The sequence below is a fragment of the Limnohabitans simekii (SeqCode) genome, from assembly GCF_965234735.1.
Classification (GTDB): Bacteria; Pseudomonadota; Gammaproteobacteria; order Burkholderiales; family Burkholderiaceae_C; genus Limnohabitans; species Limnohabitans simekii.
In genome coordinates, this window is sequence record NZ_OZ248543.1 from 1 (window position 1) to 113,065 (window position 113,065).

General features: G+C 54.2%; 111 protein-coding genes and 1 riboswitch (1 of these 112 cut by a window edge). Of the genes, 45 read left to right on the plus strand and 66 right to left on the minus strand.

The genetic code is table 11. The features are described 5' to 3' along the window. Together AC8GFP_RS08825 and ychF are read right to left on the minus strand one after the other, a co-directional pair. Nucleotides 1–233 (minus strand): transposase (locus tag AC8GFP_RS08825; RefSeq protein ID WP_506612337.1); only part of this gene is annotated, 233 nt, incomplete at its 3' end. 167 nt (nt 234–400) lie between these two features. After that, nucleotides 401–1,492 carry a redox-regulated ATPase YchF gene (ychF, locus tag AC8GFP_RS08830; RefSeq protein ID WP_506612339.1) on the minus strand — a complete coding sequence of 364 codons (1,092 nt, stop codon included), beginning with the start codon at nt 1,490–1,492 and terminating at the stop codon, nt 401–403. A gap of 80 nt (nt 1,493–1,572) precedes the next feature. Between ychF and AC8GFP_RS08835 the strand changes: the two genes are divergently transcribed. The 3 genes from AC8GFP_RS08835 to AC8GFP_RS08845 are packed head-to-tail and all read left to right on the plus strand — an operon-like array spanning nt 1,573 to nt 5,192. Next, nucleotides 1,573–2,688, plus strand: a complete 1,116-nt coding sequence (locus AC8GFP_RS08835; RefSeq protein WP_506612341.1) for an FAD-dependent monooxygenase — start codon at nt 1,573–1,575, stop codon at nt 2,686–2,688. Nucleotides 2,689–2,706: 18 nt separating this feature from the next. Continuing rightward, nucleotides 2,707–3,432 (plus strand): DsbC family protein, encoded by a 726-nt coding sequence (locus AC8GFP_RS08840; protein WP_506612343.1) that lies wholly within the window; start codon nt 2,707–2,709, stop codon nt 3,430–3,432. Then, on the plus strand, nt 3,429–5,192 hold the full coding sequence (locus AC8GFP_RS08845; protein WP_506612345.1) for a M61 family metallopeptidase: 1,764 nt from the start codon (nt 3,429–3,431) through the stop codon (nt 5,190–5,192). Before AC8GFP_RS08840 ends, AC8GFP_RS08845 begins: the two co-directional genes overlap by 4 nt. Before the next feature lie 4 nt (nt 5,193–5,196). Here the strand turns inward: AC8GFP_RS08845 and paaK are convergent, their stop codons facing one another. From paaK to AC8GFP_RS08860, 3 genes are read right to left on the minus strand one after another with little or no spacing between them, the layout of a single operon-like run. Further along, a complete protein-coding gene (paaK, locus tag AC8GFP_RS08850) occupies nt 5,197–6,489 on the minus strand; it encodes a phenylacetate--CoA ligase PaaK (RefSeq protein WP_506612347.1) in 1,293 nt (430 codons plus the stop codon). Continuing rightward, complete coding sequence (gene paaI, locus AC8GFP_RS08855) at nt 6,486–6,923, minus strand: hydroxyphenylacetyl-CoA thioesterase PaaI (protein WP_506612348.1); 438 nt, start codon at nt 6,921–6,923, stop codon at nt 6,486–6,488. The genes paaK and paaI overlap by 4 nt, the downstream gene beginning before the upstream one ends. A gap of 15 nt (nt 6,924–6,938) precedes the next feature. Next, entirely contained in the window at nt 6,939–7,733 is a 795-nt protein-coding gene (locus AC8GFP_RS08860) for an enoyl-CoA hydratase-related protein (RefSeq protein WP_506612350.1), read from the minus strand. A 92-nt stretch (nt 7,734–7,825) separates the two neighbouring features. On the opposite strand from AC8GFP_RS08860, the gene AC8GFP_RS08865 reads away from it, so the two are divergent. Both AC8GFP_RS08865 and AC8GFP_RS08870 read left to right on the plus strand, forming a co-directional pair. Beyond that, nucleotides 7,826–8,605 carry an enoyl-CoA hydratase gene (locus tag AC8GFP_RS08865; RefSeq protein WP_506612351.1) on the plus strand — a complete coding sequence of 260 codons (780 nt, stop codon included), beginning with the start codon at nt 7,826–7,828 and terminating at the stop codon, nt 8,603–8,605. After that, a complete protein-coding gene (locus AC8GFP_RS08870) occupies nt 8,602–9,618 on the plus strand; it encodes an alpha/beta hydrolase (protein WP_506612353.1) in 1,017 nt (338 codons plus the stop codon). The genes AC8GFP_RS08865 and AC8GFP_RS08870 overlap by 4 nt, the downstream gene beginning before the upstream one ends. A 38-nt stretch (nt 9,619–9,656) precedes the next feature. Here AC8GFP_RS08870 and AC8GFP_RS08875 read toward each other — a convergent pair whose 3' ends face one another. After that, nucleotides 9,657–10,280 (minus strand): response regulator transcription factor, encoded by a 624-nt coding sequence (locus tag AC8GFP_RS08875; protein WP_506612355.1) that lies wholly within the window; start codon nt 10,278–10,280, stop codon nt 9,657–9,659. A 192-nt stretch (nt 10,281–10,472) separates the two neighbouring features. On the opposite strand from AC8GFP_RS08875, the gene AC8GFP_RS08880 reads away from it, so the two are divergent. From AC8GFP_RS08880 to AC8GFP_RS08915, 8 genes are all read left to right on the plus strand, one after another. Then, on the plus strand, nt 10,473–10,808 hold the full coding sequence (locus AC8GFP_RS08880) for a helix-turn-helix domain-containing protein (RefSeq protein WP_506612357.1): 336 nt from the start codon (nt 10,473–10,475) through the stop codon (nt 10,806–10,808). Between the two features lie 5 nt (nt 10,809–10,813). Next, nucleotides 10,814–11,149: a bactofilin family protein gene (locus AC8GFP_RS08885; protein WP_506612359.1), complete on the plus strand. Its 336-nt coding sequence runs from the start codon at nt 10,814–10,816 to the stop codon at nt 11,147–11,149. Then, nucleotides 11,146–12,195: a rod shape-determining protein gene (locus AC8GFP_RS08890; protein WP_506612361.1), complete on the plus strand. Its 1,050-nt coding sequence runs from the start codon at nt 11,146–11,148 to the stop codon at nt 12,193–12,195. Before AC8GFP_RS08885 ends, AC8GFP_RS08890 begins: the two co-directional genes overlap by 4 nt. Nucleotides 12,196–12,272: 77 nt before the next feature. After that, entirely contained in the window at nt 12,273–13,763 is a 1,491-nt protein-coding gene (locus AC8GFP_RS08895; protein WP_506612363.1) for a sensor histidine kinase, read from the plus strand. A gap of 179 nt (nt 13,764–13,942) precedes the next feature. Further along, entirely contained in the window at nt 13,943–14,593 is a 651-nt protein-coding gene (locus AC8GFP_RS08900; protein ID WP_506612365.1) for a response regulator, read from the plus strand. Nucleotides 14,594–14,824: 231 nt separating this feature from the next. Beyond that, the gene (locus AC8GFP_RS08905; protein ID WP_506612367.1) at nt 14,825–16,093 is read left to right on the plus strand and encodes a PQQ-dependent sugar dehydrogenase; all 1,269 of its coding nucleotides are present in this window, start codon (nt 14,825–14,827) and stop codon (nt 16,091–16,093) included. A gap of 126 nt (nt 16,094–16,219) precedes the next feature. Next, nucleotides 16,220–16,588 carry a c-type cytochrome gene (locus AC8GFP_RS08910; RefSeq protein ID WP_506612369.1) on the plus strand — a complete coding sequence of 123 codons (369 nt, stop codon included), beginning with the start codon at nt 16,220–16,222 and terminating at the stop codon, nt 16,586–16,588. A 168-nt stretch (nt 16,589–16,756) separates the two neighbouring features. Continuing rightward, complete coding sequence (locus AC8GFP_RS08915; RefSeq protein ID WP_506612371.1) at nt 16,757–18,820, plus strand: TonB-dependent receptor family protein; 2,064 nt, start codon at nt 16,757–16,759, stop codon at nt 18,818–18,820. Nucleotides 18,821–18,872: 52 nt separating this feature from the next. Here AC8GFP_RS08915 and AC8GFP_RS08920 read toward each other — a convergent pair whose 3' ends face one another. Further along, on the minus strand, nt 18,873–19,379 hold the full coding sequence (locus AC8GFP_RS08920) for a DUF1993 domain-containing protein (RefSeq protein WP_506612373.1): 507 nt from the start codon (nt 19,377–19,379) through the stop codon (nt 18,873–18,875). 18 nt (nt 19,380–19,397) lie between these two features. Here AC8GFP_RS08920 and AC8GFP_RS08925 point away from each other — a divergent pair, with 18 nt between their 5' ends. Continuing rightward, nucleotides 19,398–20,075 (plus strand): peroxiredoxin, encoded by a 678-nt coding sequence (locus AC8GFP_RS08925; RefSeq protein ID WP_506612374.1) that lies wholly within the window; start codon nt 19,398–19,400, stop codon nt 20,073–20,075. Nucleotides 20,076–20,117: 42 nt separating this feature from the next. Here the strand turns inward: AC8GFP_RS08925 and AC8GFP_RS08930 are convergent, their stop codons facing one another. Then, nucleotides 20,118–20,450, minus strand: coding sequence for a bactofilin family protein (locus AC8GFP_RS08930; RefSeq protein ID WP_506612376.1), 333 nt, complete (start codon nt 20,448–20,450; stop codon nt 20,118–20,120). Between the two features lie 193 nt (nt 20,451–20,643). Between AC8GFP_RS08930 and AC8GFP_RS08935 the strand changes: the two genes are divergently transcribed. From AC8GFP_RS08935 to AC8GFP_RS08955, 5 genes are all read left to right on the plus strand, one after another. After that, the gene (locus AC8GFP_RS08935) at nt 20,644–21,129 is read left to right on the plus strand and encodes a cupin domain-containing protein (RefSeq protein WP_506612378.1); all 486 of its coding nucleotides are present in this window, start codon (nt 20,644–20,646) and stop codon (nt 21,127–21,129) included. Next, entirely contained in the window at nt 21,129–21,452 is a 324-nt protein-coding gene (locus AC8GFP_RS08940; protein ID WP_506612380.1) for a hypothetical protein, read from the plus strand. The genes AC8GFP_RS08935 and AC8GFP_RS08940 overlap by 1 nt, the downstream gene beginning before the upstream one ends. Nucleotides 21,453–21,727: 275 nt before the next feature. Then, nucleotides 21,728–22,702 (plus strand): AraC family transcriptional regulator, encoded by a 975-nt coding sequence (locus AC8GFP_RS08945; RefSeq protein WP_506612382.1) that lies wholly within the window; start codon nt 21,728–21,730, stop codon nt 22,700–22,702. A 49-nt stretch (nt 22,703–22,751) separates the two neighbouring features. Next, entirely contained in the window at nt 22,752–23,135 is a 384-nt protein-coding gene (locus AC8GFP_RS08950) for a terminase small subunit (RefSeq protein ID WP_506612384.1), read from the plus strand. Nucleotides 23,136–23,159: 24 nt separating this feature from the next. Next, nucleotides 23,160–24,269, plus strand: coding sequence for an MBL fold metallo-hydrolase (locus tag AC8GFP_RS08955; protein WP_506612385.1), 1,110 nt, complete (start codon nt 23,160–23,162; stop codon nt 24,267–24,269). Nucleotides 24,270–24,287: 18 nt separating this feature from the next. On the opposite strand, the gene AC8GFP_RS08960 is transcribed toward AC8GFP_RS08955, so the two are convergent. The 3 genes from AC8GFP_RS08960 to AC8GFP_RS08970 form a co-directional block, all read right to left on the minus strand. Next, nucleotides 24,288–24,638, minus strand: coding sequence for a DUF6488 family protein (locus AC8GFP_RS08960; protein WP_506612387.1), 351 nt, complete (start codon nt 24,636–24,638; stop codon nt 24,288–24,290). Nucleotides 24,639–24,653: 15 nt separating this feature from the next. Further along, entirely contained in the window at nt 24,654–25,439 is a 786-nt protein-coding gene (locus AC8GFP_RS08965; protein WP_506612389.1) for a HupE/UreJ family protein, read from the minus strand. Between the two features lie 77 nt (nt 25,440–25,516). After that, on the minus strand, nt 25,517–25,948 hold the full coding sequence (locus AC8GFP_RS08970; protein ID WP_506612391.1) for a hypothetical protein: 432 nt from the start codon (nt 25,946–25,948) through the stop codon (nt 25,517–25,519). A 216-nt stretch (nt 25,949–26,164) separates the two neighbouring features. Between AC8GFP_RS08970 and AC8GFP_RS08975 the strand changes: the two genes are divergently transcribed. Both AC8GFP_RS08975 and AC8GFP_RS08980 read left to right on the plus strand, forming a co-directional pair. Further along, the gene (locus tag AC8GFP_RS08975; protein WP_506612393.1) at nt 26,165–28,522 is read left to right on the plus strand and encodes a hypothetical protein; all 2,358 of its coding nucleotides are present in this window, start codon (nt 26,165–26,167) and stop codon (nt 28,520–28,522) included. Nucleotides 28,523–28,804: 282 nt separating this feature from the next. Next, nucleotides 28,805–30,526 carry a hypothetical protein gene (locus AC8GFP_RS08980; RefSeq protein WP_506612394.1) on the plus strand — a complete coding sequence of 574 codons (1,722 nt, stop codon included), beginning with the start codon at nt 28,805–28,807 and terminating at the stop codon, nt 30,524–30,526. Here the strand turns inward: AC8GFP_RS08980 and AC8GFP_RS08985 are convergent. The 4 genes from AC8GFP_RS08985 to AC8GFP_RS09000 all read right to left on the minus strand — a co-directional run bounded on the left by AC8GFP_RS08985 (nt 30,506) and on the right by AC8GFP_RS09000 (nt 35,568). Continuing rightward, nucleotides 30,506–31,639 (minus strand): HupE/UreJ family protein, encoded by a 1,134-nt coding sequence (locus tag AC8GFP_RS08985; RefSeq protein ID WP_506612396.1) that lies wholly within the window; start codon nt 31,637–31,639, stop codon nt 30,506–30,508. The genes AC8GFP_RS08980 and AC8GFP_RS08985 overlap by 21 nt on opposite strands. 77 nt (nt 31,640–31,716) lie before the next feature. Next, a complete protein-coding gene (locus tag AC8GFP_RS08990) occupies nt 31,717–32,292 on the minus strand; it encodes a hypothetical protein (RefSeq protein WP_506612398.1) in 576 nt (191 codons plus the stop codon). Between the two features lie 68 nt (nt 32,293–32,360). After that, complete coding sequence (locus tag AC8GFP_RS08995) at nt 32,361–34,769, minus strand: hypothetical protein (protein WP_506612400.1); 2,409 nt, start codon at nt 34,767–34,769, stop codon at nt 32,361–32,363. Nucleotides 34,770–35,115: 346 nt separating this feature from the next. Beyond that, complete coding sequence (locus AC8GFP_RS09000; protein WP_506612402.1) at nt 35,116–35,568, minus strand: nuclear transport factor 2 family protein; 453 nt, start codon at nt 35,566–35,568, stop codon at nt 35,116–35,118. A gap of 88 nt (nt 35,569–35,656) precedes the next feature. Between AC8GFP_RS09000 and AC8GFP_RS09005 the strand changes: the two genes are divergently transcribed. Together AC8GFP_RS09005 and AC8GFP_RS09010 are read left to right on the plus strand one after the other, a co-directional pair. Next, complete coding sequence (locus tag AC8GFP_RS09005; protein WP_506612404.1) at nt 35,657–36,088, plus strand: DUF2784 domain-containing protein; 432 nt, start codon at nt 35,657–35,659, stop codon at nt 36,086–36,088. 146 nt (nt 36,089–36,234) lie between these two features. Beyond that, complete coding sequence (locus AC8GFP_RS09010) at nt 36,235–36,648, plus strand: SRPBCC family protein (RefSeq protein WP_506612406.1); 414 nt, start codon at nt 36,235–36,237, stop codon at nt 36,646–36,648. A gap of 127 nt (nt 36,649–36,775) precedes the next feature. Here the strand turns inward: AC8GFP_RS09010 and AC8GFP_RS09015 are convergent, their stop codons facing one another. The 3 genes from AC8GFP_RS09015 to AC8GFP_RS09025 form a co-directional block, all read right to left on the minus strand. Next, nucleotides 36,776–37,306: a DODA-type extradiol aromatic ring-opening family dioxygenase gene (locus AC8GFP_RS09015; protein WP_506612408.1), complete on the minus strand. Its 531-nt coding sequence runs from the start codon at nt 37,304–37,306 to the stop codon at nt 36,776–36,778. Nucleotides 37,307–37,510: 204 nt separating this feature from the next. Beyond that, nucleotides 37,511–38,011, minus strand: a complete 501-nt coding sequence (locus AC8GFP_RS09020) for a DUF6803 family protein (protein ID WP_506612410.1) — start codon at nt 38,009–38,011, stop codon at nt 37,511–37,513. Nucleotides 38,012–38,466: 455 nt separating this feature from the next. Next, entirely contained in the window at nt 38,467–38,907 is a 441-nt protein-coding gene (locus AC8GFP_RS09025) for a winged helix-turn-helix transcriptional regulator (protein WP_506612412.1), read from the minus strand. Between the two features lie 82 nt (nt 38,908–38,989). Here AC8GFP_RS09025 and AC8GFP_RS09030 point away from each other — a divergent pair, with 82 nt between their 5' ends. Beyond that, entirely contained in the window at nt 38,990–40,264 is a 1,275-nt protein-coding gene (locus AC8GFP_RS09030; RefSeq protein ID WP_506612414.1) for an NADH:flavin oxidoreductase/NADH oxidase family protein, read from the plus strand. A 150-nt stretch (nt 40,265–40,414) separates the two neighbouring features. After that, nucleotides 40,415–40,942, plus strand: coding sequence for a GNAT family N-acetyltransferase (locus AC8GFP_RS09035; protein ID WP_506612416.1), 528 nt, complete (start codon nt 40,415–40,417; stop codon nt 40,940–40,942). Between the two features lie 6 nt (nt 40,943–40,948). Here AC8GFP_RS09035 and AC8GFP_RS09040 read toward each other — a convergent pair whose 3' ends face one another. The 3 genes from AC8GFP_RS09040 to AC8GFP_RS09050 form a co-directional block, all read right to left on the minus strand. Next, nucleotides 40,949–41,338 carry a phosphopantetheine adenylyltransferase gene (locus AC8GFP_RS09040; protein WP_506612418.1) on the minus strand — a complete coding sequence of 130 codons (390 nt, stop codon included), beginning with the start codon at nt 41,336–41,338 and terminating at the stop codon, nt 40,949–40,951. 152 nt (nt 41,339–41,490) lie between these two features. Beyond that, nucleotides 41,491–41,907: a hypothetical protein gene (locus tag AC8GFP_RS09045; RefSeq protein WP_506612420.1), complete on the minus strand. Its 417-nt coding sequence runs from the start codon at nt 41,905–41,907 to the stop codon at nt 41,491–41,493. Nucleotides 41,908–41,946: 39 nt separating this feature from the next. Beyond that, a protein-coding gene (locus AC8GFP_RS09050; protein ID WP_506612422.1) for an IS3 family transposase occupies nt 41,947–43,088 on the minus strand; the annotation gives its coding sequence in 2 pieces (ribosomal slippage) (nt 41,947–42,842 and nt 42,842–43,088; 1,143 coding nt in all). A gap of 167 nt (nt 43,089–43,255) precedes the next feature. On the opposite strand from AC8GFP_RS09050, the gene AC8GFP_RS09055 reads away from it, so the two are divergent. Continuing rightward, a complete protein-coding gene (locus tag AC8GFP_RS09055) occupies nt 43,256–43,435 on the plus strand; it encodes a type II toxin-antitoxin system HicA family toxin (protein WP_506612424.1) in 180 nt (59 codons plus the stop codon). Between the two features lie 26 nt (nt 43,436–43,461). Beyond that, nucleotides 43,462–43,857, plus strand: coding sequence for a type II toxin-antitoxin system HicB family antitoxin (locus tag AC8GFP_RS09060; protein WP_506612426.1), 396 nt, complete (start codon nt 43,462–43,464; stop codon nt 43,855–43,857). Nucleotides 43,858–43,917: 60 nt separating this feature from the next. Here the strand turns inward: AC8GFP_RS09060 and AC8GFP_RS09065 are convergent, their stop codons facing one another. The 7 genes from AC8GFP_RS09065 to AC8GFP_RS09095 form a co-directional block, all read right to left on the minus strand. After that, a complete protein-coding gene (locus tag AC8GFP_RS09065; protein WP_506612428.1) occupies nt 43,918–44,190 on the minus strand; it encodes a BrnA antitoxin family protein in 273 nt (90 codons plus the stop codon). Between the two features lie 159 nt (nt 44,191–44,349). Further along, nucleotides 44,350–44,568 carry a DUF433 domain-containing protein gene (locus AC8GFP_RS09070; RefSeq protein WP_506612430.1) on the minus strand — a complete coding sequence of 73 codons (219 nt, stop codon included), beginning with the start codon at nt 44,566–44,568 and terminating at the stop codon, nt 44,350–44,352. A 120-nt stretch (nt 44,569–44,688) separates the two neighbouring features. Next, entirely contained in the window at nt 44,689–45,015 is a 327-nt protein-coding gene (locus AC8GFP_RS09075; protein WP_506612432.1) for a hypothetical protein, read from the minus strand. Then, nucleotides 44,999–45,217: a DUF433 domain-containing protein gene (locus AC8GFP_RS09080; RefSeq protein ID WP_506612434.1), complete on the minus strand. Its 219-nt coding sequence runs from the start codon at nt 45,215–45,217 to the stop codon at nt 44,999–45,001. The genes AC8GFP_RS09075 and AC8GFP_RS09080 overlap by 17 nt, the downstream gene beginning before the upstream one ends. Before the next feature lie 136 nt (nt 45,218–45,353). After that, a complete protein-coding gene (locus AC8GFP_RS09085; protein WP_506612436.1) occupies nt 45,354–45,926 on the minus strand; it encodes a hypothetical protein in 573 nt (190 codons plus the stop codon). Nucleotides 45,927–46,005: 79 nt separating this feature from the next. Continuing rightward, the gene (locus tag AC8GFP_RS09090) at nt 46,006–46,905 is read right to left on the minus strand and encodes a hypothetical protein (RefSeq protein ID WP_506612438.1); all 900 of its coding nucleotides are present in this window, start codon (nt 46,903–46,905) and stop codon (nt 46,006–46,008) included. Between the two features lie 127 nt (nt 46,906–47,032). Further along, nucleotides 47,033–47,518 (minus strand): DUF2971 domain-containing protein, encoded by a 486-nt coding sequence (locus AC8GFP_RS09095; protein ID WP_506612440.1) that lies wholly within the window; start codon nt 47,516–47,518, stop codon nt 47,033–47,035. A 218-nt stretch (nt 47,519–47,736) separates the two neighbouring features. Between AC8GFP_RS09095 and AC8GFP_RS09100 the strand changes: the two genes are divergently transcribed. Then, a protein-coding gene (locus tag AC8GFP_RS09100) for an IS3 family transposase (protein ID WP_506612422.1) occupies nt 47,737–48,878 on the plus strand; the annotation gives its coding sequence in 2 pieces (ribosomal slippage) (nt 47,737–47,983 and nt 47,983–48,878; 1,143 coding nt in all). A gap of 824 nt (nt 48,879–49,702) precedes the next feature. Here the strand turns inward: AC8GFP_RS09100 and AC8GFP_RS09105 are convergent. The 9 genes from AC8GFP_RS09105 to AC8GFP_RS09145 all read right to left on the minus strand — a co-directional run bounded on the left by AC8GFP_RS09105 (nt 49,703) and on the right by AC8GFP_RS09145 (nt 57,928). Continuing rightward, nucleotides 49,703–50,155 carry a hypothetical protein gene (locus AC8GFP_RS09105; protein WP_506612442.1) on the minus strand — a complete coding sequence of 151 codons (453 nt, stop codon included), beginning with the start codon at nt 50,153–50,155 and terminating at the stop codon, nt 49,703–49,705. A gap of 129 nt (nt 50,156–50,284) precedes the next feature. Continuing rightward, nucleotides 50,285–50,701, minus strand: a complete 417-nt coding sequence (locus tag AC8GFP_RS09110; protein ID WP_506612444.1) for a hypothetical protein — start codon at nt 50,699–50,701, stop codon at nt 50,285–50,287. A gap of 396 nt (nt 50,702–51,097) precedes the next feature. Beyond that, the gene (hisF, locus tag AC8GFP_RS09115; RefSeq protein ID WP_506612446.1) at nt 51,098–51,898 is read right to left on the minus strand and encodes an imidazole glycerol phosphate synthase subunit HisF; all 801 of its coding nucleotides are present in this window, start codon (nt 51,896–51,898) and stop codon (nt 51,098–51,100) included. A gap of 1 nt (nt 51,899) precedes the next feature. After that, a complete protein-coding gene (gene hisA / locus AC8GFP_RS09120; RefSeq protein WP_506612448.1) occupies nt 51,900–52,640 on the minus strand; it encodes a 1-(5-phosphoribosyl)-5-[(5-phosphoribosylamino)methylideneamino]imidazole-4-carboxamide isomerase in 741 nt (246 codons plus the stop codon). A 24-nt stretch (nt 52,641–52,664) separates the two neighbouring features. After that, complete coding sequence (gene hisH, locus AC8GFP_RS09125; protein WP_506612450.1) at nt 52,665–53,318, minus strand: imidazole glycerol phosphate synthase subunit HisH; 654 nt, start codon at nt 53,316–53,318, stop codon at nt 52,665–52,667. Nucleotides 53,319–53,325: 7 nt separating this feature from the next. Continuing rightward, nucleotides 53,326–53,919 carry an imidazoleglycerol-phosphate dehydratase HisB gene (gene hisB, locus AC8GFP_RS09130; RefSeq protein ID WP_506612452.1) on the minus strand — a complete coding sequence of 198 codons (594 nt, stop codon included), beginning with the start codon at nt 53,917–53,919 and terminating at the stop codon, nt 53,326–53,328. Nucleotides 53,920–53,936: 17 nt separating this feature from the next. Continuing rightward, entirely contained in the window at nt 53,937–55,040 is a 1,104-nt protein-coding gene (hisC, locus tag AC8GFP_RS09135) for a histidinol-phosphate transaminase (protein WP_506612454.1), read from the minus strand. 51 nt (nt 55,041–55,091) lie between these two features. After that, nucleotides 55,092–56,912, minus strand: a complete 1,821-nt coding sequence (locus AC8GFP_RS09140; RefSeq protein ID WP_506612456.1) for a TRAP transporter large permease — start codon at nt 56,910–56,912, stop codon at nt 55,092–55,094. Further along, nucleotides 56,909–57,928, minus strand: coding sequence for a TRAP transporter substrate-binding protein (locus AC8GFP_RS09145; RefSeq protein WP_506612458.1), 1,020 nt, complete (start codon nt 57,926–57,928; stop codon nt 56,909–56,911). Before AC8GFP_RS09145 ends, AC8GFP_RS09140 begins: the two co-directional genes overlap by 4 nt. A gap of 160 nt (nt 57,929–58,088) precedes the next feature. On the opposite strand from AC8GFP_RS09145, the gene AC8GFP_RS09150 reads away from it, so the two are divergent. Further along, on the plus strand, nt 58,089–59,912 hold the full coding sequence (locus tag AC8GFP_RS09150) for an acyclic terpene utilization AtuA family protein (protein WP_506612460.1): 1,824 nt from the start codon (nt 58,089–58,091) through the stop codon (nt 59,910–59,912). Between the two features lie 239 nt (nt 59,913–60,151). On the opposite strand, the gene AC8GFP_RS09155 is transcribed toward AC8GFP_RS09150, so the two are convergent. From AC8GFP_RS09155 to AC8GFP_RS09190, 8 genes are all read right to left on the minus strand, one after another. Beyond that, nucleotides 60,152–60,949, minus strand: coding sequence for an AraC family transcriptional regulator (locus AC8GFP_RS09155; protein ID WP_506612462.1), 798 nt, complete (start codon nt 60,947–60,949; stop codon nt 60,152–60,154). Nucleotides 60,950–61,028: 79 nt separating this feature from the next. Next, on the minus strand, nt 61,029–61,802 hold the full coding sequence (locus AC8GFP_RS09160) for an enoyl-CoA hydratase/isomerase family protein (protein WP_506612463.1): 774 nt from the start codon (nt 61,800–61,802) through the stop codon (nt 61,029–61,031). Beyond that, nucleotides 61,799–63,808: an acetyl/propionyl/methylcrotonyl-CoA carboxylase subunit alpha gene (locus tag AC8GFP_RS09165; protein WP_506612465.1), complete on the minus strand. Its 2,010-nt coding sequence runs from the start codon at nt 63,806–63,808 to the stop codon at nt 61,799–61,801. Before AC8GFP_RS09165 ends, AC8GFP_RS09160 begins: the two co-directional genes overlap by 4 nt. Beyond that, nucleotides 63,805–64,953: an acyl-CoA dehydrogenase family protein gene (locus AC8GFP_RS09170; RefSeq protein WP_506612466.1), complete on the minus strand. Its 1,149-nt coding sequence runs from the start codon at nt 64,951–64,953 to the stop codon at nt 63,805–63,807. Before AC8GFP_RS09170 ends, AC8GFP_RS09165 begins: the two co-directional genes overlap by 4 nt. Continuing rightward, a complete protein-coding gene (locus tag AC8GFP_RS09175; RefSeq protein ID WP_506612468.1) occupies nt 64,950–66,566 on the minus strand; it encodes an acyl-CoA carboxylase subunit beta in 1,617 nt (538 codons plus the stop codon). The genes AC8GFP_RS09170 and AC8GFP_RS09175 overlap by 4 nt, the downstream gene beginning before the upstream one ends. A 26-nt stretch (nt 66,567–66,592) precedes the next feature. Then, on the minus strand, nt 66,593–67,489 hold the full coding sequence (locus AC8GFP_RS09180) for a phosphatidylglycerol lysyltransferase domain-containing protein (RefSeq protein ID WP_506612470.1): 897 nt from the start codon (nt 67,487–67,489) through the stop codon (nt 66,593–66,595). A gap of 2 nt (nt 67,490–67,491) precedes the next feature. Beyond that, nucleotides 67,492–68,283 carry a TIGR03084 family metal-binding protein gene (locus AC8GFP_RS09185; RefSeq protein ID WP_506612472.1) on the minus strand — a complete coding sequence of 264 codons (792 nt, stop codon included), beginning with the start codon at nt 68,281–68,283 and terminating at the stop codon, nt 67,492–67,494. Nucleotides 68,284–68,291: 8 nt separating this feature from the next. Beyond that, entirely contained in the window at nt 68,292–69,467 is a 1,176-nt protein-coding gene (locus AC8GFP_RS09190; RefSeq protein ID WP_506612474.1) for an acyl-CoA dehydrogenase family protein, read from the minus strand. A 150-nt stretch (nt 69,468–69,617) separates the two neighbouring features. Here AC8GFP_RS09190 and AC8GFP_RS09195 point away from each other — a divergent pair, with 150 nt between their 5' ends. The 4 genes from AC8GFP_RS09195 to AC8GFP_RS09210 are packed head-to-tail and all read left to right on the plus strand — an operon-like array spanning nt 69,618 to nt 77,493. Further along, a complete protein-coding gene (locus AC8GFP_RS09195) occupies nt 69,618–71,237 on the plus strand; it encodes a class I SAM-dependent DNA methyltransferase (RefSeq protein WP_506612475.1) in 1,620 nt (539 codons plus the stop codon). Nucleotides 71,238–71,240: 3 nt separating this feature from the next. Then, on the plus strand, nt 71,241–72,407 hold the full coding sequence (locus tag AC8GFP_RS09200; protein WP_506612477.1) for a restriction endonuclease subunit S: 1,167 nt from the start codon (nt 71,241–71,243) through the stop codon (nt 72,405–72,407). Next, nucleotides 72,404–74,302 carry a DUF8451 domain-containing protein gene (locus tag AC8GFP_RS09205; protein ID WP_506612479.1) on the plus strand — a complete coding sequence of 633 codons (1,899 nt, stop codon included), beginning with the start codon at nt 72,404–72,406 and terminating at the stop codon, nt 74,300–74,302. The genes AC8GFP_RS09200 and AC8GFP_RS09205 overlap by 4 nt, the downstream gene beginning before the upstream one ends. Beyond that, nucleotides 74,299–77,493: a type I restriction endonuclease subunit R gene (locus AC8GFP_RS09210; protein ID WP_506612481.1), complete on the plus strand. Its 3,195-nt coding sequence runs from the start codon at nt 74,299–74,301 to the stop codon at nt 77,491–77,493. Before AC8GFP_RS09205 ends, AC8GFP_RS09210 begins: the two co-directional genes overlap by 4 nt. Nucleotides 77,494–77,534: 41 nt before the next feature. Here the strand turns inward: AC8GFP_RS09210 and glmS are convergent, their stop codons facing one another. Both glmS and glmU read right to left on the minus strand, forming a co-directional pair. Beyond that, nucleotides 77,535–79,394: a glutamine--fructose-6-phosphate transaminase (isomerizing) gene (glmS, locus tag AC8GFP_RS09215; protein WP_506612483.1), complete on the minus strand. Its 1,860-nt coding sequence runs from the start codon at nt 79,392–79,394 to the stop codon at nt 77,535–77,537. Between the two features lie 10 nt (nt 79,395–79,404). After that, complete coding sequence (gene glmU, locus AC8GFP_RS09220) at nt 79,405–80,790, minus strand: bifunctional UDP-N-acetylglucosamine diphosphorylase/glucosamine-1-phosphate N-acetyltransferase GlmU (protein WP_506612485.1); 1,386 nt, start codon at nt 80,788–80,790, stop codon at nt 79,405–79,407. On the opposite strand from glmU, the gene AC8GFP_RS09225 reads away from it, so the two are divergent. Next, nucleotides 80,741–81,709, plus strand: coding sequence for a DUF6279 family lipoprotein (locus AC8GFP_RS09225; RefSeq protein ID WP_506612486.1), 969 nt, complete (start codon nt 80,741–80,743; stop codon nt 81,707–81,709). The two genes, glmU and AC8GFP_RS09225, sit on opposite strands and share 50 nt — an antisense overlap. 3 nt (nt 81,710–81,712) lie before the next feature. Here the strand turns inward: AC8GFP_RS09225 and AC8GFP_RS09230 are convergent, their stop codons facing one another. Next, on the minus strand, nt 81,713–82,699 hold the full coding sequence (locus AC8GFP_RS09230; protein ID WP_506612488.1) for an MBL fold metallo-hydrolase: 987 nt from the start codon (nt 82,697–82,699) through the stop codon (nt 81,713–81,715). Nucleotides 82,700–82,762: 63 nt separating this feature from the next. After that, the gene (locus AC8GFP_RS09235) at nt 82,763–83,344 is read right to left on the minus strand and encodes a 5-formyltetrahydrofolate cyclo-ligase (RefSeq protein ID WP_506612490.1); all 582 of its coding nucleotides are present in this window, start codon (nt 83,342–83,344) and stop codon (nt 82,763–82,765) included. A 40-nt stretch (nt 83,345–83,384) separates the two neighbouring features. Here AC8GFP_RS09235 and AC8GFP_RS09240 point away from each other — a divergent pair, with 40 nt between their 5' ends. Continuing rightward, nucleotides 83,385–85,412, plus strand: coding sequence for a lytic transglycosylase domain-containing protein (locus AC8GFP_RS09240; RefSeq protein ID WP_506612491.1), 2,028 nt, complete (start codon nt 83,385–83,387; stop codon nt 85,410–85,412). Here AC8GFP_RS09240 and AC8GFP_RS09245 read toward each other — a convergent pair. After that, nucleotides 85,409–87,232, minus strand: a complete 1,824-nt coding sequence (locus AC8GFP_RS09245) for an ABCB family ABC transporter ATP-binding protein/permease (RefSeq protein WP_506612493.1) — start codon at nt 87,230–87,232, stop codon at nt 85,409–85,411. The two genes, AC8GFP_RS09240 and AC8GFP_RS09245, sit on opposite strands and share 4 nt — an antisense overlap. 35 nt (nt 87,233–87,267) lie before the next feature. Here AC8GFP_RS09245 and AC8GFP_RS09250 point away from each other — a divergent pair, with 35 nt between their 5' ends. Continuing rightward, complete coding sequence (locus tag AC8GFP_RS09250) at nt 87,268–87,702, plus strand: acyl-CoA thioesterase (RefSeq protein WP_506612496.1); 435 nt, start codon at nt 87,268–87,270, stop codon at nt 87,700–87,702. Here the strand turns inward: AC8GFP_RS09250 and AC8GFP_RS09255 are convergent. From AC8GFP_RS09255 to AC8GFP_RS09270, 4 genes are read right to left on the minus strand one after another with little or no spacing between them, the layout of a single operon-like run. Further along, nucleotides 87,691–88,452, minus strand: coding sequence for an enoyl-CoA hydratase (locus AC8GFP_RS09255; protein ID WP_506612498.1), 762 nt, complete (start codon nt 88,450–88,452; stop codon nt 87,691–87,693). The two genes, AC8GFP_RS09250 and AC8GFP_RS09255, sit on opposite strands and share 12 nt — an antisense overlap. A 16-nt stretch (nt 88,453–88,468) precedes the next feature. After that, a complete protein-coding gene (locus AC8GFP_RS09260) occupies nt 88,469–88,903 on the minus strand; it encodes a DUF2147 domain-containing protein (RefSeq protein WP_506612500.1) in 435 nt (144 codons plus the stop codon). Nucleotides 88,904–88,941: 38 nt separating this feature from the next. Further along, a complete protein-coding gene (locus tag AC8GFP_RS09265; RefSeq protein WP_506612502.1) occupies nt 88,942–90,738 on the minus strand; it encodes an acyl-CoA dehydrogenase C-terminal domain-containing protein in 1,797 nt (598 codons plus the stop codon). A 10-nt stretch (nt 90,739–90,748) separates the two neighbouring features. Further along, nucleotides 90,749–91,393 (minus strand): TetR/AcrR family transcriptional regulator, encoded by a 645-nt coding sequence (locus AC8GFP_RS09270; RefSeq protein ID WP_506612958.1) that lies wholly within the window; start codon nt 91,391–91,393, stop codon nt 90,749–90,751. A 76-nt stretch (nt 91,394–91,469) separates the two neighbouring features. Here AC8GFP_RS09270 and AC8GFP_RS09275 point away from each other — a divergent pair, with 76 nt between their 5' ends. Beyond that, nucleotides 91,470–92,114: a histidine phosphatase family protein gene (locus AC8GFP_RS09275; RefSeq protein WP_506612504.1), complete on the plus strand. Its 645-nt coding sequence runs from the start codon at nt 91,470–91,472 to the stop codon at nt 92,112–92,114. A 3-nt stretch (nt 92,115–92,117) separates the two neighbouring features. On the opposite strand, the gene ruvB is transcribed toward AC8GFP_RS09275, so the two are convergent. Beyond that, a complete protein-coding gene (gene ruvB / locus AC8GFP_RS09280) occupies nt 92,118–93,179 on the minus strand; it encodes a Holliday junction branch migration DNA helicase RuvB (RefSeq protein ID WP_506612506.1) in 1,062 nt (353 codons plus the stop codon). Beyond that, the gene (gene ruvA / locus AC8GFP_RS09285) at nt 93,176–93,751 is read right to left on the minus strand and encodes a Holliday junction branch migration protein RuvA (protein WP_506612508.1); all 576 of its coding nucleotides are present in this window, start codon (nt 93,749–93,751) and stop codon (nt 93,176–93,178) included. Before ruvA ends, ruvB begins: the two co-directional genes overlap by 4 nt. Before the next feature lie 119 nt (nt 93,752–93,870). On the opposite strand from ruvA, the gene AC8GFP_RS09290 reads away from it, so the two are divergent. From AC8GFP_RS09290 to ybeY, 3 genes are read left to right on the plus strand one after another with little or no spacing between them, the layout of a single operon-like run. Further along, nucleotides 93,871–94,260: a tautomerase family protein gene (locus AC8GFP_RS09290; protein ID WP_506612510.1), complete on the plus strand. Its 390-nt coding sequence runs from the start codon at nt 93,871–93,873 to the stop codon at nt 94,258–94,260. Further along, a complete protein-coding gene (locus AC8GFP_RS09295; protein WP_506612512.1) occupies nt 94,257–95,195 on the plus strand; it encodes a PhoH family protein in 939 nt (312 codons plus the stop codon). The genes AC8GFP_RS09290 and AC8GFP_RS09295 overlap by 4 nt, the downstream gene beginning before the upstream one ends. 5 nt (nt 95,196–95,200) lie before the next feature. Continuing rightward, the gene (gene ybeY, locus AC8GFP_RS09300) at nt 95,201–95,656 is read left to right on the plus strand and encodes an rRNA maturation RNase YbeY (RefSeq protein ID WP_506612960.1); all 456 of its coding nucleotides are present in this window, start codon (nt 95,201–95,203) and stop codon (nt 95,654–95,656) included. Here the strand turns inward: ybeY and dbpA are convergent. From dbpA to tyrS, 3 genes are read right to left on the minus strand one after another with little or no spacing between them, the layout of a single operon-like run. Next, a complete protein-coding gene (gene dbpA, locus AC8GFP_RS09305) occupies nt 95,647–97,044 on the minus strand; it encodes an ATP-dependent RNA helicase DbpA (RefSeq protein ID WP_506612514.1) in 1,398 nt (465 codons plus the stop codon). The genes ybeY and dbpA overlap by 10 nt on opposite strands. Nucleotides 97,045–97,086: 42 nt before the next feature. Beyond that, nucleotides 97,087–98,010, minus strand: coding sequence for a cation diffusion facilitator family transporter (locus tag AC8GFP_RS09310; protein ID WP_506612516.1), 924 nt, complete (start codon nt 98,008–98,010; stop codon nt 97,087–97,089). A gap of 32 nt (nt 98,011–98,042) precedes the next feature. Beyond that, nucleotides 98,043–99,275, minus strand: a complete 1,233-nt coding sequence (gene tyrS, locus AC8GFP_RS09315; RefSeq protein WP_506612518.1) for a tyrosine--tRNA ligase — start codon at nt 99,273–99,275, stop codon at nt 98,043–98,045. 157 nt (nt 99,276–99,432) lie between these two features. Here tyrS and AC8GFP_RS09320 point away from each other — a divergent pair, with 157 nt between their 5' ends. Further along, nucleotides 99,433–100,764: a M23 family metallopeptidase gene (locus tag AC8GFP_RS09320; protein ID WP_506612520.1), complete on the plus strand. Its 1,332-nt coding sequence runs from the start codon at nt 99,433–99,435 to the stop codon at nt 100,762–100,764. Nucleotides 100,765–100,771: 7 nt separating this feature from the next. Next, a complete protein-coding gene (locus AC8GFP_RS09325) occupies nt 100,772–101,875 on the plus strand; it encodes an anhydro-N-acetylmuramic acid kinase (protein WP_506612522.1) in 1,104 nt (367 codons plus the stop codon). 63 nt (nt 101,876–101,938) lie between these two features. Here the strand turns inward: AC8GFP_RS09325 and erpA are convergent, their stop codons facing one another. The 3 genes from erpA to rplM form a co-directional block, all read right to left on the minus strand. Beyond that, nucleotides 101,939–102,304, minus strand: a complete 366-nt coding sequence (gene erpA / locus AC8GFP_RS09330; RefSeq protein ID WP_506612524.1) for an iron-sulfur cluster insertion protein ErpA — start codon at nt 102,302–102,304, stop codon at nt 101,939–101,941. A gap of 152 nt (nt 102,305–102,456) precedes the next feature. Continuing rightward, nucleotides 102,457–102,849: a 30S ribosomal protein S9 gene (rpsI, locus tag AC8GFP_RS09335; RefSeq protein WP_506612526.1), complete on the minus strand. Its 393-nt coding sequence runs from the start codon at nt 102,847–102,849 to the stop codon at nt 102,457–102,459. A gap of 11 nt (nt 102,850–102,860) precedes the next feature. Further along, the gene (gene rplM, locus AC8GFP_RS09340) at nt 102,861–103,289 is read right to left on the minus strand and encodes a 50S ribosomal protein L13 (protein WP_506612528.1); all 429 of its coding nucleotides are present in this window, start codon (nt 103,287–103,289) and stop codon (nt 102,861–102,863) included. A 176-nt stretch (nt 103,290–103,465) separates the two neighbouring features. Here rplM and AC8GFP_RS09345 point away from each other — a divergent pair, with 176 nt between their 5' ends. Next, entirely contained in the window at nt 103,466–104,362 is an 897-nt protein-coding gene (locus AC8GFP_RS09345; protein WP_506612530.1) for a 23S rRNA (adenine(2030)-N(6))-methyltransferase RlmJ, read from the plus strand. Here the strand turns inward: AC8GFP_RS09345 and metF are convergent. Genes metF through ahcY form a run of 3 tightly spaced genes read right to left on the minus strand, consistent with a single transcriptional unit; the run spans nt 104,359 to nt 107,377 of the window. After that, a complete protein-coding gene (gene metF / locus AC8GFP_RS09350) occupies nt 104,359–105,195 on the minus strand; it encodes a methylenetetrahydrofolate reductase [NAD(P)H] (RefSeq protein ID WP_506612532.1) in 837 nt (278 codons plus the stop codon). The genes AC8GFP_RS09345 and metF overlap by 4 nt on opposite strands. Continuing rightward, nucleotides 105,192–105,938, minus strand: a complete 747-nt coding sequence (locus AC8GFP_RS09355; protein ID WP_506612534.1) for a TlyA family RNA methyltransferase — start codon at nt 105,936–105,938, stop codon at nt 105,192–105,194. The genes metF and AC8GFP_RS09355 overlap by 4 nt, the downstream gene beginning before the upstream one ends. A gap of 5 nt (nt 105,939–105,943) precedes the next feature. Then, nucleotides 105,944–107,377 (minus strand): adenosylhomocysteinase, encoded by a 1,434-nt coding sequence (ahcY, locus tag AC8GFP_RS09360; protein ID WP_506612536.1) that lies wholly within the window; start codon nt 107,375–107,377, stop codon nt 105,944–105,946. A gap of 80 nt (nt 107,378–107,457) precedes the next feature. After that, nucleotides 107,458–107,529, minus strand: a riboswitch (S-adenosyl-L-homocysteine riboswitch). A 216-nt stretch (nt 107,530–107,745) separates the two neighbouring features. On the opposite strand from ahcY, the gene AC8GFP_RS09365 reads away from it, so the two are divergent. Both AC8GFP_RS09365 and AC8GFP_RS09370 read left to right on the plus strand, forming a co-directional pair. Continuing rightward, nucleotides 107,746–109,419, plus strand: a complete 1,674-nt coding sequence (locus tag AC8GFP_RS09365) for an ATP-binding protein (RefSeq protein WP_506612538.1) — start codon at nt 107,746–107,748, stop codon at nt 109,417–109,419. After that, nucleotides 109,416–111,047: a peptide chain release factor 3 gene (locus AC8GFP_RS09370; protein ID WP_506612540.1), complete on the plus strand. Its 1,632-nt coding sequence runs from the start codon at nt 109,416–109,418 to the stop codon at nt 111,045–111,047. The genes AC8GFP_RS09365 and AC8GFP_RS09370 overlap by 4 nt, the downstream gene beginning before the upstream one ends. Nucleotides 111,048–111,049: 2 nt before the next feature. Here the strand turns inward: AC8GFP_RS09370 and uvrA are convergent, their stop codons facing one another. Continuing rightward, nucleotides 111,050–113,065 carry the final stretch of an excinuclease ABC subunit UvrA gene (uvrA, locus tag AC8GFP_RS09375; RefSeq protein ID WP_506612542.1) on the minus strand. The gene runs 3,843 nt beyond the window's last position, so 2,016 of the gene's 5,859 nt are visible here — the last part of the coding sequence; its start codon lies off the right edge, out of view — the gene reads right to left on this strand; the stop codon is at nt 111,050–111,052.

Sequence of the window (113,065 nt, forward strand, 5' to 3'; positions counted from 1 at the left end):
TTCACCCAAGCTGGCACCGTATTGGCGTTACGGCTGTTCTGCGCTCGATCAGCAGACATCTCACAAGCCTGCTTGGGGCGGTAACCTCGAGAGCCAGTGTTGCGGCTCAACTCCCGACTGATGGTGGACTTGTGCCGGTCCAGCAGTTTGGCTATTTGAGACTGATCGTGTCCGGCTTTCATAAGGGCATGAATCTGATATCTTTCAGCTTGGCTGAGGTGTTTGTAGGTCATAAGCAACTTCGACTGCCAGGTCAAGAAGCTTTGAATGCTAAACATTCTCAGCCACCTAACCATTAGTTAATCAAAGTTGCACTTCGTGCTTGAATCCACCAAATAAATGTGTGAGTTGGAATTAAAAAAAGCCGCAGAGCGGCTTTTTCAGAAATAAATGGAAGAACTCAAGAACTGAACAAGAAGTTCATCACGTCGCCGTCTTTCACCACGTACTCTTTGCCCTCAGCACGCATCTTGCCCGCGTCTTTCGCACCTTGCTCGCCTTTGTATTGAATGAAGTCGTCAAAGGCGATGGTTTGGGCGCGGATGTAGCCCTTCTCGAAATCGGTGTGGATGACGCCAGCGGCTTGAGGGCCGGTGTCGCCCACATGGATGGTCCAAGCGCGTACTTCTTTCACACCCGCCGTGAAGTAGGTTTGCAAACCCAAGAGCGCGTAAGCGGAGCGGATGAGGCGGTTCAAGCCGGGCTCGCTTTGGCCCAGCTCTTGCAGGAACTCCAAGCGGTCTGCGTCGTCCATCTCGGACAACTCGGCTTCGATCTTGGCGCAGATGGCCACCACCGGCGCGTTTTGCGCTTGTGCAAAAGCTTTCAGGCGATCGAGGAAGGGGTTGTTTTCAAAGCCATCTTCAGACACGTTGGCCACAAACATGGCGGGCTTGGCGGTGATGAAGAAAAACTGCTTCAGTTCAGCGCGTTCTTCTTTGCTGAAGTCGATGGTGCGCACCGGCTTGGTGTCGTTCAAGGCGACTTGGCATTTCTCCAAAATGGCCAGTTGCTTGGCGGCTTCTTTGTCGCCAGAGCGGGCAATTTTGCTCACGCGGTGAATGGCTTTTTCAACCGCGCTCAAGTCGGCCAAACACAGCTCGGTTTGAATCACCTCAATGTCGGCAATCGGATCCACTTTGTTGGCCACATGAATGACGTTGTCGTCTTCAAAGCAACGCACCACATTCACGATGGCATCGGTTTCGCGGATGTGCGCCAAAAACTTGTTGCCCAAGCCTTCACCGGTGCTGGCACCGGCCACCAACCCGGCGATGTCCACAAACTCGACGATGGCGGGCACGATGCGCTCTGGCGTGATGATCTGCGCCAACTGTTGCAAACGCGTGTCGGGCACTTCCACCACGCCCACATTCGGCTCGATGGTGCAGAAGGGGTAGTTTTCAGCCGCGATACCCGCTTTGGTGAGGGCGTTGAACAGGGTGGACTTGCCTACGTTGGGCAAGCCCACGATGCCGCATTTCAAACTCATAACAATCCTTGGTATAGCGCGGTCTGGGGTTGTGCGCGAAAGGCGAAATTCTACGGGCAGGCAACTCCTACAATCATTTCATGGCTTCCAACTTTGATGTGTGCATTCGCGGTAGTGGCATGGTGGGCAGCAGCTTGGCGCTGTTGTTGGCCCGCCAACGGCTGCGCGTGGCCTTGCTGGGCAGCCCCACGCAGGCGCATGACGTTCGCGCCTTTGCGCTGAACGAAAGCGCCCGCAGCCTTTTAAGTGACTTGCGCTGCTGGCCGAATCCGCAACACGCCACACCGGTACAGACCATGCAGGTTTGGGGTGACGCTGGTGGCCAGTTGCAATTTCAATCACCCTCTTTGCACGGCCTCACTCACATCGTCGATGTGCCAGTGCTGGAAGACATGCTGCGCGAAGCGGTGGATTTTCAGCACACGATCGAGCGCGTGAACGAGCCCGTGAACGCCAAACTGACCGTGGTGTGTGAGGGCCGCAACAGCCAAACCCGCCAAGAACTGGGCGTGGCGTTCAACACCCTGCCCTACCAACAACAGGCCTTGTCCACGCGGGTGCGATGCGCACAACCGCACCGTCAACAAGCGCTGCAATGGTTTTCACAAAGCAACGGCGAGCTTGAAATTTTGGCGCTGCTGCCCTTGGGCGGCCCGCAAGGCCACGAGGCCGCTGTGGTCTGGTCTTTGCCGCCCGCCAAAGCACAAGCCATGCAAGCCCTGGAGCCCCATGCCTTGGCCCAAGCCCTTGGCGAAGCCAGCCAACTTGCGTTGGGCGCCTTGGACGTGACAGCCCCTGCGCAAACCTGGCCGCTGCAATTGGCCATGGCCGAACAGTGGAGTGGCCGCAACGCGCAAGGCGCATGGGTGTTGGCAGGCGACGCGGCGCACACCATCCACCCGCTTGCGGGTCTGGGTCTGAATTTGGGTTTGGGAGATGTGCGCGAATTGGCAGCAGTGCTGCATACCCGCGAAACCACTGAGTATTGGCGCGGCGTGGACGATGTGCATTTGCTGCGCCGTTATGAACGCGCCCGCAAAGCCGACATGCAAGGCGTGTGGCTGGCCTGCGATGGCTTGCAACGCTTGTTCAACCACCCCAACACCTTGGTGCAACACATTCGCAACTGGGGCATGAACAGCTTCAACCAACTCTCCCCGCTCAAGCAATGGACTGTGCAACAGGCCATGCACTGATTTTTTTCAAGGAACCCCATGCCCACCACCTTCCACTGGCCAGCTTTGTTGTTGGCCCTCCTCAGCAGTGTGTTGATGCAGTCTGCTTTTGCCCAAGGCGAAGAAGCCCAAATCCGCAAGACGCTGAAGGATCGCATGCCCCACGTCGGGCCGATTGACGAGGTGCGTCGCACCCCAATGGCCGGTGTATTTGAGTTGCGAGTCGATGGCACTGAGATTTTTTACACCGATGCCGGTGGCAATTTTTTGCTGCAAGGCCAGATGATCGATACGCGCACTCAGCGCAACTTGACAGAAGAACGTCAGCAAAAAATCACGGCCATCGATTTCAAAACCTTGCCCATCAAAGACGCGATCACCATCGTGCGCGGCAATGGCGAACGCAAATTGGCTGTGTTTGAAGACCCGAATTGCGGCTATTGCAAACGCTTCGAACGAGAACTGCACAAAGCCAACAACATCACGGTTTACATGTTCTTGTACCCCATCTTGGGCAAAGATTCTGCGGACAAATCCAAATTCATTTGGTGCGCCAAAGACCAAGTCAAGAGTTGGCAAGACTGGATGCTCCATGACACCCCGCCCGCCAGCGCCAATTGCGATGCAGCCGCCCTCAAACGCAATGTTGAATTTGGTCAAAAGATGAAAATCTCTGGTACGCCCACGCTGGTGTTCGCAGATGGCACCCGGGTACCTGGCGCCATCGATTTGGCACAAGTAGAAAAACTCTTGAACAAGCCATGAAACGACATTCAGCCGCTGTGCATTACCGCATAGCGGTACACGACTTGCACGCGCATCTCTGGTCGGTCACGCTCACGGTCGCTGAACCTTCAGAACTGCAGGTATTGCAACTGCCGGTGTGGATTCCAGGCAGTTACTTGGTGCGTGAATTTGCCAAGCAAGTCCTGCAAGTGCGGGCCACGCAACAAGGCCAAAACCTGAGCGTTCAACAAACCGACAAAGCCACTTGGCAAGTTGAAACAGACCCTGACCAACCGCTAGTTGTCAGTTACTTGGTGCACGCCTACGACAACTCGGTGCGCACCGCATGGTTGGATGCGCAACGCGGTTTTTTCAACCCCACGTCGTTGTGTTTGCGGGTCTGGGGCCAGACCGATGTGCCGCATGTGTTGGAACTGCCTGCGGTGCAGGAATGCCCGCAATGGCGTGTGGCCACGTCTTTGCGGGCTATGAAAATCAATGCCCATGGCTTTGGCAGTTACACCGCTGCCAACTACGACGAGTTGGCCGATGCGCCAGTTGAGATGAGCGACTTTTGGTCGGGCCATTTCAGCAGCAAAGGTGTGCCGCACCGTGTCGTGGTGACAGGCGCTGCACCCTCTTTTGACGGCACACGTTTATTGGCCGACATGCAAGCCATTTGCGACACCGAAATTGCTTTTTGGCATGGCAGAGGCAAAGCAGCACACAGCCACTATGTGTTTCTGATCAATGCCGTGGCCGATGGCTATGGCGGCTTGGAGCACCAGTACAGCACAGCCCTGATCTGCAAACGCGATGACCTGCCACGCAAGGGTGAGGCCACAGCCAGCGATGGCTACATTGGCTTGCTGGGCCTGATCAGCCACGAGTATTTCCACACGTGGAATGTGAAGCGCTTGCGCCCCGCCGCTTTCGAGCGCTACGACTACACGCAAGAAAACTACACCGACTTGCTGTGGTTCTTTGAAGGCTTCACCAGTTATTACGACGATGTGTTGTTGTGCCGCGCCGAGTTGATTTCACCAGCGGTGTATTTGAAGTTGTTGAGCAAAACCATCAACCAGGTGTGGCAAACACCGGGGCGCAAACGCCACAGCGCTGCCCAGTCCAGTTTTGAAGCCTGGACCAAGTACTACCGCACGGACGCCAACAGCGTCAACCTCACGGTCAGCTACTACACCAAGGGCGCACTGATTGGCCTGTGCCTGGACTTGTCCTTGCGTCAAAGCGGCCACAGCTTGGACGAGGTGATGCGCGGTTTGTGGAAGCGTTGCAAAGCAGGCCCCATGACCGAGCAAGATTTGTTAGCCGTGTTGAAAGACACCACCGGGCGCTCGTGGCAACGCGAGCTCAAGGCTTGGGTGCATGGCACAGCCGAGTTGCCGGTGCTGGATTTGCTGCAAGCCCAAGGCGTGAGCGTGTTGCAAGACGCGGCACCGATGGCGCAACAACTCGGTTTGCGGGTGCAAGAAAACCATGCGGTACAAATACAAACAGTGCTCAATGGGGGCGCTGCCGAAGCTGCTGGTTTTGCGCCGGGCGATGAATGGTTGGGTGTGGAATTGCCTGCCAGCAAACAAACTTCAACTGCTTGGCGATTGAAAAAACTAGACCAACTGCCACTGCTCTTGGGGCGCAGTCAACAATGCACGGCACTCATTTCACGTGATGGTCAGTTGCTGAAGTTGCCTTTGCGCTTGCCCAAGCAATCAGTGATGCAATACCGCTTGGGACTCACCAACCCGGTGCGCGTCGGCCAGTGGTTGGCCGACAAATAAAGCTTCAGCGCCCGCGCAAATCCAGCACCCGCTTGGCCTTGCCCTGGCTGCGTTCCACTTCGCCTTCCGCACACAATTGCACGGTAAGACTGCTGCCAATGTAGGCCTTGGCGTCATGCATCAGCGCTTGTGCAGCGACTTTCGCTTCGGCTGAATCGGGCGACACACCGCGGCGAGTTTCCACTTTCACACTCAGGTTGTCTAAGGGTCCTTCTTTGGAGAGCACGCACACATAGTGGGCACTCAAGACAGGTTGACGCAAGATGAGTTCTTCAATTTGTGAGGGAAACACATTGACGCCGCGCACGATCATCATGTCGTCGCTGCGGCCAGTGATTTTTTCCATGCGCCGCATGGTGCGTGCTGTGCCGGGCAACAAGCGGGTCAGGTCCCGGGTGCGGTAACGGATGATGGGCAAGGCTTCTTTGGTCAGGCTGGTGAACACCAGTTCACCCATCTCACCATCGGCCACCGGTTCACCGGTGTCGGGGTTGATGATCTCGGGGTAGAAATGGTCTTCCCAAATGGTCGGGCCATCTTTGGTTTCCACACATTCATTGGCCACACCCGGGCCGATGATTTCAGACAAGCCGTAAATATCCACCGCGTCAATGCCCATGCGTTTTTCAATCACTTGGCGCATGTCGTTGGTCCACGGCTCGGCGCCGAAAATACCAATGCGCAAACTGCTTTCGGCAGCTGACAAACCTTGTCGCTCAAACTCATCGGCCAAGGCCAGCATGTAGCTGGGGGTGACCATGATGATGTCGGGCTTGAAGTCTTGAATCAATTGCACTTGGCGTTCGGTTTGACCACCACCAAAGGGCACCACGGTGAGGCCCAGTTTTTCAGCGCCATAGTGCGCACCCAAACCGCCCGTGAACAAACCGTAGCCATAGCTGATGTGCACCATGTCGCCACGCCGCGCACCGGATGCGCGGATGCTGCGGGCCACGCAAGTGGCCCAGGTGTCGATGTCGTTGCGGGTGTAACCCACCACCGTGGGTTTGCCGGTGGTGCCACTGGACGCATGGACACGCACCACTTGTTCTCGCGGTACGGCAAACAGGCCAAACGGATAGCTGTCGCGCAAATCGGCCTTGGTGGTGAACGGCAACTTGGCCAAGTCTTGCAAGGACGTCACATCATCGGGGTGCACCCCGGCCGCATCAAACTTGGCGCGGTACACCGGAGAGTTGGCATACGCATGGTGCAGCGTGGCTTTGAGCCGTTGCAGTTGCAGCGCCCGCAACTCATCGATGCTGGCTTTTTCAATCGGTTCGAGGGGCAGGTTCATGTGGGCACCACTTGTCCTTGAATCTGTGCGCTTTTGCCGCGAAACAAAGCGATCACTTGGTCTTTTTGGTTGCGCACCGTCATGTCGTACACACCGTGTCGGCCACTCAAAACTTGCTCGACACCGACACAGGTGAGCACATCCCCCAGGAGCGCAGGCTTTAAAAATTCAATGCTGGCAGAAGACGCCACCGCCGCATTGTTGTGGCTGTTGCAAGCGAATGCGAACGTGGAATCGGCCAAGGTGAAGATGAAGCCGCCGTGGCACATTTGGTGGCCGTTCAAATGTTTGTCTTCCACAGTCATGCGCATGCTGGCCGTGCCGGGTTTGCAGTACAGCAGTTCCATGCCCATGGTTTGCCGCGATGCATGGTCAGCAGCGAACATGCGCTGCCCTACTTGCTGCGCCAAAGCCTCCGCGTTGATCTCGCTCATGCTTGACTCGCCTTTTTATTCGCCGGTGAATTGCGCGGGTCGTTTTTGCAAAAACGCGGTGACGCCTTCGATGTAATCATGGGTGCGGCCCAAAGCGGATTGCGCATCACGTTCGGCATCAAGTTGTTGGTTCAAGCTGCGTTGACCCGCATCGCGCAACAAAGCGCGGGTGGACACCAAGGCTTTGGTGGGCATGACGGCCAAGCGTTCGGCAAATTGCAGGGCTGCGGCCACGCTGTCCTCGGCCACGTCCCAAATCAGGCCCCATTCTTTGGCTTGTGGCGCCATCAGTTTGTCGCCGGTCATGGCCAAGGCAGTGGCTCGGGCCAAGCCCAAACGCTCGACCAAAAACCAACTGCTGCCAGCATCGGGAATCAAACCGATTTTGCTGAAGGCTTGAATGAAGCTGGCGCTGGGTGCGGCAATCGCCACATCACAGGTCATCACCAAAGACGCACCGGCCCCAGCAGCCACGCCATTCACCGCAGCGACGGTGGGCATGCGCAGGTTTTGCAAACGGCGGGTGGTGGGGTTGAAAGCTTGGTCGATGATCGGGCCGGGGTCGGCGCGTTCCACCAAATTGGGGCCATCGGCGAAATCAAATTCCGCCAAATCGGCACCGGCGCAAAAACCGCGGCCCGCGCCCGTGATGACCAGCGCACGGATGTTTTTGTTGGCTTCTGCTTTGTCCAGGATGGCCCACAGTTCATGGTGCATTTGGCGCGTGAAACTGTTCAAGGCTTGCGGGCGGTTCAAGGTCACCAGTCCGACATTGCCGCGCTCTTCGTACAAAACCGTGCTCTCACTCATGCTTGTCTCCTTTTTCTGGTAATTTAACACCCTGCCCCACAGTGCCGCTTGGGTATAGTGGAGCGCATCTGACACACACCCTGGAGCCATTGATGTCCTACGAATTCATTCAAGTGCGAACCGAAGCCGAACAAGTGGGCATCATCACGCTGAACCGCCCCAAGCAATTGAATGCGCTGCATGGTGAATTGATGGTGGAGTTGGGGCAAGCCCTCAAAGCATTTGACAGCGACCACAAGATCGGTTGCATCATCATCACCGGCAACGAAAAAGCCTTTGCCGCTGGTGCCGACATTGCCGCCATGGCCCAATTCAGCTTTGCCGAGGTTTACAACCAAGACTTCATCACCCGCGACTGGGAAACCATTCGCAGCATCCGCAAACCGGTCATTGCCGCGGTCAGTGGATTTGCATTGGGCGGCGGTTGTGAATTGGCCATGATGTGCGACTTCATCATCGCCGCTGAGAACGCCAAGTTTGGTCAACCCGAAATCAAGATTGGCATCATTCCTGGCGCTGGTGGCACACAGCGTTTGCCGCGTGCGATTGGCAAAGCCAAAGCCATGGATCTGGCCCTCACCGGTCGCATGATGAACGTGGACGAAGCCGAGCGTTCGGGCTTGGTCAGCCGCGTCGTGCCTTTGGACAAACTGATGGAAGAAACCCTGGCAGCGGCCTTGGTGATTTGCAGCCATTCACAATTGGCCGTGAAAGCCGCCAAAGAATCCGTGAACCGCGCGTTCGAGAGCAGCTTGTCCGATGGCGTGATGTACGAGCGTCGTATTTTTCAATCCCTGTTTGCCACCGAAGACCAAAAAGAAGGCATGGACGCTTTCCTCAACAAACGCACACCCGTTTTTAAACACCAATGAACACACGCCATTTATTCTTCTCGCCCAAACGGGCATGGGTTCGCATCCTGGCCAATGCATTGGCCGGGTTGGTATTGGCGGGCTTGCTGGTTTTCTTCATGGGCCCCAAGAATGAATTTGGCCCCAACACACCCACCGTTCGCGAATCCGCTCCTGCACAACTGAACGAACTTGACAACTGGCTCGCGCAAAACGAGGCCAAGGTGTCTGGCCTGAAACCCGGCACGGCCAAAGGCATTGTGTGGGCCCACGCAGACAAACAAGCCACCGAATGGGCCGTGGTCTATGTGCATGGTTTTTCCGCCAGCCGATTGGAAACTGCACCTGTGGCCGATGACCTGGCCAAGGCCCTTGGTGCCAATGTTTTTTACACACGATTAACAGGTCATGGCTTGCCAGGTGAGGCGATGGGTGAAGCCACGGCACAAGACTGGATGGCCGACACTTTGGAAGCCGTGCGCATTGGCAAAACCCTGGGTCGCAAAGTGCTGCTCATCAGTTGCTCCACGGGTTCTACCTTGGCCACTTGGTTGGCCACGTCGCCCGATGCCGCCATGGTGGACGCGCATGTGTTCATCTCCCCCAACTTTGGCTTGAAAAACAAAGCCTCCGAGTTGGTGAATGGCCATTGGGGGCACAAAATCGCCTATGCAGTGACCGGGCCCAAGGTGGTCTCCAATTCTGACAACCCACGTGATGCCGAGGGTTGGACGCAGTCCTATCCCACCAAAGCCCTGTTTCCGATGCTGGCCTTGGTGAAAAAAGTGCGCGACTCAGACCTGGGTAATTTCAAAACCCCCGTGTTGGTGCTCTACAGTGAAAAAGATGAAACCGTGGATCCCACTGAAACCAAGGAAGCTGTTGCACGCTTTGGCTCAGTGCAAAAAATCCTGACGCCCGTGGACTTCAGTCAAAGCAAAGGTCAACACGTCTTGGCCGGTGAAATTCGCGACCCGCAGGCTGTGACACCCATGGTGCAAGCCATTTTGAAGTGGGTTAAAGCACTGCCCTAAGCTCTCGCATGAGGTCTAAGTTTTGGATCTGCTTTGCATCAAACTTCATGCACTGGCGGCATGAAGTCTTTGCACAAAGCCAGCAATTCAGCCAAGCTTTCCACTTGCATTTTGGTCAGCACTTGGGCACGGTGTTTCTTCACTGTGTCGGCCATCACACCCGTGGACGCCGCAATGTCTTTGTTGCCATGTCCCAAAAGCATCAACGCAAACATGCTTTGCTCTCTGGGGCTCAATCCTTCGTAGAGGTTGGCCACGCGTTGCAAGCGCTTCTGATCGGCATGGCGTTGCGCATCCAGGGCCAAGCCCTTGTCGATGGCTTGCACCATTTGCATCTGGGTAAATGGTTTCCATAAAAAATCTATAGCGCCCAATTTCATGGCGTCAATGATTTCTTGGTTTTGACTGTCCCCACTCATGTAGATGATGGGCAAGGGCCAGTCTTGTGCATGCAAGGCTTTTTGCAAATCCAAGCCTGTCATCTTCGGCATACGCATGTCGAGCACCAGGACGGCTGGTGACACGCGCCTTGCTTGCTGCAAAAACTCAGCTGCGCTTGCATGGTCGGTCACGCCATAGCCAAGCTGACGCAACACATCGCCCAAATGAAAGCGAATGTCGTGGTCATCGTCCACCAAAAAAACATGGCCTTTGACTGTCATGGTGTGTGTGGGTTCATGGCTGCGTATTGTGTGTCCATCGCGGTCAATCTCAAGCTTTAAAAATAATCGTTAGGTATTCATCTGTTGCAACTATTTGTGGGTATGTGTGAGAAATTCCCCATTTGGGGATAGGTGAGACAGGGCTCCAGTGCCATATTTCGGTGCATGTTCACCTGTCTCACCTTTTAATTCATGGCCCTGTCTTCTGCATCAGATCCCAACATGCTGATTGAAGCAGGTCGGCTGTTGCATGAGGCACGCATCAAGCAAGGCTTGTCCATGGATGACATGTGCAAAAAACTCGGCATGCGGGCTGACCAAATTCGTGCCATTGAAGAAGGCAACGCTGCATTCTTTCAAAAAAGCACCCAACCGCTGATTTGGTTTGCAAGGCTTTATGCCAAAAAGCTGGGCGTGGATTTGCCCGATCTGGTGTTCAACCACATTCAACGCAGTACCCATAAAACCATCCCTGCAACAACCCATATTCCTGCGTTTTTAATGAAAACATCAGAAAAGAATAGATAGAAAAAATGGAAGAACAAACTTATCCCGCCAATGATTTATACATCCCCGATGGGGTGACATTTGTAGGGACCATCCATGCGCCAGGCATCGCTCAAATCAATGGACGCGTCACCGGCGAGATCACCTCCCATGTTTTGGACATCGGCCCCCAAGGTCACATCAAGGGCAAAGTAAGGGCGAAAGAAATCGATGTTTACGGCGTCTTGATGGACGATGTGGAGTGCAAAGGTTTGTTACAAATTCGCAAAACTGGAAAGGTGTCTGGCAAACTTGTTTATGCCGATCTTGACATCGAGCGCGGTGGCCAATTTCAAGGCGATATGCACAACAGCAGCAAATGAATCTACTGAGCTTTTTGGGCAGGTGGTATTCCACCGATTTGGCGATCGACTTGGGAACCGCCAACACTTTGATTTATGTGAAGAATCAAGGCGTTGTTCTGGATGAACCCTCTGTGGTGGCGATCCAGCACAACAGTGGTTCAGCCAACAACAAGAAGATGATTGCATTTGGGCAAGAAGCCAAGTCCATGCTGGGCAGGGTTCCCTTCAACATCGAAGCGATTCGACCCATGAAAGACGGCGTGATTGCCGACTTCACCGTCACCGAGCAAATGCTCAAGCATTTCATCCGCACCATCCATGCCAACAGCATCTTGCGGCCCAGCCCGCGCATCATCATTTGCGTGCCCTGCGGTTCGACGCAAGTGGAGCGACGCGCCATCCGCGAATCCGCTTTGGGTGCCGGAGCATCAGAAGTTTTTTTGATTGAAGAACCGATGGCGGCAGCCATTGGTGCGGGCCTGCCCGTGGCGGATGCCTGCGGCTCGATGGTGGTCGATATTGGCGGTGGCACCACCGAGGTGGGCATCATCTCGCTGGGTGGCATGGTGTACAAAGGCAGCGTGCGCATTGGCGGCGACAAGTTTGACGAAGCCATCGTCAACTACATCCGACGCAACTACGGCATGTTGATTGGCGACCAAACCGCCGAAAACTTGAAAAAACAAATTGGCGTGGCTTTCCCAAGTGCTGAATTCAAAGAAATGGACGTCACTGGGCGCAACCTGAGTCAAGGCATCCCGCAGTCTTTCACTGTGTCGGCTTCAGAAATATTGGAAGCGCTCACCGACCCGCTGAATGGCTTGGTCACTGCCATCAAGATTGCATTGGAAAACACACCACCTGAGCTCAGCTCCGACATCGCAGAGCGTGGCATCATGCTCACAGGCGGCGGTGCTTTGTTGCGCGACCTCGATCGATTGATCGCTGAAGAAACCGGTTTGCCCGTCATGTTGGCGGATGACCCCCTGACCTGCGTGGTGCGCGGTTGTGGCATGGCTTTAGAACGGTTGGACGGTGTGACAGGCATTTTTGCCCGCGAATGATGCAGTCCGGTTGAAGTCATTGCCTTCACTCTGATGGTGGAAGCAACAATGACCAGAAGCATTACAGTTTGCCCACAATGAACCTGGACACCCAAACCACGATCTTCATGATTTGCTTCGTGTATTTGATCTTGCACGGCGCCATTTGGTTGGCTCTGCAAGAGTACCGAAGCAATCAAGTCAAGCTGTGGTGTGCAGCTGGGATGTTCAGCGGCATGGCCGTGGTGCTGTTGGCCATGCGCGGTCAAATTCCTGAATTTTTGTTTTTGTATGTGGCCCAGTTGTTGATGCTCATCGGCAACTGGGGACGCATGGTGGCATTGCGCATGTATTTGCCTGCACAAGGCCAAGAACGCGCTTATTGGTCATACACCTTGGCACACCTGTTGTACTTTGTGGTGTTTGTTTATCTCACCTATTTTCTTCAAGCAGAGTGGGAAGCACTGATCTTGTTCTATGCTTTTTATGCAGTGATGTGTTTTGAGTATTTCCGCATGGGCCTTGAACTCCATCGCTTGCGTGAATCATTGGGGGCCAAGTTGCTCATGTGGGGTGGCTTGAGCTTGAGCAGCACTTTGGCGGTCCGCACGATGGGTGTCTACATGGCGGGCACCATTGACGACATCTATGCGCCCAGCTGGCACCAGGCTGTCATGGTGATTGGCCAATTCTTGGGCATCACCCTTAGCAATATTGCTTTTCTACGTGTCTTTTTAGAAATTGCCGAACGCCAAAAGTTGGCGGTGGCCCATGAATTGACACTGACGAATGAACGTGCAGACGCGATGCAACGCACCAGTTTGAACTTGAAACAGTTGCTGGCAGAGCGCGAAGAAATCATTCGACAACTCAGTCTGTTCAACAAGACGGCTGGCATGGGCGCCTTGGTGGCCAGCTTGGCGCATGAACTCAATCAGCCCTTGACCGTGATTCAGATGAACACCGACATGATTGAGCTCGTGTTGAATGAGCAGGATGGCCAAAACAAGCAAGACGCCAACATTGACAAGGCCATGACGGGTTTGCGCAAGGCGAACCAACGTGCGGCCACCATCATCACCACTTTGCGCAACATGTTTGGATCGGGTCGCAAGACCATCACCACCTTTGATTTCAATGAGCTGGTGCGAGATGTGTTGCTGCTTTGTCAGCCCAGCTTGCAGCGGCAATCGATTGAGTTGCAAGTGCAATTACACCCCCATGCATTGAATTTCACCGGCGACAAATCGCAGTTACAGCAGGTATTGTTGAACCTGATCACCAATGCCAGCGAGGCTTTTCCTGCCGCATTTCAAGGTACCAAGCAGATTCAACTGCAGACACAACTTGAAGGTGAGCAGATCTTGCTGAGTGTTTCGGACAACGGCAGTGGTATTTCTGCTGACATTGAATCGCAGGTGTTTGAACTGTTGCGCACGAGCAAAGACACGGGCATGGGCATTGGTCTGTGGCTGTCCAAAACCATTGTTGAATCACACCAAGGCTCGATCAATTTCACCACCGCCATGCACCAAGGCTCTGTCTTCACTGTGCGTTTACCGGCGATCAACGAGCCTTTGTACTATTGATGCAAGGCTTGTGGGTGCGGGGACCAACACGCTTCCTTGATTTCAAAGAACAGACTTCTGATCTTTGATTCTTCAGCGAAATCTGCGGGAATTTATCCCTACAAAACCAAGACCTATTTGTTTGCGTTTAAAACCCTGCCTGAAATCTTGTTCAACCAAGATGATCGCAAGGAAATTCAATGATCAAGATTCTGTTGGTAGATGATCACGCCATTGTTCGAGAGGGTTATGTCCGCTTGATCAACGCCACGCAAGGTTTCCAAGTGGTGGCCCAGGCCAGTTCTGGCGAAGAGGCCTATGAAATATTGAAAATCGTTGACACGGACGTGGTCATCACTGATTTTTCAATGCCAGGTATTTCAGGACTGAAGTTCATCGAAAGAGCCCTCACCAGAGACCCAGAACTCAAGATCATCATGTGCAGCATGCATGCCTCGTTGCACATCATGAACTTGGCGCTGAAGCTTGGCGCCAAAGGCTTTGTCAGCAAGTCATCCAACCCTCAAAACATCCTTGCTGCCATCCTTGCTGTTGCAGACGACAGTATCTACTTGAGTGACGATCTTCAAAAGCTTAAAAATGAAGATCAGATGAATCCAGACAGGCAACAGTTAGAAAGCTTGACCTCCTCCGAGTTTGAAACATTCAAGATGCTGGCGAAGGGTCTTTCTATTTCAGCCATTGCGCAACACATGAATTTGTCAGAAAAAACCATCAACAATTACCAAACGCAAATACGGATTAAATTGAAACTTGACACCCCTGCACAGTTGGTTCACTTCGCTTTGCGCAACGGGATCATCATGCCCACGCTGTCTATCCACCATTGAAGTTTGTCGAACTGTCTTGCCGTCAGCGGATGATGCTTTTGGGAATTTTTCACAACATGATGCTTCATAGTATTTCTACTTAGCTTTTCATAAAACCGCAAGCCAATAATGACCAGGAGAGTTGGTTTGAACAGAATCATGATCCATGAAGATGTTCTTTCCGATTTCTTGAATTTGAAACCAACAACTGGTGATTTCTTTTGATCCACCTTTCGTAACAATGGAGACAGCATGAAATTTAGTACAACACTCAAATCAGGAATGATGGCAGCAGGTCTTGTTGCCGGCCTGATTGGCGCTCAGTCCGCTTTGGCAGTCACTGTCAAAGTTGAACAATTTATCGAAGCCAAAGACCCATGGGGCATGGCCGCCATGAAAGACGGCACTTTTTTCTTCACTGAAAAATGCGCTGGCCTCTCTGTTCGCACATCATCAGGAAGCATCAATAAACTGTTGGGCATCGGTGGTTCATCTGGTTTCTCCGCAACCAAAAATGATTTGTTTTGCGACGGACAAGCTGGTGTCTTAGGTGTTGCAGTTGACCCTGAGTTCGACAAGAATCGTTATGTCTACCTGCGTTCCACCTCCAAAGGTGACAACCGTGCTTTCGGTGGCTACGCCAACATTCTGATGCGCATGAAAGTCAGCGCAGACATGAAGAGCGTTTCCGACGTCACTGAAATCATCAACGACATGGGTTACAAGCCCAAGAAATCCAACCACCCCTTCGGTGGCCCCGGTGCGCACAACGGTGGCGCTTTGGCCTTCGGTCCTGATGGCTTCTTGTATGTCACCATTGGCGACAACCACAACGGCCCTGGCCCCCAAGACGGTACCAAGCTGATCGGTAAGGTTCTGCGTGTTGACCGCGACGGCAAAGCCGCTGCTGGCAACAACCCACCTGCTGGTTTCGACAAGCGTATCTTCACATACGGTCACCGCAATCCTCAAGGCATCACATTCCGTGGTAACGATGTTTACATCTCGGAAAATGGTCCTTGGCACTCTGACGAAGTGACCAAATTGGTCAACGGCGGCAATGGCGGCTGGGATCCACGTGAAAATGTGAATGGTCGTCCCGCATGTCCAGATGGCTACTGCGGTTACTCGCCCAACCAAATGGGTGCCATGCCTCAGAAAGAACGCGCTGCGTTCATGTCTATGACTGACTTGAAAGCCTACCCCAATGCACTGAAGCCTGCCTTCAACAACGGTGGCTTGTCACAAGGCATGTGCGGTAGCGCATGGTTGGTTGGCAAACAGTGGAAAGAATGGGAAGGCCGCTTGGCTGTTGGCTATGCAGGTATTGGTATCCACGGCACACCCGTTGGCAACCGTATCGACATCCTTGATGTAGCAAAAGACGGCATGTCTGCCAAGAAAATTGAAATGTCTTACCCAGACTACGCTGGTCGTGTGCGTCACTTGCACTCAGCTGAAGGCGTTTTGTACGTGGGCGACGAAGCTCGTGGTGCCATCTTCAAGGTAACACCTCAGTAATGTCTCTGGCTTAACCGCCTCTGAAACGCGCTGCATTCGTGCAGCGCGTTTTTTCATTTAACAACGCTTTCTCGTGTGTCCTTGTTGTTTGACTTGTCAGCACATGGTTCTTCTTAAATTGTGATCATGAACAACTTATCCACTTCTCCTGATTCTTCTTTTGTCTTGCGTTTTTTTGGTTTGATGTTGTTTGCTGCATTGTTTTTTTCTGCTAAAAACGTATATGCAGAGAGCGACCCGCTGAAAAAACTCATGCTCACCAACAACTGCCTCGCTTGCCACCAAATTGACAAGCGCAAGTACGGGCCACAGTTCGATGAGATCCCTGCAAAGTACGTCAATGACAACGCCGCTGTGGCCAAACTGGCTGCCAAAATCAAAGCTGGCGGTACCGGTGTCTGGGGTGAGGACTACATGCCTCCACAACCCCAGGTTTCAGATGCTGATGCCAAGCGCATGGCAGAGCTGATCTTGACGCTCAAACCAACCAAGTAAGACTCTTCTTTTCCACACAACCAGCGCCTCAGCGCTGGTTTTTTTTTGTCATTTCCCAGCCTGGACAACTGATGCACACCTCATCTTGACCCTTGGATGCTCTGATTTAATGCGAATCATTCTTATTTGCTGTAGGATTGGCTTCTTCGGAAATCTGCTGGGAAACTTATGAATGTGATTAAAAATTATGCATTTGCCGTGACATTGGCCATTGCAAACCATGGCACAGCAGTGCTGGCAGAGGAACCCAGTTTGCCGCGCATTGACGTGCTGGGTGGATCGGAACAAGACTTGGCCAAAGTACCTGGCGCCGCGCAAGTCATCACCGCCCAAGAACTGGCACGCATGCAACCCTTGTCCACCGAAGCGGCCCTCAAGCAAGTGCCTGGTGTGGTCATCAAGCCAGAAGAAGAGTCCGCGGTTGTGGCCAATATTGGCATGCGCGGACTGAGTGCGGGTGAATACAAAACCTTGATTTTGGAAGATGGCGTGCCAGTGGCCGCCGATTTATTTTTTGGCAACAGCAGGTACTACAACCCACGCGTTCAGCGCATGAACAGCATTGAAGTGCTCAAGGGTGCGGCATCGCTGCGGTATGGCCCCAACACCATCGGTGGTGTGATCAATTACAAAACCAAAGATCCAATCGATGGAGCATCGATCGCAACGCGCATCGGTTCTCATCAGTACCTTGAAACAACACTTGAAGCTGGTGGCCGATCCAGTTCGGGTGATGCAGTCGCTGGACTGGTCTACACACAAGCCAGCAGTGATGGCTTCCAAAACAAAGGGTTTGATATGCAAGACCTGATGCTCAAAGCTGGGATGACCATGGGCGACAAACAATGGTTGGGCATCAAAATCACACATTACGAAAACGATGCCAATATTTCTTATCGCGGTTTGTTCAAGGATGCGTTTGATGCGCGTGCCAAATTCAATCCCGCACCCGATGATTGGTTTTTAACTGACAGAAATTCCTTGGACATCAACCACGAGTGGGAAATCAGTCAGGACACGCGCTTGAACACTGTTGTGTACTGGAGTGAATTGCAACGAGACTACTGGCGCTATGGACTGAAAACACCGGCCACAAGCCTTCAAGATGGCTTGAAAACTTGGAGTTACAGCGACAGCTTGGATGGAAACAACCGTTCATTTCAAAGAACAGGCATAGATTCACGGCTGACCACGAAACACACCAGCCTGGGTGTGTCCAACGAAGCTGAAATAGGTGTGCGGTGGATGCGAGAAAGCATGCGCGATCAAAAAATCGCTGCCACCAGAGCGCATCCACGCAGTGGCACGCTTGGCACCGATGTGATTCAAAGCGCAAACAGCTTGGCTTTGTTTGCCCAAAACCGATTTGATCTGAATGAACAAATCAGCATCACACCTGGCCTTCGCGCCGAAGTCTATGAACAAATAACAGACGACTTGAAAAGCATGACTGACGGTCAGTCTCAAAACACCGAATACATGCCAGGCATAGGCGCAACTTGGAAGGTCACGCCCGAAGCTCAACTTTATGGCGGCGTCTACAGGGCATTCTCACCGCCCTACAACAGCACATCGATTGTCAGCGGCAATGATTTGAATTTAGGCGCAGAACGCTCTCTCAATTTAGAAATTGGCGTCAGAGGGCAACAAGATGCCTTGTCTTATGAATTAACGGCATTTCGCATGGACTTTGACAACCAAGTGATTCGCGCCAACAGCAATGGCGGCGACCCTGGCAATGGCGGCAAAACCTTGCATCAAGGTGTTGAATTGGGCGTGGCCTGGGCGGTGAACAAGGCCATTCGCATCGAGGGCAGCACAACCTATGTGCCCGATGCCAAATTTATAGAAAACCGTTATTCATCCACTGGCGTCCTGCTTGCGAAAAAAGACAACCGGGTGAGTTACAGCCCAGAATGGGTCAGCCATGTGCAGTTCGTCTACCAGCAGGGGCCCTTGATGACGGCGCTGGGCATTCAACACGTGGGTGCCCAAATGACAGACACCTTGAACACGGTCAGGTTGACTGAAAGCACAAGCGGTTTTTTCACGGGTCAGATTGATGGCTACACCACAGCAGACCTCACCGCAAGCTATCAAGTCCATCCGCAGTGGAGCATGACAGCCGCAGTGAAGAACATCACAGACACCCACTACATCGCAAGCTTGCGTCAAGGCATTTATGCCGGACCTTCCAGAAGTTATGAATTGGGATTTAAATTCAAATTTTGAAACGCTGTCTGCTGCGTTCAACCGGACAGAGCATCAGCCCTGCGGCCAGGGGTCAAGGTGTGCCTAAATAGTCGCGCTTGCCAATCTCGACACCATTGTGACGAAGAATTGCAAAAGTCGTCGTGATGTGAAAGTACAAATTAGGCATGGCATGACCCAGCAAAAACTGCATGCCTGTGTAATGCGTTTCTTTGTCGCCTCGTTTGGTCACGATGGCTTTGTCTTCTGTTCCATCAATTTGAGCCGCAGTGAAACCCTGCACATAGGCGATGGTTTTGGCGACACGTTCCTTCAGATCGGCCAAACTTTTTTCATCATCCGCGTAAGCAATCATTTCAACGCCAGCCAAGCGTGCCACCACACCTTTGGCAGTATCCGAGGCAATTTGAACTTGTTTGACCAGCGGCAGCATGTCTGGGTACAGACGAAATTGAGTCAAGGCATCTTCATTCCATTTTTTAGATTCAGCGTGTTTCTCGGCTTTATCCAAAATATGCAACAAGCTCTTGAGCATGTTTTCAATACGCGGCACGCTGGCGTGATACATGGAAATGGTCATGGCATTCTTTCTTAAGAAGTGAATCTGTTGTTGCGAAATACTAATTTGAAGCTCATGATACTTGCAAGCATTGATATCCTTGGCTTCAGTTCTGCAAGTCTTGTAACATGCGCATCCATGATGAACTACACCTCCGTACCCGACAACTTGCCAGAGCCTGTTGATGATGGCGCCGCCAATCACTTGAAGGGCATGCAGCTGCCATCCATTTCAATGCCGAGCACCAGCGGTCAACTTATCAAGCTCGACACCATCCAAGGCTGGTTGGTGATTTATTGTTATCCGATGACGGGTGTTCCAGGTGTGCCCTTGCCTGCCAATTGGGACCAAATTCCTGGTGCCCGCGGTTGCACCCCTCAAAGCAATGCTTACAAGGAGGTTCATCCTCAGTTACGTGCGATGGGTGTGGAAATTTTTGGCTTGAGCACACAAACCACCGCCTATCAACAAGAATTGGCAGAACGACTTCAACTGCCCTTCGCAATTCTCAGCGACCATCAACTTGAATTCCAACAAGCCTTGAAATTGCCCACTTTTGAGTCAGCGCAAAACACTTTGCTCAAGCGGTTGACCATGATTGCCAAAGATGGTGTTATTCAAGCCGTTCATTACCCTGTGTTTCCAAGCCATGCAGATGCAGCTTGGACACTTGCCTATTTGAAAGCTGTCATTCAAGGAAAACGACTGCCAGATTGACACGCACAAGGGTTCATCAAGAAACGACAGAAACTTGAATCATTATTTTGTGGAGCTCATGTCACCCACAAATTGTCCACCTCGATCAATATCAATTTCCAAATAGCTGAGCTTGCCAGTGACTTTTCCTGTCTTGTGGATTTTTAGCAATCCCTTGCAGGTGATGTCATTTTCCAATTTGCCATGGACTTGTATGCCTTGTGCATGGACTTTTCCCCGAATATTGCCTTGCTCTCCAACCTCAAGTTCTTTGCAATTGATTTCACCTGATACGTCACCGTTGATCTGTGCAAATCCGGGTACGTGGATAGACCCAACAAAAGTCACACCTTCAGGGATCAATAAATCATTGTTGTGGTTTGAGACATTGGACATAAAAAAATGGGTTAATTGAATAACTTAGATCTTATTGCAAATTGAAGTAGTGCTAATAGTTGAATTGCCATCGGTCATGGCATCACTCTGAATTACAAACTGATGGTCAAAGATGGCTCATGGGGTCGCGTCGGTGAATATAAGATGGTCAAAATTCATATCAACAGTTGAAGCTGATCCCAAGGACCCCACCATGAATTCTTCCTTCGTCACTTTTACATCAACAGCTTTGCTGATGATGTCCTTGGGCAGTGCTGCCGTGGGGCAGAGCTTGGATCAAAAATTCACGGTCGTTGAACCAGATCAAGTGCAGTGGAAAGACTATGGCAAAGGCATCAAAATGGCCGTCATTTCTGGCGATCCATCCAAGCCAGGCCCCTATGTCATTCGTGTGGTGTTTCCTCCAGGCATCATGAGTGCACCCCACTACCACCGTGAGGACAGGTATGTCACTGTGATGCAAGGTACATGGTTGGCAGGCACAGACGACAGTTGGGACCCTCAGTCCACACAGCCCTTGCGAGCAGGCAGCTACATGCAGCACCCAGCGGGTGCGATTCACTATGACGGTGGTGGCACAGAAGGAGCCACGGTGCAAATCATGGGCATTGGACCAAGCAGCACGACTTTCTTGTTTCCGCAAGTTGGGGATTTTGGTGAGCCGCGCAAGCTGAAATGATGGATGAGATGACCATTCGTTTTGCAAGAATCAACTTTGAACTGGCTGCAGATGAATGCACACCAGAGGACATCGATGCATGGATGGAAGTGCTTGATGATGCAGTGAATTGGGCTGACACCCAAGATTACAAGCTGTTCTTCAATCAAGCGCTTTCGGTGATTGGAGTCAGTATCCCAGTGAGTCCTGGAGAGATCGAATTGTTGGAAGCAGGTGCAGCACTGGGCACCGTCAAACTGGAAGTTGTGTTGAGTGAGCTCAAGTTTGAGAACCTGTGGCTCAGCGTGCAAAATCAAGACACTGATGTGATTTCTGCCCGCTGAGTCTGCCCTGCGTACACATGAAACACTAAAAGGACGATGCCCTCATATCCTCATCGACATTCTGCTTGTCGTGTTTAGATAGTAGATTGGCAGGGTTTGCAATTGAATGCACCCCTTTAAGCCATAAAGTTGTTCTTGTATTGAAAAGTGTTTCTTAATTTGTGTTGAAGGTTCAAACAATGTACACGCATGTCTTTGCATCTATCTGTCAATCTGCCATTTCTTGATCCATCATGCGCTCAACAACATACGCTCTTGACTCGACATGGCGACCTTTGCTGAAAGACATGGGGTTGTCGATTGCGAACATTCTGAGACGAGCAGGCCTACCAGATGATTTGCTGAACCGACCGGCCGTCAGACTTCATGCAGATGATTTTCATTTGTTTTGGAAGTCCATTGAGGAAGAATCAAATGACCCCCTGCTTCCATTGACGTTGATTCGGTCGATTCGAAGTGAATCATTTTCACCGCCCCTGTTTGCTGCACTGTGCAGTCCAAATTTGCATATTGCAGCCAAACGCATCTCACGCTACAAAGATCTGGTTGCACCCATACGCCTGGATGTCAGAGACACAGAACAAGAATTGATTGTTGAGTTTGCATGGCCGCCCTCCAATAATCCTGCCCCTGCCTCGTTGGTACTGACCGAACTTTTATTTATTGTGACTTTCGCACGCATGGGTACACGCGAAAAAATTCTTCCCAACCATGTGACAACGGACCATTTGCCTGCAAACAAAAATGCATTCAAAGACTTTTTAGGTGTGCCGGTTCAACGAGGCAGCAGTCACTGCGTTGCTTTCAAAAAATCTGATGCTCTCAGGCCATTTCTCACGGCCAACGAAGATATGTGGTCAGCATTTGAACCTGAGCTTAGATTGAGACTGGCTCAAAATGGCGCTGCCATCAGTGTGAGGCAACGTGTACGCATGGCTTTGCTAGAGGCATTACCTGGCGGGGGCATCAAAATGGGAGCAGTTGCAAAACGCATTGGCATGAGCCAAAGATCACTTCAGCGACATTTGGAAATCGAAGGACAAAACTATAAAACTTTACTGCAAAGCATCAGACTAAATTTGTCACAGCACTATTTGCAAAACACCAGTCTACCCACGGCTGAAATTGCTTTTCTCTTGGGCTTTGAAGAACCAAATTCGTTTTTTCGTGCCTTCCGAAGTTGGACTGGCACGACCCCAGAACAATTCAGGCAAACCTCATTGTTGGCCAATATCAATATGCAGTCCTGACTGTTTGTTTTTGCATCGCAGACTTGCTGCTCAACCCACATTTAAAAAAATGAATTCCATCAAGCATGACCATCAAGCTCAAGATTTTTTATACACAACCAGACTCACGCCAAAGCAACAGGCATTTGTCGACAGTGTTCTTGCTGGTCATAGCTATATTGATGCATACAAACTGGCCTACGACACAAAATCTTCTCATAAAGTGATTGGAATAAGTGCGAATGCTTTACTCAAAAATCCCAAAATAATCAAAGCCATTCATACACAACGACTAGAGCTACAAAAGTCAATGTCAATTGCTTTAGACAAACACAATCTCCAAATGCACTTGGCTACCGAGTTGAAGGAGTTGTATCCAAAAATTCAAGACGAACAGACTCGCATCAAGGTGCTGGAAATGCTGATTTCAATCAGTCAATCTAACTCAGTATGACTTTTTTTAAAAGGCCAAAATCAAATGTCCCTCTTCAAACTAACGCGCTCAAATCTGAAATTACTCTTCTCGTTTTTTATCGTGCTTTCAACCTCTGCATCAAGCACAGATCTTCTTGTTGAAAAATCCAGTCATTTTGATGGAAAGCATTTTTTCAATCAACCACTTGAACCAGAAATGCAAAGTGCATGGAGAGTTTGGTGGCATTACTTCACAACGCCTAGAGTTGATGCCATTCCAGAAAAACCCTTGCCAGTTCAGAAATTGGAATGGGCCACTTGGAATGCATTGCCAGCAGACAAGGTTCATGTTGTTCGACTGGGACATTCTTCACTTCTTTTGAAATTACATGGACAACAGTGGCTGATAGATCCTGTTTTCAGTGAGAGAGCTTCGCCTTTGAGTTTTATCGGCCCCAAACGATTTCACCCTTTGCCAATTGATGTTGACAACATGCCTATGATCGAAGGCGTCATCATTTCACATGATCATTACGATCATCTTGATGCTGAAACCATCAAACGCATTCACCCCAAAGTCAAACAGTTTGTAACAACCTTGGGCGTTGGCAAGATTTTGAAAGACTTTGGTGTTCCCGCAGATAAAATCAAAGAACTTGATTGGCATCAATCTGCCAGTTATGCAGGTGTAAAACTAACAGCTGAACCAGCTCAACATTTTTCAGGGCGCGGTTTGTTTGATCGCAACACAACGCTTTGGGCCTCATGGGTCATTGAAAGCCAAGTGAATGCTGATCCTGTGAAAATTTTTTACAGCTCAGATTCAGGCTACTTTGAGGGCTTCAAGAAAATTGGGGCTAAGCATGGCCCATTTGATCTGACCATGATTGACACTGGGGCCTGGGACAAGATGTGGGCAAGTATCCACATGAACCCAGAAGAAAGCGTTCAAACGCACTTGGATGTGCAGGGAAAGGTGATGATGCCTGTCCATAACAGTACCTTTGATTTGGCATTGCATCCTTGGTACGAGCCCCTGGAGCTGGTCAGCGCAATCGGGGCTCGCCAGCAAGTTGTGTTGGCCACACCCATGATGGGTGAGGTTTACGTCGTTGGTTCCGTGCCATCGATCAATCCATGGTGGCGAAAGTTGATGCCAGCATTCAGCAATTGAGCCCCGTTTGAAAGCTGATTACTTTCCAGTGTGATTGGCTGCGATGAAATTGCCAATCTCTGAATAAAACAAATACAAAGTAGCCTTTGTCTTGTCACTGGCCGCTGGATTTTTGATGACAACTTTCCATTCCTTTCCTTTTTCGCCATCTATGATCGTGATGGATTCAGGAGGGATCGCTTTCCAAGCAGCGTCGAGCTTGCCGCGAGCGATCAATCGTTGCACCCGTTTGTCTGCACACTTGAGAACCGTTTCTTTGGCAGCAGGTTTGCTACCGTGGAAATGGCAGTCTTCACCAGCACCCGCAAAAACCGATTGCGAAACAGTGATAGTCAATGCAGTGGCCAAGAGTTTGATGAGTTGTTTCATGAATGATCCTTTGAATCAGAGTGAATTTCGAGGAGATGTGGTGGCGTTTTGTATTTCCATATCCTCATGAATATGGATATGTTCTTCCACAGGGAATCGGAAAAGCTCAGCATTCGTATCGTGCTGGTAACCATGCAATTGAACAAACAGCAAGTAGATACCTGCTGCCATCAAGCCCAAATTTGCAAAGTAGCTGAATCGCAAAAAAGAGCTTGATTTTCTAAAGAGGGCCAGCACACCCACCATGACAATGAGTGCGGCAATTTGTCCCAGTTCAACGCCAATATTGAAGCTCAAGATGCGCAGCAGCATTTGCCAAGCATCATCGCCCAAGGGAAGTTGTTGTAAACGAGTTGAGAGTCCAAAGCCGTGCAATAAACCAAAGGCGAAAACCATGCCAAGCAGATTTGGCGAAGGCATGTTGAAATGCTTTTCAAAGCCGCCGTTGTTGTCAAAGCCTTTGTAGATGACGCTGACCGCAATGATGGCATCAACCAACCAAAAATTCCATGTGATTTGGAAATAGGTGGCAAACACCAAGGTGATGCAGTGACCGACCGTGAACACAGTGACAAACTTCACAATGTCCTTGAAGGTGCTTAAGAAAAACACCACGCCAAGCAAAAACAGCAAGTGGTCGTAGCCCGTGAGCATGTGACTGGCACCCAGTCCCACATACTGCATATAACCGCCATCCAACATGCGTTGCTTGTCCGCGTCACTGATGCCGTGTGCAAACACAAGCAATGGCAAAAGCAAGAGCAGCAGACTGCTTGTTTTGAATGAGAAGTTCAATTTCATGACAACCCTTTTGAAATAAATAGGAAAGCACCCAAACTATCCAGATAATATCCAAAGGCATTTGACTTGTTTTGCCCTCACCGAATTAGATGCTCAGCCATGTGGAAATAACCCAGAGCGCCCCATACAGCAAGGAGCTTGCAATCAATCCGGTCTGCGCCAATGCAAATTTGGATAACGCTGCAGCTTTGGGCGCGATACGTTTTCTTGATGAATTCACAAGCGACTTCAAGAAAGATTGAAATTCGGGTTGTGCGCAGAACATCCAGGGTCAATAGGGCATCACTGATCGATGGAAACTGATAATTTTCCATTGCCCATTTTGCAAAGCAAGCGCCATGCTTATCCTTCCAGCTGCTTCTACTGGCGGACCATTCACCATGATTTTCCAACGATCGAATCAGGTGATTTTGGCTAATGCTCCTTCTTTTGTATTTGCGATTGCTGGTGAGTTCATAAAGATCAGTGGTTACAAAAAAGCAGGATTTAATTCCAACCGCTTCTTTCAATAGAGTCTGGATCTATTCAGTCAACCTTAACCCATTTGCAATTTTTTGGGTGAACCGACATCTTTCACTTGAGCAGTATCGGGACGCTGAATAAATGTCGTGAGAAACGAAACTATGCAACTACCGACTCTTATTATTTTCACCACCTTAATAATCATTGATATTTTTTATAAATAAGCATATATTGACATTTAGAGAAATTAATCAGGTTACAAAATGCGCAAAGTTTTATTGACAATGACCATCTTGCTTATTGCTGCCTGCGGAGGTAGTGGTGATGGCTCATCAGGCAGCTTGACCACTACTGGCTCCTACACAATTTCAAAAGGTGTAGCTCAAAAGGGACCTCTACAAATTGGGTCAACGGTCACCATTGCCGAATTGGATGACAACTTAAATCCCACCGGAAAAATATTCATTACTGAAGTCACTGACAACCTAGGCAACTTTAAGTTGGGATCCACTATCGGTACAAAGTTAGCCTTGATCGTTGCTCAAGGCTTCTTCATGGATGAGAACACTGGAGACTTCACATCTTCAGCAATCACCTTGCGAGGCATTAGTGATTTGAGTGTTGAAACAGCTCCTTCAGTGAACGTTCTGACAACTCTTCAATACATTCGCCTCAAAAATTTAATCGCATCAGGGACTGCGTTTCAAGCTGCATACAAGCAGTCACAAGACGAGGTTTTAAAGGCGTTTGGCGTTGACCCATTGAAAATAACTGATCTTGGCTCGCTGTACCAAATGAAAATCAATGGATCTTCAGATGCAGACGCTGTGCTCCTTGCCATATCAGCCACTTTAGGAAAAGCAGCTGCAATGCGAAATGGATCCTCAACCGCGGCACAGCTTTCAGACATCATGAATACGATTGCTAGCGATTTGAGTCAAAGCGGCACGATCACAACCAACTCGGTTAAGGCTGAACTTACCGCTGCTCAAATTGCTTTGGATGTCAACTCAGTGAGGACGCTGGTTCAGAACTTTTACGCAAATCGTGGAATCACAATTGCAGCTCCAATTTTTGAAGATTGGGTGAGCAAGGACGGAACGAATTCGCTTCCCAGAAGGACGCAAATGAGCCCCAGTGCCTTCAATTTCACCGACAGCATCAACGCACGACCAAATCAAAGCTATACAAGTCCAGAGATCACAGTGGCAGGATTACCTGATGCAACCAACGTTAATGTGGTTGTCAACACAGGTTCCACAATCATCAAAAACGGTACTGCTATTCCCGGGCTATACAGTGCTGCAAAAAATGGCGACAAGTTAGCAGTTCGAACGACGAGTGCTGCATACGGAAGCTCTGTGAGTTCGACACTGTCGATTGGCTCACTTAGCAGCACATGGCGCCTCGCTTCACAAGCCCCCGCAAATGTAAATCCAACTGCATTCGCCATCAATGCCATAAGCAACTCCATTCCCGATCAGTCCTATACAAGTAGCGGTATCACTATTGCTGGACTCAATGATGGTGAGGTTGCGTATATCAACTCCACAAGCGGTTCAATCATCAGTCTCAACGGATCCTCTACGGGAACGAATTCAACAATAGGTCAAAACGGCGATATCGTCACGTTGAATGCATCAGGTCCAGCCTACAGCTCTAATGCAAGCTACACACTGACAATCGGGTCTAAATCAGCCGATTGGACTCTAACGGCACAGTCACCTGCTGCGGTTACTCCAACAAGTTTTAGCCTTAACAGCACTACTGATGAAATCAACCAACTAATTACGAGCAACACCATTACCGTCGCGGGTTTAGCCACAGGCGAAGTTGCTCAAGCAAACTTAACCTTGAGTGGCACGTTGCCAAGTGGTGCGAGCTTGTTGGTTAACGGTGTTATCAAAACACAATGGCCAACCATCGTGAATCAAGGCGATCAAATTTCAATCCGAACAACGCTTGCTAGCAACTTTGGAGCAACTGGAACAATCACATTAACGGTAGGTACCAGAAGCTCAAATTGGGTAGTCTCTTCGCGAAAACCCTCAGCCAAATACTACAAACGATTTGGAGCAACTAATGCATACGTGCAAGACTGGTATACCTCCGGCACTACTTATACCTACTACGCTATTCCATTTATTGCTAATTCCAGCTTTGCCGTGAGGTACTTTGCGCTGGGTCTTTACAACGGCTCAACAGATTCGGTCTATCTTTACAGCAACGATGCAGTGAATGACGTACCTAGCTCGCTGCTATCGACTGCGACTTTGACTTCTGTATTTTCTGATAGCACGAGTTATACCTATCCGAATGGTGGATACACATCGACGGCCAGTAGCACTACCTACACAGACGCTTCGAATGTCGTTTACTGGGTCAGTGGAAAAATTCAAGGTAAATTTGGTAGCGGTATCAACCTCACTGCCAATAACAAGTACTGGATTGTCGTGAAATGGAACAACAACTTCCCTCACGATGATCGAGTTGACGCTAGCACGGGATCAAGCTTTGATTTCTCGCAAGCAAAGGGGAGTTCGGACGCCGTGTCTTGGTCAAATATCACCACAGGTATTTTGAATGCTGGAGCTGTTCCAGCATTCTTTATGACTGACTAATTTGACTAATGCAATAAGAGAAACGCATACAGCAACTCTAATTTAGATGGACATTATTTCGGACTTAAAAACCAAAAAAAGTAGCCAAAATTGAAGTCATAACTTGGGTTGGAATCTTGCTTCCTTGGTATTTTAAGAACAACAATAAATAATAAAGATTAATAAAAATCTTGTGCCTCCTCGGTCAGGATGCCTGGGTTTCCCCTTATTTAATTTCATTTCATTTAAACAGAGTATTGATTTAATCAAATTTCTCATTTACTTTGTTTTTTGGAGATGAAAATGATGATCCCAAAGTTTCATGCTATTTCTCTGGCAACCCTATTGGTTCTAGTTGGATGTGGCGGAGGAGGTGGTACTTCCAGCACATCTTCTGTATCTGCAACTGATGCGTATCCCACAGGTTTGGCCGTGGCTTCACCAACAGCAGTTGTCAGCAGTAGCTCTCCCGTCGTTGCCAAACTTGATCTTCCATTCAAACAACGTGTTGGAGACTGGTGGGAACATCTGCTAGACGCTGTGAATAAGGGTGATGCTCATCAATTGGCGCAAGTATTGAATCCTTTCATTCCCATCGCTACTGCTAATGCTGCACCAGCGAAAGTTTTGGAAAGTCAAAACGTGTCAAATTACATCCAAAAAGTGGTGCGAGGAGAGTCCACACCAGATGCAACAATATTGCCTTTAAACGGTTTTTTCAAGTCATACACTTCAGCGACATGCTACGGACCAAAGGTAGCCTATCTTCAACACAATGATGGTACTGATGTGACACCTCCAGGAGCTACCGGTCCAGAACTTCCTGGTGGCGATGTGGGTATGTGGCTTGACCGCAATGGCGATCAAACCACTGGTACGCCCTGTGCAGCAGCGCAGTTGAACGCGCTGATGGATCCCATCAAATCGCGCGCCAATGCCAGCCTGATGCTGGGTGCTCGAATGGTGGCATTGGCGGCTGCCAGTGGCTCGGGTCTTCCCGCTCCAAACACCAGCAGTTCACTAACAGCCTCATTTCAAACATTTATCAATGGCATTCTCCCCTCAGGTACAACAGCTGATGTCACCTTAGCAGGAGTCACCAACAATGGTTCTGACAGCTTTACTTACCAGTGGCGGGTAAAGTTTACAAAAGCGCCCAAAGAAATGTGGTTGTTGGTTAACTTGACACATCAAAAAACCACTTCGGGCTACACAGGTTTGCTGCAATACGCAACCTCCGAATTGAGCGCCAACACTCAAGCTACAGCTCAATGCGCCACATCGAAAAAGTTGGCCGTAGTTGGAACTATGCGATACAACAAATCAAGTTCTACACAGCTTGATTTTTCTGCGCGAGAAGCACCCTACTGCGTTACTGCTGATACCGACTTGGTGACAGATTTTGGATCTTGGGTATCTCTGGATTCAAACAAGGAGTTAGACACCACCAAAACCACGTCCACTGATAGCAAAGGCTGGCATCAAGAGGGTGGTGGGTTCAAGCGATTTGCAGCTTCATTCAACCCCGACACCGGTGCTGGAAATTATTTGTTCGCATGGCAGGCAGGTATTGGCGATCCCAATTCACGCATGTTTGCAGTCAACAGTGATTACAACAGCAGTTCGGAGGCCCGCACATTGAAGGCATTTTTTGGATTTGCACCAAACATGGCAGCAACTTCTAATCAAAGTCAACTGGGCGAGTTGATTTGCAACTGGGCTGGCCCAGGCAATGACAAGACGGTTGGACACAAAAAATTTCAAAGTCAGCTGTTATCACTGACATCAACAGCTACAGATTGGTCTTTCCCAACCAATGTAGCTACTGACAGCAAAATTAGATTTGCGCCAACGAACAATTGCAACTCTACTGGGGCTATGAATTTTGATGTTGATGCATCTGGAATCTTGGAAGCCAATGAGGGCGCTAACGTCACAAACAGTTTGGATGTGCTCACCGGGACAAACGCATCGGTTTTTGATGAAATCAAATCACGAGGGTTCTCAGCCCCCAGCATGTATTGATGTATTCACCATAGATTGAGGCAATCGCTCGGTCAGCCAATACAAACCCGCGGCCAAGGCCAAGGCTGAAACCCCTCTTTCCATGGTGAAGCCAGTGGGAGACTGCCACCTACCAGGTGTCCATCTCCAATGTCCAATCCCTTTTGACACCGCCAAGAACGTCAGCAAGAACAAAATTTGGCCCAGTTCAATGCCCATATTGAAGCCCACAATGCTGGTCCATCGAGAGGTGCCGTGCAAACCCAGTTCGGAAATCGCCGCGGCAAAGCCCATGCCGTGCAACAAGCCGCAGGCAAACACGATCAGCAAGTACTGGCCCATAGCTGCTCGTTGCATGACCAAGTTGAGCCCCGCCATCAACACAATGCTGGCTGCAATCAACGGTTCCACCAGATTGGCAGGCACTTTTATGAAACCGAGCAAGGAGGCGGTCAGGGTGATGCTGTGCGCCAGCGTGAAGCACGTCAGCACTCGCCACCAGTATCGCCAACCGGTGGCCGCAACAATCACCGTGATCAAAAATGTCAAATGGTCCCAGCCCAACAAAATATGCTCGACACCAAGCAGCGTGTAGTCCACCATGACATGAAGCGGTGAGCGAAAAAATCGATGTTGATTTTGTAAAGGTGTCAACACCACGGCCTCAGTGTCTTCCCCACGGGTGACCTTGAGCGTGAGTTGCCGCTCTTGCGTTGCAGAGCCAAAAATATCAGCAGCCAAGCGAAGGTCTTGGGGCGGATTGTCAAAACCAACGCGCATCAACATCAAGAAGTGAGCCGCACCTGGGCTTGCAAACAAAGCCGCATCACGGGTGGTTTGTGGCGGCGTTCTTTCATCTTCTTCGGCCAATATTTGCAACTGGTCCAAGCGGCCCATCGTGTCGCCATTGAACAAGCGAAATTGGGTCTGGACTTGTTTTTTGATGCTGTTTAAATGCAGTTGCACTTCATGCTCGGACAAGCGGCCATCCCCATCATCGTCCACTTGTCTGAGGGCAGACACCGGAAAGGCCACCATGGCGAACACAGAGGTTCCTTTCACATGCAACGAGCCTTGCTGTGCAGGCATCAAATGCGCACCAGCATGCGAGGTCCACAACAGCAAGCCAAGCATCAGCATAGTGCTTTGCAAGGTCTGACGAATCCACCCCTGCCTTGAACCCAGCGCAAACAGTTTTTCGGAAAAAGCCTTCATTCGAAATTCACAATGGCCAGCGGGATTTGCTCGGTGAGCCAAAACTGATCTTGTTGATGGATCACCCACAGAGGGTGCAGCGCTTTGTGCACTTGCAACTGCGCCCTGCTCCATGGAGATGGGCTGTGCACCAGGGCTTGCACCCGCATCGGTAGCACATGAACCGGCGTGTTGGTCGACATCTCAATCAGAAACAAGTGCGCCTTCAAGGTTTCGCGCAAGGCTTGCACCGTCGGCAACTGCCATTGGCGAATCGACACCTTGCGCCCTGATGGCAGCAACATGAATGATTTGTCGCCCAACTGTGCGCCCGCCTTGTCGATGGCTGTTTGTAAAGCTTTGTCGGACAGTTCAGAATGAGATTTCAGAAAATCAACCAAGGGGGTTTGCGGTGCCAACACTTGGTGCAAGACCTGGGACAAATTCAAACTCATCGACAAAACAAGCTTGTCACGCCCATCGCGCTTCATGTCTATTTGGTTGTAATGCACATCGCCAGCAACCGCCAACAAGGGGCAGCCCAACCAAAGAACAACCAGCCAAACTCTGAATGAAGGCGGTGTGAATCTCATTGAAACCTCAAGCCGATCGTCTCTGACCAGCATGCTGCAACAACGTGATTTTTCTCACCGTAATCGATTTACTGAACCGTTCCGCCCAAGTATTTATTGGTGCTGAAAGTATTTTTAGCTCGGAAGTAGGGAACCGTGGTGACTTTGCCAATATAGGCGCCCTTCATCAACACATACATGGTCGCCGTATAGGTTTGTCCCACCGGCGTATGGTCGATGACGGTGTGGGCATGGTAGTGATAACCAACGCTGTCATGGTTGTGCGCACCAAACTCGTCCAACTTGCTTGTGTAGCCCAGCATGAGTGCGTCGGTGGTGTCCCGGTATTTGCCAAACAAGGCGATGCCGTCATAACCAAAGCCAATCAATGGCGGATGGGTTCTGTTCAAATAATCGCTGTCGTTGTAAAGCGCCAAACCAAAGCCCGACTGGTACCCATCGCTGTGGCAATGTGGTCCTCCGCCGCCTTGTCCCACATGGCAACCACTCGCCGACAACTCACCCGCCAGGTGCGAGGGCTCCAGCACATTGTTGTAAGCGGGGAACATGACCGAGCCGTCAATCAAAATGCCGTTGTTGGCTTCGTCGGCGTAGGTGTAGACGTTGGCTTCCAAGGTGGAAATCTTGCGCTCTGTCCACAGGTTTTTGGTCACCACCGAGGAATTGTCCGTCACCGCAGTGACTTGACCGTAATCGCGCATGGGGATCATTTGCACGTAATTTTCCAGGTTGGAAAAACGTGTGACTTTGGAATTGGGGTAAGAGCCGCTTCCATCACCGGGTGGATGCGGGACGTCGACCAGACCATTGGGCGAGGCTTGGTTGCCATAGCTCACCACCACCATGAAGGGGTGGTAGACACCGCTGCTGTCTGCTTCGTTGGTGAAGTAAACGTAGGGCACCAGGTTTTGCCCGGGTGTGCCATCGGCAATGGAATCGCTGACCAGTTTGGTTGCCAAGGCTGCATCCCGATAAGCCGTGTAAACCGCTGGCGCATAACGCAGCTTGCCGCCACTGTTTTCCACCGTGGTTTTGATGGAGGCCAGCATGGTGCTGGCGGCGGTTTTGGTGCTGGCATCGGTCCCTGCGGTGGCCACTTGGGTTTTGTAGGTGTCGTTGACCGATCGGTAGATGCTCCCGCTGGTGCCCTCAATTTGGCTGGTGGTCACTTTGGACATGAAAGGGGCGGGGCCGTTGTCGACAAAAGCCACGCTCTTTGGATTCATAAAGGTCGGAATGCCCAAATTGATGGGGGAGTCGTAAAAATGCAGTGGTGTCGCTGCTTCCGCTGTGCTGACCAAGGTGTAAACGCCATTGGTGTGATTGACATAGTAATCGGCGGCGCTGAAGTTGGCTTCTTCGGTCCAGCTGGGTGTGTAGGTGCTCGTACCCCCACTGACAACCGTGGTGTAGCTGTATTGGTAGCGCTTTTTGGCTTGAAGCAGCTTGGTGGTGCTGTTGTATGCAAAGGTCAGGTAGCCATGCAGCGGGGTCGATGCCTTGCCAAAATTGTTGCGAAACTTGAGTTTATGGCCGTCGGTCGTATCCACATCCAGCGAATTATTGGGGTGGAAATGGGAGTCAATCCGATGGTATCCGGTGGTGCCTTGTGCCACCAATAAAAACAGCTTGGACAGATAACTGTTGTAGGTGGTTGATGTCGGCAAGGTGGCCGACTCTGCCGCATAACCAAAGGCAAGACTGTCGCGCGTGCCCATCGACAAATACTTGGCTGCACTGCTGGCGCTGGCTGCGTCAGAGATCATGTAGCGCGAGCGGTTAATCACTGTGCTGGCTAAGACCATGTTGCCGGTAAAACTGCGGTCAATCGCCGCAGCGAAATTAGCGGGAGTGCCGTAGTCGATGGAAGTGGTTTTTGTTGATTTCGGAATGGCAGCAACGGTCACCGCATTGGTGGTTGAACTGGCAGATTTAATTGTCTCGACATTGGGCTTGATTTGGGTGGTGACTTTTGACGCCAGGCTGGCGAGCTTTTCCGCCAAATTGCTTGATGAGGTATCAGCATCAACCGTCTTGAGCGCCTCTGCAATTGAAGCAGCAACATTGTGGGCTTTGGCGTAGTTGGCGTCTGTTGCTTTGGCTGCAACATAGTTCTTCATCACATCAATAGAGTCGAGGCCCAACTCCGTTTGAACAGCCTTTTTTGCAGCATCCAGTGAAAGACCTGCACTCATTTTTGCCACCACTTGAGTGGTCAGTGGTGAAACCACCTCATGGTTGCCTGGAGGTGACATCATGGTGAAACCAGCGGTGACCGTTGTATTGGGACTGTCTTGATCAATGGTGACGCCAACGACTGCAACCACCACGACTTTGTAGGTGTTGATTTGTGCTTGCGTCGCAGACAACGTGAACCCGCCTGTTTCACTGGTGGTTGCAGTGGGCTCAACTGTGTCAAATGTGCCGTTTTCATTCAGGTCCAGAAACACGTTGGCTTTGTAAAGATAGCCGTCCATTGCCGTGCCACTGAATGATGTTGAGCTTGAATTCACTGAGGTTCCGCCGCCGCAGGCGGTCAAACCAAACAGAATAAGTACAGCCAGGGTCAGTCGAGCTGATGATGTCAGGGAGCGCATGGCGTAATTCTTTCTTTTGAAAGTGAAGAAAACTGGTAGCAGTACCCAGAACATTCGCCAGCTAATTGGAAATTAAATTAAATGACTTTGGCAGTAATTCGGCCACCTTATCACGGCAATGATGATAAATATGTGTGAAATGGTGAGGAGCGCAAGTAAAACACCATTACCCTAGCGCCGAGAAACCATCATTTCCATAGATTGGCTACATGGTTCAAAGATGGAATCAAGGCACCTTGGTTGCTTGCCACGAAACCATTCTCAATTGACCCTTGTTTTTATGCCAAATACTGTGATAACGAAGGATCAGTTTGAGTGGTTTTTGTCCGATGCGCACATCGTATTTTCCCTGCCCAGTCAATATGGCCATGCAATCATAAATGCGCACCGAATCATTTGAATGCTCGATGAATTCATAGACCGTGTCACCCTTGCGCATGGAATCCAGGTAACTAGCTTTGCTGTCAACGACGGCACTGTTTCTGATATAGATAAGTTCATCATCTAACAGTTGCGCCATGGTGTCCAAATCGTTTTTCATTTGTGCGGACAAACGCTGTTGCTCTGCTTGCAATACCTCTGCTGTGTCTAATGGGGCGCATGCTTGAGATAATGCCGGCGACATACCGCCAACACACAAGACAATCGTGGCGATGCTGTGACTAATCAAGTATTTCATGAGACTCCTTTTTTCGGAAATTCATTAAAACGTTGAATTTTTCTGTGAGTGTATAAAAAAACTAAAAACCAAAATACATCAACCAAATATGACTGACTTCACACCGCTTGAAATGTTTTGGTTAGCAGACCTTGTTTTAGCGATTCACTTTGCGTTGGCTGCTTTTGTGGCGTCGGGCCTGCTTTTGATTCCAATGGGTGCAATTTTCAATTGGCAATGGGTTCGCAATAAAGTATTTCGCACTGTACATGCAGGATTGATGGTTTTTGTGGCGGTCGAGGCACTGATTGGAATGACCTGTCCACTCACAACCATTGAGGCTTATCTGCGAGGTACTGAGGCTCAAGCGTCTTTTCTGGCCCATCATCTCAGCCGCTTGTTGTACTGGGATTTGCCACTCGGTTTCTTTGTGTGGTTGTATGTGGCGTGTGCTGTTTGGGTGGTGTGTTTATGGTGGTACTGTCCTCCCATTTCCAACAAAGGATCCATTGGGCAAGGCTCAGTCAATGCAGAGAATTAAGTAGACAGGTTACTGCTTGATGGTCAATTCATTGTTGATGGTGTGCGCCCCATCAGCGGAACGAGCAATGGCTTCTGCTTGATCAATATGTGCCTGCGTATCTAGGTCGATAAAATCCGAGGATACTTTTTACCCAAGGATCAAGCATGAAAATCATTGTTAGTGCAACAGTCAAAGCGCCTATCGATGTTGTTTGGGATGCCTACACCCAACCTGAAGACATCATGCAATGGAATGCTGCTTCTGACGATTGGCACACCACTTCATCCCATGTCGATTTGCGTGTTGGCGGCCAGTTTTCATCACGCATGGAAGCCAAAGACGGAAGCTTTGGATTTGATTTTGCAGGCACCTACACAAAAATCATTTCGCATGAATTGATTGAATATGTCTTTGGCGAACGAACAGCAACGGTTGAATTTAAACAATCACCTGACGGGGTGACGGTGCAGGTAACTTTCGTTCCAGAAACTGAGCACTCCATTGAGCAGCAACAAGAGGGATGGCAAGCCATATTGGATCGATTTGCAAAACATGTCGACTCCCTTCATTCCAAGTGAACGTTGAATCTACTTAGATCGCTTTCTCCATACTGGGCGGTGACTTCACCCTGATTGACCTGATTTGGGAACAACACCCGAACCCAATGCGGTAAGAGCGAGCGGTTTTTGATGCTATCGCATCGTTTCAATTGGGCAAAGCGATTTTGGTTTCGCAACAAGTTGCAAGCTGGGTATGAATGCCGCAGCAATCAAAAAAGCACCTAACAAGCCTAAGAGCACAGCCCTGTGGCGTATCAACATTTCCAAGTTGAGGCAACATAGGGATGAACATGCCATGGTCATAACCGCGTGTTTCGTTGGTTCGTGCTTGAATGCCTGCTGTTTTTAGCAGGTGAACCAGTTTTTCAGCAAGCCCAGGTTCACCAGGTGCTGGATACCGCAGTTCGTAGGTATTTGCAGGGAAGCCGTCATAATCAAAAATCATCTCGGGATGCGCCGCGCTGGTGACAGTCACCTCAGATTGAATCCAGTGTGCAGACACCATCACAACAGCCTTGGGTTGGGCAGGTAAACCACTGGCGATATTTCGCAAATAGTTGGCCATCTTGTCCCATTCATTCTTTGGATCCCAATCCATGAAAAAACATGGGCCACCGCCATGTGGGATGAACAAGGCTGGCATCCGTGGTTTTTGATTTGTTTCAGACGTATTCATGGGTTACTTTCTTTGCGATCAATGCGTTTCAACGCTTCAATGCTTTTGACTGAATCAATGATTTGGCTGTCGATGAATTTTGATCTCTTCATTTAGAACCTCTTCCATTGGAAAAAATTCTACTTCTCAGACCTTGGTTCTAGGGGACGATTACCTGGGAAAATGATGTCTTGTGAAAAGACACCATTTCCAAACTTCACACAGTCAATGGTTGTGCATCTCTGACATGCCTTCAGGCACATAGCCAAGTAACGCGGGATCCAACATGCCAGCAATCATTGCGATATGTCCGAACACCAAAAACAATGCCACACAAATGGCATGTGTCTGACGCTTGGACTCATCTGTCGCTTGTGCATTGACCCAACCCAATTCCTGAAAAGCAATGTAGATGAGAGGCAGCCCGCCAATCAGATAACTGCCAACCGCCACAACATCTATCACTGTGCGCCACTCACCCGCTTGGGTGATGGGCCACACAGCGGTTTTCATAAGGTAAATGATCACCCCGATGAAATACAAACCCACCGTGATGCCCACCATGCGGTTCAAGCTATTGACCCAGCCCGTGTACTTGCGTGTGGACAGCAGATACAACTCGCTGATGGCCAGCGTTTCCGCCAGCACTATCGGAATGGCCATGAATATCAATAAGTTCCAGGGTTGGTTGGTGGCCAACAACTCCATGTAATGCGTCATGTTCATTTCATTCTCCAATCAAATTCAACAACCCACAAAGGGGCAAGATGTTTTTTAGATTTGGAGAAGACGCTTGGGAGGTTTGAACTGCTTGTATGGATGTTCTTGAAGAAGCAATGTTTGAAAAACAGGATTCCACATGTGATTCAAACGGAAAGCAGCTTGTGGCGTGTGGCTTGCTAATGTGGTGAAGCCTAAGCAACACAAATGACCAGTGATATGACAAGATTTAGGGTGGCTGGTGTCTTGTACTTCGTGACATGCCGTGTGGCTTTCAGCGGTGATAAACACAACTGGTGAGGTTGACAAGGTTTCCAATGGCATGGCAGATGCGTGGAATAAACCACTGATCAAACTCAAACACAATGTCAAGCACCAGATTCGCATTAGCTTATTCTAGAGGGCAATAGGACCCCTCGTGCGTAGTGTCGGTTCAACTTAAACGTTGCTTGACGCTGATGCTACATATTTGAAGAAATAATTTGTATTGCGCGTGATCCAATTGCAGCACCTGTTACTGCATCAATGGCTACTGCTTGAATTTCCGTTCCATTTTCTGCGTCTAAAAATTGAACTCTGTCATTACCGCTTCTATGCTTTCTACCCCAAGCGCCAATGATGAACAGCACAGGCAAAAAATCTTGCCCCGCAGGGGTTAACAAATATTCTTCACGAGGTGGATTGTCCATATAGCGACGTTTTTCCAACAATCCTTCTTCTGTCAATACACTGAGTCGACGAGTCAGCATGGTTGGCGCTATGCCTAGATTCTTCCTAAATTGATCAAATCGTTTCAGACCGGCATGTGCATCACGCAATATCAATAGATTCCACGCATCCCCAGCAACTGAAAGACTTCGAGCGATGGGGCACGGTTCGTTGAGATTATTTTGAACATTCATATCAGGAGGATAGGGACTTAGTTTCAAATTGATAGTAACATAACTACTAATTCGATATCAACCCTTTTGCGCGAGCACTTTCATGAGCTATCAATCATTCAACAACACTGCCAATCAACCCAATTTGTTGACTCAAGAATTGCATCTTCCAAATGGCAGCAAATTACCCAACCGATTGGCTAAGGCGTCAATGAGTGAGGCGCTTGCTACTTACGATAACCGTCCAACGGATTTGCTTGTTGATTTGTATGAAAGATGGGCTAAGTCCGGCATTGGCATGCTCCTGACTGGCAATGTGATGATTGATCGCAGGGCTCTGGGTGAACCAGGTAATGTGGTGATTGAAGATGAATCTGATTTGACCGTATTGAAACAGTGGGCAACTGGTGTCACTGAACATGGGTCAACCTTGTGGGTCCAACTGAACCATCCCGGTAAACAATCACCCAAAGGATTGAACATTAGCAATCTTTCGCCATCAGCAGTTCCATTTCGTTCAGACATGGCAGCATTTTTTGAAACTCCACGCGAAGCAACAACAGCAGAGATACTTGAAATTATTCAACGATTTGGACGAAGTGCTTCTATTTGCAAGAAGGCTGGCTTCAGTGGCGTCCAAATTCACGGTGCACATGGTTATTTGATCAGCCAATTCTTGTCACCTCATCACAACCAGCGAACTGATGAATGGGGTGGCAGTACAGAGAATCGGCGTCGTTTTGTTATGGCTGTGTATGAAGAAATACGCAAGCAAGTAGGTGCGGATTTTCCTATCGCTATCAAGCTCAATTCAGCTGATTTCCAAAAAGGTGGTTTCACAGAAGAAGAATCTATGGAGACGATTCGTGCACTGGCTGAAGCAGGTATTGATTTGATAGAAATATCTGGTGGTACTTATGAAGCACCCGCTATGAGCGGCGCTGTTCAGCAACCACAACGCTCTTCTACAGTTGCACGTGAAGCTTACTTTCAAGCCTTTGCTGAAAAAATTCGCTCCACTACCAAAGTTCCGTTGATGCTCACTGGTGGTTTTCGAACTTTCAACGGGATGAATACTGCGATTCAAACGGGTGCTGTTGATGTGATTGGGCTGGCTCGTTTACTTGCAATAGATCCTGATGCACCGAAGTTGTTACTTCAAGGGCACGATTCTGTAGAGATAGTTAAACCAATCAGCACAGGCATCAAGGCAATTGACAAAATGGGCGTCATGGAAATTCTTTGGTATGCACGTCAGTTGAAACGAATTGCAAAAGGCGGCGAACCAAAACCTCACGAACGTGGGTTGTGGGCATTTTTAGCATCATTGATCAAAAGCGGTTGGGGAAGCTACCAAACCAAGCGTATGCGTGCTTGATTCAGATTCATCCTTTAAAAAGACATCAGCTGCCCTGTTGCCGTAGTGACGGGTCGAACTGACACCTACTCAACCGTCCCGTTGTTGGACGCTGCCTCGACACCGCTTGATCTAACCATTCTCTATGACGTGTTGATTCATAATTAGGAAATGTCAGAGAACTTATGTGATCTACAGCCTACATTAATTGGCAACTCCATTTATCTTCGTCCACTACAAATCGAGGACGCTGAAGGTCTGTACAAAGTTGCAAGCGATCCACTGATTTGGGAGCAGCACCCCAGCCCAATGCGTTATCAGCGAGCGGTTTTTGATGCTGAGATTTTTCAAACAGGGCTGGCATCCCATTCAACACTGGTCGCAGTTGATTCAAAAACAAATGAGATTATTGGGTCTTCAAGATATTACGACGTAGATGCAAAGCATCGTGAAATCGCAGTCGGGTTTACTTATTTAAGCAGGTTGCATTGGGGAGGCTTAGTCAACGCAGAAATGAAAGACTTGATGCTATCGCATGCATTTAATTGGGCAAAGCGAGTTTGGTTTCATGTTGGCATTGACAACGTACGCTCTCAAAAAGCCATGGAGAAAATTGGTGGAAAGCTGTCTCACACAGCGCCAAGAACTTTGAATGGAACCCCAGTGATGCATTGCTATTACTACATAGATGCTGATTGATGTTGCTTAGATTTGATCTGCATTCAATCGGTTCATAGCGTAAGCAACAGCACCCACAACCAAGCAAATAACCGCCACTTTGTCGGCAATCACGACTCTATTGATTTGTTCGTTGAAACTTCCAACAGCTGCAGCCAAATAGAGAAACGAAACCACGCTGGCAAAACCTGCCACCAATGCGGCAAGTTGAAAGCTGGGCAAGAATGCAGCAGCAATCAAAAAAGCACCTAACAAGCCAAAGAGCACAGCCCTGTGGCGCATCAATATTTCCAAGTTGGGATCTTCTACGGCGATGCCATAAAGCATCTGCAATCGATGGGCACTCAAAACACCTGACAAGGGCAAGAGATGAATGATGCCCACAATCAGCAACATGGCGGGAAGAATAAATCGCATTCTTTGCTCCTTGACGTCGTGTCAGTTTACCCGACATGCATTCATCGTCCCGTTGCTGTACGCTGGAGTATCGTGAGAAACGACATTTCAGCATCCTCTGAATTTTATTACCCTAACTACACAGAATCTCAAGTTTGCTGAGATAAGCAATGCTAACTATTTTGCTTCTCAAGATCCTGTTGTAAGTCAATCCATGCAGCGTCAAAATTCAATTTCTTAGCCATGGGTGAACTTGACTCAACCACCCTCCAAAACGGTGCGAGACCTTTTGTGCTGCCAGTTCGACTGAACTCTTCCCAAGTGTGCTCGGCAACGATTCTGAGAAAGAGAGATGTTGACACTGGACAGGCAGCATCACAGTTGTTTTTCTCCGCCAGTCTGCGCCGAAAAGCTTGAATGGAGATGATGGTTCCTGGCGTGATGTTCTTGAGTTCAGCAGCAACTTCTACTGGACAAGAAATATGAAGCTTTGATCCTTTTGGTACTCCTGCAAAGTCCTTGTCCAAGACGACATAGTGAGGCGGTTTTGCCTGCATCTTTTCAGTCCATGTTTTCTTTGCTCTTGGCATTGCTGACTCCTGGCATTCCCCCAAACCTGTAGACACTTCTCATAGCGCAGTTTGACGCTGCCGCTCGAACTCATGGGGGCTGAGTTGATCAAGATGCTTGTGACGTCGAACACGATTGTAGAAACCCTCGATGTAATCAAAGATGTCTGACTTAGCCTCAGCCCGCGTTTGATAAATCCGCTTCTTGATTTTTTCACTCTTCAAGTTACTGAAGAACGATTCGGCCACAGCGTTATCCCAGCAGTTGCCCCGACGACTCATGCTTGGGCTCAGTCGGTTGTCTTTGCACCAACGATTGAACTCATCGCTGCCAAATTGGCTGCCCTGATCCGAATGAATGATGACCGAGTCTTTAGGTTTCCTTCGCCACACAGCCATCGTCAGTGCATCCAGCACCAAGCTCGTTTGCATACGTGAACCCATGCTCCAGCCCACCACCGCACGCGAGTGCAAATCTAGTACAGCCGCCAAATACAGCCAACCTTCATGTGTGCGGATATAGGTGATATCCGTCACCCAAGCTTGGTCGGGTTCGTCGTGTTGGAACTGGCGCTGCAATTGGTTGGGCGCAACCAATGAAGGCTTGCCCACTTTGTACCTAGGGCGTTTGTAGCCTCGAACTGATTTGATTTGAGCCGCACGCATCAGCCGTGCCACGCGGTTCTCACTGCATGCCACGCCAGCCTCTCGTAAATCACAGAAGATGCGTGGGCTGCCGTAAATGCCCATGCTTTGATCAAAGAACTCGCGGATCTGCACAGTCAAGGCCTCGTTAGCTTTGGCTCTTGGGGACTGTGGTTCATGCAGCCAAGCGTAGTAGCCGCTGCGGTGAACTTTGAGAACACGGCACATGCTGGTGAGTCGAAATTCAGTTCGGTGCGCTTGGATAAACGCGTACTTCACCCGGACTGCTTGGCAAAGTACGCGGCGGCCTTTTTTAGGATGTCGCGCTCCTCGGTTGTTCGTCGCAGTTCAGCCTTGAGTTTGGCCATCTCAGCTTGCATCGCTTTGAGATCATTGGATTCAGGTTCATCCGCCTTTTTGAACTTGCTGACCCATGTGTACAGAACACCTTCAGCAATTCCCAGTCGCTTGGATACATCCGGCACCGCATAACCCTTATCGATGACTTGTTTAACCGCTTCTTCCTTGAACTCAGGCGTGTATTTCGTTCTCTTCATTTCTTTCACTCCAATCCAGTTTTGACATTATTGAATGTCTACTGAATTGGGGGAATGCCACTTGGCCTGTTTGAACCATGCAATTGCAATCATTAAGGAGTCTCTCTGAAAGCAGCCCAACCAAAATTTCTCGGTTTTTTGTGTGTATAAGTGTGTAGAATTTAACCGTGAAAAGCACTGACATCATCAAACGGATCAAGGCCGACGGCTGGTATTTGGTGCATGTGGTGGGCTCCCACCACCAATTCAAGCACCTCACCAAGCCGGGCAAGGTGACGGTGCCCCACCCCAAAAAAGACCTGCCATTGCCAACAGTGCGCAGCATCTTCAAACAAGCTGGCCTTTGAGGCCTTGAGACCCAAGGAGTTCGCACATGTTGTACCCCGTCTATGTTCATCCAGGTGATGCGGATCACGCGCATGGCGTGACGTTCCCCGACTTTCCGGGCTGCTTTTCTGCGGTGGACGATTGGAGCGACTTACCCGCTGCGGTGCAAGAAGCGGTAGAAGCCCATTTCAGCGGAGAGGCTGACGCAGTGCCACCTCCCACACCGCTTGAACTGTTGGTGGGTCAAGCCGCGTACGCGGGTGGTGTTTGGATGTTGGTGGACTTGGACCTGAGCCGCATTGACACTCGACCTGTGCGCCTGAATGTCAGCCTGCCTTCGAACTTGGTGCAGCAGATTGACGCTTGGGCCCAGGCACACCAAATGACACGATCAGGGTTTTTGGCCAGCGCTGCAATGCAGGCCATGGCGACGCGGACTTAACGAACAGCTATGGCCGCTCAGTGATAACGCGCAACGCAAGGGTTTCAGCTCCGCCGATCTTTAAACCTTGCTCAACCGCTCGGCCATGCGGGTCTGCCAACCAGGGCCGGTGGCTCGCCAGCGCTCGATGACTTCAGGGGGCAGGCGCAAGGAGATGGATTTGCGCGGACTGGCTGACATTGGACGGCCACCTTTTTTCAGCTTGGCGCGAGCCAACATGTCTTCGGTGAGTTCTGGCAACTCTTCATATTCGTGCGGCGCAATGACATGGGCGTCAACTTGCTTCACGTTAGATGTCAAGGAGCGGCGCGATGCGGTTTTGTTCACGTTCATTGGCTTTGCTCATACTGAAAATATTGCGACTGAAACATGACTTCAATGGACTGGACGAAGCGTTAGACCCCAACCGTACGCAATGTACGAGGGGTCAAATGATTCAAAACGACTGCGAGCTCAGGTAGCAACGGTGCAAGGTCGTGTGGAAGCGACTCATCAAGCAGAATGCGCATCGGCAACCAGGGACATTCTGGCCTTCTCAAGAACGCCTACGGCCAGCCCCCGTGTGACAGACGGGAACTGCTTTAAAAACACATCCAACGAATCGCCATCTTCCAAGTAATCGAAAAGGTTTTGGATTGGCACGCGTGTCCCTGCAAAAACGGGTGCTCCGCTTTGAATATCGGGATCAACAGTGATGAGGTTGCTGGTCATGGGGAGGCTCCGTCAGCATTTCAGCTGAGCTAGTTTACCCGCCGGGGTGGTTTTGGGGAGGTTCGTGGGTAATTGGAAGGCTTGGTGCGCTTGGGGGCATCGGTCCGCTTGAGCGAGGGGTTAGGCCTCAGTGCGCAACAGCACATAGCTGCCTTGCTTGTGGCTCGATAAAGCGGCTTCAAGTTCCGGAACAAGAGGCAGCAGGTATGGCAGCTCATTTGAAAGCGCGTCCAGGACGAAGACCGAAACCGGCAGAGTTGATGTGTTCTGTTGATAAGGGAGATTCTTGTCGACTGTTATGAAGGCATCAAATCTTGCTGCTGCGAGCGCCAACAGCTTCCCATTCTTTACGCCGGACCAGCCTTCCTGAGTAACCGTGGATAACTGGTGCGATGGAAGTGCCCTCCGCAAGCGTGCGGGCACGCACTCATCAAGCAGCAGGCGCATCTGCAGCCAAGCTCTGACGCGCAGCCTCTAGTACAGCTACTGCGCGCTCGCGGGACACAGAGGGAAAGTCCTCAAGGAAGTCCTCTAGCGAGGAGGATCCTTCCAAGTAGTCGAACAAGTTCTTCACGGGGACGCGCGTTCCCGCGAAGCACAGGGCACCACTCATGATTTCAGGGTCTCGCGTGACGATTGCAGAGTCCATATGCACCTCCAGGGAAAAGAGTTTAGCGCTTCCATCTTCTCAGAGTTTGGAGCCTCCTCAATACCCGGGGCGATTCAAACGTGGCGGTAACCGGCCTTGCGCGGCTTTATGCGCAATTTCCGTGTTGACCGCAGGGTTAGACGTCGCGTAGTTCACCGACCACCTCTGTTGAAACTCTATTTAGAAAATCAACGTAGAAGCGCAACGCCAATTCCGCGACCACCCTAGGTTCGGCTTTCCCTTTGCCCAACAGTGGCACGATACTGTTACCCAAGGGAATCCTTGGCGGATCGAACTTGACACCTCGATTTTTGACAGGTAGCAGGGGCCGATCCCAAGGCTGCCAACTCAATTGAACTTCAGTGCCAATCTGGACAGCGGTGAGTTTTGCTTCCCAATCGGTCGCAAGTTCTTGGATCGAATGCTCCTCAACGTTACGGGCCTGCTGCAAATAGTTCAGCAGCGGATCGGTCTTTCGAAGACGAGAAACTTCTGATTCAATCCTTTGCCATCTGGGCATGCGATGCGATGCCGCCTGGGTCTTTGTCCAGACTCTCTCGATCCGATGGAGAAAGGTACGCCACGCCTTTTCGTACTCTGTAAAATTGACAACCCCGATTTCCACCATTTTGCGGTAAGCGGCATCAGCGGAAGAAAACTCCTCTATTGCATGTCGCAGAGGATGTTTATCCAATAGTTCTAGATTCATGTTGACACGGGAATGCGACGTCTAACGTGGAGTTGAGGCGCCTGCGCGGCTTTTCGCGCAGGTCGCCTCGAACGCAGGGTTATGCATCTTCATACGCTGAGGCCAAAAGGCCATCCACGTTGACGAAGCTCAAGGCTTCGTAGGTATCGAGTTTGAGACCGCAGAAATAGCATTGGAGTTGTTCTGCATACACTCCCGATAGATACGATTCACCATCCGCGTAGTCGTAGTCTGGTTCTATGCGAACGGTACATAGGTTGCCACAGGCAGGGCATGTAACTCCGTCGTAGGCATAGTCTGCCCCAGTTTGTTTCAGGAGCGAGAAGGTTATGTCGTTGGCCTGTGCTGCAAAGTCTCCTTGGGAGCTTCTGTGTTCCCATAACGCCAAGTGATTTGCTAGCAGTTGGTTCATTTCCGTTTCAAACTTTTCGCGATTTGTGAGTTTGCTGCTTAGTTCGGTTAGCCGTTTCTCATCGTCGCCAAAGAACTCAGATGGCGAGATACCTAGCTCTGCGGCAAACTCGGTGACGAGAGGAAACGCATCCTTCTGTAGCATGAGTGCTACTTTTGCTAGATCCAGTTCCGAGGTAGGTCTATGAGCAATGACATCCCTCCAATGAGCAAGGGTGTAAAGCATTTGGCTGTATTTATTGGCAGCTTTGGAAAACACCTTTGACCGGCCAAGCGAAACCCGGAAAGTAATAACGTCGGAATCGGGTTTGGTATCGATTTCGTCGTTCTTCCCGGTATGCACAATCCTGTTGCCATAGATCGAAGGAGCCGAGTGCTTGAAATCCGCTACCTTCAATACGAATATCGGGTTGATATCCGCCAATACATGCTTGAGTAGCTTTTCAACGCCAAGCGCAAACAACAGCGCCCCTTGAATCGCGTTCTCCGGTGACATTGAAGAATTGATATGCGGAGAAGCTAGCCTCGTCAGCTTCTGAGCATCTGCCAAGTAGTCACTACTCAACATGGATAACCTCCTTGGCCGCAATAGATGCATAACGTGAAGCTAACCGGCGGGCGGCGGCCGGGCCAGAATGAAATGAGGCACGGGCGACGAACGCTGTTGCACGTCCGGTTGAGCGGCGGGTTAGGCTTCATTCGACGACGATAGGATCGCGAATGCGATACAGCGCTGACTTGGCAATGGTGCCTTTAAACTGCAGCGAGTTTTCAAGGTAGTAAGTGGCCATCTTGACAAATGCTTCATCCGATCGAGGATCAAAAAAGATGCTATCGATTAGGGTATCGGTGTCTACCGGTATGCGGTAGAAGGGCTTGGGTTTTGTTCGTGTTGTAAGGTTTCGATCATGAATGATGACTCGCACCTCTGCCTCGTGATCAAAAGCCTGCCGCTTTGCAAGTAGCGTATCGGCCGCTCGTCGCGGCAAGTACTTCTGCTTCAAATCGGCTGCCACCGCATTAATTCTCTTATTGAATTCGCTTAGCGAAAGGTACTCAACGTCGCCAATTAGAAAATCTATTTCGCTGCGGTTTTTGTGCCTTGATAGCTCGCGTTGGAGCTTTACGCGGTTCGTCCGTATTCGAACGGCAGTCCGATTCGCCGAGTAGATTCTCCACATTGCGTCAGAGGCAGCCTTCTTAGTCCAACACTGCGCGAAGATTGCATGGGAGCGCCTGTGCACGAGTATTCTTTCGTACGGATCCTCCCACTGCGACGGCGATACAAAGTGAAGTTCTTTGGATTCAAGAAGATCCACTACGTGATTGAAACTAAGAATGGCATTCCCCCAATTCAGTAGACATTCAATAATGTCAAAACTGGATTGGAGTGAAAGAAATGAAGAGAACGAAATACACGCCTGAGTTCAAGGAAGAAGCGGTTAAACAAGTCATCGATAAGGGTTATGCGGTGCCGGATGTATCCAAGCGACTGGGAATTGCTGAAGGTGTTCTGTACACATGGGTCAGCAAGTTCAAAAAGGCGGATGAACCTGAATCCAATGATCTCAAAGCGATGCAAGCTGAGATGGCCAAACTCAAGGCTGAACTGCGACGAACAACCGAGGAGCGCGACATCCTAAAAAAGGCCGCCGCGTACTTTGCCAAGCAGTCCGGGTGAAGTACGCGTTTATCCAAGCGCACCGAACTGAATTTCGACTCACCAGCATGTGCCGTGTTCTCAAAGTTCACCGCAGCGGCTACTACGCTTGGCTGCATGAACCACAGTCCCCAAGAGCCAAAGCTAACGAGGCCTTGACTGTGCAGATCCGCGAGTTCTTTGATCAAAGCATGGGCATTTACGGCAGCCCACGCATCTTCTGTGATTTACGAGAGGCTGGCGTGGCATGCAGTGAGAACCGCGTGGCACGGCTGATGCGTGCGGCTCAAATCAAATCAGTTCGAGGCTACAAACGCCCTAGGTACAAAGTGGGCAAGCCTTCATTGGTTGCGCCCAACCAATTGCAGCGCCAGTTCCAACACGACGAACCCGACCAAGCTTGGGTGACGGATATCACCTATATCCGCACACATGAAGGTTGGCTGTATTTGGCGGCTGTACTAGATTTGCACTCGCGTGCGGTGGTGGGCTGGAGCATGGGTTCACGTATGCAAACGAGCTTGGTGCTGGATGCACTGACGATGGCTGTGTGGCGAAGGAAACCTAAAGACTCGGTCATCATTCATTCGGATCAGGGCAGCCAATTTGGCAGCGATGAGTTCAATCGTTGGTGCAAAGACAACCGACTGAGCCCAAGCATGAGTCGTCGGGGCAACTGCTGGGATAACGCTGTGGCCGAATCGTTCTTCAGTAACTTGAAGAGTGAAAAAATCAAGAAGCGGATTTATCAAACGCGGGCTGAGGCTAAGTCAGACATCTTTGATTACATCGAGGGTTTCTACAATCGTGTTCGACGTCACAAGCATCTTGATCAACTCAGCCCCCATGAGTTCGAGCGGCAGCGTCAAACTGCGCTATGAGAAGTGTCTACAGGTTTGGGGGAATGCCAGAATGCGGTAGAGATGTGTTGAGGAGTTGGATGCCATCGAAAGTTGGTTGTATGAAGCCTAGCGTATAGCTCAGCCGCCCGCGGAGGAGTGACGCAGGGAACGGCCGGGCCAGAATGCCCGAAAGACATGCCCGGCCGTGAGTGGCGGCATGCTGTAGGGGGTCGGCTGAAGCGCCAAGTTAGGCTGCACTCTGAGACCCAAGGAATTCGATTTGCCGACGAAGATGAGCAGTGGCTGCAGCAAGTTCTTCGTTGGAGCTCGTGTACCAACAACGGATCTTGTACATAGCCTTGTGACCCTCTTCAAGCACTGAGCCGTTCGCGGTCTTGTGCGTAACGCGAAATCCATACTTTGATCGCAGTGATCCTTTGGTTCTATGCCATTCGGCAGACTCAGATCCAGCGACGTACCAGAAAGAGTGAACAACGGAGTTGCGAAACTCTTCCGCTTTGCCAAGGGAAGCTCTCAACACGTCACTTGTGAGATCAGTTCGTTCATACACGGGCTTTTGCGCATGCAGATCGCAAAGCAACTCTACCTTCTGCCGAAAACTCATAGCGGCCGAAACTCGGTGCGCGTCGTCGGAGTCGCTCATACCAAAGCGGCGAGCAAGCGCTTCAGCAACTACGGACTCAATGAATTGAAACTCGACTACCACTGATCCAATTGCACGCAACAGACGATCGGTCTTCTGGGGAAGTGATTCGTGCTTCACGTGCAGCCTAACGCTGGAGCTAAGCGGCAACATCAATCGCGAAGCAATTGATTGGTCCGCTTGAGCGAAATGTTAGGCCTCATGGCTGCAGCGGAAGGTTAGCGCTGTCAACGCAACGTGAGTTCCAGTAAACCTTCTCGAAGGCCGAAAGTCTGCCAAGCTTCTCTGCTTGGGCCTTCTGCGCCGGGTCTTCGATCTCTACCGAGGGAGTGTGAAAAGTCTGAAGCTCTGGATAATGGTAGCTAAGGGAAGCGAAACGCTGTCCGCCGCTGTAGCCGCCGAAACTGTTGTGTCCGTCCACGATGCCGCAAACGGAAATCTCCACACCACCCGTCTTGGATGCTCGCTGCACGACAAATGACGATCGGACGACCATTGAATCTGGATCTTTCATCAGCTGCCGTAGACGGCTTTCTGCGTCCCGTTGCGCCCAGCCAACGGGACCAACTGCTTTGTTTAGAACGTAGGCAGTGGCAATCAGAATGAGTGGGACAAGAATGACGATTCCTAGCAATACCTTTAGTAACTTCATGTCTTTATCGATCGGGTTACGAAGAATGGTGGATACCGAGGCCTAACGTTCAAGGTCAGGGGCGCTGCGCGGCTTTATCGCGCAGCGTCCCTTGGAGCGCAGTGTTAGAGCCAACTTCGCCACAATTGGCTACTTTTTGTTGAGTTGCAGATAGCGAGGTTGCGGCTGAACGGTTTCATCCGTGTAGCAGCGTCCGGTCGGGGCATACTCGATAACCACGCCATCCTTGATGTAGAAAATATTGTTGCAAACGATACGGTTACTTGAACAGGTTGTGAACGCGTTTGCGTTCACATACTTGCCGGTACTGCTGCCGCTGGCGTTACTGAAACACTGTGCAACATCTGCGCCGTTTGCATAGTTCCGGATTTCAATTCCGCTCGATGTGACACTGCGATACATGGGCACGGTAATGAAAAAGGAATGGGTATCGAGAGCTTCGACGGGAATGCCGACCCACGCATCGAGGTCTTGCTTTCGCACGGTGGCGCACGCGGTAACGGCTAAGGCGACAGCAAGGGAGAATGTGAATTTCAGTGCTTTCATGGTTCCTCCAAAAGTGGGCTCTAACGTGATGTAGACCGCAAAACCCGGTTGATACATCCGAGCCGATTCGACACACCAGTTTGATGCAATGCCTGCAAGTAGCTCGCGCCTTGGCGCACAGGCTTACGCAATGTGATTTCGTATGGGTATAAATTTGCCATGAAACTCAGTGCTCCTTCTTGCAATCCACCCGCTTGCTTGACCAGCTGCGCGATTGTTTGCGTTATCGGCACTATAGCTTCAAAAATGTGTATTAATTAGCTCAAATAAATGAATATTTATATTATTTAGGAAGCAATAAATATTCGGAATCTCTGTGTCTTTTAAGGCCCATCAATGGGGTCAAACGCCATCACCCTGGGCATGAAGAAAAGCTTTCAGCTCAACCCAACCACCTCACAACCTCACAGGTATCCCACGCTCCCGCATCCTCTGCTTGGCCTGCTGCACCGTGTATTCACCATAGTGAAAAATGCTCGCGGCCAGCACCGCATCGGCGCCGCCGGTTTGAATGCCGTCGGCCAAGTGGTCGAGGTTGCCCACACCACCGGAGGCAATCACGGGCACGGGCACAGCGTCGCTCACAGCGCGGGTCAGTTCCAAATCAAAGCCGCTTTTGGTGCCGTCGCGGTCCATGCTGGTCAGCAAAATTTCGCCCGCGCCGTACTCGGCCATTTGCGTGGCCCAAGCCACCGCGTCCAGTCCCACGTTTTGGCGCCCGCCGTGGCTGAACACATCCCAGCCGGGGCCCATGGGCAAACCGTTTGCGCCCACGCGTTGCTCATCTTGGGCTGATCGGCGCTTGGCGTCGATGGCCACCACGATGCACTGCGCACCATATTTTTCAGAGGCGTCGCGAATCACTTGGGGGTTGGCAATCGCTGCCGAGTTGAAGCTGGTTTTGTCGGCACCCGCATTCAAGAGGCGGCGCACATCGTCCACGGTGCGCACACCGCCGCCCACGGTCAAAGGAATGAACACTTGGCTGGCCACGGCTTCGATGATGTGCAAAATCACGTCGCGCCCGTCGCTGGTGGCGGTGATGTCAAGGAAGGTGAGTTCGTCCGCGCCTTGCTCGTTGTAACGCGCCGCAATTTCCACCGGGTCTCCGGCGTCGCGCAGTTCCACAAAATTGATGCCCTTGACGACCCGTCCTGCCGTCACGTCCAGACAGGGAATGATGCGTTTGGCCAGCATGTCAGCCGTTCAACTCGTCGGCGCGGGCTTGGGCTTGTTCGAAATCGAGGTCGCCGCTGTAAATGGCGCGGCCGCAAATCACACCTTCAATGCCTTCGTCTTCCACGGCGCACAGGCCTTCAATGTCTTTCATGCCTGCCAAGCCACCCGAGGCGATGACGGGAATCGACAGGGCTTGCGCCAGTTTGACGGTGGCGTCGATGTTGATGCCGCTCAGCATGCCGTCGCGGCCAATGTCGGTGTAGATGATGGACTCGACACCGTAGTCTTCAAACTTCTTCGCCAGGTCCACCACTTCGTGGCCGGTGAGTTTGCTCCAACCGTCGGTGGCCACTTTGCCGTCTTTGGCGTCCAGCCCCACGATGATGTGGCCGCCAAAGGCGCTGCAAGCATCTTGCAAAAAGCCGGGGTTTTTGACAGCGGCGGTGCCGATGATGATGTAGCGGATGCCGCCATCGATGTATTTTTCAATCGTGTCCAGGTCGCGGATGCCGCCGCCCAGTTGCACCGGAATATCGTCGCCCACGGCTTTCAAGATGCTGCGGATGGCGCTGTAGTTTTGCGGCTTGCCGGCAAACGCGCCGTTCAAGTCCACCAGGTGCAAACGCCGTGCGCCTTTGTTCACCCATTGCAAAGCCATTTGGGCCGGGTCTTCGCTGAAGACGGTGGATTGGTCCATGTCGCCTTGAACCAGGCGAACGCAATGGCCATCTTTGAGGTCAATCGCGGGGATGAGCAGCATAAATTGAAGTAAGAGTGAAAGAGGTCAAGGTGACCAGGAGAGGAAATTGCGGTAGAGCATCAAACCCATGTCGGCGCTTTTTTCAGGATGGAACTGGGTGGCAAAAATATTATCCCTAGAAACCACCGAGGTAAAGCTTTGGCCGTAATCGCTTACCCCCGCTGTGTGGCGTGCATCTAACGGGCGGGCGTAAAAACTATGCACAAAGTAGAAATAACTGTTGTCGGGCACCCCGGCCCACAGCGGGTGCGCCTGGGTTTGCCGCACTTGGTTCCAGCCCATTTGTGGCACCTTGAAGCGGCTGCCGTCGGCTTGGTGTTGACCGGCCAAATCAAATTTCACCACTTCGCCGGGGACCAAACCTAAACAAGCCGTGCCATCTGCGCCGCCTTCAGCACTGTGGTCGAGCAGCATTTGCATGCCCACGCACACACCAAACAGGGGTTTGTTGGCCGCCGCATCCAACACGGCGGGCATCAAACCGCTGTCGTGCAGTTCGCGCATACAGTCGCGCATCGCGCCTTGGCCGGGCAGCACCACGCGCTCGGCGGCCTGCACTTCTTCGGGTTTGGCGGTGATGACGACCTGGATGTTGCTGTCGTGCGCTGCGGCCATGACGGCTTGCGCCACCGAGCGCAAATTGCCCATGCCGTAATCAATGACTGCAACGGTTCGCATGAAGGGCTTAGAGCGTGCCTTTGGTGGATGGAATCACACCCAGAGCACGGGGGTCCAGCTCGAGGGCGTCGCGCAAGGCGCGGCCAAAAGCTTTGAACACGGTCTCGGCTTGGTGGTGCGCGTTTTCACCGCGCAGGTTGTCAATGTGCAGCGTGACAAACGCATGGTTCACAAAGCCTTGGAAAAACTCAAAGGCCAGTTGCGAATCGAAGTGGCCGATCATGCCGCTCTTGAAGGGCACGTGCATTTCCAAACCGGGGCGGCCAGAGAAGTCCACCACCACGCGGCTCAGGGCTTCATCCAGGGGCACAAACGCGTGGCCATAACGGCGCAGGCCTTTTTTGTCACCCACAGCGATGGCCACGGCTTGGCCCAGCGCGATGCCGACATCTTCCACGGTGTGGTGGCCGTCAATGTGCAGGTCGCCAGTGGCTTGGATGTGCAGGTCGATGAGGCCATGACGCGCGATTTGGTCCAGCATGTGGTCGAAGAAACCGATGCCGGTGGACAGCTCGGACTGGCCGGTGCCGTCCAAGTTGATGCGCACGAAGATTTGGGTTTCTTTGGTGTCGCGGCGAACTTCAGCGGTGCGTTGTGTCATGGTTTGGGTTTGGTTTGTTAAAGCGTGGCCAGTACGTCTTGCAAAGCCTTGAGCAATTGATCGTTCTCTGCGGGGGTGCCCACGGTGAGCCGCAAGCAGTGGTGCAGCACCGGGTGCATTTTAGAAACGTTCTTCACCAGCACACGGCGTTCTTTCAAGGCTTCAAACACGCGTGTGGCCACTTGCTCGTCCCCGCTGAAACGGGCCAACAACATATTGGCTTGGCTGGCGTAAGGCGTCACACCGGGCAAGGCTTTCAAAGCGGCCAACAGCCGATCGCGCTGGGTGCAAATGGCTTGGGCTTGGCGTTCAAACTCGGCGCGGTGCTCCAGCGCAAACAAAGCACATTCGGCGTTCAACACACTCACGTTGTAGGGCGGGCGCAGTTTGTCCAAGTGCCCCACCACATCGGCGCGGCCCAGCATGTAGCCAATGCGCACACCGGCCAAACCAAACTTGGACAAGGTGCGCATCAGCAGCACCTGGGCGTTGGCAGCGGGGTCGCGTTGGATTTCATCCAACCAGGTGGCGCTGGAAAACGGCTGGTAGGCCTCGTCCAAAGCCACCCAACCACCATAGGCCGACACCTGCGCAATCAGGCGGCGCATCACCGCCACATCCCACAAATTGGCGGTCGGGTTGTTCGGGTAGGCCAAATACACGATGGCCGGTTGGTGCTGGGCGATGGCCGCGCTCATGGCGGCTTCATCAAGCTCGAAGTCGTCACGCAAGGCCACGGGCACATAGGTCAAACCTTGGAATTTGGCACTCAGCGCGTACATGACAAAACCAGGCTCGGGGGCCAAGGCACTGGCACCGGGCAAATGACAAGCCGTGGACAAAAGCGAAATAAGTTCGTCCGAACCATTGCCCAACATCAGCTGCCAGCCCTCGGGCAAGCCGACAAATTCAGACAAAGCGTGTTTCAAATCGTCGATGCGGTCACCGGGGTAGCGGTTGATGGCGACGGCGCCCAAACGCGCACCCAACTGCGCTTGCAGTTCGGGGGACAGGGTGTAGGGGTTCTCCATCGCGTCCAGCTTGACCATGCCCGTGGCGGATTGCACGTGGTAGGCCTGCATCGCTTGCAGGTCGGGACGGATGAATTTCAGAGGGCGCATGGGAGTGCCCAAATTATAGGCGGCGGGGTTGTGCGCCCACGCCGCGCCGCTTCAGAGGAAACCGATGGACACCCAAGGCACAAAAGCGATGACCAACAAGGCCACCATCAACGCGCCCAGATATGGCCAAATTTTGTGCAAGGCCAAGTCGGCCTCGACCTTGCCAATCGCGCAGGCCGCGTAAAAACCCACGCCCACGGGCGGCGCAAACAGGCCCAAGCCCATGGCAAACACCACCACCATCGCGTAGTGCACCTCATGGATGCCCAAAGCCCTGGCCACTGGAAACAGCAAGGGACCGAACAACACAATGGCTGGAATGCCCTCCAACATGCTGCCCAGAATGATGAATGCCAGCATGGACACGATCATGAAGCCCATGGCCCCGCCCGGCACTTGCGTCATGAGTTCCACCAAGTCGCGCGAAAAACCCGACTGCGTGAGCGCCCAGGCCATGGCGGTGGCGCAACCGATGATGAGCAAAATGGCCCCGGACAAAGACGCGGTTTCCACCAGCATCGGGTAGATGCGCCGCCAGTCCATTTGCCGGTAGAACAACATGCCAACGATCAAGGTGTACAAAATGCCAATCGTCGACACTTCAGTGGCCGTGGCCACGCCCTCCACCACCGCCGAGCGGATGACGAAAGGCAGGGCCAAGGCGGGCAGCGCCAGCCAAAAATAGCGCATCACCTCGGGCAGCGGGGTGCGAGCCACCCGCAAGGTGTTTTCTCGTCTCGCTTGCCAATACACCACCACGCACAGCGCCAGCATGCCCACCAAGGCCGGCATCAAGCCGCCAATGAACAAGGCGGCAATCGACACACCCGTGACCGCGCCAATGGTGATCAAGACCAAGCTGGGTGGGATGGTTTCGCTCATGGCGCCCGAGGCGGCCAACAAGGCCACCAAGCGACCCGGGTCGGCGCCGCGTTGTTTCATCTCGGGAAACAAGGCCGGGGCCACCGCCGCCATGTCGGCGGCTTTGGAGCCTGAAATACCGGACACCAAGTACATGGCGGCCAACAACACGTATTGCAAACCACCTCGGAAATGGCCCAACAGCGAGGCCAGAAATTGCACCATGGCTTTGGCCAAACCGGTGACCGCGATGAACGCGCCCAAGAACACAAACAAGGGCACCGACAGCAAGATGAGGTGCGACATGCCTTCATCGATGCGGCTGACCACGATGGTGAGTGGTGTGCTGGTTGAAAACTGCAAATAGGCCAAGGTGCACAGCCCGAACGCAAACGCGATGGGCAAACCCATGACCACGCACACGCCCACCATCAGCACGAAAAACAGCAGCAAATTGCCGTGGCCAAAGTTCATCAAGAACGGGCTGGCCCAGTGAAGCGCAGCGCCCAACACCAGCAAGCAGCCCAGCGCCCAAGCCAAGTCGGCACCCCGCGCAGCCCGCGACAGTTGCAACAAAGACTGCAGCAACATGAGCCCCAAACCCACCACCACCGCCGCCACGCGCAGCGCATCCGGGATTTCCAAGGCGGGTGTCAGGATGACCCATTGCTCGTTCATGTGCTCGATGGCTGGCCACAGCAAAGTCGCACAAAACAAAACCGTGAGGCAGGCCACCAAGCTCTCCACTTTGCGGCGCTTGGGCTCCGTCAGCTTGGCGACAAACACGGTCAGTCGCATGTGCTCGCCGTGCTGCATGGCGACCACCGCACCGAGCATGGCCAGCCACAAGAACAACACCGAGGCGAGTTCGTCCGACCAGGTGAGCGGCGTTTGCAGCACATAGCGGTAAACCACGCCCAAGGACAGCACGACGATTTCGGCCAGCACCAACAAAGCCGCTGGCCACTCGGCCAAGGCCCGCAACACCCGCTCAGGCCAAGACAGGGTCATGCCAATTTACCGGTGTATTTCTCGAGCTTGCCGATGGCTTCGGGGCCGTACTTGGTTTTCCATTCTTGGTAGAAACCAGCCTTGGACAAGACTTCGCGGAAGGGTTTGATGTCGGGGTAATTGAAGACCATGCCTTTGGTTTTGAGCTGCGCTTCCAGCACATTGTTCAAGCGGCGGATGTCGTCGCGTTGCACCAAGGCGGCTTTTTTGAAGTGCTGCGCAATCAGCGCTTGCACATCGGGCGGCAGGCTGGCCCAGCGTTTGGCATTGGCCAACACCCATTGGCCGTCCCACATGTGGCCGGTCATGGAGCAGTACTTTTGCACTTCAAACAACTTGGCTGATTCAATGAGCGGCAGCGGGTTCTCTTGGCCTTCGACGATCTTGGTTTGCAAGGAGGAATACACCTCGCTGAAATTGATGGACGCAGGTGAGGCGCCAAAGGCTTTGAACATCGAGGTCCACAAAGGGCTGACCGGCACACGGATTTTGAAGCCCTGCAAATCGGCCGGGGTTTGGATGGGTTTGGTGGAACTGGTGATGTTGCGAAAGCCGTTGTCAAAGCAAAGGTCGAAGGCGTGCAAATTCACTTTGGCGATGGCTCCGCGCACATGCGCACCCAAGTCGCCGTCCATCGCCGCCCACACCGTGGCGTAGTCTTTGAACACAAAGGCCAAGCCGTTGATACCGGCCACCGGCACCAGGGTTTGCAAGATGAGGCCGGACAGCATGAAAAAGTCGATCGCGCCCGAGCGCACCTGCGACAACATGTCGGTGTCGCCGCCGAGTTGGTTGTTGGGGAACAGCTGAATGTCCACCCGGCCCTTGGACTCGGCGCGGATCGCGTCCGCCGCTTCCTTCATGCGGATGTTGGTGGGGTGGGTGATGGGGAAGTTGTTGGCCAGCTTGAGTTTGAACTCGGCGTTTTGCGCCCAAGCGTGGTTGACCAGCGGCCAAGCGCAAGCACCTGCGGCGGCTTTCAGGAGTTGGCGGCGGGGGTGTTGGTTTGGGCTCATGGTGACACGGATGCTAGCCGATAGCGTGCACCCTGCCATGCGGACTAACCCATTGGTGACAGGCTTTCAATTGGCGGGACAAGTCAGCCAATCGGCACAAGCGTGTGCAAGCGGCTTGGGTTTAAGCTGACAGCTTGCAGACAACTTCACAGGGGCATCCGTGACAAAAGGCAAGGTGGTTCGCATCGGGGGGGCTTCTGGTTTTTGGGGCGACAGCAGCGTGGGTGCGCCGCAGTTGGTGCAGTCGGGCTTGATTGATTTTTTGGTGTTCGATTACCTGGCCGAAACCACCATGGCCATCTTGGCTGCTGCACGGGCGAAACAACCCGACATGGGTTACGCCACCGACTTTGTCGACATCGCCATGAAGTCGGTGCTGCCCGAGGTCATGCAGCGCGGCATCAAAGTGGTGGCCAATGCGGGCGGCATCAACCCGCAAGCTTGCGCGGCGGCTTTGCAGGCTTTGGCCGCGTCGCAAGGTTTGCAGCCGCGCATCGCGGTGGTCGAAGGCGACGACATCACGGCGCTGTTGCCTGCCTTGCGCGAACAAGGCTGCACCGACATGTTCAACGGCGAACCCTTGCCCGAGAAAGTGCTGAGCGCGAATGCCTACTTGGGCGCTTGGCCGATCGCCCAAGCTTTGAACGCGGGGGCGGACATCGTCATCACCGGCCGCTGCGTGGACAGCGCCACCACCTTGGGGCCGCTCATCCACGCGTTTGGCTGGCAACAGCACGACTTCCATCAGCTGGCGGGCGGCAGCTTGGCCGGTCACATCATCGAGTGCGGTTGCCAGGCCACCGGCGGGCTGCACACCGATTGGCAAGCCATTCCCGATTGGCACAACATCGGCTACCCCATCGTCGATTGCCAAGCGGATGGCAGCTTTGTGGTGCACAAACCGCCCGGCACGGGTGGGAAGGTGTTGCGGGCGGCGGTGGCCGAGCAACTGCTGTATGAAATTGGCGACCCCGGCAGCTACCTGTTGCCCGATGTGGTGTGCGATTTCCGCCAAGTGCAAATTGAGCAACTTGATGGCGAGCATGTGCGCGTGAGCGGCGCGTTGGGCCGCGCCCCCACCGACAGTTTCAAGGTGTCGGCCACCAGTTTGCAAGGCTACCGGTGCACCGGCAGCATGGTCATCATCGGCATTGACGCCGCCGCCAAAGCGCAGCGCACCGGCGAAGCGGTGTTGCAGCGTTGTCGCGTCTTGTTGGCGCAAGCGGGTTTGTCAGATTTCACGTCCAGCCACATCGATTTGTTTGGGGCGGAAACTTTGTACGGCGAACACGCCCGCACATCGGCGTCGCGCGAGGTGATGGTGCGCATCACCGCCAGCCACAGCAGCCGCCAAGCGCTGGATCTGTTTGCCCGCGAAATCGCGCCGTCCGGCACGTCTTGGTCACCCGGCACCACCGGCCCGGGTGCGGGGCGGCCCAGCGCCTCCCCGCTCATCAAACCCTTTGCTTTTTTGCTGCCGAAATCGGCGGTGCAAGTGCGGGTGCATTTGGATGGAAAAGCGTTGGATGGGCCTATGGGGTTGTTGGGCGGTGGGGCCGAGCGTTCTGAGGCGCCATCGCCAGGCTTGAGTGAGCCTTCTGATGCTCAAGTGCCAGTGTGGGCAGAACCTGCCGAGCCGCAGCAACGGGTGCGCCTGATACAGCTGGCCTGGGCCCGCAGCGGCGACAAGGGCGACATGTCCAACATCGGCGTGGTGGCGCGGCGGCCCGAGTGGCTGCCCCTCATTTGGAACCGACTCACGCCCGAGGTGGTGCAGGCCTATTTCAAGCACCTGGTGCACGGGCCGGTGGAGCGCTTTCACCTGCCCGGCATTTCGGCCATCAACTACCTGCTGCACCAAGCGCTGGACGGCGGCGGACCCGCCTCCAGCCGCATCGACCCCTTGGGCAAAGGCATGGGGCAAATGCTCTTGGACATCGAACTGCTGGTGCCCGCCTCCGTCGCGGCGCACCTGAACAACTAATTGTGTAATTGGGGTCAGATTCCAATTAATTAATGGGGGTCAGATTCCAATTGTTTCAATTAATGGGGGTCAGATTCCAATTGTTTCGAGGAGGGTGTTTTGGGGAGGCCTCAAAATGCCTTGTTTTGAGGGGGTGGTCAGCAGGGACGGGTCTTACAGGCGTTTTTATGATACATAAATTCAAAATTTTGGCGAAATCTTGTATCACGATTCAAGAATTAATTGGAATCTGACCCCAATTAGCCAGAGGCTATTTGTGCATGCACGCTCAGTCGGCGTGAGCCAGCAAACATGTCGCTGGGCTTGAGGCCATAAATCTGCCGGATGGAATGGCTGAAATGGGTCGAGTCGGGGTAGCCCGCGTCCAAGGCCACGTCCAGCAAATTGGCGTCGTGCCGCACCACATGGTGCAGCACATTGCGGGCCCGCTTCCAGGTGCGGAAACTGCGAAACGGCGCCCCCACCTCTTGCTTGAACAAATGCAAAAACCGCGAAAACGACAAATTCGCCATGGCTGCGTGGTCCTGCGCCAGCAGCGAGGCGGTGGGGTCTTGCTTGATGCGCGACAGCACGGCCGCGATGCGAGCATCTAGCAAGCGGGCCGGCAAAGCCGCGCGAAAGAAGGTCTGGTCAAAGTCCAGCGTGTTCAAGTCGAGGCGACGCGACAGTTGACTCAAGTGCTGTTGCGTCTCGCGCAGCGCCGCCACGCGTTCGGGGTCGGCCAAAGCGCCCCGGGTTTGCAGCCAGTCCGGCAGCTGTTGCAGGCTGACGCTTTCAGCCTCGATTTGCAGCACGCTGATGCAGCGGTCCTCGGCCCACACCTGGTGCGGCACATAAGGCGGCACCACCGCCAGCTGGGTGGTTTGCCAGTCGCCGCCGTCCATCTGAATGCGAATCTGCCCACTGACCGCCACGTACACCATGACCGCGCCCATGCTGCGCACCGAGGGTGCGCCCAAAAGCCCGTGGTAGAAAACCCGGTCCGGGGTGATCCACATCAGGGCTTGGTCGGGGGTGGTGGGGGACAACAAACGCACAGGCGAACTCGGCAGACAGCAACAGCGCCTGAGTGTGGCCCCCTGCGACGCCGCGCGGACTGGTGTTTTCCCTGAAGCTTCAGCGGCCGGTCCAAACCGGTTTGCGTTTCTCGTTGAACGCCGCCATGCCTTCTTTGGCATCCTCGGTTTGCGCCAGCAGCGCAATTTGGCTCTCGGTATAGGCCAAGGATTGTTCAAACCCCATGTCTTCAATGGCCCGCAACGCGTACTTGCCGCGCCGAACCGCGGTGGGCGATTTGTCGGCCAAGCGGCCCACCAGCCAATCGGTTTTGGCGTCCAACTCGGCGGCGGGCACGACGTGGTTGACCAGCCCAGCGGCTTGCGCCTCGTGTGCGCCAAAGGGCTCGCCGCTCAGCACCCATTCGCGCACCAAGCGCTTGGGCACTTGGCGTTGCAACAAGCTCATCACCTGCATCGGGAACACGCCCACTTTCACCTCGGGCAAGCCAAACAAGGCGTCATCGGCGCAGACCGCCAAGTCGGTCATGCACAACAAGCCCATGCCACCGGCCATGCACACGCCGTTCACCCGCGCGATGCTGGGCAGCGTGGCCTGGTGTGCCTCGCGCAGCATGTCGGCGTAGGGCACGTTGGGCTTGGCAAAGTCGAACACAAAGCCTTTGTCGGGCTGCAAATCGCCACCGGCGCAAAAGGCTTTGTCGCCTGCACCGGTCAACACAATGACGCGAATATCCGAATTGGCATGGGCCTGCGCATAGCCCGCGCGGATGCCCGCCACCACCTCGGCGTTCAAGGCATTGCGTTTGTCTGGGCGGTTGATGGTGATCCAAAACGCCGCCCCCTTGGTTTGCAACAACACCGCGTCGCTCATGTCTGCCCCTCTGTGTTCATCTCGATCTCGGCCACTACGCGGCTGGCCGCGACCTGCTCGCCCACCGCCACGCTCAGGCTTTTCACCACACCGCTGGCCGGTGCCACATGCACATGCTCCATCTTCATGGCCTCCAAGGTGAGCATGGTTTGGCCTTGCAACACCCGGTCACCCACGGCCACCACCACCGCCACCACGCGCCCGTTCATGGCGGCACGCAGTTTGCCGTCGCTGGGGCCGCCTTGTTGTTTGGCAGATGCCGCGCGGGTCTGGTCTTGCACCTGCCACACCTGTCCCTGCCATTGCAGCCATAACCTCTCACCTTCTCGGACAAACACCGCGTGTTGCCGAACTTGTTGCAGGCTGAAATCCACTTCGCCATGCAGGCTGTGGTGGTCGTTCAAGGCGCTGAGTTGCACCGCGTGCAACTGCACGTCGCAATGGGTAGCTTCACTTTGCACTTGGTAATGGTGCGTGGGCGCTTGCAACACGCTGAGTGCATGGTGTTGACCCGCCAACTCCAACTGCAGCACGCTGGGCAAGCGGTGCAACACCCGCCGTAGGCTGGGCACCGGTGCCGCCCCAGGCGCGGTGGCCAAGAACAGCGCAGCGGCCAAACCCAAAGCTTGGGCTTGCAGCGCTTCATCTTGGGTCAGCAAGGCCTCAAGCTGCTGGCCAATGAAACTTGTGGTGGCCTCGCCCGCCGCGAAAACCGGGTGCGCCAAACACTGCGCCAAAAACGCTTGGTTGGTGATGACGCCCAAAGCCACCGCTTCTTGCAAGCCCTTCAAGAGTTGTCGCCGTGCTTCTTCGCGGGTGGGGGCGTGGCTGATGAGTTTGGCGATCATCGAGTCGTAATACGGCGGAATGTCGGCGCCACTGTGCAAAGCGTGTTCGACACGCAATGAATCCGGCATGGCCCAGCGCCGCATCTGCCCGCTTTGCGGCATGAAGCCTTGCTGGGCGTCCTCGGCGCACAAACGCACCTCGATGGCGTGGCCCTGGAACAGCACATCGCTTTGCGTCAAACCCAGCGGCTCGCCCGCCGCAATGCGCAGTTGCAGGGCGACCAAATCCAAATCCGTGATGGCCTCGGTCACCGGGTGTTCCACCTGCAACCGCGTGTTCATTTCCATGAAGAAATGTTGGCCGTGCTCGTCGAGTAAAAACTCCAAAGTGCCTGCGCCTTCATAACCAATCGCTTGCACGGCGGCCACCGCAGTGGCCCCCATGCGTTCTCGCAACGCGGCATTCACGGCAGGCGACGGCGCTTCTTCCATCAGTTTTTGATGACGGCGTTGCACCGAGCAATCCCGCTCGCCCAGATGCACCACCTGACCATGGCGGTCCGCCATGATTTGAATTTCGATGTGGCGCGGCGAGGGCACGGCTTTTTCAAGAATGACCGTGGCGTTGCCAAACGCATTCAGCGCCTCTGACTGGGCGCTTTGCAACAACGCAGCAAATTCAGCCGCGCTGCCCACCAGTCGCATACCGCGCCCGCCGCCACCCGCGCTGGCTTTGATCATCACGGGGTAACCAATGGCCTGGGCTTCTTGCGCCAAACGCGCCGCGCTTTGGTCCTCGCCTTGGTAGCCCGGGATGCAGGGCACACCCGCTTGCAACATCAATTGCTTGGCACCGGCTTTGTCGCCCATGCTTCGAATCGCTTGCGAAGACGGACCGATGAACACCAAACCCGCATCCGCACAGGCTTGCGCAAAGTCGGCGTTTTCGGCCAAAAAACCATAGCCCGGATGCACGGCATCCGCGCCACTGCGTTGTGCGGCTTGCAAGATGGCTGCGATGTTCAAGTACGACTGCGCGGGCAAAGCCTCGCCAATGCACACGGCCGCATCGGCCTGCTTCACATGCAGCGCATCCGCATCGGCTGATGAATACACCGCCACGGTGCGGTAGCCCAGTGCTTTGGCGCTGCGCATCACACGCACAGCGATTTCGCCACGGTTGGCCACCAACACGGTGTGAAAAGGCGTGGCCTTCATCGCGGCAAGATCCCCATGCTTTTGCACAAAATTTGCAGCATCACTTCATCCGCGCCACCGCCAATCGAGGTGAGGCGACCATCGCGGTAAATGCGCGAGATGGGGCTTTCATCCACATAGCCCATGCCGCCCCAGTACTGCAAGCAACCATCGGCAATCGTGCGCATGAGCCGCCCCGCTTTGAGTTTGGCCACGGTGGCCAAGTAGGTGGCGTCACCGCCATCGACGATGCGTTCCACCGCTTGCCAACACACGGCTCGCAAGCATTCAAGTTCGGCTTGAAATTCTGCGAGTTTGAAATGCACGGCTTGGTTGTCCAACACGGCACGGCCAAACACTTGGCGCTCTCGGGTGTAGGCGATGGTGGTGTCGATGGCACGCTGCGCCATGCCCACGTTGTTCATCGCGCCCCACAAACGTTCAATTTGAAACTGCTCCATTTGGTAGATGAAGCCCATGCCTTCTTCGCCAATCAAATACCTGCGCGGCACCCGCACTTGGTCGAAATGCAGTTGCGCGGTGTCGGAGGAATGCATACCCATTTTTTTCAAGGGCTTGGACGCTGTGACGCCGGGTGTGTTCATCGGCACGATGATCAGCGACTTGTTGCGGTGCGGCGCACCTTCCGAGGTGTTGGCCAGCAAACAGCAAAAGTCGGCTTGTGTGCCGTTAGTGGTCCACATCTTGCCGCCATTGATGACGTAATCGTCGCCTTCTTTTTTCGCCGTGGTTTTGATGGAAGCCACGTCTGAGCCACCACCCACCTCGGACACGCCCAAGCAAGCCACCAGCTCGCCCTGGATGGCCGGGGTTAAAAATTCAGCACGCAATTCGGCGCTGCCATGCTCGGCCAGTGCGGGTGTGGCCATGTCGGTTTGCACACCAATCGCCATCGGTACACCGCCGCATTGCATGTGGCCCAAAGCCTCGGCCAACACCGCGCCATAGGAGTAGTCCAAACCGAGGCCACCGTTGTCGATGGGCTTGCACAAACCCAGCCAACCCATGTCGCCCATTTGCTTGAAGACCTGGTGCGCCGGAAAAATACCAGCCGCTTCCCACTCGTCCACATGCGGGTTGATTTGTTCATCGATCCAGCGCTTCACCGAGCGCTGGAGTTCATGGTGTTCGTGGCTGAGTTTCATGGGCGGGCAACAGAAAATTGCATGGCTTGGGGTTGACGGACATCGGCTTTGCGGCACACCGACAGCACCTCGGCCAACACGCTGCGGGTGTCGCGCGGGTCGATGACGCCATCGTCGAGCACATGGGCGCTGGTGACGAAGACACTCATTTGGCTGTCAAAGCGTTCGATGATGCGCTGCTGCAATTCATCCAGCGCAGCTTGGTCTACTTCGCCTTTGCGTTTCATCGCGGCCTCGGTGACGATGGCCATGGTTTTGGCGGCTTGCTCGCCACCCATGACCGCGGTTTTCGCGTTGGGCCAACTGAAACAAAAACGCGGGTGAAAACCCCGGCCACACATGCCGTAGTTGCCCGCGCCAAACGAGGCCCCGCAATAAAGCGTGATTTGCGGCACGGTGGCGTTGGTGACAGCTTGGATCATCTTCGAGCCGTGCTTGATGATGCCGCCCTCCTCGAAGGCTTTGCCCACCATGAATCCGGTGGTGTTGTTCAAATACAAAATCGGTGTGCGGCTTTGACAACAGGCTTGGATGAAATGCGTGGCCTTGTTGGCCCCGGCCATGTCAATCGGCCCATTGTTGGTGATGATGCCCAGCGGCCAACCCTCTAAGCTGATGTGGCCGCACACCGTGGCGCTGCCGTAGTTGGCACCAAACTCCAAGAAGTCGGAGTCGTCGGCAATCCGCGCAATCACTTCTTTCATGTCCACCGGCCGCTTGTGATCGAGGGGCATGACGCCCAGCAATTCTTCGGCGTCATAGCGCGGTGGCTTGAAGCAGCGTGGGGTGTCTGTGGTGATGCGGTCCCAATCGATGTGCGCCATGACCTCCCGCGCCAAACGAATCGCATCCCGATCGTCTTCGGCCAGGTAGTCGCCCAAGCCCGAGATGCTGGTGTGCATCAGCGCCCCGCCCAATTCTTCTTCGGTGGCCACTTCACCGGTGGCCGCCATCAACAAAGGTGGGCCCGCCAGAAAAGCACGCGAACGGTCCCGCACCATGATGATGTAGTCGGACAAACCGGTTTGGTACGCACCACCCGCCGTGGACGAGCCGTGCGTGACCGTGACCACCGGCAAACCGGCTGCTGACAGCCGCGCGATGTTGCGAAACAAACTGCCGCCGCGCACAAAATCTTCAACCCGGTAAGTCATGAGGTTGGCCCCTGCACTTTCCACCAATTGAATGAAGGGCAGTTTGTTTTCAAGGGCCAGTTCTTGCACCCGCAGTTGCTTGTCCAAGCCCATGGGTTGCAACGCGCCTGCATCAATCCCCGAGTCCGACACATTCACCATGCAACGCACACCACTGACCACGCCAATGCCTGCGATCACGCCACCACCGGGCACGCTCTTGGCCAGGTCCTTCTGGTCCAAACCCAAACCGGCCAAGGTGGACAACTCGAGAAACGGTGTGCCGGGGTCGAGCAACAAGGACAAGCGTTCACGCGGTAAGAGTTGTTGGCGTTTGTCAAAGCGCGGTTTGGACGCTGCCGACTTTTGCACCGTGCGCTCTTCAAAGGCACGCACTTGTGAAAGCAAGTCGAGCATGCCTTGGCGGTTGGCTTGAAAGCTGTCGCTGTGAACAGAGAGTGCGGAGTCGAGTTGGGCCATGGTGTGTGCGTGGTGAAAGCGCCAGCCTACGCTGGTGCAGCGCGGCTGTCTTGTGCCAACTGGCTGAGCCGCAAACGGCACTTGGGCAACAAGAAAGCGGGTTGGTAGGACAGCTTGGTTTGGCGCAAATTCGGCAATCCCAAGTCTTGTTCGAAATTCAGCCATTGCAAGTCGGGCGTGGCCAAGCACACCTGCTGAAACATGTGTTGGTAAATGCCGTTCAAATGGTTCATGCCCTTGGCAAAGCGCATCACCCACACACCTGGCGCCAAGGTTTCGGCCAACACAAAACCTGCGGGCTTGCCATCTGCAAAAAACATCAAGCCGTGCAAGCCCAACCATTCAGCATGTTGCAAAGCCTCTAAGCAGGGTTGTTCGTCGGCGTCGCCTGGGGGTTTGCCTTTGGCGCTCATCCAATCGGCCAACACGGTTTGCGCCTCTTTGGCCATGTCGGTGGAATAAGCAATTGAAGTGACCTCCACGCTGTCCAACAACTGGCGCACCAGGTTGCGTTTCTTGTTCAACAGGCTGCCGGCGTAATGCCTGAAGTTGTCAGCCGGGTACACATAGTCGGCATCGGCTTCTGCGGCATGCCATGCAAAGTTGTCGGTTGAAAAGTGGGCCATCTGTTCTTTCGCCAAAGGAAACAGCATGGTTTGGTGGTCTTGCAAGAAGGTGTGCAACACGCTGTGCGGGGCTTGGCACACATCAAACAGCGGCAACACATAGGCTTGGCCATCGTAGGTCACGCCGTGCAAACACGGCCAGTCGCCGCTTTGAAATTCATAGCGGTGCGCTTGGCGAAACAAATAAAAATTGGCGAAGCTGTAGTCCGACAAAGTGTGGGCACCCTCACCGCGCTGGAAACGGCCCAAGGCTTGGTTGATCGCACCTTGGTGTTGCAAAGACAAGGGCTCGCGCATGGCTAGACCCGCACACCCGCCATCGGTCCATCTGCGGGTGGCCCTGCAAAACATTGCGCCATCAGCAACCAACGCTGCACATCCTCGCCCACGTAGTGCAACGCGGTGTCGTTCAAGTGTCGGCGTTGCGTCACCAGCAAACAAAAATCTTCGGCACTGCCGTGCACACAGTGGCTGCTTGAAGATTCATTCCATGTCCAGGTGTCGCCATCGGGCGCGGTCAGCACCACATGCGGCAACACCTCGGGCACCGGCAATTGGCGGTTCACAAAGGTCCACTTGAAGGTGGTCACGCCCAAGTGTGCGATGTGTTTCAAGCGGTGGGATGCAGGCCGCTGTCGCTTGACCACATCCCAAATGTCTTGGCCATGCGCCCAGGTTTCCATCAAGCGGGCCGAGGCAAACGACCGCGCACTCATGGGCGGGCCATACCAAGGCAAGCGGTCTTTGGGGTCGTGCGCCAGCAAGGCGTTCACCAAGGCTTGGTGCAAGTCGCGCCAATGCGCCAACAGCGCGGGGCCGTCCAGATGCGCATAGCGCTCGCGGGCGATGCCACTGATTTGTTCACCGGCGTACAAGCGTTTGGCCAAGGGCAAGGCCGCTTGGTTGAAGCTGTCTTCATCGGTGGCGGATTGCAAACCGGTTTCATCGAAATAACACAAGTGCGCGATTTCATCCCAGGCGCTCCAACCGTAAAACGCCGTGGGCTGTTGCCACTCGTCGGGCGAGAGCGTGTCGCACAGCGCAGCGAGTGCTTGGTATTCATCCAGCAGGTCTTGGCCAATGCTTTGCATGCGTTTCCTCAAATGCCCAGCTGTCGTGCAGCCAGGTCTTTCATGATTTCTTCCGAGCCGCCGCCAATCATCATCACCTTGACTTCGCGGTAAATGCGTTCGCTGCGGGTGCCGCGCATATAGCCCATGCCGCCCAAAATTTGCAGCGCTTGATCGGCGCAAAACTGCATGGCTTGTGTGGCCAAGACCTTGGCCATGGCGATACGCGCCACCAATTGCGCCGGGTCGCCAAGCTGGTGTTCGATGCGGTAGGCCAACTCGTGCACCGTGCTGCGGGCCGTGTCGATGCGCATGTGCATGTCCATCAATTTGTGCCGCACCACTTGGCGCTCGGACAGCGCTTGGCCAAAGGTGTGGCGTTGCCGCGCCCAGTCCAGCGCCTCTTCCAAACACACTTGGGCAAAGCCATAGGCTTGGGCGGCCATGAACAAACGCTCGTTGTTGAAGTTGGCCATGATGAGTTTGAAACCGTGGTGCTCTTCACCCACCAACTGCGACACCGGTACGCGGCAGTTTTCAAAACGCAGGTGCGCAGTGTCCGAACACCACCAACCCATTTTTTTCAAAGGGCTGCGGTGCAAGCCTGGAGTGTTGCCTTCCAGCACCAACAAAGAAATGCCGTTCGCACCTTGGCTGTTGGTGTCGGTGCGCACCGCCGTGGTGATGAAGTCGGCCCGCATGCCGCTGGTGATGAAGGTTTTTTCGCCGTTGACGAGGTAGTGATCACCCTCACGCACCGCCGTGGTTTGCAGCGCGGCCACATCCGAACCGCCGCCGGGCTCGGTGATGGCCAAGGCCGCCACCTTGTCGCCCTTCAAGACGCTGGGCAAGACGCGTTGTTTCAAGTCATGCGAGCCCGCCACGGCGATGGGTGGCAAGCCAATCGTGTGCGAGTTCAACGAGGCCTGCACACCGCCGCTGCCGCAACGGGCGTATTCCTCGGCCAAGATGATTTTGTGAAACACATCGCCCGGTGTGCCGCCAAATTCTTCGGCAAAACCCACGCCGGTGGCGCCCACCTCGGCGGCTTTTTTGTACAGCGACAGCGGAAAAGTTTCGGCCTCGTCCCAGTCGTTCACAAAGGGCGTGATTTCACGCGCCACGAAGTTGCGCAAGGATGCGCGAAAGGCTTCGTGCTCGGGTGAAAAATAATGCAAGAGAGGGGGGAGTTCGGGCAGGCTCATGGTGTCTTATTGGCAAGACCCAAGGCTACACAAACAAAGGGGCTTGCACTTGCGCCTATTGGCTGATTCCTGGGGCAATCAGAGGGAAATGAGCTTGAAATAACCCATAATGACTAACAGACCAACAACGCAACATAACAACACCAACCCATGCTGTGGATCGCCCCCTCCGAAAAAGACTCAGCCACTACCACGCTTGAAAAGCGCTTGTGGGATGCCGCAGATCAGCTCCGTGCCAACTCGGGCCTCAAGCCTCAGGAATACTCTGGCCCCATTCTGGGTTTGATCTTTTTGCGCTTTGCCGAGGTGCGCTTTGCCGCCTTGCGTGCCAAGTTGGAAAGTGCTGGCAGCTCTGCCCGCCGAGGCAGCAGGGTCGACGACCCCACCGCTTACCAAGCAGAAAGCGTGCTGTACCTAAGCACGGAGGCGCGGTTTGACTATTTGCTGACCCTGCCCGAGTCTGCCAACATTGGTGCCAAGGTAAACGCCGCCATGCGCGAGATTGAGCAACACAACCCCACGCTGGCCGGTGTGTTGCCCAAGACATTCAACCTGTTCACCAGCACCTTGCTCAAAGAGCTGCTGAAGAAGGTGTCCGAGATTCCCGCCACCTTGGACTACGACGCTTTCGGGCGCATTTACGAATACTTCTTGGGCGAGTTCGCCATGACCGAGGGCCAAGGGGGCGGCGAGTTTTACACGCCGTCCAGCATCGTTCGCTTGCTGACCGAAGTCATCGAACCCTTTCATGGCCGCATCTTGGACCCGGCATGTGGGTCGGGCGGCATGTTTGTGCAGTCAGCCCGCTTTGTGGCCGAACACCAAAAGAACCCCGCAGCCGAGCTGGCTATCTGCGGCGTGGAAAAGACCGACGAAACCGGTCGGCTGTGTCGCCTCAACCTAGCGGTGCATGGTTTGGAAGGCCAGATACGCCACGGCGGCAACGTCAACAGCTATTACGACGACCCGCACAAGGCCACCGGCGAGTTTGACTTTGTGTTGGCCAACCCACCGTTCAACGTGAATGCGGTGGACAAGGAGCGCCTGACCGACATGGTGGGCACAGGCAGGCGTTTTCCGTTTGGCATGCCGCGTACCGACAACGCCAACTACCTGTGGATTCAGCTTTTCTACTCGTCACTCAACGCCAAAGGCCGCGCCGGTTTTGTGATGGCCAATTCGGCGTCCGACGCCCGCAGCTCTGAGCAGACCCTGCGCCAGCAACTGATTGAAGCCAAGGCCGTGGACGTGATGGTGGCCGTTGGCCCCAATATGTTTTACACCGTCACCTTGCCGGTGACATTGTGGTTTTTTGACAAGGGCAAAGCCAAGACTCCTCGCGCCAACACGGTGCTCTTCATCGATGCCCGCCACATTTACCGGCAAGTGGACCGCGCCCACCGCAACTGGACGGATGCGCAAGTGGGCTTCATTGCCAACTTGGTGCGCTTGTATAGAGGCGAAGCCTTGGACACCACTTTTGGTGGAGCTGAGGCATTGGCCAAAATCAAAGAAGTGTTTGGCAAAAAGCCTGCCTATGCCGACGTGGCAGGGCTGTGTAAAGTAGCCAGCTTGCAAGAGATTGAGGCGCAGGGTTGGTCACTGAACCCTGGTCGCTATGTGGGCGTGGTGGCGGGTGAGGATGTCAGCGATGAAGATTTCAATGAGCAGCTTGTGGCGTTGAATGAAGAGTTGGAAGTGTTGAATGCGCAGGCGAGGGAGTTAGAGCAGACCATTGCCGCTAACGTCGCTGAAATATTGAGTGCTTGAACCATGTACGCTACAGTTCGGATTTGTGACATTGCGGAGGTTAAAGGGGGTAAACGTATGCCGCCCAACGCCAGCCTCGTAACAACGCGCACCAATCATCCATACATTAGATGGCGCGACATTAGAGACGGGAAAATCTCCGTTGATGAACTATTGTACGTGCGTGATGAAGATTTTGAGCAAATCCGCCGATACACAGTTAACAACGGTGATGTGTGCATAACGATTGTTGGAAACATTGGCGATGTCGGCATCACTCCACCCCAGTTGCACGGTGCTAGCCTCACAGAAAATGCAGTCAAGCTAGTAAATTTGCACGAGGACTTCAACCCTGGATTCATTACCTATGCGTTGCTTACACCAGATGCGCAGAGTCAAATGAAGCTTTCCGCAGCGGGTGCGGCTCAAGCAAAACTTGGCATTTACAAAGTTAATGAAATTCGGATTACAGCACCGCCGCTTGCCATTCAGCAACGCATCGCAGGCATCCTCTCCACCTACGACGATCTGATCGAAAACAGCCAGCGCCGCATCAAGATTCTGGAGACCATGGCCCGTGGTCTTTACCGCGAGTGGTTCGTCCACTTCCGCTTTCCCGGCCATGAAAACCATCTGCGTGTGGCTTCGGCGTTGGGGGAAATTCCGCAGGGGTGGGTGGTCAAAAAGCTTAGTGAAATCGCGATACTGAACTACGGCAAAGCATTGAAGAAAGAGGATCGATGCGACGGCGATTTTCCAGTCTTTGGTTCCAGTGGAGTCGTTGGCACACACAACTTGGCGTTGGTGAAGGGCCCGGGCATCGTTGTTGGACGAAAGGGAAATGTTGGTAGCGTTTTTTGGTGTGATGACGACTTCTTTGTGATCGACACAGCTTATTTTGTTACTTCATCTTTGCCGTTGCGTTATTTGTTTTATGTCCTCCCGACTTTGAATTTCATCAATAGCGATGCTGCTGTTCCAGGATTGAGTAGAAATCAAGCGTATTCCCTTGATGTTTTGGTCCCACCTCAAGAGGTGCTCGTTCAATTTTGTGAGTTGGCAAACACATTTGAATATCAAGCCTTGACACTGAATCGCCAAATCCAAAACCTTCGCCGCACCCGCGACCTGCTACTCCCTCGCCTGCTCTCCGGCCAAATCTCTGTTGACACAAAGGAGGTCATTACATGATGCGCACTGCCGAAGACTTGTTGCAGGAACTCACCGCGTTGGACGAGTCGCATCGAATTGAGGCTAAGCTGGCGCGTCAGATTGATCGTTCGGTCATGGAAACGGTCTGCGCGTTTGCCAACGAACCGGGCCTGGGCGGCGGTTATTTGCTGTTGGGCGTGACCCGTGACACACACGACTTGTTCAGCAATGTCTTTCAGATCGATGGCATCGATAACCCCGACAAGCTGCAGTCTGATCTGGCAAGCCAATGCGCCAGCGTTTTCAACCGACCGCTGCGCCCGCGCGTGTCGGTCGAAGTACTCAGTGGCAAGACGGTGGTGGTCGTTTACGTGCCCGAGGCGGCACCAACTGAGAAACCCATCTTCCTGCAAAAGTTGGGGCTGCCACGCGGTGCTTACCGGCGCGTGGGCCCGACTGACCAAGAGGGAACGGAAGACGATTTGATCGCGCTGTACGCAGGGCACCAGTTGGATACTTTTGATGCCGCTGTACTTCCCGATGCAGACATGAGCGACATCGATACGGCGGCCATTGATGATTACAAGCAGCAGCGCAGGGCGATCAATCCCGACGCAGAAGAATTGTCCTGGTCGCAGGACGATCTACTGCGATCATTGGGATGCGCCAAACGCGAGAACGGGCTGCTCAAGCCCACGGTTGCCGGTATCGTTTTATTTGGCAGCACCATGGCTTTGCGGCGCTGCTTTCCGATGATGCGCATTGACTACATCCGGGTGCCCGGCAGGCAGTGGGTTGAGAACCCAGACCATCGCTTTGACACGCTGGAGATTCGCGCACCACTTTTTACCGCGATTCGCCGCGCCACCAACACGGTGCGCGATGAGTTGATTCAGTCCTTCTTCCTGCCCGAAGGCGCACTGGCGCGTGAGGATGAGCCATCGCTGCCGCTGCGTGTGATTCGCGAGGCCATTGTGAATGCAGTCATGCACCGCAGCTACCGCATTCACGGCGCGATTCAAATCATCCGCTATGCCAATCGGCTTGAAATTCGCAACCCTGGACATTCGATCAAAGCCGAAGAACAACTGGGCGAGCCGGGTTCGGAAACACGTAACCCGCGCATTGCCGCTGTACTGCACGAAGTCAATATCGCCGAGACCAAAGGCAGTGGCATTCGCGCCATGCGCGAACTGATGATTGCGCAGGGCTTGTTGCCCCCCACTTTTGAGTCTTCGCGCCGACCTGATCAGTTTGTGGCCACTTTCCTGTTCCATCACTTCCTGGGGCCCGACGATTTGGTCTGGTTGCGGGCACTGACACTTGAGGCAATCAGCGACGAAGAATCCCGAGCCCTGGTGTTTGTCAGGGAATTAGAGGCGATAGACAACGCAGCTTATCGGGCTATCAACCGCACGGACACCCTGAGCGCCTCGGCCCACCTGCGTCGCTTGCGTGACCTCGGTCTGCTGGAAATGAAGGGCGCCGGCAGCCGCACTTACTATGTGCCAGGTGCGAAGTTCGTGTCGCAGTCTATGCCTGATCGTGTCGCCGTAGTCGGGGGTAATCCGCACCACCCAACTCCAAATACACACCAGCTAGCCAAAGATACACACCAGCCATTGGCAGATACACACCAGCTGGCGTCAGAACTTCCAGAAGTGCTGAGCGCGCGAATTCCAGGCTCGAGCACCAAGCCACGCAAGGACGTATTGCGGGTGTTGCTTCGCGACCTATGTGCTTGGCGAGCGCTGAGTGCCAGGGAAATGGCCGCATTGCTTGGTGGTAGGGACCAAAAACATCTGGTACGTGAGTTTCTGAGCCCTATGGTTCGTGATGGCCTGCTCGCCTACACCATCCCCGAGATGGAAAATCACCCAGATCAACGCTACACCGTCCCGCCAGAATCCGCCGATAGCGGATCAACCCCATGAGCGCCCACGCCTACACCGAAGACCAACTGGTTGAGCAACCGGCCATTGGCCTGTTTGCCGACTTGGGATGGCAAACGGTGTCGGCCATGGAAGAAACTTTTGGCGCAAATGGCACGCTGGGGCGCGAGACCAAGAGCGAGGTGGTGCTGACGGTGCGGCTGCGTGCGGCCTTGGTACGGCTGAACCCTGCCATGCCTGCCGAGGCCATCAACAACGCCATCGACGAGATGGCCCGTGACCGCTCGGCCATGCTGCCGGCGGCCGCCAACCGCGAGGTTTATCGATTGCTCAAAGAGGGCATCACGGTGTCGGTGCCCGACCATGCCCAAGGCGGGCAAAAGACCGAACGCCTGCGCATTGTGGATTGGGAGAACCCCGACAACAACGATTTTCTGTTGGTCAGCCAACTCAGCGTGACGGGGGCGCTCTATACCTGTCGCCCCGACTTGGTGGGTTTTGTGAACGGCTTGCCATGGGTGGTGATTGAACTCAAAAAGCCAGGCGTACCAGCCCGCGCAGCGTTTGACGAAAACCTCACCCATTACAAACAGCAAATCCCCAATTTGTTTTGGTTCAACGCGCTGATGATGGCCTCTAATGGTACGGACAGCCGCGTGGGCTCTCTCACCGCCGACTGGGAACGCTGGGTGGAGTGGAAGCGCATTGCCCGAGAAGACGAGCCACGCCGTGTCTCGCTGGAAGTGATGCTGCGCGGCACCTGTGACCGCAGCCGCTTGTTGGACTTGGTGGAGAACTTCACACTGTTCTCGGAACACAAGGCAGGCTTGGTCAAAATCATGGCGCAAAACCACCAGTTCTTGGGGGTCAACAACGCCATTGCCTCCATGTTGGAAGCCCGTAAATTGGGCCACGGTCGCGGCGGTGTGTTCTGGCAGACGCAGGGCAGCGGCAAGAGTTTTTCTATGGTTTTTTATGCGCAGAAGGTGCTGCGCAAGCTCGTTGGCAACTGGACTTTTGTGGTGGTGACAGACCGCACCGAGTTGGACGATCAGATTGCCAAAACCTTTAAAGCCGTGGGTGCGGTTAGTGAGGCAGAAGGGGAAGAATGCCACGCAGCCAGTGGCGCACACTTGCGAGAGCTTTTGCGTGGTAACCACCGCTATGTGTTCACGCTGGTGCACAAATTTCAAACGCCAGAATTGCTGTGTGATCGCTCGGATGTGATTGTGCTAACCGACGAGGCACACCGCAGCCAGTACGACACCTTGGCGCTGAACATGCGATCTGCTTTGCCCAAAGCCATGTTCATGGCCTTCACCGGAACGCCGCTGATTGCAGGCGAAGAGCGCACCAAGGAAGTGTTTGGCGACTATGTGTCGATATACGACTTTCAGCAGTCGATTGAAGATGGGGCCACCGTGCCCTTGTTTTACGAGAACCGCACACCAGAGTTGCAACTGGTCAACCCCGACCTGAACGATGACATCTATCAATTGATTGAAGATGCCGACCTGGACCCTGAACAAGAAGCCAAGCTAGAGCGAGAACTGGGGCGGCAGTACCACCTGATCACTCGCGACGACCGGCTGGACACTGTGGCCAAAGACATCGTGCGGCACTTTTTAGGGCGTGGCTTTGTGGGCAAAGCCATGGTGGTGTCCATTGACAAAGCCACGGCCCTGCGCATGCACGACAAGGTCAAGCTGCATTGGGCGTCAGATTTGGCCCAAACGCAAAAGGAATTGGGCGAGCTGGCCTATGCGCCAGTCGAAGGTGGCATGAGCGCAGAGCAAGCCCGGCGCGATGTGCGCATGGCCGAACTCAAACAAAGGCTTGAGGTATTGAACACCACCGACATGGCCGTGATTGTGTCGCCCGGTCAAAACGAAATTCAGCAAATGCAAAAGCTGGGGCTGGACATTGAGCCGCACCGCAAGCGCATGAACGAGTCCAACCCGGGTTTGGACGAACGGTTCAAGGACACCCAAGACCCGCTGCGGCTGGCCTTTGTGTGTGCCATGTGGCTGACGGGTTTTGATGCGCCCAGTTGTTCGACGGTGTATCTCGACAAGCCGATGCGCAACCACACCCTGATGCAAACCATTGCCCGTGCCAACCGCGTCTTCCCGGGCAAGCACAGCGGCCTGATCGTGGACTATGCCAACGTCTTTGCATCGCTGGAAAAGGCACTGGCGATATATGGCGCAGGAAAAAATGGCAGCAATCCAGTCAAGGACAAGAACCAATTGGTGCAAGAGCTACGCCAGTCGGTGGATGCCGCAACGACTTTTTGTGCAGCACACAGCGTGATGCTGTTAGATATGGAGCAACTGAATGCGGGTGGACTTGAGCGCCTGCAAGCCGTCGAGGATGCGCTGAATGCTTTGATTTCGCCAGACGCCTTGCGGCGTGACTTCTTCGCCCATGAACGCTTGGTGTCCATGCTTTACAAGGCTGTCAAGCCCGACCCTGTGGTGCTGGAATTTGCCAGCCGCGTGGCGAGTCTTTCGACGATTGCGGATGCCATCCGCGCCAAGCTCAACCCCAACCCACCAGACATCACAAAGGTGCTGGCAGGCATCAACACCTTGCTGGACAACTCCATCACCGGTCATTCCATCCGTGAAGAAGGACCACCAGCCCTCGACTTGTCAAAGATCAACTTTGAAGCCCTTGCCAAGCGATTTGAAAAATCAAAGCATAAGAACACCGAACTTGAAGTCTTGAAAGCAGCCATCCGGGCCAAGTTGGAAAAGATGGTGGAACTCAACCGCACCCGTGCAGACTTCTCTGAAAAGTTTGAAGCCTTGATTGAAAGCTACAACGCAGGCAGCCGCACCATCGAGGCGCTGTACCAAGAACTGTTGACCTTGACCCACGGCTTGAACGACGAAGAACAGCGCCATGTCCGAGAGAACATGACCGAGGAAGAGTTGGTGATCTTCGATATCCTGACCCGACCCTCCCCTGAGCTTGGGGCGGAGGAGCGGGCTGAAGTGAAGAAAGTTGCCCGTGAGTTGCTGGAGCGCCTTAAAACACTGCTGGTGCTGAATTGGCGCGAAAAATCAACGGCAAGGTCGCAGTTGAAATTGACGATTGAAGACACACTGGATACTGGTTTGCCTAGGGTTTACACGCCAGAGATCTATCAGCAGAAGTGCTCGGCAGTTTTTGAGCATGTCTTTGAGAGTTACCCGGAGCGCAATGCTGGGGTTTGGAATTCAAACTGACAGCAAGCCTGTATGTGATTCATGTTGGCTGAGATTTCAGTTCATTCCACCGTCACACTCTTGGCCAAATTCCTCGGCTTGTCCACGTCCGTGCCCCGGGCGCAGGCCGTGTGATAGGCCAGCAGCTGCAAGGGCACCACATGCAAGATGGGTGACAGCACGCCGTAGTGCTCGGGCATGCGAATCACGTTCACGCCTTCGCTGTTTTCAATTTTCGTGTCGCCATCGGCCAGCACATACAGCACGCCGCCACGGGCACGCACTTCCTGCATATTGCTTTTGAGTTTTTCCAGCAGGCTGTCGTTGGGGGCCACGGTCACCACCGGCATGGCACTCGTCACCAGCGCCAATGGACCGTGTTTGAGCTCGCCAGCGGCATAGGCCTCGGCGTGGATGTAGGTGATTTCTTTCAGCTTCAAAGCGCCTTCCAGCGCAATGGGGTAATGCGTACCACGGCCCAAAAACAAAGCGTTTTCTTTGGACGCAAAGTCTTGCGACCAGGCCATGAGTTGCGGCTCCAAGGCCAGCACCGCTTGCAAAGCTGCTGGCAAATGACGCATCTCCTTGATGTGCAGGGCTTCGGCTTCGGCGCTCAAATGCCCTTTGGTTTTGGCCAACGTCAGTGTCAGTAAAAACAAACCAGCCAATTGCGTGGTGAAGGCTTTGGTTGAAGCCACGCCAATTTCGGTACCAGCGCGGGTCACATAGGCCAGTTCGCATTCGCGCACCATGGCGCTGGTGGCCACGTTGCAAATCGTCAGCGTGCTTTTCAGCCCCAAGCTTTGGGCGTGGCGCAGCGCGGCCAAGGTGTCGGCGGTTTCGCCGCTTTGGGTGATGGTGACCACCAAGGTGCGCGGGTTGGGCACGGAGTCGCGGTAGCGGTACTCGCTGGCAATTTCCACTTGGCAAGGCAGTTTGGCAATCGCCTCGATCCAATACTTGGCGACGCAGCCGCTGTAATAGCTGGTGCCACAGGCCAAGATGAGCACGTTGTCGATGGCCTTGAACACGCTGTGCGCATGTTGGCCAAACAGTTCGGGCGTGATGCCCTCCACGCCTTCAAGCGTGTCGGCAATCGACCGTGGTTGCTCGAAAATTTCTTTTTGCATGTAGTGGCGATAGGGGCCCAAGTCGGCGGCACCGCTGTGGGCGTGCACGGTTTTCACCTCGCGGCTGACCGGCTGGTGATGGCGGTCTTGCACTGCATACTTGCCCAGCTGAATGTCCACCACATCGCCTTCTTCCAAATACACAATTTTGTCGGTGACCCCGGCCAAGGCCATGGCATCGCTGGCCAAAAAGGTTTCGCCCTGACCCACACCCAAGATGAGCGGCGAGCCCGCGCGAGCACCCACCACCCTGTGCGGTTCGTCTTTGTGAAACACCGCCAGCGCATACGCGCCATGCAGTTGCAACACCGCGGCCTTGAAGGCCTCGAACACGTCGCCCTGGTAGAGGCTGTCCACCAAATGGGCAATCACCTCGGTGTCGGTTTGGCTGCTGAACACATAGCCCTTGGCTTGCAGCGCGGTGCGCAGCTCGTCGTGGTTTTCGATGATGCCGTTGTGCACCAAGGCCACCCGGCCTGGTTGGCTGGCGTCACCTTTGCCATGGCTGAAATGCGGGTGCGCGTTGTGCACCGCCGGTGCGCCATGCGTGGCCCAGCGGGTGTGGGCGATGCCGGTGCCACCTTCCACATGATCGGTCTGGATTTGTGCCATCAACTCGGACACCCGCGCCGTGCTGCGGGCGCGTTGCAAACCGCCTGTTCCGCCATTCAAGCTGGCGGCATGCACCGCCACACCGCACGAGTCGTAGCCCCGGTACTCCAGGCGCTGCAAGCCTTGCACAAGAATGGGGACGATGTTGCGGCCTGATACCGCGGCGACGATGCCACACATGTGCTGTTCCTTATTTTTTGTTTTTAACCGGGCGTTGGTAGTTGGCAATGCTGGCCTGCTTGCCACGGGCCACGGTCAGCGCACCGGGCTCGGTGTTTTTGGTGACGGTGGAACCTGCGCCCACGGTGCCGCCTGCGCCAATCGTGACCGGGGCCACCAAGACGCTGTTGCTGCCAATGTGCACATCGGCCTCGATGATGGTGCGGTGTTTGTTGGCGCCGTCATAGTTGGCGGTGATGGTGCCTGCACCGTAATTCACACGCTCGCCCACGGTGGCGTCACCCAAGTACGCCAAGTGGTTGGCTTTGGCACCCTTGGCCAGCGTGGAGTTTTTCACTTCCACAAAGTTGCCAATGTGCACCTCGGCTGCCAGCACGGCACCCGGGCGCAGGCGTGCAAAAGGTCCCACCGAGGCCCCCTCGCCCACCGTCACACCCAGTGTCTCGCCATCGATGTGGGTGAGCGCATGGATCACTGCACCGGCTTGAATATGGCAATTGGCAATGAAGCAGTTGGGGCCAATGCGCACACCATCGCCCAAGTGCACCACGCCTTCAAACACGCAGTTCACATCAATCTCGACATCCTGACCACAGGTCAGGGTGCCGCGCACATCAAACCGTGCAGGGTCGGCCAAACGCACACCCTGGTTCATGAAGCGCTGCGCTTGCAGGTGTTGGTAGGCGCGTTCTAATGACGCCAATTGCACGGGGGTGTTCACGCCTTCCACCTGCCATGCTTGGCTGATGCCATGCGCTTGCACGGTGCAGCCATCGGCCACCGCAAACTTCACCACATCGGTCAGGTAGTACTCTTGTTGGGCGTTCTGGTTGTCCAAACGGGCCAGCCAGCCGCGCAACAAACGCGTGGGCACGGCCATGATGCCGCTGTAAATTTCTTGAATCTGGCGTTGCTCGGGTGTGGCGTCTTTTTCTTCGACGATGGCTTGCACCACGCCTTGGGCATTGCGCACCAAGCGGCCATAGCCTGTGGGGTTGTCGGTTTGCAAACTCAACAAGGCCACATGTTGGCCATCGCAAACACTGAGCAAGGCTTGCAAGGTGTCGGCTTGAATCAGGGGCACATCACCTGACAACACCAAGGTGATGCCGTCGTCGGCCAACACCGGCACGGCTTGTTGCATGGCATGGCCGGTGCCCAACTGCGGCATTTGACGCACACATTGCAAACCGGTTTGCGCAGCCAAGCTGGCTTCCACTTGTTCGGCACCATGCCCAGTGATGACCACGACACGCCGGGCTTGAATTTCTGAAGCCGTGTCAATCACATGCTGCAACAAAGCCCTGCCACCCAAACGGTGAAGAACTTTAGGCATACTGCTTTTCATGCGGGTGCCTTTGCCCGCCGCCATCACCACCACATCCACCAATGCCATGAACTTGATTCCTTCTTTTGATCAGATTATCAGTCAGCGTGGCTGGGTCGGGCGGCGGCTGGGCTGGTGCTTGGCTTTGGGCCTGACAGCCTGCTTGAGCGCTTGCAGCTTGGTGGTCACCGGCTACAACAATGCCCCGCAAGCGCTGATGTTCACTTGGATTGACCCGCACCTGGACTTGACCGCCGCGCAAAGCCGCCAAACCAAGGCCGACCTGACGCAAGTGCTGGCCTGGCACCGGCAACAGCAATTGCCGCTGTATGCCGATTGGTTGGTGCGCATGCAACAACTGGCGCCCCAGCAGGTGCAAGCCGATCAGGTGTGCCGCTTGGCAGATGAGATACGTGACAGCTTGAAGCCTTTGGCCGCCCAAATGGAGACACCGCTTGCCACCTTGGCCTTGAGCTTGCAAGCACCGCAACTCGACACCATGAAGGCCCGCTTCGACAAGGACAACAGCACCTGGCGAAAGGATTGGAAACTCGATGGCAGCAGCCAAGACCGCTTAGAGGTTCAAACCGAAAAAGGGCAAAAGAACGCCGAACGCTTTTACGGGAAAGTGAGCAAAGCACAACAAGCGCAATTGCGTTTGTTGGCACAGTCGTCCGGGTTTGATGCAGAACGCACCTACGCCGAGCGTTTGCGGCAACAAGCCGACATGCTGCAGACCTTGCAAACCATTGGCACGGCCCAGCGCAACCTGACAAGCTCTCGGCAAACGGTGCGTGATTGGCTGCAGCGCAGCCTGAACACCCCGGATGAAGACTACGCCGCGTATTTGAAAAAGCGACAAGCACTGAACTGCCAAGCAGCAGCGCAGTTCCACAACAGCACCACGGCAGAGCAACGCGCGAATGCTGTGAACGTCCTTAAAGGCTATGAAGCCGATGTGCGCGAATTGATGCGCACCAGCCCCTGAACATCAAGACTGCAACGAGGCCCACATTTCTTTGTCGCGCTGCGCCGTCCAGATGCGCGGATTGCGGATGCCTTGGGCTTCGTCGTAGGCGCGGCTCACATCAAACGGCAAGCAGTGTTCATAAATGAAGACTTGGCCAAACACCGGGTCCATGTATTGGCGCGTGTGGGCCATGGCGGCTTTCAAATCCATCTTATTCGCCACTGCTTCTTGGCCGCACTTGAACAAGGTTTCCACCCACAGCTTGGTGTAGTCCAAGGCTTTGTTCACATCGGCATGGCCTTGCATGGCTTCGCCGCGTCCCGGCACGATGGCCTGGGCGTTCAAGGCCCGCAAGGCTTCCAAGGTGGCGGGCCACTGGGCCAAGTGCGCGTCTCCGGTGTACACACCGGCTTGGTATTCCACCAAGTCACCGCTGAACAACACTTTTTCAGCCTCCACCCACGCGATGGTGTCGCCACTGGTGTGGCCAGCACCTGGGTGCCAAATCTCGACTTTGACGCCGCCTAAATCGATGGACAAACTGCCTTGACGACCCGGTTGGCCGTCACCAATGACCATGGTCGGCCAAGTGAGGCCCGGCACGCTGTCGGCACCTCTGAACAAGCGCGGGAAACGGTCCATCTCGCTTTGCATGTCTTCGGCACCACGCTCGACGATCAGGTCGTAGGTGCCTTTGCTGGCGATGATTTCGGTGGCACCTTCGGCAAAGTAGGCGCTGGCCCCCAACACCCGCACCGCGTGGTAGTGGGTGAGCAACACGTATTTGATCGGCTTGTCACTCACGCTGCGGATCTTGGCAATCAAGTCTTGTGCCATCAAGGGCGTGGCCGTGGCGTCACTCACCAAAATGAATTTATCGCCAATGATCACGCCCGAGTTGGGGTCGCCTTCAGCCGTGTAAGCCCAGCAGTGGGGGCTGAGTTGGGTGAAGCTGATGTTTTTATCGCTCAGGTCGTTTTGACTGGCGAAGGACTTGGCTTGTGACATGGTGACCCTTGGTGGCTGTGATGAAGAACCGGGTCATCATAAGCAATCAAGCCTGCGCCTGGCTCAATAGCCTGCTGTGGGCCACACCACCCCGTTTTCATTCAGCAAGGCATCCAAGGGCACATCGTGTTTTTCGGGCAAGAAGTCGGGCAAGAACCCCGAGGTGAAACCCAAACCCACGGTGTAGGGCCGGGGTTGCAAACCCGCCAGGGTGCGGTCGTAAAAACCGCCGCCATAGCCCAAGCGGTAGCCGCCTGGCCCATAGCCGACACAAGGCACAAACAACAGCGTGGGCACCACCACTTCGGTGTCTTTGGGTTTGGGGATGTTGTAGGCGTCTTCTTCCATGTCGCAGCCCGGATACCACGCATGGAAATTCAAGGTCTTGGTGAGTTTGTCCACCACCGGCAAACCAATGCGGCGCAGCACCGTGTCATCCAGCAACTCGCCATCTTCTTTCCAGCGGTGCAAAGCGGGCAATGGGTCGAACTCGCTTTTGATCGGCCAGTAGGCGCCAATGACGGTGTCTTTGCGGTCAAACAACCAAATGCGCAACAGACGTTGCAAAGCTTCGGCCCGCTCTAACCGATCAGGCAAATCCAGCCTTGCTTGAATCAATTCTTGTCGAAGGGCTTTTTTGTCCATGGGAGAATAGGTCTCATCTGTGGAGTCTCTCGATTGTGTCATGGTCACCTTTCTAACCCGTCGCAGCTTGGTTGCATGGCTTTTATGCAGCGTTATCGGGGCCCAGGCCGCAACCACAGCCTCCTCTGCCAACACTGACAAAGCCGATGCCGTGTTGCTGGACATGGCCAATGCTTTCCAAAAAAACGACCGCAAAAAACTCAGCCAATTGCTGCCGCAAGCGCGTGGTCATGTCTTAGAACCTTGGGCCGCTTATTGGGAACTCAGGGTGCGTTTGGGTGACGCCTCAGACGCTGAGGTGAAAGAGTTCCTGAACCGATACAGCGGCACTTACCAAGAAGACCGATTGCGCAATGATTGGTTGTTGGTGTTGGGGCAACGCGAAGAATGGACGCAGTTTGAACGTGAATATGCGCTCTACCGCATGCACGATGACAAAGAGGTTGAGTGTTACGCCGATTGGTTGGAAGCCAGCCAAAAGAAGTTTGTCGGCACTGTGGCACTGGAAGAGCAAATCCGCAAAACCTGGCTCGCACAACGTCAAGCCGACGATGGTTGCACCTACGCCATGGAGCAGTTGTTGTTGGCCAACAAAGTCAGTGCGCAAGACATTTGGCGCAAAGCGCGATTGATGGTGGAGTTCAACCGCAAGTCAGCCGCCCGCGACGCCCTGCGCATGGTCTCTGGCAAAAGCCTGTCGCCACTGGACGAGTTGATGAACAACCCCGCCAAGTTCTTGGCCGGTCGGGGCCACACCATGGGCAAAGAGTCGCCCGAATGGATGACTTTGGCCCTGGTCAAATTGGCGGACAACGACCATGAAGTGGCGGTTCGTCAAATGCAAGGCAAGGCCAGCAACACGCTGACCAAAGAACAAAAGCAATGGGTTTGGGGGGTGATTGGACGGCAATCAGCGATGAAACTCGACAGCGATGCGGCTGAGCACTTTGCCAAAGCCGGCTCGGGCAGTGGCTTGACAGATGACATGTTGGCTTGGAAAGTGCGTGCCGCTTTGCGTGCTGCCAACAAACCGCAATGGACGATGGTGGCGTCTGCCATTGAAGCCATGAGCGCCACAGCTCAAAAAGAAGCCGCTTGGGTGTATTGGCATGCCCGCGCCACCTTGGCGCAAGCCAACCCCAGCGCAGCAGCCAAGGCACAGGCCCAAACGGCCTTGCAAAGCATTGCAGGCTACCAAGGTTTTTACGAGCAACTGGCCGAAGAAGAATTGGGTCGCAAAGTCAGTTTGCCACTGCGCCCAACCCCAGTCACAGTGCTGGAGTTGAATGCCGCGAAAGCAAATCCAAGCCTACAGCGCGGTCTCTACGCTATTCGCATCGGCTTGCGCCAAGACGGTGTGAAGGAATGGAACTACGGTACGTCCCTGGTGGATGGTCAAGGTCAAAAGGGGCGCATGAGCGACCGCGAAAAACTCGCAGCGGCTCAATGGGCTTGTGACGAGCAAGTGTGGGACCGCTGCATCAACACCAGCGAACGCACCGCCCTGCCAGAGATGACGCACCGCTTTCCCATGCCCTTCAAAGAAGAGGTGATGGCTCGCAGTAAAAACATACAGCTCGACCCTGCCTATGTGTATGGCCTGATTCGCCAAGAAAGCCGCTTTATTTTGGATGCACGCTCCAGTGTGGGTGCCTCGGGTTTGATGCAAATCATGCCTGCCACCGCCAAATGGACCGCTAAAAAAATCGGCTTGAAGAATTTTCAGACCGAGCAATTGAACCATCGCGATACCAATATCGCCATCGGCACGACTTATTTGAAGTTGGTGCTGGATAGCTTCCAAGGCTCCATGCCCCTGGCCGCTGCCGCTTACAACGCTGGCCCCAGTCGCTCGCGCAGATGGCGCAATGGTCCGGTGCTTGAAGGTGCCATTTGGGCCGAGTGTGTGCCCTTCACCGAAACCCGCGACTATGTGAAAAAGGTCTTGGCCAATACCACCTTGTATGCGGCCATCCTGTCAGGTGAGCCGCAGTCTTTGAAAGCCCGCTTGGGCAAAGTGGGTCCGATTGAAAGCAGTGAGCTCGCGGGTGACCCCGACTTGCCCTAAGGACTTTCGTCTTGGCTTTGCTGCAAAGACCACATGTGGGCATAGCGCCCTTGGGCCGCCAGCAGTTGTGCATGGGTGCCGCGCTCGATCACATGGCCTTGGTCGAGCACGATGATTTCATGGGCGTCGACCACGGTGGACAAACGGTGGGCAATCACCAAGGTGGTTTTGTTGTGGGCAGCGTCACGCAACTCGGCTTGAATAGCACGCTCGTTGGTGCTGTCCAACGCTGAGGTGGCTTCGTCAAAAATCAAGATGGATGGGTTCTTCAACAAGGTGCGGGCAATCGCCACACGCTGCTTCTCGCCGCCCGACAACTTCAAGCCCCGCTCGCCCACCATGGTCTCGTAGCCTTGCGGTGTGGAGGCAATGAAATCGTGAATCCGAGCCGACTTGGCCGCCTCTTCCACCTGTTCTTTGGAGGCAGCGGTTTGTCCATAGGCGATGTTGTAGTAAACCGTGTCATTGAACAAGACCGTGTCTTGCGGCACGATGCCAATGGCACGGCGCACACTGTCTTGGGTCAGTTGCTTGATGTCTTGACCGTCGATGCGAATGCTGCCATCTTGCGCATCGTAAAAACGAAACAGCAAGCGGGCCAATGTCGATTTACCGGAACCCGACGGGCCCACCACCGCCACTGTTTTGCCCGCAGGAATTGTCAAGCTGATGCCGTGCAAGATGGGGCGGTCTGGTTCGTAGGCAAAAAACACATTCTCAAACCGCACCTCGGGGGGTTGTGTCAGTTGAAGTGCTTGGGCAGAGGGCAGGTCGGCCACTTCACGTTGCTTTTCAAGCAACTCAAACATGCGCTCTAAATCGGTCAGGCTTTGTTTGATTTCGCGGTAAATCACACCCAAGAAATTCAATGGAATATAGAGCTGGATCATGAAGGCATTGATCATCACCAAGTCCCCCAAGGTCATGCGCCCATCGACCACGCCTTGGGTGGCACGCCACAGCATGCCCACCAAGGCCACAGCAATGATGAGTTGCTGGCCTATGTTCAAAGCACTCAAGGAGTTTTGTGCCTTGATACGCGCTTTGCGCAACTTGTCCAAGTTGTCGTCGTAGCGCTTGGCCTCAAAGGCTTCATTGCCAAAATACTTCACGGTTTCATAGTTCAACAAGGAGTCGATGGCGCGGCTGTGTGCGTTCGAATCAAATTCATTGACTTGCTTGCGAAATTGGGTGCGCCACTCGGTGATGGTGACCGTGAAATAGATATAGGCCGCCAGGGCAATGAGGGTGATGATGGCGTACCACTTGTCAAATTTCAAACCCAAGATGGTGAGGACCAACACCACTTCAATCAGAGTGGGGACGATGCTGTAGAGCGAATAGGCAATCAAAGATTCAATGCCACGCACACCGCGCTCGATGTCCCGGCTCATGCCGCCGGTTTGCCGCTCGAGGTGAAAGCGCAAACTGAGTCGATGCAAATGCTCAAAGGTTTCCAAAGCGATGCGCTTGGCCGCACCTTGGGTGGCTTCGGCAAACACCAATTCCCTTAATTCAGTGAAGGCCGACACCGACAAACGCAGCAAACCATAAGCCACCAACAAAGCGATAGGCACGACCAACACAGCCTGCGCCACCGTGGGTTGTGGCGTCATGTTGTCGATCAGTTCTTTCAACAGCAGAGGAACACCGACGTTGGCCACCTTGGCTCCGACCATGAAGGTCAGCGCCGCCATCACCCGCCATTTGTATTCCCACAAATAGGGAAACAAGCGCTTGAGCGTATGCCAATCTGTATCCTGCGCGAGCGTGACCGTGCTGGAAGGAATGCGGGGATAACTGGAGCCGGGATGACGCATGACGCACAATAGAGTTGACTTCAACAACATCCATTGTGCCTGTGACCCAATCCGCCGACTCCAGAACATCCACAACCACCTTGCCCACCGATGCGGAATTGGTGCTCAAAGTGATTCCCATGCCCGCCGACTGCAACGCAAACGGCGATATTTTTGGTGGCTGGGTCATGGCGCAGGTGGACTTGGCCGGTGCCGTGTTGCCCGCCCGTTATGTGCAAGGCCGCATCGCCACCGTGGCGGTCAATGAGTTTGTCTTCAAGCAACCGGTCAAGGTGGGCGACATCCTGAGTTTTTTCAGCCGCATCGCCCGCATAGGCAACACGTCCATCACGGTCACGGTGGAAGTGTTTGCCGAACGCATCAGGCAACAAGGCAGCTACTTGAAGGTGACCCAGGCCAACATCACCTATGTGGCGATTGACGACAACGGCCAACCCAAAACCATTGAGCGCAAAGGCTCAGCTGCTTGACACGGGTTTGCGTTTGCCCAAGAACGCACTGAACGCTTCAATCGCCGCTGGCTCTTTGAGCATGCGGCCAAATGCAACCGCCTCTTCTTGAATCCGTGCCAGCACTGCCGGTGTTTGCGCTGATTTCATCAAGCGCTTGGTTTCCATCAGCGACGACAAAGGTTTGGTGGCCATTTTGCGGGCCTGCAGTTGTGCATACGCATTGACTTCAGTGGGCGGCAACACCCTGCTGATCAAACCCATTTCGAGCGCAGCCTCCACCAAAAAAGGCTCGCCCAACAACAAGGCTTCGGCAGCGCGTTGGTAGCCCATGAGTTGCGGCGCGAGCAAGCTGGAGCCTGCTTCGGGGCACAAGCCCAAATTCACAAAGGGCATGGAAAACGCGGCGTTGTCACCCGCATACACCAAGTCGCAATGGAACAACATGGTGGTGCCCACACCCACCGCAGGTCCACACACCGAGGCCAACAAGGGTTTGGGAAAGACCGCGATGGCTTTGAGAAAGCGAAACACCTCAGAGGCTTCGGTGGCGGGCGGTTGCTGTAAAAAATCTGCGATGTCGTTGCCAGCGCTGAACACGGTTTCGTGGCCTTGCACCAGCACCACTTTCACCTCAGAGTTGTCGGTCGCCATCTGCAGGGCATCAGCCAACGCGGCATACATGCTGGCATTGAGCGAATTCTTTTTGTCCACCCGGTTCAGGGTCAGGGTGAGGACGCCGCTTTCTTGGTTTTGAAGAATGCCAGTCATGCGTGTTTTCCTTTGATTACTGCACACGCAACCAAACTTGGGTGCGGTAGAGGGGACCAATGTAACCGCGCACCTTCATTTTTTTGCCGCCTTCGATAGGCTCCATTTCGACGGTGTAAATCTTGCCGTTGCCCGGGTCGAGGATTTTGCCGCCGCCGCCCCAAACGGGTTTGCTGCCTTCTTGTTTGACACCACGAATGAACTCCATGCCCACGATGGCTTGGTCTTTGCGATCGTCTTTGCACAAGTCGCAAATGGTTTTGGCTTTGGGGTCATCCACCAAGGATTTGCCGACCACGCCAGTCAACACCCCATTGGTGTCGGTGATGGTGACTTCACCCTTGGGTTTTTTGGTTTCATCGTCAATCGTGTGCCAAGTGCCCACGGGGGTCATTTGGGCAAAGGCTTGCAAGCTGAGCAACAGCAGGCTGGCAGTGATTGTTTTTTTCATGTCGAGTCTCCGTTTGGTTGGAATGTGTGAGAAATGTTTCAAGAAAACACGTCGGCAGTGTCCATCAAGACCTCACTGCCCGCACGTGCGGTTTGCATCAGCGATGCGGTTTCAGGGAACAACTTGGCGAAGTAAAAGCGTGCGGTTTGCACCTTGGATTTGTAATACTGATCTTTTTGCCCTTGGGCGATTTTTTGCAAAGCCACTTGCGCCATGCGGGCCCAAAAATAACCGAAAACCAAATGCCCTGCCACCCGCAGGTAATCCACAGCAGCAGCGCCCACTTCATCGGCATTGCTCATGGCTTTCATGCCAATTTCACCGGTGAACGCGGTCATCTGGCTGCCCAATTTGGTCAAGGGTTGCAAGAAGGGGGCCATGTCTTCGTTGTCTGCTTCGGCAGCGGCCAACTCGGCGATCAGCTTGCCAAATTTTTTCAAGCTGGCCCCTTGGTTGCCCAAGACTTTGCGTCCCAACAAGTCCAAGCTTTGGATGGTGTTGGTGCCCTCATAAATCATGTTGATGCGGGCATCGCGCACATACTGCTCCATGCCCCATTCGCGAATAAATCCATGCCCACCCAAGACCTGCAAACAAGCGGAGGTGGCGGTCCAGGCGTTGTCGGTGATGAAGGCCTTCACGATGGGCGTGAGCAAGGCCACCATTTCAGCGGCGTCTTTGCGTACTTGTTCATCGGGATGGTTGAGTTCTTGGTCAATCAGCAAGGCACAGTACAAACTCAGTGCCCGACCGCCTTCGGCGTAGGCCTTGGCGGTCAGCAGCATCTTGCGCACATCCGGGTGTACCAAGATGCTGTCGGCGGCTTTGTCAGGGCTTTTCACGCCTGACAAACTGCGTGATTGAATCCGCTCTTTGGCATAGGCCAGGGCATTTTGGTAGGCCACTTCGGTCAGGCCCAAGGACTGCATGCCCACGCCAATGCGGGCTGCATTCATCATCACAAACATGGCGGCCAAACCTTTGTTGGGTTGACCCACCATGGTGCCCACGGCGTCTTCCAAAATCATTTGGCAGGTGGCGTTGCCGTGGATGCCCATCTTGTGTTCCAAGCCGCCGCAATGGATGCCATTGCGGGCCCCCAAGCTGCCATCGGCGTTCACCATGAACTTGGGCACGACAAACAAGCTGATGCCTTTGCTGCCTGCGGGCGCGTCGGGCAAACGGGCCAACACCAAGTGGATGATGTTTTCAGCCAGGTCGTGTTCGCCCGCGCTGATGAAAATTTTGGCACCAGAAATTTTGAAACTGCCGTCGGCTTGTGGCTCTGCCTTGGTGCGCAACAAGCCCAGGTCGGTGCCGCAATGCGCTTCGGTCAGGCACATGGTGCCGGTCCATTGGCCGCTGGTGATCTTGGGCAAATACATTTGTTTTTGCGCTTCTGAGCCATGCGCATGCAAGCATTCATAAGCACCATGGGTCAGGCCCGGGTACATGGTCCAGGCTTGATTGGCGCTGTTGAGCATTTCATAAAAACATTGGTTCACCACCAAGGGCAAACCTTGACCACCATAGGCGGGGTCGCAACTCAAGGCCGTCCAACCGCCCGCCACAAACTGTGCATAGGCCTGCTTGAAGCCATCGGGTGTTTTGACCTCATGGGTGCTTTGATTCAGCTGGCAACCTTGCTGGTCGCCAATCGCGTTCAAGGGCAGCAGCACTTCAGCGGCAAATTTGCCGCCCTCTTCCAACACGGCGGCAATCGTGTCGGCGTCCATGTCGGCATGGGCTGGCAAGGCTTTCAAGGTGTCGGGCACATGCAAGACCTCGTTCATGATGAACTGCATGTCGCGCAGGGGTGGGGTGTAAATGGCCATGGTGATATTCCTATAGGAGAGATGCGCCATTGCGCAAGAGCAACTGCTCGAACCCTTGCAAGGTGCGTTGAAGACTTTTGGTGGATTTCAAAAAACGGGCTTCGTAATGCAAGGCCAAAATCAGGCCGTGGATTTCAAAACACATTTGGGCGGCATCGGTTTCTTTGGCCAAATGCTGCTCGTCGCGGGACTGGACCACGGCACGGTGAACAGCGGCCAACCAGGTTTTGACGGAACTGGCCAAGGCATCCCGCACGGGGCCGGGACGGTCGTCAAATTCCGCTGCGCCGCTGATGTACAAACATCCCGAGTCGATTTCTGCGCTGGTTCTTTGCATCCAGTGATGGAACAAACTGCGCAAACGTGGCAGGCCACGCGGGTGTTGCAAAGCAGGCTCGAACACCTCCAGCTCAAAGCGCTGGTGGTATTCACGAATCACCGAGATTTGCAACTCTTCGCGCGAACCAAAATGCGCGAAGACGCCCGACTTGCTCATTTGCATGACCTCGGCCAAGGCGCCAATGCTCAAGCCCTCCAAGCCAATTTGGGTGGCCAAGCCCAACGCCGCGTCCACAATGGCCGACTTGGTTTGCTGGCCTTTGTGCACGCCGCGTTGCCTGGGCGCATGGCCATCGGCTTCTGAAACAGGGTGGATGTTGGAACTCACAGGATACCCAAAAAAGAACGACCGTGCTATTTTGCACGATTTTGGGCTCCCCTAAACTTTGGGCATGACATCCACCCGCATTTTGGCGATTCGCCATGGAGAAACCACTTGGAATGTGGACACCCGCATTCAAGGCCACACCGACATCGGTTTGAACGAGGAAGGCCAGTGGCAAGCCCAGCAACTGGCCAAGGCGTTGGCATCCGAAGACATTGATGCGGTCTACGCCAGCGACTTGTCCCGCGCCTTCAGCACCGCCCAAGCCATCGCCGCGACACACCAACTGAATGTGACCGCCTTGCCCGGTTTGCGTGAACGCCATTTGGGGCAGTTTCAAGGACAAACTTGGGCAGAGATTGAAGCCCAGCATCCCGAAGACGCTTCACGGTGGCGCAAGCGTGAGCCCGATTGGACGCCGCAAGGCGGCGGTGAGAGTTTGGTGATGCTGCACCAACGCATTTCAAGTTTGGCCAAAGATATTGCGTCGCAACACGTGGGTCAGCACATCGTGTGGGTGACCCATGGCGGCGTGCTGGACATCTTGTACCGATTGGCCACGGGTCAAACGCTGCAAGCGCCCCGCACCTGGGGTTTGCGCAACACCGCCATCAACCGTTTGCTGTGGACGCCCGAGGGTTTGCATTTGGTGGGCTGGGCCGATGAGCGCCACCTGGACAGCAACGAAGCCCGCGAAGAAAACAGCGCTTGACCCTCAAGCGCCTTCGGCGTCAAACAAACCTACGCCGCTGGCGGGCGGTGCCACACCCAAATGCCGATAGGCCGCCAACGTGGCAATGCGACCACGCGGGGTGCGTTGCAAAAAGCCTTGTTGAATCAAAAACGGTTCGATCACGTCTTCGATGGTGTCGCGCTCTTCGCCAATGCTGGCGGCGATGTTGTCCAAGCCCACAGGTCCGCCATCGAAACGGTGAATCACCGCCTCCAGCAATTTGCGGTCCATCAGGTCAAAGCCTTGTGGATCCACATCCAGCATGGCCAAAGCGGCATCGGCCACGGCTTTGCTGATCTGGCCATCGGCTTTCACCTCGGCGTAGTCGCGCACCCGGCGCAACAAACGGTTGGCAATGCGCGGTGTGCCGCGTGAACGTCGGGCAATTTCAAACGCACCCTCTTCATCCAACTGCGCTTTGAGCAAACCGCCACTGCGCATGACGATGCGCAACAACTCTTGCGGTGAATAAAACTCCAAACGCGCGACGATGCCAAAGCGATCGCGCAACGGGTTGGTCAGCATGCCCGCACGGGTGGTGGCACCGACCAAGGTGAAGGGCTGTAAGTCGAGCTTGATGCTGCGTGCCGCGGGCCCTTCGCCAATCATGATGTCGATTTGGTAGTCCTCTAAGGCGGGGTACAAGATCTCTTCCACCACTGGCGACAAACGGTGAATCTCGTCAATGAACAAGACATCGTTTTTTTCCAAATTGGTCAGCAGTGCGGCCAAGTCCTTGGGTTTTTCCAACACCGGGCCGCTGGTTTGCCGCAGGTTCACGCCCAACTCTTGGGCAATGATGTGGCTCAAGGTGGTCTTGCCCAAGCCTGGTGGGCCAAACAAGAGCACATGGTCCAGGGCTTCTTGGCGATTGCGGGCCGCACCAATGAAGATTTCAAGCTGTTCACGCACCTTGGTCTGGCCCACGTACTCTTGCAGCAGCTTGGGGCGCAAGGCGCGTTCGATGGCCTCTTCTTTCGGGCTGACCGGGGCGGCAGACACCACGCGCGGTGCGGGTGCGAAATCATCGGTTTGAATGCTCATGTGGCCAAGGCTTTCAAGGCTTGCTTGATGCCATCACTCACACCAATGTCAGTTGGCAGTTGTTTGAAAGCGGCCGAGGCTTCTTTGTCCGAGTAACCCAAGGTCATGAGGGCTTGCAGAATGTCGTTTTGGGCACTGTGGATGTGCGCCGCAGGGCTCAAGCCCAAATCGCTGCCCATCTTGCCTTTGAGTTCCAGCAGCAACCGTTCTGCGGTTTTTTTGCCAATGCCCGGAATCTTCACCAAGCGCCCAGCCTCTTGCAGCGTGATGGCTTGGGCCAACTCGGCCACACTCAGACCGCTGAGCACACCCAACGCCATGCGCGGACCCACACCAGAGATTTTGATCAGCTGTCGAAAAGCGGTGCGTTCTTCGGCGCTGGCAAAGCCGTACAAAATTTGCGCGTCTTCGCGCACCACAAAGTGTGTGAGCAAGCTGACGGGGGCGCCCACCGCAGGCAGGTTGTAGAAGGTGCTCATCGGCACGTCCACTTCATAACCCACGCCTTGGCAATCCACCAACACCTGGGGTGGGTTCTTTTCGCTGAGGATGCCGCTGAGTTTGCCAATCATGATGTTGATGAAGTTGTTCGAGTGGATTATCAGGCCTCATCAGCCAGCGCTTGCGCTGAGGCGAACAGGGCTTGCGTTATGCTTTGCGCTCACTTTGATCACCCCCTCGAAAGTAGCGCATGCCTCTTGTTCGCATCGACCATGGAAAAAACCACCCCGCCGGATTTGGCAAGGCCGTGGGTGAGATTGTTTACCGCGCCATGATTGAAGTCATCAACGTGCCCGCTGACGACAAATTCCAAATCATCACCACCCATGATGGCAGCGAGTTGAACGTGGCCCACAGTTACTTGGGCATTGAATACAGCGAGCACATCGTCTTCATCCAGGTCACCTTGAATGCTGGCAGAAGCATCGAATTGAAGAAGGCGTTCTACCGCCGCATCGCCGACGATGTGTCCAAAGAACTCCAGATGCGCCAGCAAGATGTGTTCATCAGTCTGGTGGAAGTGGCCAAAGAAAACTGGTCCTTTGGCAACGGCGAGATGCAATACGGGCCCACCGCTTGATCCTGCGCCACAGCTTCTCCCCCGCCAACAACACGCGTTTGGGCCACCTGTGTGGTCCCTTGGATGAACACCTGCGCACCATCGAACTGGCCCTGGAGGTCAAGATCGCGCACAGCCACGAAAAATTCAAAATCGATGGCCACAAAGCCAAGGCTGAACGCGCCTTGGAAATGCTGCAAGCCATGTATGAGCGTGCGGCCAAACCGATTCCCAAAGAACAAGTGCAGTTGATGCTGGCGGGTGACGAACACATGGCCGCACAAGGCGATGGCAGCTTGAGCTTGGCCACGCGGCGCAACGATGTGCGTGCCCGCACGCCTACCCAAGGCGTCTACTTGGACAATATTGCGCAGCACGACATCACATTTGGCATTGGCCCGGCAGGCACCGGTAAAACCTATTTGGCAGTCGCCAGTGCGGTAGATGCTTTGGAGCGCAGCGCGGTGCAACGCATCATCCTGACACGGCCTGCGGTGGAAGCGGGTGAAAAACTTGGGTTTCTGCCAGGTGACTTGGGTCAAAAAGTCGACCCGTATTTGCGTCCACTGTATGACGCGCTGTATGAATTGATGGGCTTTGACAAGGTGCAAAAAGCCTTCGAGCGCAGTGCCTTGGAAATTGCACCGCTGGCCTTCATGCGTGGCCGCACCTTGAACAACGCCTTCATCATCTTGGATGAAGCGCAAAACACCACACCCGAGCAAATGAAGATGTTCCTCACCCGCATTGGCTTTGGTGCCAAAGCGGTCATCACAGGCGACGTGAGCCAAATCGATTTGCCCAAAGGTGCCCCAAGCGGTTTGGTGGACGCCGAGCGGGTGCTGCGCCGTGTGCCGGGCATTGCCATCACCCACTTCACCAGCAAAGACGTGGTGCGCCATCCGCTGGTGGCTCGCATCGTCGATGCTTACGACAAGCAGCGCAAAGCAGGTTGATGCGCGTGGCCTTGCCCCAGCTTCAGTTGTCGCTGCAATTTGCCGACATCCCCTACACCGCCAGACACCGCGCCGCGTTGCCAAGACATGCGGTGCGCCGCTACCTGCGCCATGCTTTGGCGCATGACGCTGAAATCACGGTGCGCATCGTGGGCGAAGACGAAGGACTGGCCCTGAACAGCAGTTATCGGAAGAAAAAATACGCCACCAATGTGCTGACCTTTGACTATGCCCAAGCGCCCTTGGTGATGGCCGATCTGGTGTTGTGTGCGCCGGTGATTGCCAAAGAAGCCAAAGAACAAGGCAAGACCTTGGCAGCGCATTACGCGCATTTGCTGGTGCATGGTTGTTTGCATGCCCAAGGTTGGGACCATGAGACGTCGTTGAAAGATGCCCAAGCCATGGAAGCGCGTGAGGTTGACATCTTGGCAGGCTTGGGCTTTGCCAATCCCTACCGTTGATCCGCCTCGTCGTCTAACAAGCGCACCCGCACACTCTTGCCCTTGATGCGGCCTTTGGCCAAACGCTCAACCGCCGTGGCGGCAATGGCGCGGTCCACCGCCACGTAGGTGGAAAACTCATTCACATTGATCTTGCCAATTTGATCTGCGTTGAAGCCCGCTTCACCGGTCATGGCCCCCAACACATCGCCTGGACGGATTTTTTCTTTGCGTCCACCCACAATTTGCAAGGTGCGCATCGGGGCTTGCAGCGGCTCATCTGAGGCCGGTGACAAGGTGTCCAAAGATGCCCATTGGGAGGTTTGAGATTGCAACACTTCGATGCGACCCACCGCGCCCATCTCGTCCAAACTGGCCAAGGTGAGCGCCAAGCCTTGGGCATCAGCGCGACCGGTGCGGCCAATGCGATGAATGTGAATTTCAGCGTCGGGGGTCACATCCACATTGATGACCGCGTTGAGTTGACTGATGTCCAGGCCACGCGCGGCCACATCGGTGGCCACCAACACCGAGCATGAACGATTGGCAAACTGCACCAACACTTGGTCGCGCTCGCGCTGATCCAATTCGCCGTACAACGCCAACGCATCAAAGCCTTGGGCTTGCAACACGGCCAGCAGTTCGCGGCATTGCTGCTTGGTATTGCAAAACGCCAGCGTGGATTCGGGTCGGAAATGGTTCAGCAACAAAGACACCGCATGCAATCGTTCGTCTTCGCGCACCTCGTAAAACACCTGCCGGATTTTGTCGGGCTGGTGCACGGTTTGCACTTTCACGGTTTGCGGTTCGCGCATGAACTGCAACGCGATCTTGGCAATGCCTTCGGGGTAGGTGGCCGAGAACAACAGGGTTTGTCGCTTGGGCGGGCACTGCTGAATCAGTTGCTTCATGTCGTCGAAGAAGCCCATGTCGAGCATGCGGTCGGCTTCATCCAGCACCAAGGTTTTGACGGAATCCAAGCGCAGGTTGCCGCGCGTCAAGTGGTCGAGGATGCGACCCGGCGTGCCCACCACCACATGCGCCCCGTGTTGCAGGCTTTGCTCTTGTCCGCGCAAAGCCACGCCACCGCACAAGGTGACCACTTTGATGTTGGCTGTGGCTCTGGCCAGGCGGCGAATTTCCGTGGTGACTTGGTCGGCCAACTCGCGTGTGGGGCACATCACCAAGCCTTGCACCGCATGGAAATTGGCGGTGAGTTTTTCAACCAGTGGCAAGCCAAATGCGGCGGTTTTGCCGCTGCCTGTGCTGGCTTGGGCAATCAAATCTTGGCCTGCCAGCGCCAGCGGCAAACTCGCGGCTTGAATCGCGGTCATCTCGGTGTAACCGAGTTGATCCAGGTTGCTGAGGGTTTCGGGGGAAAGAGAAAGCGTTTTAAAAGAGGAGGACATGTTGGATTATCAACCCATGCTTTTTAAGCAAGGGGAAATGTTCTATTTCAAATCCCGCACATCGTCAAAATGCGCTTCCACGTCATTGGGCAAGAGTTGGATGGAAGCACGCAAGCCCGGTACCGCACTCATGAGGGCCTGCTCGACGCTGGTGCGCAATGCGGCCGCGCGGCCCAAGGACCAGCTTGACGGCATGTGCATGTGCATGTCCACAAACCGACGTTGCCCAGCGCGGCGCGACACCACATGGTCGAAACGAATGATGTGCACCTCACCCCGCATGTGCTCGAAACCATCCAGCACTTCTCTGATTTGACCCAAGACCTCGGGCTCGACGGCCTCGTCCATCAGGCCTTGTGAGGAACGCCAAATCAGCCGCACCCCTTCTTTCAAAATATTCAAGGCAACACCCATGGCGACCAGGGCATCGAGCCACAACCAGCCCGTGAAATAGACCAAGGTCAGGCCGATGACCACGCCACCCGAGGTCCAGACATCGGTGACCAAATGCCGGGCATCAGCTTCCAAGGCGATGGAGCGATGCACCTTGGCCGCGCCAAACATCACCCAGGCCAGCAAACCATTCAGCGCTGAACTGGCCACCGACAAAGCCAAGCCCCAACCCAGCGACGCCACAGGCTGGGGGTCGAACAAGCGGTGAGCCGAGGCCCAGATGATGGCGATGGCAGCACCTACGATGAGAATGCCTTCAAAGCCTGATGAAAAATACTCCGCCTTGTGATGCCCGTAAGGGTGTTCTTCATCAGCCGGCTGTTGCGCCACCGTGACCATGACCAACGCAAAAATAGCGCTGGCCAAATTCACAAACGACTCCATCGCGTCCGACAACAGCCCCACAGAATCGGTGATGTACCACGCCATGGTTTTCATCACGATGGTGATGATGGCCACGACCACCGAGGCCCACAGCAGGGTTTTCGGGGACATCTTGGTGAACAAGTTCATGGCCAGGGGTTCTCGGTGGAACACGCAGCGTGTCAACTCAAGTGCACGCGGGCGAATTTGCGTTTGCCCACTTGCACCACGTGCACACCAGCATCGAGCTTCAGCGCTTTGTCGCTGACCACGCTGCCTTCAATGCGCACACCACCTCCTTCGATCAAGCGATTGGCTTCGCTGGTAGAGGGTGCCAAACCCGCCGCTTTCAACAAGGCGGCAATGCCCAGCGGTGCGCCACCGATGTGCACATCGGGAATCACATCGGGAATACCGCCTTTGCTGCGGTTCACAAAATCTTGCTCGGCGGCTTCGGCCAGTGCTGCATTGTGAAAACGGGTGGTGATTTCTTTGGCCAGCATCACTTTGGCGTCGCGCGGATTGCGCCCACCGTCGACCTCCGCCTTCAATGCGGCAATGGCTTCCAAGCTTTGGAAACTCAGCAAAGTGAACCAACGCCACATCAGGGTGTCGCTGATGGACAGCACCTTGGCAAACATGGTGTTGGCTTCTTCGGTGATGGCGATGTAGTTGTTTTTGCTTTTGGACATTTTGTCCACGCCGTCCAAGCCTTCGAGCAAAGGCATGGTCAAGATGCATTGCGGTTCTTGGCCGTACTCCTGCTGCAAATGGCGCCCCATGAGCAAGTTGAATTTTTGGTCGGTGCCGCCCAACTCCAAATCGCTCTTCAGCGCCACGCTGTCATAGCCTTGCATCAAGGGGTATAAAAACTCGTGCACGCTGATCGATTGGCCACTGTGAAAGCGTTTGTGAAAGTCGTCACGTTCCATCATGCGGGCCACGTTGTACTTGGCTGCCAGCTGAATCATGCCGCGCGCCCCCAGCGGGTCGCTCCATTCACTGTTGTAACGAATCTCGGTTTTGGCCGGGTCCAACACCATGCTGGCTTGCTTGTAATAAGTGTCGGCGTTGGCCTTGATTTGCTCTGCCGTCAAGGGTGGGCGGGTGCTGTTGCGCCCAGAAGGGTCGCCAATCATGGAGGTGAAGTCGCCGATCAAAAAGATGACTTGATGGCCCAAGTCCTGCAACTGGCGCATTTTGTTCAGCACCACGGTGTGGCCAATGTGGATGTCTGGCGCGGTCGGGTCCAAGCCCAATTTGATGCGCAAAGGCTGGCCCGTGGCTTCTGAACGCACCAGTTTTTTCACCCATTCGTCTTGGGGCAGCAATTCTTCACAACCCCGGCGCGACACGCTCAAGGCGTGCTGAATATGCGAAGACAATGAGGTTTGTGTTTCAGGTGCTTGATTCATAAGTCTTTTCGATTTTGGAGGAGCAGGATTGCACTGTATACTGCACCCCCCAAGTGTTGGATGAAGCCTTTAGGGGGTCTACCAACCCAAGAGCCTTTCATTCTAAAGCGCCATGCCTTGTGCAGCGCTTGTCATCTCGCTTTTTTGGACGACTGAATTGCAACAACTGGCCCCTTCAGAATCAACCGAGAACCTGCCAAATGCCCGCGCATGGGTATGGCGCATTGGTGCGGTATTGATGCTTGGCGCAGGTGGCGCTTTCGCTGTGGCGGGTCTGAGCCGTTTTGAACAACCGGTGCAGATTCAACAATTGGTTGAAGCAGTCTCCACACTCTCTACAGACAGTCAAATTCAGAGCCTGACCAGCAATGGCATGCGCCTGTACCGGTCTGATGCGTCCCGCTCGAATGACACGGCTGACAGTTTGCTCATGCGACTTGGTGTGGTAGACAAGGCTGCAGCTGATTTCTTGCGTAGCAATCCCTTGGTGCGTGACAACCTGCTCGGTCGTGCCGGTCGTTTGCTCAATGCCGAGTCTGATGGTGACAACCACTTGCTCAAACTGACCGTTCGTTGGACCACAGACAGCAATACCAGCTTTGAGCGCTTGGTGATCGAAAAGACCGACGCCGGCTACAGCGCTTTTCGTGACACTGGCCCACTTAAATCATCTGTGCGTTTGTCTGGTGGGCTGATACAGAGCTCATTGTTTGCTGCCACCGATGACGCCCGCATCCCTGACAGCATTGCTGTTCAATTGGCAGAAATTTTCAGTGGCGATATCGATTTTCATCGCGCATTGCGCAAAGGTGATCGCTTCACTGTCAGCTACGAAAGTTTAGAAGCCGATGGCGAAATTTTGAAATCAGGTCGTGTCCTGAGTGCAGAATTTGTCAACAAAGGCAAGAGCTACCAAGCCATGTGGTTTCAAGAGGCAGCGGATAAACAAGGCGGCTATTACAACTTGGACGGCCAAAGTTTGCGCCGCGTCTATCTGGCTTCTCCTTTGGCTTTTTCTCGCGTGAGCAGTGGTTTCAAAATGCGCTTTCACCCGATCTTGCAAGAGTGGCGAGCCCATTTGGGCGTGGACTACGCCGCAGCCAAAGGGACCCCTGTGCGCAATGTGGGTCTCGGCGTGGTGGAGAGCGCGGGCAACATGGGCGGCTATGGCAATGCCATCGTGATCAAGCACAACAATGGTCACAGCACGGTCTATGCCCACCTCAGCAAAGTGTTGGTCAAGCGTGGCCAGCGTGTCAACCAAGGGCAAGTCATTGGCTTGGTTGGCGCTACCGGCTGGGCCACGGGTCCGCATTTGCATTTTGAATTCCGTGTCAATGGTCGCCACCAAGACCCCTTGCTGCTGGCAAAGCAAAGCGAAACCATTCCTGTGCCAGCTCATGCGCGTGAGCGTTTCAACCTCCAAGCCAAAGAAGTAGCACAACAGCTGAGCGCTTCGGCTGTCGCCTTTGCCAACACCCCACCCTGATCCTTCCATGTCCACGCTGTTCATTGGCGTGATGTCCGGCACATCCTTAGATGGTGTCGATGCGGTGCTGGTGGATACCGCTGAAGGCTTTCATTGTTTGGCCCATGTGGCGGTGCCCATGCCCCAAACACTGCGTGAACATTTCTTGCAGCTGAACCAAACAGGACCCCATGAATTGCATTTGGCCGCGTTGTCAGCCAATGCCTTGGTGGCGCTTTATTCGCAAGCGGTTCACAGCCTGCTGCGTACAACCAATCACCCAGCACAAGCGATTGCCGCTATTGGCGCCCATGGCCAAACTGTGCGGCACCAGCCTCAAATGCACGATGGCGTGGGCTACACCTTGCAATTGAACAACCCGGCGTTGCTGGCCGAGCAAACTGGCATCAGCGTGGTGGCCGATTTCCGCTCTCGGGACGTGGCCGCAGGTGGCCAAGGTGCGCCCTTGGTGCCAGCTTTTCACCAAGCTGTTTTTGGACATGCCGAAGAAACCGTTGCGGTGCTCAACATCGGGGGCATGAGCAACATCAGCATCTTGCAACCTGACAAGGTTCTGGGCTTTGACTGCGGGCCAGGCAATGTGCTGATGGACCTGTGGTGCCATCAGCATCTGGGACAAGGTTACGACCACCTCGGTCAATGGGCGGCTTCTGGCAGCGTGTCCCAAGCCTTGTTGACCCGCTTCATGAACGACCCGTTCTTTAATGCGCCTCCTCCCAAAAGCACGGGCCGAGATCTGTTCCATGCAGACTGGTTGCAAGCGCATTTGAGTGCCGTGCCTGCATTGTCGGCAGCAGATGTGCAAGCCACCTTGGCGGCGCTCACTGTGCAGACGTGTGCAAAAGATGTTCTTCGCTATGCACCCACAGCCAAACGTTTGCTGGTGTGTGGCGGCGGCGCTTACAACCAACACCTGATGTCCTTGCTCAGCCAAGCCTTGCCTGAGGTGGACGTGGCGTCTACCGAAGCCCACGGTTTGCCGCCTTTGCAAGTGGAGGCTGCGGCCTTCGCATGGTTGGCGCGGCAAACCCTCTTGAACCTTCCCGGCAATCTGCCTGCCGTGACGGGTGCTCGCGGTCCTCGGGTACTGGGTGCCATCTATCCAGCATGAGGGTTGGCAAGCCCCATGAAAAAAGGCCGCGAAGCGGCCCTTTTTTTGTTGCGCTCTAAACACTCATGCAGAGAAAGATGAACCGCAACCGCAGGTGGAGGTGGCGTTGGGGTTCTTGATGACGAACTGAGCGCCTTGCAGGTCTTCTTTATAGTCAATTTCAGCGCCCAACAGGTATTGGTAGCTCATGGCATCAACCAGCAAGGACACGCCATTTTTGGTCATGGTGGTGTCGTCTTCGTTGGTGATTTCGTCGAACGTGAAGCCGTATTGAAAGCCAGAGCAACCGCCGCCTTGCACAAACACGCGCAGTTTCAAGTCGGGATTGCCTTCTTCAGCGATCAGGTCAGCCACTTTGGCGGCAGCACTGTCGGTGAAAACAATCGGTTCGGGCATGGCGGTGGGCAGGGATTCGGCTAATGCACTCATGGCGAGCTCCAAAACAGGTGATTCATCAGATGAAGTGAATAGTAACGTATTTCAGTCAACAATTTCCGCAGCAAGGTTATACAAACCCCAAGAAAAAAGCCGCCGGGGCCAGGCCACCAGCGGCTTGAGGAGGCCCCAAGGGCCCCCAAAGATCAGCGTTTGCTGAACTGCTTGCGGCGACGAGCACCGTGCAAACCGACCTTTTTACGTTCCACTTCACGCGCATCGCGGGTGACAAAACCGGCTGCGGACAGCACGGGTTTGAGGGATGCGTCGTAATCAATCAAAGCGCGGGTGATGCCGTGGCGGGCAGCGCCCGCTTGGCCAGATTCACCACCGCCTTGCACGTTGATTTGGATGTCAAACGACTCGCCGTGCTGGGTCAGCAACAACGGTTGTTTGGTGATCATGATGGAGGTTTGACGACCGAAGTACTCGGCGATGTCTTTGCCATTGATCTTGATGTGGCCTGAGCCTTTTTTGAGAAACACGCGGGCGACGCTGGATTTGCGACGGCCGGTGCCATTGTTCCAATCACCAATCATTTCATAGCTCCTTAGATGTCCAGCGTTTTAGGCTGTTGGGCCGTATGGGGATGCTCGGCACCGCCGTACACCTTGAGCTTTTTGATCATGGCGAAACCCAAAGGACCTTTGGGCAGCATGCCTTTGACCGCTTTTTCCAGCGCACGGCCAGGGTGCTTGGCTTGCATGTCGCGGAAGTTGATACTGGAGATGCCACCGGGGTAGCCAGAATGGCGGTGGTACATCTTGTCCAAGGCTTTGTTGCCCGTGACACGGATTTTGGATGCATTGATGACGACGATGTAGTCGCCGGTATCGACGTGAGGCGTATAAATGGCTTTGTGCTTGCCGCGTAAACGGAGGGCTGCTTCGCTGGCAATCCGTCCGAGCACCTTGTCGGTGGCGTCAATCACAAACCACTCATGCGTCACGTCAGCGGGTTTTGCGCTGAAGGTGGACATGTGTTTTCCTAGAGTGGGTTGTGGGGTCCTTTTCCACGGTCGGCGTTCTTCTGATGAGAACCTCTTAGGTGGGGGTGAATTCCTCGCCGCGGGACCTTGTTCGCTGCGAAGCCCGCCATTCTATGGCATTTCCACCCCTTTTCCTGTCCACAAGCCCTGGCGGTTACCATGGGGGCATGTTCAGTTACCGCCATGCCTTTCACGCCGGCAACCATGCCGATGTCCTCAAACACACGGTTTTGATTGCCGTTATGCATCATTTAGCACTCAAAGAGGTGGGTTTCACGGCGTTGGACACCCATTCAGGGCCCGGTTTGTACCGCTTGGACGGTCCGGATGCACAGCAAAGTGGCGAAGCCCAAGAGGGCTTGTTGGCGTTAATGCGCAACAAATCCAAACTGGCCGGTCCGATGGCCCCGGCTTTGCAGGCTTACCGGGCTGTGTTGGACCACTTCAATCCCAAGGGCGGCTTGCTGAACTACCCGGGCTCGCCCTTCATCGCCCAGCATTTGCTACGCGAACAAGACAAGCTGAAATTGTTCGAGATGCACCCCACCGACATCCGCACCTTGCAAACCAATGTGGATGAATTGCGGGTCGGCAGGCAAGTGGCGGTGTTGCATGAAGACGGCTTTAATGGCTTGCCCAAGTTTTTGCCCCCGCCCACGCGTCGTGGTGTGGTGTTCATCGACCCCAGCTATGAAATCAAACTCGACTACGAGCGCGTGGCGGTCACCGTGTCCATGGGCATCCAACGTTTTGCCACCGGTACTTTTGTGGTGTGGTACCCCATCATCCCTCGACCGCAAGCGCACAGCCTGCCAAGGCATTTGATCAATCTGGCCAAGCAAGCCGACAAACCTTGGTTGCACGCCACTTTGCGCATCAAGTCTGGGGCGCGTACAGAGGCCGTGACCGGTGATCCCTTGAAGCGATTAGGTCTGGTGGAAAGTGGCGTGGTGGTGATCAACCCGCCCTTTACCTTGCACGACCAATTGAAAGAGGCTTTGCCTCAAATGGTGCAGTTGATGGGACAAGACAAGGTGGCGGGCTTCGAACTGACCCAGGGCTAGGCCAACGACAAGGCCTTGCACAAAGCCGTGACTGCTGCAGATTGGTTCATCGTGTAGAAGTGCAATCCAGGTGCGCCGCCCAAGCGCAATTGGTCGCACAAATCAGTGACCACATCCAAGCCAAAAGCTTTGATCGACGCCGAGTCATCCCCAAAACTTTGCAAGCGCAAGCGAATCCATCGCGGGATTTCTGCCCCACAGGCATCTGAAAAACGCATGAGTTGGGTGGAGCTGATGATGGGCATGATGCCGGGCACCACGGGGATGTCTGCGCCATGTTTGTGGGCTTCGTCGACAAAGCGAAAGTAAGCGTCGCTGTTGAAGAAATACTGGGTGATGGCGGAGGTGGCACCGGCTTTCACCTTGGTCACAAAGGCTTGCACATCCGCATCAGGCGACTTGGCCTGCGGATGCACTTCCGGGTAGCAGCCCACTTCGATGTGGAAATGGTCACCGGTTTCTTCACGGATAAAGGCGACCAACTCGCTGGCATAGCGAAACTCGCCGAAGGTGCCGTGGCCGCTGGGCAAGTCACCGCGCAGCGCCACCATGCGTTTGATACCCGCTGCTTTGAAATCGGCCAATTGGGCACGCACGCTGTCACGTGTGGCCCCAATGCACGAAAAATGCGGTGCGGCATCAAAACCATCGTTCAGGATGGCCTGCACTTGCTGCGAGGTGCCGTCTTGGGTGCTACCGCCTGCGCCATACGTGACGCTGAAAAATTCCGGCTTGAGCGCGTACAAATCTTGGCGCACTTGCTTCAACTTCGCTTCCCCCTCAGGGGTTTTCGGTGGAAAAAATTCAAAACTGATGGGACACAAGTCCTTCATGCTGCCCTCCTGGCATGGATGAAAAATTCTTGGTTGCCGTCACCGCCGGTGATAGGACTGGGCAACCACGCAACAACGTCTAAATTCACAGTTTGGCAAGCTTGTCGCAAGCGCTGTTCCACTTGGCTGTAAAGCGCGGGGTTCTTCACCACGCCGCCTTTGCCCAGGTCTTGCGCCTGCAATTCAAACTGCGGTTTGATCAACAACAGCGCTGGTGCTTGGGGTTTCATCAAGGTGGCGATGGCAGGCAATACCAGTGTCAGCGAAATGAAACTCAGGTCGGCGACGATGAACTCAAAGCCTTGGACACCCAACAGCTCGGGTGTCATGGCACGGGCATTCACCTTCTCGATGACCTTCACACGCGCATCGTTGCCCAAGCGGGGATGCAACTGCCCATGGCCCACATCCACCCCCCAAACCTGCGCCGCTCCGTGCTGCAACAAGCAATCGGTGAAGCCGCCCGTCGATTGCCCCACATCAAGACAGAGCAAGCCTTGCGGGCTCAAACCTGTTTGCTGCAAGGCGCCCTCTAGCTTCAATCCACCGCGCGAGACAAACCGGGTTTCGGCATCGTCAAGCAACAGCAGTTCACAGCCTTCAGGCAGCCCGGCACCGTTTTTGTCGATCTGGGACCACGCTTGTTGGCCCAGTCGCCAGCGCACGCCTGCAGCAATCAAACGCTGCGCTTGCGAGCGCGTGGCGGCCAAGCCGCGCTCGACCAGCAACTGGTCAGCGCGCACAGCGATCAATAACGGTAGGTGTCGGCTTTGTAGGGACCGGCTTTGCTCACGCCAATGTAGGAAGCCTGCTCGTCAGTCAGTTCAGTCAGCATGGCGCCAACTTTCTTCAGGTGCAAACGGGCCACTTTTTCGTCCAAGTGCTTGGGCAGCACATAGACCTTGCCTGATTCGTAATGGTCTTGGCGGGTAAAGAGTTCGATTTGCGCAATGGTTTGATTGGCAAACGAGCTGCTCATCACGAAGCTGGGGTGGCCGGTGGCGCAACCCAAATTCACCAAGCGACCTTTGGCCAACAAGGTGATTTTTTTGCCGTCAGGGAAGATCACGTGGTCAACCTGGGGCTTGATCTCGTCCCACTTGAGTTTTTCCAAGGAAGCGACGTCGATTTCATTGTCGAAGTGACCGATGTTGCAGACAATGGCTTCGTCTTTCATGGCGGCCATGTGTTCGTAGCGAATCACGTTTTTGTTGCCGGTGGCCGACACAAAAATGTCGGCTTTGTCAGCGGCGTATTCCATGGTCACCACTTTGTAGCCTTCCATGGCGGCTTGCAAGGCGTTGATCGGGTCGATTTCAGTCACCCACACTTGGGCGCTCAAAGCACGCAGGGCTTGGGCAGAACCTTTGCCCACGTCGCCATAACCGGCGACCAAAGCCACTTTGCCAGCGATCATCACGTCGGTCGCACGCTTGATGGAATCGACCAAAGATTCGCGGCAGCCGTAGAGGTTGTCGAATTTGCTCTTGGTGACGGAGTCGTTCACGTTGATGGCTCGGAACATGAGGCTGCCTTTGGCGGCCATTTCGTTCAAGCGCAACACGCCGGTGGTGGTCTCTTCGGTCACGCCGATGATGTGCGCTCCTTTGCGGCTGTACCAAGTGGGGTCTTGCGCCAGCTTGGCTTTGATGGCGTTGAACAAACACACTTCTTCTTCGCTGCCAGGGTTGCTGAGCAAAGAGGCGTCTTTTTCAGCGCGTTTGCCCAAGTGCATCAGCAAGGTGGCGTCGCCGCCATCGTCCAAGATCATGTTGGGGCCTTCGCCATCGGTATTGGCCGCGCCAAATTCAAAAATGCGGTGGGTGTAATCCCAGTAGTCGTCCAAGGTTTCGCCCTTGTAGGCAAACACCGGTGTGCCATTGGCCACCAAGGCAGCAGCGGCATGGTCTTGGGTGGAGAAGATGTTGCAAGAAGCCCAACGCACTTGGGCGCCCAAAGCTTGCAGTGTTTCAACCAACACGGCGGTTTGGATGGTCATGTGCAAAGAGCCGGTGATGCGAGCGCCTTTCAGGGGCTGGGCTTTGGCGAACTCTTGGCGAATCGCCATGAGGCCGGGCATTTCGGTCTCGGCGATTTTGATTTCTTTGCGGCCCCAATCGGCCAAGGACATGTCGGCGACGTGGAAGTCGGTGGTTTGGGTGGGTTTCAGCGATGCATTCATGGTGAGGCTCCAAAAGGTTCAGGGCCACTGACACGACATGCAAGCACTTGGGAGGACCGAGGTGCTCACCTCACGTTGTCAGTGGGTGAGCGCGGTTGGAAAAGGGTCCGAGCCTCACGCCACTGATGTGGCGCTGCAGCGCTCCTCGGATGCGGCGTATTTTAAACACCCTTTGCTGACAAGCGCCTGCCTTGGAAAAACCACTGCGGCTTGGGGGTGTAATGCCTCAAAATGTCCCTTAACATTACCGCATGATCAATCGTCGGTTACTCATCAATATCAAGCGGCGACTGCCGCGAACCCGACGCAACACTTTTGATATTTACTATGTTTTTTTCTCGGTTTCGTCATTGATGTTTTTGGTGCCCATGGCACCTTTGTTGTATTTCCTCGATCTGCCCGATGTTGCCCTGTCCGTGCTGGTGGCATCCTTGCTGGTGTTTGTGGGTTTGAGCTTGTGGTTCAGAGGTTTGCCCCGCGTTTGGGCCCTGACCATCTACCAAACCAGCATCATGGGCGTCATTTTGTACAACGCTTGGAATCTGGGAGGGGTCACATCCCCGGTGATGGTTTGGTTGGGCATCGTCCCCATCCTGCCTTTGTTCACATCCAAATCGCGCAATGGCGTTTATTTTTGGCTCAGCATGTCCTTGCTGTCGGTCTTGGCCACCTTGGCGATGCAGCTGACGGGCATCATTCCGATGCAGGCACACCAGACTTGGCAAGAGCTGGCGCTGGGGGCGATGATGTACACCTTGTTGGTCCAAACGCAATGGAGTTTGATCAACTCGTTTGACTTGATGACGTTGACCGCCGTCAAGCATGTCAGTCGAACCAACCAACGCTTGAAGATTCTGTCGCAAGACCTGACCCAAGCCAATGCCCACAAGGATCAATTTTTAGCCATTGTCAGCCATGAAATGCGCACGCCGCTGAATGCCGTCATGGGTTATTTGAGCCTGCTCAGCACCGACCAACGCTTGACCTCCGACTCCAAGGAATTCGTCAATGGCGCACAAAATTCTGCCGCTCACCTGCTGACCGTCATCAATGACTTGCTGGACTTTTCGCAAATTCAAAATGGCAGCATCACGCTCAACCCCCAGGTCTTTGACTTGCACACCATGCTGCAAAAGACGCACGGCACGCTCAGTCCTCGAGCGAGCGACTTGGGTCTGAGTTATGAGATTTTCATTGAAGACAAAGTCCCAGTTTGGGTCAGCGCCGACCAGCATCGTTTGACCCAGATTTTGATCAACTTGCTTGGCAATGCGCTCAAGTTCACTGACCACGGCAGCGTCCACACCTATGTCAGTTTCACACCGCTGGACAACGCCTTTGATCAAGGCATGCTGCATTTATGTGTAGAGGACACCGGCCCGGGTATCGATGCAGCCCAACAGCAACGCATTTTTGAACCTTTTGTCCAGTTGTCGCATGCTCAAAGCCGTTCCTCACGAGATGCACTGCGCGGCAATGGCCTGGGTTTGAGCATCACCAGCACCTTGGTTCAAAGCCATGGCGGTCGGATTGAATTGCAAAGCAGTGTCGGCAAGGGTTCGGCGTTCACCGTGCATCTTCCAATTCAACTGGCCACGGCGCCGCCGAAAACCGCGCCAGTGATGGAGTTGATTGACATGCGACATATGCGCTTGCTGATCGTGGACGACCATCCGGTCAACCGTTTGGTCGCCAAGGCCACCATACATCGCGCCTTGCCCAATGCAACCATAGACGAAGCAGTCGATGGCACAAGCGGTTTGGCTCGCATGAGCGACACAATTTACGATCTGGTGTTACTCGACTTGGTGATGCCTGACATGGACGGCATCGAAGTCATGCGCCAAGTCCGTCACACCCTGCCTTCCCCTTTCAACCAAGTGCAAGTGATTGCCCTGACGGCCAATGTGGCCAGCGACGCGCTCAAAGCTTGCAAAGAAGTAGGCATCAACGAAGTCATGCCCAAGCCCTTTGATCGGCATACCCTGATCAACCGCATCTTGCACTACTGTCTCCCTGAAGAAAAAAAACACAACTCATGACCTCCTTGCTAGAAGAAGTGCGCCGTCGCCGCACCTTTGCCATCATTTCCCACCCCGATGCGGGCAAAACCACGCTCACCGAAAAACTTTTGCTGTTCTCGGGTGCGATTCAAATTGCCGGTTCGGTGAAAGCACGCAAAGCCTCGCGCCACGCCACCTCGGACTGGATGGAAATTGAAAAGCAACGTGGCATTTCGGTCGCTTCATCGGTGATGCAAATGCTCTACCGCGAGCATGTGATCAACCTTCTCGACACACCCGGCCACAAAGATTTTTCGGAAGACACCTACCGCGTGCTCACCGCCGTGGACTCGGCGCTGATGGTGATTGACGCGGCCAACGGTGTGGAGGCGCAAACCCGCCGATTGATCGAGGTGTGCCGTCAGCGCGACACGCCCATCATCACCTTCGTCAACAAAATGGACCGCGAAGTGCGCGACCCGTTGGACATCTTGGACGAGGTTGAGCGCGAACTCGGTATGCCCTGCGTGCCCATGACCTGGCCGGTTGGTCAAGGCAAATTGTTTGGCGGCATCATCAACCTGCGCACCCAAGCCATGACCGTGTTCGACTCCGGCTCAGAGCGTTTGCCGCAAGACTTTGAAACCCATCCTTTGACCGCACAAACCTTGCTGGCTGAACGCTTTGGCATGGAATGGGCCACCGCCATGGAAAGCATGGAGTTGGCCACCGGAGCCTCACCCAAGTTTGACCGCGAGGCTTTTTTGGCTGGCAAACAAACACCGGTGTTTTTTGGCTCTGGCGTGAACAACTTTGGCGTGATGGAAGTGCTGGATGCCTTGGTTGATTTGGCGCCCTCACCCGGCCCACGCACCAGCCATTTGGTGGTCAACAAGCAAGCGGTGGACAAAACCGTGCAGCCTGAAGACGCTGGTTTTTCCGGTGTGGTGTTCAAAGTGCAAGCCAACATGGACGCCAACCACCGGGACCGCATCGCCTTTGTGCGCGTTGCCTCGGGTCAATACAAACCCGGCATGAAACTCAAGGTGCAGCGCAGCGCCAAAGAGCTGCGCCCCACCTCGGTGGTCACCTTTTTGAGCCAACGCCGCGAAGCGGTGGATGAAGCGTTTGCCGGTGACATCATCGGCTTCACCACGCATGGTGGTGTGCAGTTGGGCGACACCATCACCGATGGCGCAGCCTTGCAATTCACCGGCTTGCCGTTTTTCGCACCCGAGTTGTTCATGACCGTGATTTTGAAGAACCCGCTGCGCACCAAGCAATTGCAAACCGGCCTCGAGCAGTTGGGCGAAGAAGGTGCGATTCAGGTGTTCAAACCCGAAGTGGGTGGCGCCATGCTGTTGGGCGCTATTGGTCAGTTGCAATTTGAAGTGGTGCAGCACCGTTTGCGGGCCGAGTACGACTGTGATGTGCGCTTGGAAAACAGCAGTTACACCGGTGCACGTTGGATCACTGCCGACACCCCTGCCGAGTTACGCGAGTTCACCAACGCCTACCCGCAACGCATGGCCCTGGACGCGGCCAGCACCCTGGCCTATTTGTGCACCTCACCGTATGACGTCCGCTTGGCGCAAGAGCGGTTTCCGAAAATTCATTTCCATCCGCTGCGCGAGCACGCGGGTCTGGCGCTGAGCAGCGCGGGCTGACGCTACAGCCTTGCCAACACCGGCTTCAACGCATTGCCGGTGTGGGTGCCCAGCTTCACCAAGGCTTCAGGTGTGTTGGCGGCTACCACGCGGCCACCGCCATCGCCACCTTCGGGTCCGAGGTCAATCACCCAATCGGCTTCGGCGATCACATCCAAATCGTGTTCGATGACCACCACGCTGTGGCCACCATCGACCAAACGGTGCAGCACCCGAATGAGTTTGTCCACATCGGCCATGTGCAGGCCCACCGTGGGTTCGTCCAACACATACAAGGTGTGCGGTGCTTTGTTGCCACGGCGTGCCACATCGTCACGCACCTTGCTGAGTTCGGTCACCAATTTGATGCGCTGTGCTTCACCACCGCTGAGCGTGGGTGAGGGCTGACCCAAGGTCAGGTAGCCCAAGCCTACGTCTTTCAACAACTGCAGCGGGTGGCTGATGTTGGGCATGGCGGCGAAGAAGTCCACCGCTTCGTCCACTTCCATTTGCAGCACCTCGCCGATGCTTTTGCCACGCCAACGCACCGCCATGGTTTCGTGGTTGAAACGTGCGCCTTTGCAGACCTCGCACAGCACTTTCACATCCGGCAAAAAACTCATCTCGATGGTGCGCATGCCTTGGCCTTCACAGCCTGGGCAGCGGCCTTCACCGGTGTTGAAACTGAAGCGCCCGGGGCCATAGCCCCGCGCTTTGGCTTCCAAGGTTTCTGCAAATAACTTGCGAATCACATCCCAAAACCCGATGTAGGTGGCAGGGCAACTGCGGGGTGTTTTGCCAATCGGTGTTTGATCCACTTCCAGCACGCGGTCGATGCTTTGGTAACCATCGACATCGGTGCAACCCAACCAAGCCGGGTGTTTGCCCGCCTCGTCTTGTTTGCGACCTGCTTGCGTGCTGCGCAGCGCCACCACCGCCGCCACGTTGTGCAACAACACATCGCGAGCCAAGGTGGATTTGCCCGAGCCGCTGACGCCGGTGACCGCCACCAAGCGCCGCAAGGGGAGTTGAATATGGACCTGTTGCAAGTTGTGCAGGAACGCACCATGCAAGCTGAGCCAGCCAGCCGGCTCTTCAAGAACGGGTGTTGGCACGACAGGCGTTTTCTTTTTGGCGCGCACAGGGGCTTTGCCGGACTCCTCATGCGGCAAGCCGAAATCGTCGCCCGGCAAACCCCTGCGCCCGCCTTTGGCCAATGCGGCTGTGGCACCGGCCACATCAACCAGTCTGCGTGCTTGCAAAGGATGCTTGATCGCGTGCATTAAATAACGACCCGTTTGTGACTCAGCAGCACCCATCACATCAGCGACCGAGCCTTGCGCCACCAAGTGGCCGCCACGCTTGCCAGCACTCGGGCCGATGTCAATGATGTGGTCGGCGCGGCGAATGGTTTCTTCATCATGCTCGACCACCACCAAGGTGTTGCCTTTGTCGCTCAAGGAGCGCAAGGCGTCCAACAAAATATGGTTGTCGCGTGCATGCAAGCCAATGGTCGGTTCATCCAGTACATAACAAACACCTTGCAAATGGCTGCCCAGTTGCGCCGCCAAGCGGATGCGTTGGGCTTCGCCACCGCTCAAGGTGGGTGCGCCCCGGTCCAAGGTGAGGTAGCCCAAACCGACACGCTCTAAAAAGTCGAGGCGGCTTTCAATCTCGGGCAACAAATCGCGCGCAATCTCGGCATCGCGACCTTGCAGTTTCAGTTGCTTGGCCCATTGGTGAATTTGAATCACGCTCATGCTGGCCAAGTCGGTGATGCCCACACCCGCAAACTTCACGGCCCGTGCAGTGGCATTCAAACGGGTGCCTGCGCACGACTTACACGCTTGGTCAGATGCGTCCTCCAACTCGGGCTCGGCAAAGCTTTGTTCGCGTCCACGTTCTTTCGGGTCTTGCACCGAATCGTCCATGGCTGCGCGTTGGGCTTTGGACAAAGCGATGCCGGTACCCACACAGTCGGGGCACCAACCGTGTTTGCTGTTGTAGGAAAACAAACGCGGGTCGAGCTCGGCATACGA

Excerpts from the sequence above, each read along its gene's own strand:
- ychF (WP_506612339.1), bottom strand. The coding sequence starts at position 1,492 with ATGAGTTTGAAATGCGGCATCGTGGGCTTGCCCAACGTAGGCAAGTCC.
- AC8GFP_RS08835 (WP_506612341.1), top strand. The coding sequence starts at position 1,573 with ATGGCTTCCAACTTTGATGTGTGCATTCGCGGTAGTGGCATGGTGGGC.
- AC8GFP_RS08840 (WP_506612343.1), top strand. The coding sequence starts at position 2,707 with ATGCCCACCACCTTCCACTGGCCAGCTTTGTTGTTGGCCCTCCTCAGC.
- AC8GFP_RS08845 (WP_506612345.1), top strand. The coding sequence starts at position 3,429 with ATGAAACGACATTCAGCCGCTGTGCATTACCGCATAGCGGTACACGAC.
- paaK (WP_506612347.1), bottom strand. The coding sequence starts at position 6,489 with ATGAACCTGCCCCTCGAACCGATTGAAAAAGCCAGCATCGATGAGTTG.
- paaI (WP_506612348.1), bottom strand. The coding sequence starts at position 6,923 with ATGAGCGAGATCAACGCGGAGGCTTTGGCGCAGCAAGTAGGGCAGCGC.
- AC8GFP_RS08860 (WP_506612350.1), bottom strand. The coding sequence starts at position 7,733 with ATGAGTGAGAGCACGGTTTTGTACGAAGAGCGCGGCAATGTCGGACTG.
- AC8GFP_RS08865 (WP_506612351.1), top strand. The coding sequence starts at position 7,826 with ATGTCCTACGAATTCATTCAAGTGCGAACCGAAGCCGAACAAGTGGGC.
- AC8GFP_RS08870 (WP_506612353.1), top strand. The coding sequence starts at position 8,602 with ATGAACACACGCCATTTATTCTTCTCGCCCAAACGGGCATGGGTTCGC.
- AC8GFP_RS08875 (WP_506612355.1), bottom strand. The coding sequence starts at position 10,280 with ATGACAGTCAAAGGCCATGTTTTTTTGGTGGACGATGACCACGACATT.
- AC8GFP_RS08880 (WP_506612357.1), top strand. The coding sequence starts at position 10,473 with ATGGCCCTGTCTTCTGCATCAGATCCCAACATGCTGATTGAAGCAGGT.
- AC8GFP_RS08885 (WP_506612359.1), top strand. The coding sequence starts at position 10,814 with ATGGAAGAACAAACTTATCCCGCCAATGATTTATACATCCCCGATGGG.
- AC8GFP_RS08890 (WP_506612361.1), top strand. The coding sequence starts at position 11,146 with ATGAATCTACTGAGCTTTTTGGGCAGGTGGTATTCCACCGATTTGGCG.
- AC8GFP_RS08895 (WP_506612363.1), top strand. The coding sequence starts at position 12,273 with ATGAACCTGGACACCCAAACCACGATCTTCATGATTTGCTTCGTGTAT.
- AC8GFP_RS08900 (WP_506612365.1), top strand. The coding sequence starts at position 13,943 with ATGATCAAGATTCTGTTGGTAGATGATCACGCCATTGTTCGAGAGGGT.
- AC8GFP_RS08905 (WP_506612367.1), top strand. The coding sequence starts at position 14,825 with ATGAAATTTAGTACAACACTCAAATCAGGAATGATGGCAGCAGGTCTT.
- AC8GFP_RS08910 (WP_506612369.1), top strand. The coding sequence starts at position 16,220 with ATGAACAACTTATCCACTTCTCCTGATTCTTCTTTTGTCTTGCGTTTT.
- AC8GFP_RS08915 (WP_506612371.1), top strand. The coding sequence starts at position 16,757 with ATGAATGTGATTAAAAATTATGCATTTGCCGTGACATTGGCCATTGCA.
- AC8GFP_RS08920 (WP_506612373.1), bottom strand. The coding sequence starts at position 19,379 with ATGACCATTTCCATGTATCACGCCAGCGTGCCGCGTATTGAAAACATG.
- AC8GFP_RS08930 (WP_506612376.1), bottom strand. The coding sequence starts at position 20,450 with ATGTCCAATGTCTCAAACCACAACAATGATTTATTGATCCCTGAAGGT.
- AC8GFP_RS08935 (WP_506612378.1), top strand. The coding sequence starts at position 20,644 with ATGAATTCTTCCTTCGTCACTTTTACATCAACAGCTTTGCTGATGATG.
- AC8GFP_RS08940 (WP_506612380.1), top strand. The coding sequence starts at position 21,129 with ATGGATGAGATGACCATTCGTTTTGCAAGAATCAACTTTGAACTGGCT.
- AC8GFP_RS08950 (WP_506612384.1), top strand. The coding sequence starts at position 22,752 with ATGAATTCCATCAAGCATGACCATCAAGCTCAAGATTTTTTATACACA.
- AC8GFP_RS08955 (WP_506612385.1), top strand. The coding sequence starts at position 23,160 with ATGTCCCTCTTCAAACTAACGCGCTCAAATCTGAAATTACTCTTCTCG.
- AC8GFP_RS08960 (WP_506612387.1), bottom strand. The coding sequence starts at position 24,638 with ATGAAACAACTCATCAAACTCTTGGCCACTGCATTGACTATCACTGTT.
- AC8GFP_RS08965 (WP_506612389.1), bottom strand. The coding sequence starts at position 25,439 with ATGAAATTGAACTTCTCATTCAAAACAAGCAGTCTGCTGCTCTTGCTT.
- AC8GFP_RS08975 (WP_506612393.1), top strand. The coding sequence starts at position 26,165 with ATGCGCAAAGTTTTATTGACAATGACCATCTTGCTTATTGCTGCCTGC.
- AC8GFP_RS08980 (WP_506612394.1), top strand. The coding sequence starts at position 28,805 with ATGATGATCCCAAAGTTTCATGCTATTTCTCTGGCAACCCTATTGGTT.
- AC8GFP_RS08985 (WP_506612396.1), bottom strand. The coding sequence starts at position 31,639 with ATGCTTGGCTTGCTGTTGTGGACCTCGCATGCTGGTGCGCATTTGATG.
- AC8GFP_RS08990 (WP_506612398.1), bottom strand. The coding sequence starts at position 32,292 with ATGAGATTCACACCGCCTTCATTCAGAGTTTGGCTGGTTGTTCTTTGG.
- AC8GFP_RS08995 (WP_506612400.1), bottom strand. The coding sequence starts at position 34,769 with ATGGACGGCTATCTTTACAAAGCCAACGTGTTTCTGGACCTGAATGAA.
- AC8GFP_RS09000 (WP_506612402.1), bottom strand. The coding sequence starts at position 35,568 with ATGAAATACTTGATTAGTCACAGCATCGCCACGATTGTCTTGTGTGTT.
- AC8GFP_RS09005 (WP_506612404.1), top strand. The coding sequence starts at position 35,657 with ATGACTGACTTCACACCGCTTGAAATGTTTTGGTTAGCAGACCTTGTT.
- AC8GFP_RS09010 (WP_506612406.1), top strand. The coding sequence starts at position 36,235 with ATGAAAATCATTGTTAGTGCAACAGTCAAAGCGCCTATCGATGTTGTT.
- AC8GFP_RS09015 (WP_506612408.1), bottom strand. The coding sequence starts at position 37,306 with ATGAATACGTCTGAAACAAATCAAAAACCACGGATGCCAGCCTTGTTC.
- AC8GFP_RS09020 (WP_506612410.1), bottom strand. The coding sequence starts at position 38,011 with ATGAACATGACGCATTACATGGAGTTGTTGGCCACCAACCAACCCTGG.
- AC8GFP_RS09025 (WP_506612412.1), bottom strand. The coding sequence starts at position 38,907 with ATGAATGTTCAAAATAATCTCAACGAACCGTGCCCCATCGCTCGAAGT.
- AC8GFP_RS09030 (WP_506612414.1), top strand. The coding sequence starts at position 38,990 with ATGAGCTATCAATCATTCAACAACACTGCCAATCAACCCAATTTGTTG.
- AC8GFP_RS09035 (WP_506612416.1), top strand. The coding sequence starts at position 40,415 with ATGTCAGAGAACTTATGTGATCTACAGCCTACATTAATTGGCAACTCC.
- AC8GFP_RS09040 (WP_506612418.1), bottom strand. The coding sequence starts at position 41,338 with ATGCGATTTATTCTTCCCGCCATGTTGCTGATTGTGGGCATCATTCAT.
- AC8GFP_RS09045 (WP_506612420.1), bottom strand. The coding sequence starts at position 41,907 with ATGCCAAGAGCAAAGAAAACATGGACTGAAAAGATGCAGGCAAAACCG.
- AC8GFP_RS09060 (WP_506612426.1), top strand. The coding sequence starts at position 43,462 with ATGTTGTACCCCGTCTATGTTCATCCAGGTGATGCGGATCACGCGCAT.
- AC8GFP_RS09065 (WP_506612428.1), bottom strand. The coding sequence starts at position 44,190 with ATGAACGTGAACAAAACCGCATCGCGCCGCTCCTTGACATCTAACGTG.
- AC8GFP_RS09070 (WP_506612430.1), bottom strand. The coding sequence starts at position 44,568 with ATGACCAGCAACCTCATCACTGTTGATCCCGATATTCAAAGCGGAGCA.
- AC8GFP_RS09075 (WP_506612432.1), bottom strand. The coding sequence starts at position 45,015 with ATGCGCCTGCTGCTTGATGAGTGCGTGCCCGCACGCTTGCGGAGGGCA.
- AC8GFP_RS09080 (WP_506612434.1), bottom strand. The coding sequence starts at position 45,217 with ATGGACTCTGCAATCGTCACGCGAGACCCTGAAATCATGAGTGGTGCC.
- AC8GFP_RS09085 (WP_506612436.1), bottom strand. The coding sequence starts at position 45,926 with ATGAATCTAGAACTATTGGATAAACATCCTCTGCGACATGCAATAGAG.
- AC8GFP_RS09090 (WP_506612438.1), bottom strand. The coding sequence starts at position 46,905 with ATGTTGAGTAGTGACTACTTGGCAGATGCTCAGAAGCTGACGAGGCTA.
- AC8GFP_RS09095 (WP_506612440.1), bottom strand. The coding sequence starts at position 47,518 with ATGTGGAGAATCTACTCGGCGAATCGGACTGCCGTTCGAATACGGACG.
- AC8GFP_RS09105 (WP_506612442.1), bottom strand. The coding sequence starts at position 50,155 with ATGAAGTTACTAAAGGTATTGCTAGGAATCGTCATTCTTGTCCCACTC.
- AC8GFP_RS09110 (WP_506612444.1), bottom strand. The coding sequence starts at position 50,701 with ATGAAAGCACTGAAATTCACATTCTCCCTTGCTGTCGCCTTAGCCGTT.
- hisF (WP_506612446.1), bottom strand. The coding sequence starts at position 51,898 with ATGCTGGCCAAACGCATCATTCCCTGTCTGGACGTGACGGCAGGACGG.
- hisA (WP_506612448.1), bottom strand. The coding sequence starts at position 52,640 with ATGCTGCTCATCCCCGCGATTGACCTCAAAGATGGCCATTGCGTTCGC.
- hisH (WP_506612450.1), bottom strand. The coding sequence starts at position 53,318 with ATGCGAACCGTTGCAGTCATTGATTACGGCATGGGCAATTTGCGCTCG.
- hisB (WP_506612452.1), bottom strand. The coding sequence starts at position 53,919 with ATGACACAACGCACCGCTGAAGTTCGCCGCGACACCAAAGAAACCCAA.
- hisC (WP_506612454.1), bottom strand. The coding sequence starts at position 55,040 with ATGCGCCCTCTGAAATTCATCCGTCCCGACCTGCAAGCGATGCAGGCC.
- AC8GFP_RS09140 (WP_506612456.1), bottom strand. The coding sequence starts at position 56,912 with ATGACCCTGTCTTGGCCTGAGCGGGTGTTGCGGGCCTTGGCCGAGTGG.
- AC8GFP_RS09145 (WP_506612458.1), bottom strand. The coding sequence starts at position 57,928 with ATGAGCCCAAACCAACACCCCCGCCGCCAACTCCTGAAAGCCGCCGCA.
- AC8GFP_RS09160 (WP_506612463.1), bottom strand. The coding sequence starts at position 61,802 with ATGAGCGACGCGGTGTTGTTGCAAACCAAGGGGGCGGCGTTTTGGATC.
- AC8GFP_RS09165 (WP_506612465.1), bottom strand. The coding sequence starts at position 63,808 with ATGAAGGCCACGCCTTTTCACACCGTGTTGGTGGCCAACCGTGGCGAA.
- AC8GFP_RS09170 (WP_506612466.1), bottom strand. The coding sequence starts at position 64,953 with ATGAAACTCAGCCACGAACACCATGAACTCCAGCGCTCGGTGAAGCGC.
- AC8GFP_RS09175 (WP_506612468.1), bottom strand. The coding sequence starts at position 66,566 with ATGGCCCAACTCGACTCCGCACTCTCTGTTCACAGCGACAGCTTTCAA.
- AC8GFP_RS09180 (WP_506612470.1), bottom strand. The coding sequence starts at position 67,489 with ATGCGCGAGCCCTTGTCTTTGCAACACCAAGGTGCGATCAACCAAGCC.
- AC8GFP_RS09185 (WP_506612472.1), bottom strand. The coding sequence starts at position 68,283 with ATGCAAAGCATTGGCCAAGACCTGCTGGATGAATACCAAGCACTCGCT.
- AC8GFP_RS09190 (WP_506612474.1), bottom strand. The coding sequence starts at position 69,467 with ATGAGCCTGCCCGAACTCCCCCCTCTCTTGCATTATTTTTCACCCGAG.
- AC8GFP_RS09195 (WP_506612475.1), top strand. The coding sequence starts at position 69,618 with ATGCTGTGGATCGCCCCCTCCGAAAAAGACTCAGCCACTACCACGCTT.
- AC8GFP_RS09200 (WP_506612477.1), top strand. The coding sequence starts at position 71,241 with ATGTACGCTACAGTTCGGATTTGTGACATTGCGGAGGTTAAAGGGGGT.
- AC8GFP_RS09205 (WP_506612479.1), top strand. The coding sequence starts at position 72,404 with ATGATGCGCACTGCCGAAGACTTGTTGCAGGAACTCACCGCGTTGGAC.
- AC8GFP_RS09210 (WP_506612481.1), top strand. The coding sequence starts at position 74,299 with ATGAGCGCCCACGCCTACACCGAAGACCAACTGGTTGAGCAACCGGCC.
- glmS (WP_506612483.1), bottom strand. The coding sequence starts at position 79,394 with ATGTGTGGCATCGTCGCCGCGGTATCAGGCCGCAACATCGTCCCCATT.
- AC8GFP_RS09225 (WP_506612486.1), top strand. The coding sequence starts at position 80,741 with ATGCGGGTGCCTTTGCCCGCCGCCATCACCACCACATCCACCAATGCC.
- glmU (WP_506612485.1), bottom strand. The coding sequence starts at position 80,790 with ATGGCATTGGTGGATGTGGTGGTGATGGCGGCGGGCAAAGGCACCCGC.
- AC8GFP_RS09230 (WP_506612488.1), bottom strand. The coding sequence starts at position 82,699 with ATGTCACAAGCCAAGTCCTTCGCCAGTCAAAACGACCTGAGCGATAAA.
- AC8GFP_RS09235 (WP_506612490.1), bottom strand. The coding sequence starts at position 83,344 with ATGGACAAAAAAGCCCTTCGACAAGAATTGATTCAAGCAAGGCTGGAT.
- AC8GFP_RS09240 (WP_506612491.1), top strand. The coding sequence starts at position 83,385 with ATGGTCACCTTTCTAACCCGTCGCAGCTTGGTTGCATGGCTTTTATGC.
- AC8GFP_RS09245 (WP_506612493.1), bottom strand. The coding sequence starts at position 87,232 with ATGCGTCATCCCGGCTCCAGTTATCCCCGCATTCCTTCCAGCACGGTC.
- AC8GFP_RS09255 (WP_506612498.1), bottom strand. The coding sequence starts at position 88,452 with ATGACTGGCATTCTTCAAAACCAAGAAAGCGGCGTCCTCACCCTGACC.
- AC8GFP_RS09260 (WP_506612500.1), bottom strand. The coding sequence starts at position 88,903 with ATGAAAAAAACAATCACTGCCAGCCTGCTGTTGCTCAGCTTGCAAGCC.
- AC8GFP_RS09265 (WP_506612502.1), bottom strand. The coding sequence starts at position 90,738 with ATGGCCATTTACACCCCACCCCTGCGCGACATGCAGTTCATCATGAAC.
- AC8GFP_RS09275 (WP_506612504.1), top strand. The coding sequence starts at position 91,470 with ATGACATCCACCCGCATTTTGGCGATTCGCCATGGAGAAACCACTTGG.
- ruvB (WP_506612506.1), bottom strand. The coding sequence starts at position 93,179 with ATGAGCATTCAAACCGATGATTTCGCACCCGCACCGCGCGTGGTGTCT.
- ruvA (WP_506612508.1), bottom strand. The coding sequence starts at position 93,751 with ATGATTGGCAAACTCAGCGGCATCCTCAGCGAAAAGAACCCACCCCAG.
- AC8GFP_RS09290 (WP_506612510.1), top strand. The coding sequence starts at position 93,871 with ATGCCTCTTGTTCGCATCGACCATGGAAAAAACCACCCCGCCGGATTT.
- dbpA (WP_506612514.1), bottom strand. The coding sequence starts at position 97,044 with ATGTCCTCCTCTTTTAAAACGCTTTCTCTTTCCCCCGAAACCCTCAGC.
- AC8GFP_RS09310 (WP_506612516.1), bottom strand. The coding sequence starts at position 98,010 with ATGAACTTGTTCACCAAGATGTCCCCGAAAACCCTGCTGTGGGCCTCG.
- tyrS (WP_506612518.1), bottom strand. The coding sequence starts at position 99,275 with ATGAATCAAGCACCTGAAACACAAACCTCATTGTCTTCGCATATTCAG.
- AC8GFP_RS09325 (WP_506612522.1), top strand. The coding sequence starts at position 100,772 with ATGTCCACGCTGTTCATTGGCGTGATGTCCGGCACATCCTTAGATGGT.
- erpA (WP_506612524.1), bottom strand. The coding sequence starts at position 102,304 with ATGAGTGCATTAGCCGAATCCCTGCCCACCGCCATGCCCGAACCGATT.
- rpsI (WP_506612526.1), bottom strand. The coding sequence starts at position 102,849 with ATGATTGGTGATTGGAACAATGGCACCGGCCGTCGCAAATCCAGCGTC.
- rplM (WP_506612528.1), bottom strand. The coding sequence starts at position 103,289 with ATGTCCACCTTCAGCGCAAAACCCGCTGACGTGACGCATGAGTGGTTT.
- AC8GFP_RS09345 (WP_506612530.1), top strand. The coding sequence starts at position 103,466 with ATGTTCAGTTACCGCCATGCCTTTCACGCCGGCAACCATGCCGATGTC.
- metF (WP_506612532.1), bottom strand. The coding sequence starts at position 105,195 with ATGAAGGACTTGTGTCCCATCAGTTTTGAATTTTTTCCACCGAAAACC.
- ahcY (WP_506612536.1), bottom strand. The coding sequence starts at position 107,377 with ATGAATGCATCGCTGAAACCCACCCAAACCACCGACTTCCACGTCGCC.
- AC8GFP_RS09365 (WP_506612538.1), top strand. The coding sequence starts at position 107,746 with ATGGCACCTTTGTTGTATTTCCTCGATCTGCCCGATGTTGCCCTGTCC.
- AC8GFP_RS09370 (WP_506612540.1), top strand. The coding sequence starts at position 109,416 with ATGACCTCCTTGCTAGAAGAAGTGCGCCGTCGCCGCACCTTTGCCATC.